This is a genomic window from Paenilisteria portnoyi (assembly GCF_014322795.1).
GTDB lineage: Bacteria > Bacillota > Bacilli > Lactobacillales > Listeriaceae > Listeria_A > Listeria_A portnoyi.
The window spans coordinates 115,343-230,685 of record NZ_JAASTT010000003.1 but is presented as its reverse complement, the minus strand read 5'-3'; the positions used below and the strand labels follow the sequence as shown (position 1 = coordinate 230,685).

The following is a 115,343-nucleotide window of genomic DNA, read 5'->3' as shown; positions in this document are numbered from 1 at the left end:
TACTTTCTTTGCGTTAGCAGGACACAGGCTCCATAAATCATAATCCCGACAACGATGTAAATAATCAGGTTGATGATTGTGTTGAAATGAACGACTTGCATAACTCCCCAAATACCGGCACACATAACTAGCGAATTAAAAATAGTGAGCGCGTGCTGCTTTATCATCTCGACATTTTTCCCGAGTATTCCGATCTTTTTTCGTAAATCTCTATAGCCAAGTATAGTTGACAGTACGGCTGCAAGTAACGGGGAAAGCATGATTGCGTACACTCCAATCCAAAGCGAGCCTACAGACAGGAATATAATTTGGATAATGATTACAATCAATGAATTTTTGACTGGCGTTTTTGTGTCGCCCATCGCGTAAAATGCTTTAAAAATAAACTCCCGAATGACAACGAATGGTAAGGCCAAACTTAGAAAAATAAGAAACTGCCATACTATAATAGTAGAATCATGTGTGAAATTTCCTCGTTCGAACAGCACTTGAATGACTAATCCGCCAAGCATAATCATGCCGCTAATCATTGGTATTACAAGCATATTCGAGCCATTTATAAAGAGAACTAGTTTCTTTTTCGCCTCATCGATACTTCTATTAAAACTGCGCGTTAATGTTGGATAGAGCATCGAGATTAAATTTATAATAATCAGCGTCTGCATGATACTAATAATTTGGTTCGCGTAAACCATCGTCGAGATGTAACCTTCTCCGAAAAAACGAGCCAATATATTAGGTAACAAAACGGTGACTTGGTAAATAACAGAATTGAGCGTTACTGGAACCGTCAATCGCATGAGTTTACGAAATTCCACATCGGCCCATTTGAATTTTGCTTGGTATTTATATTTCTTATTTTTATTACTAAAAATCAAGCCGACACATTCTACAACATAAGATAAGCCAATACATATCGCAGCTTCCATAATACTTAAGTTTGGTGTAATAATAATATAAATATAGCTAAGTATCGCTGAAATCACTGCTATAACTTTGATAATGATAAACTTACCGTCCATTTGTAGAAATGCCGTTTGAATCGATGAGATAAGTCTGGTATACTGAGCGATTCCTAAAATAAAAGTCAGCAGGAACGTCAATTCTTGAAAAGTGAGTCCTTGATTTGAATTTCCTGCAAAGAAATAAATACTACCGATGATAAAATAGGTTAACAAAAGGATATATGTGATAGCCATGATCGCTGTGATATAGGTGTTTAGTATATTTCGGTCTTCTATACGATCTTTCATCTTCGCTAAAAATGGAATGAGGACCGTTGCAACAGAGGGTCCCATGATATTAACCAAGCAGACCATGGCTGTATTCGCAAAATTAAAAGCATCCATGTCATTGCTTATCCCAAAGTTCGTGGCTAGTGCGGTCGTCCTTAACAAGGAGATAACTTGGACAAACATCGTAAGGACGATAATAATAGAAAAAGTTTGATAGAATCTAATTTTCTTCAATAACGTATACTGGAACTTGCTTTTTCATCGCCTGTTCGCCTTCCTTCATTATCTTAATGTGCTACTTCAATCCACCGGTGCCATTAGAAGTTCCAATCACAACATAAGGCGGTGTCACTCTGTTTAAAACGACGTCGTTCTTATTACCAATAATTCCGCCCGCTACAGCTGTTTGATCCAACCATTTTATTTTTCCGCGAATTTTGCTAAAAAAGTAATCTTCTGTTTTCAAATCTAAAATAGCTGTGCCAATCTTTGCTTGAATATCTACACGGTATAAGGCACGCCCTGATAACAATATTTTGTCGATGAACTGCTCTGAAAAATTGTTTAAACCCATATCTAGCGCAAAACTATCCGCCCGCAAATAGTTCAACCATTTCTCATCTAAAATCTTTTGGGCAGAAACAGCGGATATTAATACATCCAACTTCCCAGTCTTATTTTCTTGAAAAACTTGGATGGGACATGGTGTATAAGCTGGTAAAATATCGTTCAGAACTCGTACAATTCGAGTTACTTTCTCAACATTTCTGCCATAAAGTGTGACATGCATACCTAATTCAGCAAGCTTCAAAGCCGTTTTTGTAGCCAAGTTGCCAGTTCCATATACCATGACTGTGCGTTTATCGAAATTGTACTGTAGTTCTTTAATAATAATGCTTATAGCCGCATCAACAGTGATATCATTGGCCTTCAATGGATGCACTGCCGAGTCACGACATGTTTCGCTTGCGATTTCCCACAAATTAATCGCTTGTTTTCGCTCCACATCGATAAAAATATGAGGAATGACACCATCTACCAGTTGTAAAACAGCAATAACAAATTCCTCCGTGCTTACTTGTATATTTAAAATAGATCCTTCTGAGCTTAAACGATCTGGCAACATTTGATTTGTATTGGTTTTGTTAGCTGTAGATGTCAGAATCATATAATCGTAGTCTGCTATTTTTTTTTGCTTTAAGCGAATCAATGCTTCCATATTTTCTTCACATCGTTTCTTGTAACGCGTTATGCGTATTAGCTAATGTTAATAACAGGCTTCGTAAAGATTCTGGCTCAATCACTGTATATGTTTTCATCAGATGCTTGATGCTATCTAACTCTGTGACACTCGTATAATAATTTCCTTCATACATTTTATCGGTCACTTTACTTGAAAGCTCCTCTTGGTTAAATAACTCTTCTTCCATTTTCTCACCTGGACGAACACCCACGTATTTAATACTGATATCACGTTTATTTTTCCCAGAAAGCTCAATTAGCTGATCAACCATACCTGAAAGCCCAAGTTGTTCACCCATATCCAACACGAAAATAGCATTTTTTCGCTTGAGCATACTCGCTGAAATAACTAGTTTACTTGCTTCAGGAATCGTCATGAAATAGCGCTTCATTTCCGGGTTCGTTATCGTAAGCGCTACACCCTGATGAATTTGCGCCCAAAGCTTTGGAAAAACGCTACCTCGACTACCCAATACATTACCGAAGCGAACAACATTACAAACAGTCCTACTTGTCATATCGTTTTCAAGCGTTAATTTCTCTGCTAATCGCTTACTAGCACCCATTATATTCCTAGGGTTAACAGCCTTATCTGTTGATACCATTACAAATTCTTCCGCCGCGTTTTGCTTGCTAGCTTGGATGACATTGTATGTGCCGATAATATTATTTTTGACAGCTTCATAAATGTTGTTCTCCATCAAAGGAACATGTTTATGTGCCGCTGCATGATACACAATATGTGGCTTATGCTGTTTGAAAACCTGTGTCATACGTAATTCATCTCGAATATCTGCAATTACTGGCACAATCTCAACATCATAAGACTTGATCATTTTTTCTTGCTGCAGCTCACTATCGATTTGATAAATACTACCTTCGCCATGACCCAATAAAATGATTTTCTCAGGCTGACAATTAAAAATTTGATGGGCTATTTCAGATCCAATTGATCCGCCTGCGCCCGTGATTAGAACTGTTTTTTGGTTAATTTTCCTTTTTATTTCATGATAATCTAGCTGAAATTCCGGTCTATCTTGAATCAAATCTTTGTAGTCCAATTCCGGAATAGCTATTTTTTGACTTTCTCTCGTCGAAAACACGGACGGAAGAACAAATAGGGTAACATCATAATTTCTTAACTCATCGATAATCTTGCTTTGCGTCATCGTGTCCAATGTTGGGATAGCTAGAATAACATGCTTAATATCTTCATTCTTTATAGTTTTACTTATATCTGCTAAATTCCCCTTCACAGGAATCCCATATAAGTCCAAATCCATTTTATAACTAGCATCATCTAAAATAACAATTGGCTGGTAGCGACTATTTTTAGTTGTCTGCAGTTGCTCGATCACAAATTTCCCTCCAGCTCCTGCACCAATAATTAATGTCCTCATCATTTTCATATTCGCTCCTCCTCGTGTATTTAACGGAATGTAAGTTCTTTATCCCATTTTAAATTGAATGTATATAACTCTTGCAAACCTTGTCGCAATGTATATTTCGCTTTCCAGTTTAATTCTTCTGTCGCAATTTTCGTATCTAATATAGACCTTCTAATGTCTCCTGGCCGCGGTCCAATAATTTCAATCGGTTCTGATTTCCCAAATATATCAAGCACTTGTTCGTAAACGTCTAGAATAGAAATCTCTGTTCCTGAACCAATATTAACAACTTTATTTAGTGGCTTTTGAGTCGCCAATTTATTAGCTTCTACCACATCTGCTACATAAATATAATCGCGCGTACAACCTCTTGGCATGTCTGGATACGCCATCAGTACCGATTTTTTATTTTCGTTTAAGTTCTTCAAAAATATAGGCACTACACCGCTCTCTCCATCTGGAACTTGCTTCGGCCCAAATACATTGGCATAACGTAAAACCGTATAATCAAAATCATATTTTTCGCTGTATATATTGATATATTGTTCCCCCGCATATTTCGTTAGCGCGTAAGGAGAAATAAGTTGTGGTGTGTCTTTTTCTGCTGATCGTTCATCACCTTCTAATTTTTTCGAGAGCGCACCACCTGATGATGCAAATACAAAGGTTTCGATAGGATATTTTTGAACTAGTGCCAGCAATTGTAGCAATCCACCGATATTCGTGTCTAAATCATATATTGGATTTTCGAGTGAGTATGGTACCGATTTTTGCGCCGCGTGATGATTGACTACTTGCGGTCTGAATTTGACAAACAATGCTTCCATTTCTGCCTTATTACTTATATCTACTTTATAAAAGTGAAATGACGGATGATTCATTAGCTCTGCAATATTCGCTTCTTTTCCAGAAATCAGGTTATCGACACAAATTGTTTGATATCCTTCAGCCAAGTACATGTTGCAAATATGTGAGCCTATGAATCCCGCTCCACCTGTTACCAAAACTGTTTTTTTCACGGCGTATCACTCCAATGATTTATTTTTTTGTTCGATCACTCGTCTAAGTAGCTCAGTGTTTTTGGTGCCTTTGTTTTTTTGAACACCTTAAGTATAATGCTTCTTAAATAATATATTTTTCAGCCCTTTGTTACTGTCCAAGCAACTTCCGCGATTGATTATTCCTCCCGATGCACATTAAAATGTCCATTATTTCATATAGGCTGCTTTTTTATAGAATAATGAACATTTAATGAACAAAAAAAATGGTATCTTTTACGAGCATTTATTCATCTATTAGAATGCATTGTTGCTTACTGTTCTTCGCGGACAACATTTGTTTTTGTAGTCGATTTAACCAATTTATTCACAGCGCTTTTCTCACTACTTTTGACTCTTACCTCTGCTGGCGTTCCAATCGCGATGCTATAATCCGGCACATCTTTTAAAACAGTGGCATTTGCAGCAATAATCGTATGCGAGCCAATCTTCTTCCCTTGTGTAATAACAGAGCCTGCTCCTATAAATACCTGATTTTGAATAGCTACATTGCCTGATATAGTGGTGTTGGCGGCAATCAACACGCAATCTGCAACACGCGTCTCGTATTCCAATGTTGCGCCCGCTAAAATAAAAGTATGATTCCCAATCATTCCTTGATGCATCACCGTCGCATTCGCCGATACGTACACACCATATCCAACATGTGTAGAGGGGTCCACATACGCGTAAGGATGAATAATTGTTGCATATCGCTCTTCTTGAAAGCCAAGACTTTCGGCGACTTCAAATTTATTTTCTGGATCTCCAATCGCAATAATAAAGGATATATTTTCATCTTGGTAAAGTGATTCAGCCAGCGAAACTGGTCCGCGCTTCATACCATCTTCAAAAAAAACCGACTCATACTGCTCGTCTAAAAATCCCCAAACACAAAATCCTAAATCATAATTCTCGATGACATTACGAATCATTCTTCCTTGGGACCCGCTACCAATAATAACAAGCTTCTTTCTAACCTCTGTATCTCTCTGCCGAAACAAATCCATCCTGACTAACGCCTTCTTTCTTAATAATCACTTTGATAGTTAGCAAAATAATTTTTATGTCAAAAAGTAAGGAATATTGCGTTACGTAGGTAACATCCATTCGAAATTTCGTTTTCCAATCAATTTCATTTCTGCCATTCACTTGTGCCCAACCTGTTATTCCAGGTTTCATGTCTAATCGTTTCCGCTCTTCTTCCGTGTATAGATTGTTATATTCAAGCAATAGTGGCCTTGGCCCCACCAGACTCATGTCCCCTTTTACAACATTTATTAATTGGGGTAATTCATCAATACTCGTTTTTCGCAAGAGACTACCTACCCTTGTGAGCCTCTGTTCGTCTGGCAACAGATTCCCTTCCTCGTCATATAATTCTTTCATTGATTTAAATTTATAGAACCGGAATGCTTTCCCGTGAAGTCCCGGTCTTTGTGACATATAAATCGGATTTCCTTTGTAATAAATGGCAAGAACTAGTGTCAATATAGCCATCGGAATACATAGAATAACGATGGCTATGGCAGCTACGATGGTATCAGCGACTGTTTTAATTATCAACATAATTTTTTAACCTCACCCTCAAATATATACTGGTTCATTGATTTCTAGCGTGCCAGTCCCAACGGAGTAGTAGCTAATACCTGCTCGCTTCATTTCCAAATTATCAAATACTAACCGCCCGTCCAACACGACTGGATGATTCATTTGTGATGTGAATTCTGCCAACTGGATGTTCTTAATTTCATTCCACTCTGTCACAACCAATGCCGCGTCTGCTTGATACAAAACATCAGAAACGGTATCAGCAACATGAATCGCATTTCCAAATACAGCCTTCATATTGGCAGAAGCAACTGGATCGAAAATAGATACTTTAGCTCCGCCACGTAAAAGTTCTTCAATGATAACCTCAGATGCTGCTTCACGAATATCATCTGTTTCTGGCTTAAATGCAACTCCTAAAAGAGCAATTTTCTTACCCGTTAAATCACTATAATGTGATTTTAGAACCTCGACTAACTTCAATTGTTGCACTTTATTTGCATCAATCACAGACTGTATTAACCCGAAATCATAACCGACATTTTTGGCAATATGGTTCAACGCCAACGTATCTTTTGGAAAACAAGAACCGCCATATCCAATGCCCGCTTGTAAAAAGGCACCTCCAATTCGACTATCCATTCCCATGCCTGCGCTGATTTCGCGAATATCGCCACCCGTTTTTTCACAAATATTAGCAATTTCATTAATAAAACTGATTTTGGTGGCTAAAAAGGCATTGGATGCATACTTAATCATTTCAGCACTTTCCAGAGCCGTCTTAAAAATTGGAATATGAAAGCCTTGATTTATCATTTCTAGTTTTTCAAGTGCTTCCGCATCATCTGCACCAAGCACAATCCGATCACCATGGAATACGTCATGCACTGCAACACCTTCTCTTAAAAATTCAGGATTAGAAACAATCGAGATTTTGTAAGGCGTTTGATTTTGGATAAACTCTTTTAAATAACGGTTTGTCCCTACTGGCACAGTACTCTTTACAACAACTACCGTATCTTGAACTATCGATTGGGCAATGTTCGCTGCTGCCTCTTCGATATAATCGAGATTCGCTGAGCCATCTGATTTTTGAGGTGTACCAACTGCTAGATAAACAACCGAACTATCCGCTACGGCCTGTTTTAAATCTGTACTGAATGAAAGTCTACCAGCTTTGATATTCTTTTCGATTAAAGCTTCAATACCTGGTTCATAAATCGGCGAAATAGCTTGCTTCAGCTTTGCTACTTTCTTCGTATCAATATCAATGCAACAAACGTCATGTCCTATTTCTGACAGCGCTACACCTGTAACTAATCCAACATATCCTGTACCAATAACTACTATATTCACAATAATTTGCTCCTCTCAAGCGATTCAACCAAAATTTGTTCTACATTATTCGCAAGTTTCTCCGCGCTGTAATGTTCTTCTGCAATCTCTCGAATTCTTGGCTGTAACTCTGCTAATGATTCCCGTTGCTGCTCCAATTCGATGAGTAAATCCGCCAAATCTCGTGGTTTTTCAGGGTCTACATAATATCCAATTTCATAATTCTCAACGATATCTTTCGTCCAACCGTTCGAGTTCACAATAATCGGCTTACCGGCTGCCATCGAATCAAAGAACTTATTTGGTGAATTGGTTGCCAAAATTGGTAACGGTTTGAAGCATGTCATTGTAACATTGGCTAAACTCGTAATCATCGGAACATCACTACGCGGAACATGCCCTAAGAAAATAACATTTGTCAATTTATGTTGGATACAATACGCTTCTAGCCTTGGCTTGCTTTTCCCGTCGCCGCCAATCACAATTCTGATATCTTCTTGATTCTTCTCTTTTAGTATCTTCGCCGCTTCTACTAAATAGTCCAATCCATTAGCCTCTCCCATCGCACCCAAATGTAATAGAAGAAACTTGTTATTTAACTGGAATTTCTCGAGCCATACTTGTTGCTCGTTCGCATAATCTTTTTCTAGATCGAATAGGTTTAAATCTGATAAATTGGATACCATCGTAATCTTCTTTGGATCTATACCTGTGTCGATAATTCCCTCCGTCATACCAGGGGATAAACTGATAATATGGTCTGCTTTTCGGTAAACTTTTACTTCTAATTTACTGAGTCTATTTAAAATAAAATTGGATTTGATAGCTTCCATTTGTTTCGGAGCTTCTGGCCATAAATCCCTAACTTCAAATACAAAGGGTATTTTCAATTTCTTTTGTAGTCGCAATGTTGGTATCGCAATAGTTAATGGTGTCGAAGTGGAGAACATGATGTCCATTCCTGTCAACTTCTTACCAATTTTGTATGCTTGTTGCATGTAGGAAAAGAAAGACCATCCTCTTTTTACCAATCCCATATAGTTAGAATAGTCGTTTTTGATTGCAATGACCTCAATGCCATCAATACGATAATACTTCACATTTTTTTCTTCTTTATATGATGTATCTCCAGCTAAAAACGTATCTGTCGTAAGCATACATACTTCGTGACCTTTTTCGATGAGTTTCTTTGCAAATTCATAAGACCTCGTTGCTGTATGTGAATTACGAGTAGCAAAATATTGATGAAGATATAATATTTTCAATAGCTCAACGCTCCTTATTTCTTATCTTGTGGAACAATAATATCCCATGCAGCACGTTCTTCATTGCTCAGCGGTTGATACATCAATTTAAATTCGTTATAATCTTTTGGAATTTCATAATAACCGTCTCCTTCTGATGTTGCACCTGGCTTAATTGCGTCTGCATAGTTGATGCCACTTCCCATGTAGTAGTAATTCTCACCAATATTAATAATGAAATCATTAGCTGCTACCGTGAAATCTTTATCTGATGTATTCTTAATCTTATAGTGGATTTTAACTATCTTATTTCCTTTTTTATTTTCTTCTGGTGATACTTCGTTGCTTACTTTGGTAGGTGTAATTTCCAATTGTTTTGTTGTTTTCATCTTATTAAGGTCTGCTTGGTCTTTTTTTGTTGTCTCCGTCTGTTTTGCAGCTTGTGATGACGAATCATTTGTATTTCCACACCCAGTCAAAAGAAGCGCCGAACAAGTTAAGATTGCTGCTGTATTTGTAATTTTAGTTAATTTTTTCATGATTTATTCCTTTCGTTGCTTCACGCTATTATTGGTGAAAGCATTCCTGTTTTTAGTATTTGTATTTAATAGAATGAACTGTTTTGATTTAATAACACAGAAATTCTCATTCTCCAATATCTTACAAATTTGAGACATAGAATTCGTACTTAAATTGGCATAGTTAGCAATATCTTTTCTTGTAAAACATTCTGGTATCTTTATGCCATCATCATCTGGATATCCATACTTCTCAGCGATATCCACCAGAATATTTTTTAACCTCGTCTTGCCAATTTGGCGCATGAGCATATATTTTTCTGCCACTAGGGTATTATAATTTTGATTATTCAAATATAAAAACAACCACCCCTCTTGCATACTAAAAATGTTATTTAACACATCTTGTTTCGAAAATGTGTATATAGTAGTTTCTGTGATTGTCCTAACGTTATACTTACTTGCTTTCGGTATAAAAATATCGTTCATCCCAAGAATGTCACCTTCGCTTGAGAAAGATATAATCTGATCTTCATATTCATAGGAAACAATCCCCTTCTCTAAAAAATGAATATGCTCATCTAAAATATGCGTTGAGTTCAACTCTGTATTTTTAGGGATTTCCATTTTCTTGTATGCTACTCTATAAACAGGATCTTCTTTAAGAAGTTCAAGTAATCGATTGGCGTTAAACCGACCTTCCACAGTCTCTCGATTATATAGCTCCGCGAAAAGTGTGCTCATGTATACTACTTCCTTCCAAAAACTTTAGAAAACTTTGGTTATAATAATTGGCTTCAGTGATATCACGCCTTGTTTTTTGAACTTACTTAATATTAGATTGACATACTCTCTGCTTGAGTTACTAAGTTTAGCTATTATCTCTTGTGTAATACAATTCGGCAAAGCTCCTGAATTGTTTGATGTAATACACCAGGCAATTACTTCAAAAACTCGTTGCTCAGCCGGTAATAACATCCAGTATGATTTAATTTGCAGTAATTGCTTAAACATTTCTTGCTGGGATCTGATATGATACTTCTCAGACGTTCTTGACATATTTTCAAGTAATCGATTTAAAAAAGCTTTATTAACCAGTATAATTCTGCACTCCGATAAAGCTGTCAAAGACTTTTCTGCGTTTTTATCAATAGAAAGCCATTCTAGATCACATGATTGATTCTTAAATAGAAGAAAAGCATTTAGTATACTCTTTTCTTTTGTAGGGATAGCTATCTTCTCTTCAAAATATACAATTCCGTTCATATTGAACAAATATATATCGGACTTACTGGAGAAATCCCATATGGTATCGCCCTTTTTAACATCCATCATTCGGATATTATTAGAATGCTGATTGTTATCATGATATTGTGTAAGAATCTGTTGTAAATTAATATCTTTTTCTAATGTAGCCATGAAGCTCACCTCTCTTAGTTTTATCCAGTGCCATACCTGTATGTTATCACTGAATACTTTTAAAAAAAATACAATATTTCTTGTTTATGAGCACTAATATTGTACATTGTGTTACATTATTGCCTTAAATGCATTTTTTGACCATTTTTCTTACTAATGTTACCACCATCGTTCAAGTTGTCAGGAATAACGCATGCTTTGAGTTAATTCTTGTACATGAAAGTCATTTGTATGTTATTCTAAAGCTAAGGACTCAACGGTTTTCACTAGTTATGCTGTTTTTCTAACACACTCAGTATAACGCTTCGATTGCAGTACTTCTTGAACCTATCTATTGCTTCAATGACGATTTTCTATCAATTTTATTCCTCTAGATTCACATAAAAATGTCTATTATGTTATATTTACACTTCTTTTTTGATAATCATGAACAATTTAATAACAATGATACTAGTACTCTTTTTATAAAATTAGTGCTCTAGATGAACAGTCGTACAAGAACTATTCTTTTTGTATAACATTCTATTGAAGGGGGAGCCACCATGTACCTAAAAGAAACCATCGATAACTTTGCAACGAGTTCCAACATCTTAAAACTGCTAAAAAAAGATGCGCAATTTAATCATCACTGTATTCAAGAAAGATTTCCAATGGGACAGGAACTAATGTTCGGCAAAAGGAGAGAACACTTCTATTTAATTGAAAGCGGCTATGTCAAATATACGTATGAGGGGCAAACTGGGAAGACATTCAGTTTTTTTGTTCGTTCTGGCAGTTTTCCGTTTCTACCTTTATATGAGGAAGATATACCTACTAAGTCACGACTTGAAGCCTTGACGGATGTTGTTTGGTGGAAAATTGATTTTGCCTTCTTCAAACAAACATTACTGCTTGAAGATCCTAGGAATTATATCTTATTAAGCTATACTGCACGCACTCGCAAGGAATTGTACGGATTAGCTGTAAAAGATCGTCTTAATTCAAAGGAACGGATTTATTTTAGTTTACTGTCCTTGATTGACCTTGGTTTTCACAAAGATACTAATGTAGTTGAATTACCTATTTTCCTTACCTACGAGCGCTTGGCTGAACTTTCTAATACTTCTAAGGGCTACACATCAAAAGTTTTATTAGGTCTGCGGGAAGATAAAGTTTTGATATCTAATAAGAAGCCTTGGATTATTTCTGATGTAATAAAGCTGAAAGAATTATTAGATGCAAACAGCCTACCAGAGCCATTTTAAAGATCCTGATTTACTAGAAAGAAGATAATAAAGAGTTAATGTTTGCTTTATTAAAGAAAGCATGATATATTTAACTAGACTTATTTTTGTTGGTGAAGAAATGATTAGTGAATAACTTTCCACTTCGTACCGCTAAGCAGGAATAGTAATATTATGTGCCAGTGTGCACGAGGAGGAATTTAGATATGGAAACAGGTACAGTAAAATGGTTTAACGGCGAAAAAGGTTTTGGTTTTATCGAACGCGAAAACGGTGACGATGTATTCGTACATTTCAGCGCTATCCAAGGTGAAGGCTTCAAATCTTTAGATGAAGGCCAAAAAGTTACTTTTGACGTAGAAGAAGGTCAACGTGGACCTCAAGCTGCTAACGTTGAAAAAGCGTAATTTTAGCTGATAAAAGAGACTCACTTTTGTGAGTCTCTTTTTTTTGCAAAACGAAATGAGGTATTTCCAATGGAAATACCTCATTTCGTTTATTTATTTTTAAACAACGTCGGTTTGGAATAACCTTTCCCACTTACCAAATCATACTCAATTAGTTTATAGTCCTCTAGATATTCTTTAGCTTTCGGAGATAATTGATCTTCAATGATGGTTTGGTTTTCGCCGTTAATTAAGACATTTTTCTCTAAGCCTTGAACTTCTTTGCTCATTTCTGTTAGCAATGCATAGTATGGCGAAACCTTACTATCTGTTAGCTCCAACATTTTTGGAACGAAGTAAATGGGACTGATTGTGCCGTAATCTTCTTTTGGTAGATCGAAATTGGCATACATGAATAACGGTGTTTCATGCATTGTTCGTTCCGTATTCTGATTGACTATTTCTTCTGGGAACACGCTAGGCAGATGATCTCCCCAGAAAACGACCATTGTTTTTTCTTTCATGTTATCGAGCTCTGTCACGAAGTCTTTCAAGGCATCGTCGGAGTATTTGATTCCTTGGATGTATGACTCCACGGTCTGTTTATTTTTCTCTGGTATGCCCTCGACGCCTATCGTATTGATATATTTATCCCAGTAGGTCATGTGATTTTGCATAGTAACGAGGTGAATGAAGGTCGATGTTTTATTTGCTTTTAGTTGGTCTAATGTTTCTTGAAAAGCGGATGCGTCTGAAATATATTCGCTATCATCTAGCGTTTCAGTATGCTTCATTTCGTCTCGACTGATGAATTTATTGAATTCTAGAGCATTATATACATCTGTGCGCCTGTAAAAAGACGGTTTAAATGGATGAATCGCGATTGTTTCATAGTTATTTTGTTTTAACGAGCTCACCAAGGATGGGAAATTTTCTTTTTGATAAAGGAACATCTGGTATGGTGATGTGATTTGTGGGTTAATATTGTACATAGAAAGTCCTGTTAAAGCTTCGAACTCGATGTTAGCTGTACCACCGCCGTATCCTTGTGATAGACTGTATCCGGACGGGTATTTCTCCATAATTTTGCGAGTTTCTGGAATTGGATCTGATGAAGTTGTTACGCCATGTAGTCGTGTTGGATCACTGAAACTTTCGCTCATAACGTAGACAATATTGACGTCATCCATCGGTTTGTTTTTGCGTGTTGCGTTGATTTGGTCCGCGAGTTTGCTGTATTTTTTCGTTATGTCTTTGATGTGTGATTCAGTGTAATTAACTGGTTTATCCATAATGTTTGCTGTGGCGCTATAAATGAGACCTCCAACAAAGCCATATTGTTGATAGCTTTCTTTCGGATCGACGTCTTTCCATTGAGCATCGATGTTATACGCCTTTCTAAGCCAATTATCAGAGCTTTGAAAGTTCGTGAGCGAGAACAGGAGAACTCCGCTGAAAACGAGCCCTGCTGCGCGAATAATAAGCGTCTTCTGGTCCCAGTACTTGAAATCGCGACCGTAGTATTTAGCTGAAATTTTGCGGGAGTAGCGGTCGAGTATCCAGGCGATGGCGATGATGACTGCGATTCCGAGGAACAGAAGTACGACGAGCCATGTAGAGAGCATCGAGAGCATGAAACGCCATTGTGTGATCATTTCAAATTCCTGTGGGTAAAGCGGTTCGCCACGTTCCAGGAATTTCTGATTGTTCGCGAAGGCTACAACGATGGAGGTACCAACAAAAATGGTGCTACTTGCCCATACGTTTCCAATGAGCGAAATTAGAAATAAGTATACTAGCATGAGAACTAAAATTCCGAGTAAAAATGGAATCGGATATGTCTTGATCATTTCGAAAGTAGCAGATAAGTTGAAGCCACTAAGCGATGCATCTAGTAAAATGTGCAAAATAACGGATAGGACGAGCCCAAGACCTAGTGTTCTGAGTGACCTAACTAGATATGGATGCTTTGGTTGTTTCCTCTTTTCTGGTGCTATCATAATAAAAAATCTCCTCTGTAGCCTAAAAGCTATGTTTTTCCGTTTTCATCTTTCTTACGTATTATACTATAGTGAAAAATAGAGTACAAACGCCACGAGTAAGAGCAGTGAGACATGCCTCACTGCTCTTACTCTATATCAAAAAGCGATATTTCTTATTGATGGCACTTGGGATACCACAATTATTGGGGTAATACCGCCTGATGATCCCCTTTTATTTGCTTGCTGTAATAACCGAATCTTCCATGGCTTTCAGCAAACGCGTTACCCTTTTTTTCCTCAAAAATGCGAAAATGGTACCTACCACCATATTGTTCATTTTCTGCATCCATTTCTCAGCTTCAATTTCTTCCTTATATGTGACTTCACAAACATGATCACTAATTTCTGTGACCGTATACGTTGTCCGGTGAAGGTTTACACGACTCGTTGTTTCGAATTGATACACGTTTGGAAATTGAAACTCGGTAATCTTGGTTTCAACTGCGGCGCCATTGGACATCGTTCTGCGATACTTCAGCCCTTTTAGCTTTTGCATCGGCAGATTTTTTCCGGTCGCTTGCTTGACGTCATAAATAACAGATTTTGCAATCGTATGAAAACATTCTTTTTGCGAGATGTATAATTTTTTGGAAACGTTCATAACGCCATCTCCCTTTTATGAATTCTTGTCTTTCTTCTTTTTCAGGAAAACCATGAGACCCCCGAGAACAACCACTAAAATTCCAGTAAACATCATTGGCAAATTAGTCGAGTTACCGCCCAGCGTTGGACTGAACACGATAATAATTAAACCAAGGCTCATTATAAATAGTCCGTTTGCAGCACTTTTCATCATTACTCCACAGTAACCTGGAAGTAGAGAACGGCGCCAATATCCGTTGCTTTCATAACATCCTTCGCGATTCTAACCGCAGCTTCTTCATCCTCAGCAGTCGTTTCGAAGTATAATTTAATTCCTTTTTCGTCCACCTTTTTAAAAGTGACACCATTTTCATTATAATTCTCCAATGTTTCTACAAAAAAATCTCGTTTCATAGGACTACTAATTACGATCATTTTCATTACCTCCTTCTACGTATTACCTTTATTATACTTTTCGGTGTGTGGAGTGTAAAGAATCAACTAAACACGATTTCACATAATGGTAAAGTTTTCGATTGCCTCCTAATAAATCGGCGACAAGCGCTCAATTAGCGTAAAGTCCAAATTCAGGCTCTTCGTTCAAAAAACGATTCCCTAACTCCGACTTAACTAGAGTCATATCTCAAACCCACTAAAAATTAAAAGTTCCACATCCCGGTCCTGACTCCCCGTCAAAACCGGTCCGTGTCACCAAACCTCAGCGGGACGACAACTGCTTAGTTCCTAGGCAAAAGCGAGCACCAAAGCGGAATGTACGACTGTACACGAGCATCGGAGCGGAGCTTTTAACGACGGAAATGAGCGGTTGTCGTTCCGCTGAAGACTTATTCTTTCATTTCTTCTTCAGGTATACCAACCTTGTTCGCTGTAATAACGAACGGCACCCATATTACAAAGGCTATGGCCATGTTTATGAGCGATATGACAGGTGCCATCCAGTCTCCTCCGGTTGCAAGGAATGAGTTGAGTAGCGGTGGCATTACCCATACCACGGCGATTTTAACTGGTGCAACGAGTCCCCATACAGTTGCAAAGTAAGCGACTGTAACCATAATCATCGGTGCAATGATGAATGGAATTAGATAGATTGAGTTAAGCACAATCGGTAAACCGAACATGATTGGCTCATTGATATTGAATATACCAGGCCCGAGTGATAGTTTTGCGACGGTTCTCGAGTCCGCTCGTTTAGAGAACATGAGTAGGGCGATGATAAGTACAAGTGTACCACCTGAACCACCCATCCATACGTAAGCATCGAAAGAACCACGAACCCATTGGTACGGAAGATCAGATCCTGCAACGCCTTTTGCTGCTTCGTTAATGTTGTTAAGTTGTGCTGTACCCCAAAGTGATTCTAGAACTGGAGCCAGTACGTTTGGTCCATGAATACCGAAGAACCATAGTAATTGAACTAGGAATGTTACTAATAGTACTGCGCCATAACCTTGTGACAAGGCAAGTAGCGGTTCTTGAATTGTTTTAGAAATCCATGTGATAACGTCAAGACCTGTTAATTTAACGAATGACCAGTCGATAATCGCACAGATGTAAAGTGCTACTAATGCAGGAATAATCGCCGCGAATGCTTTACTTACTGCTGGCGGTACGGAATCTGGCATTTTGATAGTGATGTTAGCACGCATTAATTTCGCGTAGATAATAGTAGAAATAAAACCGAATAACATGGCTGTAAACAAACCGGTACCATTTACTTGATTTAAGTCTAGGAAGCCCCAAACTGGTTGAATCATCGAAACGTCTGCTTTTGGATGTGCTGCTAAGATCGCATTTTTGATTGGATCGACAGCAACTGTTTGTGACAAGTTCATAACGAATGCTGCAAGTGAAACAAGTGCACCGGCTAAGCGGTCAACTTCATACACTTTTGATAAGTTATAACCTAATGAGACCGAGAATACTAAGGAAACGATTGCAAGTGTCGCTGCCCAAACATATCCATTCACTCCGATAAGTGGTTGCATGGCTTCGACAAATCCTGTCCAACCCCATGACGTTGGGAAATCCCTGAAAAATGCATTTAAAAGAACTGCGATTGAGCCGGCCATTGTGATTGGCATTGTTGAAATGAATGCATCACGTAACGCGACTAGATGTTTTTGCGAGCCTATTTTAGCTGCTACTGGCACGAAATACTTTTCTAAAAAATTAGTTAGTCCGTTCATAATTATCCTCCCTATTTTAAAACGATTTGTGGTTTATCGGCATTCCTCGAATAAACTCTCTAAAATGGATACCCTTTTTGCTTCGAGTTTATCGGCTTCTTTATAGCGCCTGAATGCGAACAACCTCCATGCGACCTGTGAATGGCTAGGGATGTCCTCCTCTCGTATTCGGATTAAGGTTTTATGGATTCACTTAACTATAATGCAAAAACCGTGCCAAGTTTTTAAAAGGGGTAAAAAACACTGGAAGCGCTTCATATGACAGGGTTCGTTTGTGAAAGTGAAGCGTTTACACACATAATGTACGTCTGTGTAAAGCGGAAAAGCGCTGTACACACGATGAATTTTTACAGGATTTTTATTTTTATTTGTCTGATGGGTAATATCGACGTGTGTAAGCGCTATCTTTTTGATTATTTAACAAAGATGTCACCTTATTCTTTCTTTTATTGTGTTATGCTTTAAAGGTACAAATAAAACATAGAGAGATAGGGGCGATTTGAATGAAATTGACATTAGAAGAAATGAAAGCGGTAACTCACGAGTTCCATACGAACCTCAATAACCGAGATTTTGACAAGCAATTTGCGTTAGTGACCAGTGATATTGAATTTCACAAGAATGGAGAAGTTATAAAAGGGGCTGAAAATTTTGTTGATGCACTCCGTAAAATTACTGCTTCATTCGCAGATGCAGTAGTAACGGACCAAGAAGTTTATGCAGAAGGAAACGTTGCTGTTGTTCGTTATATTTTATCCGGTTCATTAACTGGTAGTATTACATTTCCTGATGGCACCTCTGCATCTGAAACGCATAAAGCATTTAAATACAACAGTGTAGAGTTTTTCGAATTTGATAAGGATGGTAAGGTATGTGAAATTCGCCAAGTGAATGACTCTGGCTTAACGCCTTCCACAATAGAAGCTGCTGTAAAATAGATTTAGGCTATAAAATAAGAAGAGGCAACCGAATTTGGCTGCCTCTTCTTATTTTTTATGCTTCTACTTTTGTGAAGAATTGTGGTAAATGTTCTTTGTGTGCTTCTAGTAATTCGTCTAGCACGGTTTGAGCAATGTCTCCGCTTGGAACTAGTGGGTTTAGCGTGAAGGCTTGGAGTGCTGTGTCGTAACTGCCTGTAACGGCTGCTTCGATTGTTAGTTCTTCCATTGCTTTCATCACTTGGAGTAAACCGCGTTGTGCTGGTGGGAATTTGCCGAAGTTGACTGGCTCTGCTCCGTGTGCGCGGATAACACTCGTGATTTCGATTGCACTATCGTAAGGTACGTCGTCGATTGCTCCGTTATTACGTGTGGATACAACCATTATTGTGCCTTTGTTATTATAGATAGAGTTGATAATTTCGCAGGCTGCATCGCTGTAATGAGCGCCGCCGCGTTTGGATAATTCTTCTGGTTTATGATCTAGATTTGGGTCTTTGTAAAGTTCGAATAGACTTTCTTCTAGGCGTTTTACAACTTGACCGCGACTTCCTTCTGTTTGGAACGCTTCTAGTTCTTCTTTTAGCATGTCATCTGTCATGTAGTAGTAACGGTGGTATGGACATGGCAGCATTTTTAGATTGCGAACTTGTTCATATAGGAAACGCATGTTTTTGATGTTTTCTACGACTTTTTCCGGGTTGGCGTCTGGTGCGTATAGACCATCGATGACTTGTTCTGTTAGCTCTGTGCCATCTTTATCGAAAATGCGGTGCCAGTGTAAATGATTGATTCCTGCAAATTTGAAGAATAGGTCTTCTTCTGGTTTTTTGAGGACATCGGATGCGCTTTTGATCGCGCCGATTGGAACGTTGCATAGACCGATAACTTTTTCCCATTTTCCGTAGCGAAGAACGGCTTCTGTCACCATTCCTGCTGGGTTGGTGAAGTTGATAAGCCACGCGTTTGGACATAGTTCTTTCATATCTTCTACGATGCTTAGGATAACTGGAATCGTACGGAATGCTTTGAACATGCCTCCTGCTCCGTTTGTTTCTTGTCCGATGATACCGTGACTTAATGGAATGCTTTCATCTTTAATACGTGCATCAAGTAGTCCAACACGGAATTGCGTCGTTACGAAATCGGCATCTTTTAGGGCTTCGCGGCGATCAAGTGTTAGGTGTACTTCGCAGTCGATTCCAGCTGCTGCCACCATACGTTTTGCCATTGCGCCAACGATTTCTAATTTTTCACGGCCTGCTTCAATATCGACCAGCCATAATTCTCTGATTGGTAATTCATCAAAACGTTTAATAAATCCTTCTACTAGTTCTGGAGTATAGCTTGATCCTCCACCAATGGTAACGATTTTTACGCCTTTTTTCATTTTTACATACCTCCAAGAATTTTTGTAAAGCGGTTTCTTATTTCTGCTCATCTTCATTGTAGTTTATGTAATGCATTACAGGTCAAGGGTTATTTGAAAACTTTTTGATTAGGCTAAAAATTGATGTATACTAGAGTGGAATGTGAGGAGTTGGATTGGATGGCAAATATTCAGGATATCGCAAAATTGGCTGGGGTTTCTGCGGCGACTGTTTCTCGGGTTGTGAGTGGGCGTGGTTATGTGAGTGATGAAACGCGGGCTCGTGTGCAGAAAATTGTAGATCAGGTCGATTACGCTCCAAATCGCAATGCGGTTTCATTAAAAAGTGGGAAGACAATGATGATTGGGATTGTGGCGATAGCATTTGATAGTTCGATGGGTGTTTTTTTGCGTAGCTTCTCGCTGGCGGCGCAAAGTGAAGGATATAATACGACGATTTTTGTGACAAATGGGGATAAGGCGCGAGAACTTGAGGCTTTGGAGATGTTGCGGCATAAGCAGTTAGATGCCCTGGTTTTTGTGATACGATTGAGCCCTTGGGATTTGATTGAGAGTTATGCGAAGTATGGACCAATTGTAACGTGGGAACGGGTGGAGCTTGCGAAGGTGGACTCTGTTTTTATGAATCAGTATGATGGTTATATGCTTGGTTTGGAGCATTTATATACGAAAGGATATCGCCGAATTGTGAATATTTATGGACGGATGTCTGGGAAAAATACGCGTGGTCGGATGCGGGCTTTTGCTGATTTTTGTGAGAAGTATGGGCTTGATTCGAATACGATGGAACATTTTTATAATAAGGGTCGGATTACGCATGGGGAGGAGATTGCGCATTGGTGGTTGGCGCAGGATGTGAAGGCGGATGCGATTTTGTGTCCGACGGATTATTTGGCGTCGGGATTCATTGCGGAGGCGCGGCGGATTGGGATTCGGGTTCCTGAGGATGTGGCGGTCGTTGGCTTTGACGATACGAATAATGTGGCGCGGTTGTTTGATATGACGACGATTCATTATCCGATTGACCTGCAAGCTGAGAATGCGTTTCGGATTATTTCGAATAAATTGGATGATAAGGATGAGCCTTTGCAGGAATTAGAATTTCGATTGGTAGCGCGAAAAACGACATGAGAGACTGAGGCTCATGTCGTTTTTCGTTATTTATATTGTGATGAGTGCTAAGATTAAAGCAATGATAGCGGGTATTCCTTGCGCAAAAAAGATGCGTTTGGACACGGTTGTCGCGCCATAAAGTGTCGCGATGACGACAACTTAGGAAGAATACCTAGATGCCCGGCTTTAAGGTTGGCAGATTCACTATATTCAGCTGCATATTGGTTTTGTAACTCAGTTCATTTCGAACAACGCAAACAATGAGCCTTCCTCGCTTCGCTCGAAACACTTAATTTTTGAAGGAGTGAATCGGGGCAGGAATCCTTCCACCACGTGCGATGAATTCAGCTGATGATTTTTTATTTACTTTCATAACCGGAGCTGTTCCAAGTAACCCACCGAATTCCACTATATCACCAACTTTTGTTCCTTCTGCAGGAATGATTCGAACGGCTGTCGTTTTATTATTGATGACCCCAATTGCTGCTTCATCGGCAATCATCGCTGCGATAGTTGTCGCTGGCGTGTCGCCTGGGATTGCGATCATATCAAGGCCCACGGAACATATGGCTGTCATCGCTTCTAGTTTTTCTAGGTTTAGTGAGCCGTTATTGACCGCTTCAATCATGCCAATATCTTCTGAAACTGGTATAAACGCACCGCTCAAACCTCCGACGTGTCCGCACGCCATAACGCCACCTTTTTTTACAGCATCATTTAATAGCGCAAGTGCAGCAGTTGTTCCATGTGTTCCGACTGTCTCGAGTCCCATTTCTTCTAGGACATGTGCGACGGAATCTCCAACGGCTGGTGTTGGCGCAAGCGATAAATCAACAATGCCAAATGGAACCCCTAGGCGTTTCGATGCTTCTTGCCCAACGAGTTCGCCCATTCGCGTAATTTTGAAAGCGGTTTGTTTCACCATTTCAGCAACTTTGTCAAAACTTTCGCCCTTTACTTTCTCGATGGCTCGCTTCACAACTCCTGGTCCACTGACACCGACATTGATGACGCAATCAGCCTCGCCAACTCCGTGAAAAGCGCCTGCCATGAATGGGTTATCTTCTACAGCATTCGCGAATACGACTAGTTTTGCACAACCAAGTCCTTGTGTATCGACTGTCAATTCGGCGGTTTTCTTGATGACTTCTCCCATATCTCGAACAGCGTCCATATTAATTCCTGTTCGTGTGGACCCGATATTCACCGAGGAGCAAACACGTTCTGTCTGTGCAAGCGCCTCAGGTATCGACGCAATCAAAATCGCATCGCCTTTTGTGTATCCTTTTTCCACCAAAGCCGAGAATCCACCGATAAAATTGACACCGACTTTTTTCGCCGCATCATCTAGTATTTTGGCAAAAGCAACATAATCTTTGTCCGCAGAAGCGCCAGCAATAATCGCGATTGGCGTCACAGATATCCGTTTATTTATGATCGGTATCCCGAATTCAGACTCAATCTGTTCGCCTGTTTCGACTAGCTTTCCTGCATATGTAGTAATTTTTTTGTATATTTTTGCGCGTGCCTTCTCGCCGTTACTATCGATGCAATCAAGTAATGAAATACCCATTGTGATCGTTCTAATATCCAACTTTTCTTCTTCAATCATGCGAATGGTTTCTAGGATTTGTTTCGTCTCCATATCCGTCCCTCCTTATAATTTATGCATCGAGTTAAAAATTTCTTCCCGTTGAATGCTAACTTTGACTTGCAGATCCGTTCCTTTTTTCGCCAGTTGTTCTTTTACTTCATCAAAAGCTTTCGTTGTCGTGCTAATATCCAGCATCATCATCATCGTGAAGTAACCGTCCATAATTGTTTGTGACACATCCAAAATATTGATTTCTAGTTGACTAAGCTCATTACTGACGCCTGCGATAATACCAACATTGTCTTTTCCAATAACCGTTAAAATTGCTTTCAAATTGATCCAGCTCCTTTTTTTCGTTGATAGGTTCTATTATACTTCTTATCATTCTAAATTTCATTAATTTTTAGAAAATAAAATTTTAACTATGTATTATGTTTTCTTGTATTAAGACTAAAATAGCACAAAGCGCGTGTGGTGGCGGCTCTGTGCTATACGTTTATTTAATTAAACTCAATGCTGGCTGGAATGCTTCAAAGTGAATATCCGATTGGGCATGTCCCTGCGCTAATAAGATCGCTTCAATCTCTCTCATGAATGGAACTGGCCCGCATAGATAAATGGCCGCGCCTTGTTCTACAAGCTCCGACAAGTCGGCTTGGCTTATGTTTTCACCTGCAAAAAGATGATATCGTGCGCCTAGTTTTGTTTGGAATGCTTCGGCGAACACAGCGTATTCTTCAGATCTGACGCAATGTATCAGTTGTGCTTGATTGGCTGTTTCCATGCTGTCAATCATTGCCGCAATCGGTGTGATACCAATACCACCTGCAATAAATACGTGCTGACTTGCTGCTTTGTCTAATTCGAAATCACCTGCTGGAAGCGTCGCAAGAATCGTATCGCCAACTTGATAATTCTCATAAATATGATTGGAAACAACACCTGCTGGATCTTTCTCATTTTCCTGTTTTATCGCGACTTGATAGGTTTTTCCATCAAATGCTTTCGTCAAACTGTATTGGCGATTGTGAAACAGCTCGTTCAGCTTCACACGTAACGATAAATATTGGCCTGGCGTGAAATCTACTAACTCTCCACCATCATTTCGGGCTAGATTTAATGTGAAGATATTCGGTGCAATATGGCGCTTTTCTGTAATTTTGAATTCGATAAAATCTTGATTTCGTGCGTCACCTAGTGCATCGTACATTTCCTGCTCTACCTCGATGAAAATGTCCGCGATAATGCCGTACGCTGCGCCCCAAGCATCCAATATTTCTGGTGTCGCGGCGTCACCTAAGTATTCCGCGATGCCTTTTAATAAGTATTCGCCGACAATCGGGTAATGTTCTGCTTTAATCGTCAAGCTACGGTGTTTATGCGCAATCGTTTTGACTTGTGGCAACAGTACTTCTAACTGCTCAATATTCTCTGCTGCTAAGTAAACTGTATTCGCCAAAGCAAGTGGCTGTGTTCCAATTTCTTGGTTAGTAAGGTTGAAGTAATTAAGTAATTCAGGATGGGCCTCGAACATTTTTTTATAAAAAATCGACGTAATTTCTTTGCCGTGTTCTTTTAAAATTGGTGCTGTGGATTTGACTATTTGCTTTTGTTCTTCTGTTATCATCGTCATTCCTAATTCCCCCTAAAAAATGGTATACAACCTTTATGATATCATAGTTACCTCCAGGAATCTCTCGGGGGTTTCCCTTATTTACCTTCGCGATCAAGTTGTGTTCGGATTTCTCGCGCGATGCATTCCACGGTATAAATGGCTGGGAGCTGGGAGGTAATGTCCGCTTCTTGATACATCTCTTTGTTTATATAGTAGGCAATATTCGCGTCAGATAATTTCGCCATCGTTGACTTCGCGCTATTTGTGATCGTGACAATTTTGCATTTTTGCATTTTGAGTTGGTGGATGTACTTAATAATGTCCTCATTTTCGCCTGAAACGGAAATCGCGATCATACATATTTTATCGGATAGTTTGCTGGATAGGTGGTAAAATGGGTGATTTAGTGGATCTTCAATGTGGAGCGCCAGTGTGAACAACGAGGAGAAATAGAGTGCGCCATATTCCGCGATAATTCCTGATGAGCCAATGCCAACGAACAAGACTAATTCTGCATCACGCAAAATTTTCGCTGACGCTGCAATATTCGCTTTAAATTCAGGTTGTGCCGTCCGTTTCAGGAAGTCGATATACGTTGTTTCGTCGGACATATCCACGTTGATTTTCGTCCGTTCCTGTGCATACATCTGCAACTTCACCCGAAACTCGGAAAAACCGCTACACTCAAACTTACGACAAAAACGCAAAATGGTTGTGGTGCTAACATGCGTGGCGTCTGCCAAATCGCGGATACGCATGTACGTGACGGTATCCAAATTAGTCGCGATGTAATTATAAATATCCATTTCCGTATCATTCAGTTCAATCGTTTTATCTAAAAAAAGCATTTTCATGCCCCCGATCTTCATTATATGACCATTTTAGCACGATGTTCGCTAATGTGACAAGGCGTTACATAAAAGGAACAATTTCCAACTTCAAAAATCCTTAACAAATACCCGCGAAATAATAGCTATTTTTTCCGTTTCAGCCTATACTATTGGGAGAAGAAAGCGTTATACAAAACATAATCAAATCTAAAATATATTGGAGGAAAAAATGATGTCTAAAGGTATTAAAATCGCGACAATCGGCGGTGGATCAAGTTATACTCCCGAATTAATTGAAGGTTTTATCAAACGTCAAAAGGAACTTCCAGTGCGTGAACTATGGCTTGTGGATGTGCCGGCTGGTAAGGAAAAACTCGAAATCGTTGGTAATTTAGCAAAACGGATGGTTGAAAAAGCCGGCGTGGATATGGAAATTCATTTGACAATGGACCGCGAGGAAGCATTGAAAGATGCTGATTTCGTAACGACACAATTACGTGTGGGGCAATTGGATGCGCGTGTGAAAGATGAGCGTATTCCGAACTCTCATGGCGTAGTTGGGCAAGAAACAAATGGTCCTGGCGGGATGTTTAAAGCGTTCCGGACGGTTCCTGTTATTCTTGATATTTGTAAGGATATGGAGCGTCTTTGCCCGAATGCATGGTTGATTAACTTTGCGAATCCTGCGGGAATGGTGACCGAAGCCGTGTTGCGCTACAGTAATATCAATCGCGTTGTTGGTTTATGTAATGGCCCAATCGGCATTGAGAAAAACATTGCGGATATTCTAGGCGTGGACCACACAGAGATTTATGTTGAATTTGTCGGCTTGAATCACATGGTTTTCGCGAAAACGGTTTATAAAGATGGTGAAGATGTAACGGCTGAAGTTGTAACTAAAATGACGGAAGGCGAATCTGGATCGACGCTGAAAAATATCAATGCGACTGGCTGGGATGCTACATTCTTGCGTACTTTAAACATGATTCCTATCGATTATTTGCGCTACTACTGGCAAACGCGTACGCAGCTGGAAGATCAACAAGCCGCGTATGAAAAACATGGGACACGTGCCGAAGTCGTGAAACGTGTGGAAGCAGAACTTTTCGAGTTGTACAAAGATGTGGATTTAGCGGAGAAACCGAAACAATTAGAACAACGCGGTGGTGCTTATTATAGTGAAGCGGCGTGTAACTTGATTAACTCGATTTACAATGATAAACGGGATATTCAAATCGTGAATACGCGCAACAATGGCGCTATTTTGGATATCGATCCTGAGTCTGCGATTGAAACGAACTGCGTGATTACGCGTCAAGGTCCAATTCCTCTTGCAAGCGGTCACCTTCCTGTGGCAATTAACGGGATTATTCAACAAATCAAGACGGTAGAGCGTTTGACTGTCGATGCAGCGGTAACTGGTGATTACGATAAAGCCTTGTTAGCTTTAACTGTGAATCCTCTTGTACCAAGCGATACGGATGCTCGTGTTTTACTTGATGAGTTACTTGAGGCGCACAAAGAACATTTACCATTGTTCTTCATTAATAAATAAGTCGATTCTGGAATCTGAGATAAAAGGATTTCTTAGTCTAATAAATACACATCAAAAATCTTCTTTTAGATTTCCGATGTGTATTTTGTTTACTAACAAATAATCAAATAGAAACTTTGATCCGAAAGAATGAATGATTATATGAAAAATTTTGCTGAAAATAAACGAGATAGCAAAATTAACCCCCATTTTTAGAGCTTAACGAATCCTATCACCCAGTCATTTTGCATGTAAAAAAAGGGTTAATTAATTGTAATAAATATGGTAAACTATTGTTATGGTAATCGAAGGGAGGAGAAATTTGCTAAAAGAACGAATTAATTTTTTAATAGAAGTTCAAGGAATAACCAGAAAAAATCTTGTCAATGGCTTGATAACACTACCTCACTTATCAAATATTCTTGCCGGGCGTTACTTGCTAGCAGAGGATTTAGCCGAGCAGTTTGGAGAGCGTTTGGGAGTTGCAACAGACTATCTAATGCATACGGAAGATGTATCTAAAGAAATTATTCAAGAAACTGAAGCAATCGTTCGTCGTTTTATGTTATTCCAGCAAGTTGACGATGCATACATTGTTTCATTGCCTGAGAAAAATAATGCGCTTGTGATCGAACTTTCAGCTGCATTGATGAAAGCTTGTTATTATCAAACTATGAATATGAAGGTGAGTTATCAAACACTACATACAACATATTTAAATTTTTATGTAGAAAATTTTGATGATTTATCAATTTTGAAACTACCTATACCATTAAGAAAGGCTTTCTATTATTACAAGTTGCAATTTTATCGATCAGTGTCACAATTTGAAATGAGTAGTAAGTATATTGAATTGCTACTTCATATGCTTGATGAAGATACGGAAGCTTGGGTTACTATTAAAAAAATAGAAATGGAAATTTTCGTGTCTCTAAAACTGTATGATAAAGCAAAACATAGCTTCGAAGACTCACTTCACCGTGTTCAAAAAGAACATCTGCTTCACCATCTGTCAAGTCTATATATTGCAGAAAGTGCCTATTGCTTTTATTTGAAACTTTATGAAGAGGCACTTGTGAATTTGGCAAAAGCAGAGGAATATTTAGTTTATATGGATGATTCAGCTGGCACTTACCTATGCATGATTTTTAATAATCGGATTTTAATGTTGATTACCATGAATCAATTGGCAGACGCTACATTCGAGGTTGATCGTTTCAAAAAGTATCTTCAGCAACAAGAAAATATAGATCCAACTTTCTGGACGCTTATTGCATTACATAAAGCTGATATTGCATTGGCTAGTGGTGCATTTACACAATTAGAAAATACACTTGAGAGCTTGCAAAAAACAAATAAAACTCCCGATCAGGTTTATGCGGTAAAATTTTATCAAAGCCAGTTGGCACTTCATAAGGGGAACTTCAAAGAGGCCGAAGCACTTGCGAAAGATTGTTTGTGCTTCCTTGAACAAAATGATTTTCCTAATCGGTTGTTGGTAGTTTATGAGACGCTCGCAACTTGCGCAGAACAATCACGACAATATAAAAAATCTTCAGACATGTATAAAAAAATGACAATACTATTAAAAAAGAATTGAGGAGAATGAAAATGAAAAGAATAGGACGTATTGGTAGCACAATTGGATTTATAATGATTTTTGGGACAATGGCATATATATTCTTAGGTTCAGATAAGATTGATATTATGCAGTCTCCTATTTTCAAGATTGGAATCTACGGCGGTATTACGGTTTTAATTCTTAGTAGCATTGTGCCGGTCTTCTCTACACTATTTGGTGGGCGAATAAAAAACGGTACTCCTGCACTCGGCCTAGTTAAATCAGTTAGACAAACTGGAACATATGTAAATGAACAACCCGAACTGGAATTAAAAATGCAAGTAACCGAAAAAAATGGCGAACAATTTGAAGCTATTGTTACATCGATAGTTCCCTTAACACAATTGGCAATTGTTCAGGAGAATGCAACTATACCCGTTCTTGTTGGAGCAGATAAAAAAGTTGGTTTACCCAGAACAGGTGACCCACAACTTTCAGGAGAAGAAATGCAGTCGCTACTTAATATTATGGCTGTAAAAAATGGGGTGATAAGTGAAGAATCCTTGGAAATCAGTAAAAACGGGGTGGAAAGTTATGCCACAGTAAAAGCGATGCGCCCTAAAAATTCGCTGACAGCAGAACGCGTAGAGCTAGAATTAGACCTTGAACTAACGCAAGTAAATCAAAGTATCATTTCCGTTACTGTGGTTAAGACAGTTCCACGAGCTTCCATAGATCAGTTGCAACCAGGTCGTGTGATTTCCGTCATTTATTTGCCACAGCATCCCGAAAAGTTGGTCATTAAAACAGGGGTGGATAGCAATACTCTTCAAGCTGCCTTTCAAGGAGTATAAACATACAGATTGAATCATGAGCATAGATAATTAAATGCACAGGAGTTACGAATATATACTCAGACTAGTTGGAGGGGCACAATGGATACTACACTATTAGATAGAATAAAATACTCACTACAGTTCAACGAAAGTCTCATGCACAACATATTCTTAGCAATCACTTTAGTCGTAAATGCTATAATATTACTTTCATTTGTAGCACTTATCATCAAAATGACTAAAAGAAGTTCTCGTGTGGAACGTAAGACAGGCAACATCCTTTCTTTTTCCACTTTATTTTTGGTAATTTTCCCACTCGGATTGTTTCTACTCATCGACGTTAGTCTATCAACAGATGGAAGTGCGGCTGCCACAACCGAGGCAATTAGTTATGAACAAGATGGTAAGCAAGTAACTGCAATGATTACAAACCGTTTTACAGCAAATAGTTCTGTCCGGGGAATCGTATCAGGATCATCTACTTCCAGCATAATAGCTTTCGAACCAGAAACAGGAAAAAAAACTGTTTTCACAAAAAATTATACCAAAGAAGTCTTCTGTTATAGACACAGCAAAACTATTATCTGTCAGTGATAATCAAATCTTCGCCTTCTATGGTGGAACAATATTCGTGCTTGATCAAAAAAACGGAAAAATTGAACATAAAATAGATTCTGCAAACTCGGTTCCAATTTCATCATCAAGTGATTTTTGCAAATTTGATTCATCACTTAATGAAGTGGTATTCACCTGCACAGATGGGTTAGTCTATTCTCTTAATTTAGCTTCCTTAAAAACCAAAAAGCAGCCTACAATCCAAGCCAACCAATATTTTGCAGAAAAGGATCTATCGGATATCCATTTTGCTCGTGGGATCACCCTCCAAGTTCTGCGGAATGACAAGTACAACATGTTCCTCTCTGATTCAGAAATTCAGAACATCAAAGCAGGTTCAAAAGAACTACCTAACTCTTCATTACAAGACCGCAGATACTTATATACTGGAAACCTAGACAAACCGAATGAGTTAAAAAAATGGAATCAACAAGTTTTCATTGGGGGTGGCTTCCTTCCTAAGAAAGAATCTACTCTAATCGATCCCTATAGCTCAATTGATCCACGAACAAATCGCAACTACTCGACATATCAGGAGGTCGCTATACACGGAGAAACAAATTCAACTGGTCCTTTTCAATTAGCAAATCCAAATCAGTACTTAGTTGTGCACCGTGCCTCGACTGAATTATCATCCAATATTCTGTTGAGCTGCATTGATATTTCCAGCGAACAAACACTTTGGACAATTGATACTGAGGGGGATGATATAGAGGGCTATACTCAAATCGATAAAAATCACATCCTTCTTTTATGTAGTAAAGTAAATGAAACTTCAGGCGTAGCAAATACCAGTCATACTCTCTACCTCTCCTTAAAAGATGGCAGTGGCAAAGGATACTTCTTTAAATATAATAAGAGTTTTGACATAAAAAAAGAAACTAACTAAATTTTATATTGAGTAATGTTCACTCGGTTATAGAGAGTCCGCACTTTTCGATATAAAGAGAGCCTTTTGTTTCGGGCTCTATATGGCGAAAAATACACAATATCGCCATAATTTTGTTTAATTTCTAACACTCTTCAATGCTCTTATGCTGTATAATAAAGCTATAAGAAACTTAGGAGTGAACACACATGTATAAAAAAATGACCACAACTGCCTTCGTTACATCCGCTCTAATGCTTGTCCTTCCTGCAAGTCTTGCCCACCATTCGGCAAAAGCGAAAACAATTCCGCATAAGAATAAACTTGCGATTTCTGGCAGTGATCGCATTAAAGGTATTTCTTTGCATGCGCATCGGTATTTCATTGAGAAGCATAGCGATTTCGATCCAATGATGCCACCGATTTCTTTAACTGCGTATGATGATGATAATCACACGGACTTAACAAATTCCATTTTTGTGACTGAAAATGATGTAGATTCGAGTAAAGTTGGAACGTATCACGTGACGTATCGCGCCATTGCAGGTGACGGTCGTTGGAAAGAGCGTCGCGTTGAAGTGAATGTCGTTGCTAGACCGATTATCGAAGTGGAAGATGCAACCATTACTCGCGGAACTTTTTTCGATTATTGGACGAATGTTTCGGCGTTTGATGAAATTGCTGGCGATATTCGAATTTTCTTACACGTGAAAAGTAGTGATTTGAATTCGGATGTTCCTGGTAAATATTTCGTAACGTATACGGCTTCGAATTTTTATGGATTAACGACGGAAAAAACAATTTATGTAACGGTGAAATAGCAAAGAGTTTGAGTATATGTCCTAGCTAGGAACGATACTCAAACTCTTTTTTATACTTTTTCAATTGGAGAATTCATCATCTTAAAATCTGGTGTCCCACGTTGTTTCTTTTTTACAAACAATGATTTTAACAGGCTGAATAGTAGGCTAACGATGTAGGATAGGATGAAAATGATGATACTCATAAGCGGAATAGCCCATGATAGATGATGTTCTATTGTTATTATTTCAGCGAAGAAGCGTGTGACATAGCGCAAAACAACGAGATGCACGAAGTAAATAAAGAAGATGTGTGGTGTGATGCTACGTGATATTTTTTGTAGTCCTGTGCTACGAATTTGGATTTTAGTGAATAGCATGAAGAGTGAAATCGCTGCGATGACAACAAATATCGATAGGTAATCGTAGAAGTACAGTGGTTTAAAGCTAATGTCTCCAATATTTCCGAGGGCCCAGTTGGTGAAAAAATAGATGGCGGCTGTGCTCATCGCAAAAATAGCGAACCAGATTACTTTTTTCAATCGAGATAGAATCGTATTTGGTAAGCTGTAACCGAGAATGAAGTAGCCTAGGTAAAGCACGCAACTGAATAGATTGGCTATAACCACATCGGTTCCTCGGAATGCGAAAAAGGCTTCGAATAGTCCGACTGCAAGGAAAAATAGGCCTAGAATCAAGAATGCTACTTCGCCAATGTGTTTCCTGATAAAAATGAGTAGTGGCGCTAGAATTTGTAACCCAATAAACATCGGCATGAACCAGAGATGTCTGCCGAGATTGTTTAGAAATAAGTTGTCAAATGAGCCCCATAATCCGCCGTCTTTTACGAATTGAATGAAGCCGTTCCAACCGCCTGTATCTAGGAATTCGAATACTTCGTAGAGTACCATCCATACGAGCGTTGGGATGATTAGCCCTAATGTTAGTTTCTTGAAGTACGTTGTTAGATTTTTGCTTTTGCGTAGTGTGAAATAACCGCTTAATAGTACGAATAGTGGCACAGCAGTGCGCGATATCGAATCGTAAAAATTGGAGATTGCAAAGTTTGTGTTCATTTCAGCAGCATTCCCAAGTAGATGTGTGGCGGATACGTGAATGATTATGACCATTAAAATCGATAAGCATCTTAGCAGATCTAGATTATATTTCCTTTCCATTTCGATCTTTCTCCCTTTTCACATTTCTGTATTTTGATAATGTTTTATATGTAACGTTTCTTCCGTGCAACTCTTTCTTTAAGAATACTACATATTGGGAAGATACTCAATTTTTACATAAAAAACTTGCGCTGAGTTATAATCAACGCAAGTTTTTTATGTTATGCAAGGGCTAGTTTATCGATAAATATGTGAGCATTGTTGTGTTCTCTGAGAACTGTTACTGGCCATTCATCGGTGACTTTTTCTTCTAGTAAGTGGGTGATTGCGGTTTGTTTTTTCTCACCGTTTGCGACTAGAATCGCTGTTTTTGCTTCGAGAATATGTTTCACTCCGAGCGTGATTCCTTTTGTGCGATCGACTTCTTTTGTGAAGTATTTTTGCCCGACATTTTGTGTGGTGCTGTCGAGATCGATGACGTGGGCGTAATTGTCGAAGCTGACGCCTGGTTCATTGAAGCCGAGATGTCCGTTGACGCCTACGCCTAGCAAGATTAATTCGAGTCCGCCGTGTTTTTTTATGAACTGGTCTGCTGCATGGCATTCGCCTTCGAGATCTGCGGATTTGGCGTGGAAGTAATAGTAATGGGATGGATCGATTTGCGCTGGGCCGAATAGTTCGGTTTCTAGGTAATTCAGGCAGCTGCCTTCGTCGTCTCCGTCTAGTCCTACCCATTCGTCAAGCTCTACAAAATAGGCTTTTTGCAAGTCGATTTCTCCGGCTTTATGGGCGGCAACGAGTCGGCGTAATGCGCCAACTGGTGTGTCTCCTCCGGCAAAACAATAGAGGCCTTCTGGTGTTTGTTTGAAGGTTTCGATGACAAGTCCGGTTGCTTCGTCGCTCATCGTTTCGTAATCTGCTAGTACTTTCAAATTTAATGCGTTCATGTTGGTTCCATCTTCCTCTCTTTATTTATTGAATTGTGGTAAATAGGCTTGATGCGCCTCAAGTAGCTCATCTAAAAGTTGGTGCGCAATTGCGTCGCTTGGCACGAGTGGATTGATGGTCATCGCGAGTAGTGCTGTGTTGTAATCGCCTGTCACTGCGGCTTCTGCGGCCAGTCGCTCGAAAGACTTGATGGACTGGACGAGACCGTTTACCGCAATTGGAAGGGGCCCGGTGGTTAATGGGATTGGGCCTTGACGCGTAATCACGCAGTTTACTTCGACGGCGGAATCTGGATCAATGCCTGCGACCGCGCCATTGTTACGTGTATTGACGGTTTGGATGTCTCGCTTATCATTATAAATGGAATGGATTAAATTGCAAGCGGCTTCACTGTAATAGGCTCCTCCGCGTTGTTCGAGTTGCTTTGGTTTTTCGGCCAAATCAAGATTCTTATATAGCTCGAAAAGTTCGGTCTCGACGCGTTTCACTACTTCTGCTCGCGTTCCTTCTTTAGCAACGGCGGCTTTTTGTTCGGCGAGCATGATGGAAGTTTGGTAATAATAGCGCAGATAGCCGATTGGGACCATGCCGAGCGTGTTTAGGAATAGTGGGTCCCAGCCGACGTCTGCAATATTTTTCAGGGAGATGCCATCTTCATTTTTTGTCATTTTTTCCATGACGGTGGATGTGACATTTTTGCCATCAAGATAGACGTTTTTTGCGAAGACCATGTGGTTAAGGCCTGCAAATTCGACATAGATGCGGGATGTGTCGACGCCGAGTTCTTTGGCAATACCTTTTTTGATGCCGATTGGGCCGTTGCATAACCCGACGACTTTCGTGATATTGCTGTAGCGCAATACGGCTTCGGTGACCATTCCAGCTGGATTGGTGAAATTGACGAGCCAGGCATCTGGACAAAGTCGCTCGATGTCACGGCAAATGTCGAGGATAACTGGAATCGTCCGCAATCCTTTGAAAAGTCCGCCGGGGCCGTTTGTTTCTTGACCGATAACGTCGTATTTTAGTGGAATGCTTTCGTCTAACATCCGGGCTTCGAGACGCCCAACGCGAAACTGCGTCGTGACGAAATCGGCGTCTTTTAACGCGGCTTCGCGGTCCATCGTGAGGTGAATCTGGATTGGAACGCCGGCTTTTTCAACCATGCGTTTTGCCAATGCGCCCACGATTTCTAGTTTTTCACGGCCTTCTTCCACGTCAACGAGCCATAGTTCGCTGATTGGTAATTCGTCGTAGCGGTTGATGAAGCCTTCGATTAGTTCGGGTGTGTAGCTTGAGCCACCACCGATTGTTGCGATTTTCAATGCTTTTTTCATGCTTTAGGACTCCCAACTTCTTCATTTGTTAAAGCTTGTTCTTCTTTATATTTTTGCGCATCCCAGACTTTGAAAAACGGCCAGTAGATGAGCATGGCGACGAGGATATTGATGATTTGCATGATGGAGCCAGAGATTTTGCCGCCGGTTGCTAGGAAACCGCTGATGATTGGCGGTGTGGTCCACGGAAGCGCGATGCCGGCTGGTTTTGCGACAAGGCCGGATTCCATGCCGAAATAGGTCATAATCACGAGTAGTACTGGCGTGAGCACGAATGGAATGATGAAATACGGATTCAAAACGATCGGGACACCGAATACGATTGGTTCGCTAATATTGAATACGCTCGCTGGTCCAGAAATTTTGGCAAGTTGCTTCATTTGCTTACTTTTCGCGCGCCAGAATAGCAGGATTACGAGGCCAAGCAAGGCGCCAGTTCCGCCGGGTACGATCCATAATTCGTAAAATTGTTGCGTGACAACATTCGGTAATTCCTTGCCGGCTTGGAATGCAGCGCGGTTTTCGTCCATGTTGGCGAGCCAAACGGGATTTGTGAAGGCACCGATGATAGCATCGCCGTGCAGCCCAATGCTCCAAAGCAACGCAATGATGATAACGGTTACAATCATGCCAGGTAGCGTACTGCCGATGTAATGCATAGGGATACCGATGACTGTCGAAATAATTTCATTGATACTTGAAAATGGTGTTAATTCAATGAGTAGACGTAAAATCCAGACGGTTGTAATCGTGATAAATCCTGGAATCAGGGCAATAAACGATTTTCCGACGGCTTCAGGAACACCATCTGGCATTTTGATGACCCAATTTTTCTCAAAAATAACGCGAAAAATCTCTGTGGCACCAAGGGCGACGACGATTGCGACGAACAGACCTTGACTTCCGGTAAGAATCGTTGGGATGACACCGCCAACATCGTACGCCGTTTTGCTACCTTCTGGTGTGAAAGACGTGATTTGCGGAATCGTTAGGATAAAACTAACAAGGGCGACCGCTCCGCTCATCAATGGATCGGCGGTTTTATATTTCTCGGCAAGTCGGTAAGCGACGCCAAAACAGGCTAAAATCGCCATAATATTATAGGAGGCTTCGACGGGATAACCGAGTTTCACTTGCCACTGGGAACCAAAAATGTTCGCCATAAAATCTTCGTAACCTGGAATCGGTAAGTATTGAATAATCATAAAAACAGACCCAATAATTAAAAATGGCATGGCTAGCATGATACCGTCACGAACCGATGCTAAATGTCGTTGCGCCGATAATTTTGCTGCGACTGGCGCCAAACGATTTTCCAAAAATGCGTAAAACTTATTCATTGTCTTTTCTCCTCACCTTTTTAAAATTGAAATGACTACAGACTCACTTCGTTCCTCTGCATATTGAGGCCCTAATTCGTTTCCTTCAAAGGACCTCAACAAAGATAGCGCTTTCTTGTCTTTATTATAGATGCTACTAGTTCGAATTGATATAGCGTGAAACTATTTAGAAAAGCGTTTGCAAAGATGAAATTTGTGTCGTAAAAGTAACAGGTTGTAACGCAAGATGTTATATGCTAGACTTTTGATATAGGTTGATTTCTAGAGGAGGTCGAAACGTTGTGCTATTTTTGGATAAGACGCCTGAATTGAGCGATGTGGACATGATGATTTATAAGTATGTCACTGCCAATTTGGATAAAGTTAGTTTGATGCGAATTCGTGATTTAGCGGATGCGACACATGTTAGTACAGCGACGATTTTACGATTTTGCCGTAAGTTTGAATGTAGTGGTTTTTCGGAGTTTCGGGTGCGTTTGCGGATGTATGCGGAACAAGCCAGTGCTACGCAGGTCGACTTGGCGGATGAAACGACATATATTGATTTTTTAAAACGGACATCACAGGCGGAATTTAAGTCGCGGATTGCGCAAGCTGCCGAATTGTTGAAAGATGCTGAGCTAGTTTTATTTGTCGGCGTCGGCTCATCGGGCATTGTCGCGGAATATGGCGCGCTGTATTTTTCCTCGTTATTTACGCTGGCTTTACACATCGAGGACCCGCTGAATCACCCGTTTAATCACCTTTCTAAAGGGCTTTCTGGGAAACTGTGCATCATCGCGGTCTCGGTCTCCGGCGAAACGAGTGAAGTCATTAAATATATTCAACATATAAACGCCCACCAATGCAAAATTCTTTCGATCACAAATAGCGAAAAATCAACGGTGGCGCGACTTTCCGACGTTAATATTCCATACTATATTCATCGCGAAACATATCAAGGGGCTGATATTACATCTCAACTCCCTGCTCTATATACGGTAGAATGTATCGCGCGGGAAATTAGGCGCAAACTGGATAGTGAGGCCAAATAACACGCTAAAGAAAGGATTTACCCACATGAAAAAATGGATACTCGGCATTGGATTTCTTCTTCTCGTTTTGGCGGGATGCGGTCATTCCAAAATCTCGGAAAAAGAAATCGAAAATTTGCCAAATCTCTCTGGGGAAACTGCCCTAGTTCTTGTTCATGGGACTGGTGGTAGCGTCGATACGTTTGATGGCTTCAGCGATACGTTTATCGATGATTATCAGCTTTCCAATGAGCGGATCAAACTCGAGATTGGGACAGATGGCGAGATCAGCTATCATGGCGTGTTTACTAAAAATGCCAAACATCCCATCGTTCAAATTGGATTTGAGGATAGTATCGATGCGACCATTGAGCAGCAGACGGATTGGCTTCGAATCGCCATGCAGGATCTAGAAAAACGTTATCATTTTGCTAGATTTGATGGTGTTGGACATTCGAATGGTGGGCTTGTCTTATCCACTTATTCTCAAAAATATGCCAAGACGATGCCGACACTCGAGCGTTTGGTCGCGATTGGTGCGCCGTATAATGATTTGGATGAGGAGGATAATGACGGGGATTTGGCATTTACCGATGTTCCTGTGACGACGCCTCTTTTGAAAGCCTATAAGGATAATCGCGGTAAAATTGATTCTAATTTGCTCGTTTTATCGATTGCTGGCGATATTGATGATGGCAGTCTTTCCGACGATATTGTCCCGGTTTTGAGTGCTCTGGGATCGCGTCTTATTTTTAAAGATACCGCTAAGGTTTACTTGGAAAGCTATTATAAAGGGGCGGAATATGACCACCGAACGATGTTTGCCAACCCGGATATCCAGGAAAAAGTCGCCTGGTTTTTGTATACGTACAAGGGGGATAAAAAAGAAATCGAACTTGCCCATAACTAGAAAAATGGCGCTGTCTCAGATGCAGCGCCATTTTTCTAGTTATTTAAAAACCTCTCTAAAACCATACCCCCTGCGCCTTGAGCCACAATTTCATATGACTCTTTTGCTGGATGGATTGTTGTTTTTATTTTTGGAAAAGCTTTCAATCGTTCTTCTACAGTTCTTTTGACGTCCTCGAAAAACGTGCCTTTTGGGACCAAGGTTCCGCCACAGACAACGGTGTCGGGTTGCGTCGTTAGGATTAAATTCGATAAAGCAATACCATAATAGTAAGCCGCATTTTTCAGAATTTCATGGCACATCGGATCATCCTGTTCTAACGCCTGGAAAATCGTGAAGTAATCGATTTCATCTGGATTTTCTACTAGATCCGTCAGCATCGACGCCTTCCCTTGTTTTAAATCATGCTGTATTTTAGCCTTAATCGCCGGCAAAGAACTGTACGTATGAAGGCAACCGTAAGAGCCGCAATAACAGCGCGAACCATTCGTGTCGATAATCGTATGTCCAAATGCATTCGTCATTCCGTCACTTCCCGATATCACGACGCCTGCGACAATCTCCGCACTACGAATTTCAATATCGCATGTCGTCAATAAAAAACGGTCGCTCGTCTGCCAATAATGGACGCGATATTCTGCGAGCGCCGCAAAATTAACGCCACTTCCAACCATGATATATGTCGGGATTTTAGCCGCTAAATAATGCTCAATATCACTCGGCGTCACATCCGTGTTCTGATTCACTTGATCGAATAAGTCATCGATAGAAATGCCAATCCCCAGAATTTCCGCGATCTGCTTTTCATGCTCGCTCAGCAAATCCAGCAACTGCTCCACAAACATATCGAGCGTTCTGTAAATCGAAGCCGGCGCACCCATCTTGATTTTCTTATGTCCAATCTCTTTCAAATTGAGGTCAGAAAGTACAATCGTAGAATAAATATTCGTGACTTCGATGCCTATCAAATACGCTTTTTCGGGATTAATGCGGTATAGAATCGGTTTTCTTCCTCCTGTTGAGGCACCTAATTCCCCGCTATTAATCAAGTCATTTTTACTCAGTTCATCAAGCAAGCGCGCACACGTAGCAGGCTTCATTCCTGTCTCGGCAAGTAGCTCTTCCACCGTGATGGACGCGTGCTTTCGTATCAAATTATATAAAATTTTTAACTTTTTAATTTTTGAATTCTGCGTTGTCCGGAACGCCTCCAACATATTGCTTTCCACGGCCACGACCCCCCTCTATATAGTAAAAATGTATCAAATACCTAACAAAAAAGCAATTTCCAACTCTTTTTATCATAATGAAAAAAAGTTATTTACTTTCCGTTTCATTCATGTTAAGATTACACTGAAAGCGCTTTACAATATCATTTTGTAAATGCCAAATGATTTCGAGGAGGAAATAATAATGCATAAAACAGAACAAATTAACGAGGCTCTAAGCTATATTGAACAATTGACAGCGGTTAAACCAACAATCGGTATTATTTTAGGATCTGGACTTGGACCATTTGCCGACACAATTGAAGATGCGATACACATTCCATACAATGATATCCCACATTTTGCGAAATCCGCTGCGGTTGGCCATGCGAACGAACTTGTTATCGGTCAAATAGGCGGCAAAAATATCGTCGCAATGAAAGGTAGATTCCACTATTACGAAGGATTCCCGCTTGATGAAGTGACTTTCCCAGTTCGTGTTATGAAAGCGCTTGGCGTGGAGAAATTGATTATTACGAATGCTTGTGGCGCAGTGAATACCGACTTTAATCCTGGTGATTTGATGTTGATTACGGATCATATTAATTTGACGGCGAACAACCCATTGATGGGACCGAATAATCCGGAGCTTGGCGTGCGTTTCTTAGATGTGTCAGAAGTGTACAGTAAGCGGTTACGCGGGATTGTAAAAGACGTGGCCTCGGATCAAAACGTGACTTTGCGTGAGGGAGTTTATGCTTGGTGGACTGGTCCAACATATGAAACACCGGCAGAAATTCGGATGATTCGTGGTTTTGGCGCGGATGCAGTTGGTATGTCGACGGTTCCAGAAGCTTTGATTGCCCGTCATGCTGGTATTGAAACGGTTGGTATTTCTTGTTTGACGAACATGGCTTGTGGTATTTTGGACCAGCCGCTTAGTCACGATGAAGTTATTGAGACAGCCGAACGTGTGAAAGCTACTTTCTTGAAATTAGTTGCCGAAGTTGTTGCTCGTTTCTAATCACGGTTTCTTTTTATCATATTGAAAATAAGTTTTTGAAGGGAGAACATCATGGGGATTAAAACGCGTCTTCGCTTTATGTCATTTTTGCAGTACTTTATTTGGGGGAGCTGGCTGATTACGCTCGGTTCTTATATGATTAACACGCTTGGATTTTCGGGTGTTGAGGTCGGAATTGTCTATAGTTCTAAAGGGATCGCGGCTGTGATTATGCCTACCTTGATGGGGATTGTTGCGGATAAATGGATTAAGGCGAATTACTTGTACACCGCTTGCCATGTTATCTGTGCGGGGGCGCTGTTTTATGCGGCATCTGTGTCGGATCCAACCGTGATGTTCTGGGTGATGCTGGTGAACGCGATGTTCTTCATGCCTACGCTAGCACTATCTAACACGGTTTCCTACTATTGCTTAGAGAAGGCTGGGCTGGATACGGTGACCAATTTCCCGCCAATTCGTGTTTTTGGAACGGTTGGCTTTATTATCGCGATGTGGACAATCAGTTTTGCGGGGCTTGAGCTTAGTAATATCCAGCTTTATATCGCGGCTGGCGCGTCTCTCCTACTCGCGCTTTATTCTCTGACGATGCCTACGATTCCGACGACGAACAAAAAGAAAAATCAAGGCTGGGTCAGCATGCTTGGTTTGAATGCTTTCGTTCTTTTTAAGAAGCCAAAAATGGCGATATTTTTCCTATTTGCGATGTTGCTTGGTGCAGTTTTACAAATCACGAATACTTTTGGTAACCCGTTCTTGCATGACTTCGGCTTAGATCCGGCGTTTGCAGATAGCTTGGTCGTGAAATACCCATCGATTCTATTGTCCGTCTCACAAATGGCGGAAGTCGTGTTTATCTTGGCGATTCCGTTCTTCTTGAAACGCTACGGCATCAAAACGGTAATGTTGGTCAGCATGCTTGCGTGGACATTGCGCTTTGGCCTGTTCGCTTTTGGTGATCCATCTCCGTTTGGTACAGTATTGTTACTACTTTCGATGATTGTTTACGGCTGTGCATTTGATTTCTTCAACATTTCTGGCGCGATTTTCGTGGAGCAAGAAGTGAGTAAGGATATTCGAGCAAGTGCGCAAGGCTTGTTTATGACGATGGTAAATGGTGTCGGTGCTTATGTTGGTGCGATTTTGAGCGGCATGGTTGTCGATTACTACACGATTGATGGCGTAAAAGATTGGCAAACGATCTGGCTGATTTTCGCAGCCTATACGCTGATTCTGGCGATTGTTTTCAAATTTACCTTCCACTACAAACATGAACCTGAGAAAATGAAAGATTTAGAGATTACGCATTAATAAAAAAGCATGATATCAGTAGCTCAAAATTGGGAGCTAGCTGGTATCATGCTTTTTTTACTTCTCGCGAACGATTAGGACGTCGCATATGGCGTGTTGTAGTACGTATGCGGAGACGCTTCCCAGCACGATTTTTTCAATGCGGTTGAGGCCTGTTGCGCCACATATTAGAACATCGGCGTCAAATTCGGCGGGAATATCGCGGGCGAGTAATGTTTTTGGATTCCCGACTTCTAGGAATGTGTGTACTTGCTTGAGCCCAGCTTCTTCTGCTAGCTTCTTGTATTCGGCGAGTCTGGCAGTCGATTCTTCGTGTGCTGCCTTTTCTAGTCCACCATCATAGGATATATTCGGTGAGAATGACCGGATGTCTACAATGCTAGCAATTCCAAGTTCTGAATCTGTTGCTTTGGCAAGTTCTACGGCTTTTAAAAAGGCGATTTCGGCTTGTGTTGACCCATCTAAGGCTACTAATATACGTTGATATTTATTTCCCATCATCATCCACTCCTTCACTATTTTAGTACCCTTAAATGACTACTTTTATGCATAGCTTTGAGATGTTGTATTATGCCATTTCGTGTATTCCTACTTTGCGTAATCTGTGCTATACTGAATTTATATTTTAGTAAAAAGGGGATACATTATGGATAAAGAGGATCGATTAAATCAACAGATCGCTCTATTTTATTTTGCTTACAAGACTTTTGTTGAAACAGCGGATCGGCTCATTGGGAAGTATGGCATTACACGAACGCATCACCGAATTTTATTTTTTGTGGCGCGTTCGCCGGGTGTTAAAATGAATGAGTTGTTGACGTTGCTCGAGGTTTCGAAACAAGCACTGCATCAGCCGTTGTTAGAATTGAAGGAAAAGAGATACATTACGATGGAGCCATCTGCCAAGGACAAGCGTGTGCGTTGCGTGTTTTTGACGGAGGCTGGGGCTGCGATTGAAGCTGAGCTTGGGGAGGCTCAAAGGCGTCAGATGGCCGCTGCCTTATCGGCGAGTGATGATCCGGATGGGAAGATTTGGACGCATATTTTAGAGCAGTATGCACAGGAACGACCAGGATTAGCATTCTTTAAATAGGAGCGTGACGAGATGGAGAAAATATTGTTTATCCAAACTGGTTTCGGTGTGGATGTGCATGGCCAGGATATTACGAAAGCCGCGATTCGGGCGGTGAGAAATGCCATTTTTACGAATTCGATGCCTGGTATTGAGGATTTATTGCCGGGTAAGGATTTGAATAATATGGTGGTTAACGTGAAACTTGCTTTGCCGACGGATGCGGAGTTGCTTGATGAGGAAGCGATTCGCGCGATTATTCCTTATGGGACGGTCACCGTGGAAACGATGCCAGGTGGAATGTTGACGACGAGTGGGATTTTTCTAGCGGATAAAGCGGATAAGAATGATTTGATGTATATTGTAAATGCATCAGTCGAAACTGGATTTTAGTAGGCACATAACCCAAATAAATCGGCGACAAGCGCTCGCATTGTTGGGGCTGTTCGAAATGAAATGAGTTACAGCCCCAATATGCCTATGAGCATCGCGAATAGGCGTTCCTTCAGGATATTTAGAATAAGGACGCGGTACATCTCTATGGTTCAGCTACGCAATACTTGCTACGCTTAACTTCTTGCATGGTCGAGGAAACTACCCTCTCCCTGCTTTCAGTCATCACATACACCAGTATGCGCAGCTCTCCGGCTTCCACCAAATCCCCTGAATACAAACGCTTTCGCTCGATTTGTGTAAATCTTCATTTTCGTCTTACCCAAAATATGGGTAGGGCGATTTTTATCTTGACTGGCGTTCCGTCTTCCTTTTTTTAGTTTAACAAACCTTCTTTTTCGAGGTAGTTTTTGGCTACTTCTTCTGCTGATTTGCCTTTCACGTTGACTTCGTAGTTCATTTCACTCATTTCTTGGTCGGTGATTTTGCCGGCTAGCTTCTCTAGTGGTGCTTTCAATTCTGGGTATTTTTTCAATGTTGATTTGAGCATGAGTGGTGCGCCTTGATATGGCGGGAATAATTGTTTGTCGTCTTTTAATACTTTGAGCTTGTATTGAGCGATTTCGCTGTCTGTGGAGTAGGCGTCCAATGTATTGATATCGCCTGCTTTTAGAGCGGAATAGCGTAGTTTTGGCTCCATTGTTTTTAGCGAGTCGAATTTCAAGCCGTATAGTTTTTGCAGACCTTTATAGCCGTCGTCGCGATCGGAAAATTCGAGCGTGAATCCTGCTTTGACGGAGTTTTGCACGGCTTTTAAATCGGAAATGGTTTTCAGATTGTAAGCTTTTGCAAATTCTGGTGCAACTGCGACGGCATACGTATTGTTGTATTTCATCGGTTTTAGGAATGCCATATTTTCCTCTTTTGCCAAACCATCGCGTGCTTGTTCATACACGGCTTCTGGATCGTGATTTTTCGCTGGTTCTTTGAGGAATGTTTCTAACACGGTTCCTGTGAACTCTGGATAAATATCGACGTCGCCTGATTTTAAGGCATTGTAAACGAAGCTGGTTTTACCGAGATTCGGCTTGACGGTGACACTGAGGTCGGTGTCATTTTCGATGAGTTGTTTGTACATATTGATTAAGATTTCAGGTTCAGAGCCAAGTTTCCCCGCTATAACAAGCTCTTTTTGTGGCCCAGTGAAGTAAGGCACGATGATGATGCTTGCGGTAATAACGAGTGCGCCGGTGATCGTGATGAGGGTCCGTTTAAACGTCGCTTTTTCCATATAGCGCAAAATGACGTCGAACAGGATAGCAAGTAAGGCTGCTGGAATAGCTCCGAGTAAGATTAAGCTGTTATCGTTGCGGTCGATTCCGAGTAAAATTAGATCCCCTAGTCCGCCGGCTCCGATGAGGGCTGCGAGTGTCGCGGTTCCAATGATTAAGACCATCGCTGTGCGGATTCCGGCCATAATAACTGGCATCGCAAGCGGTAATTGGACTTTATATAATTTTTTCCATTTGTTCATTCCCATTGCTTCGGCGGCTTCCATCAAAACTGGATCAATTTCTTTAATACCAGTATATGTATTCCGCAAAATTGGTAGTAAGGCATAGATAACAAGCGCGATAATCGCTGGTACTGTGCCAATTCCGACTAGTGGAATAAGTAAACCGAGCAAGGCAAGTGATGGAATTGTTTGTAAAATAGCGGTCACTTGGATGATTGGTTCTGCTGCACGCTTGTGGCTCGTTAGATAGATTCCAAGCGGTACAGAGATGAATACGGCGATAAATAGCGATACGAAGGATAATTCAATATGTTGGACTAAAGCGGTCCAGAGAGCGTCCTGTCGCACCTGAAACGTATCGATTAATTGACTCATACGCGCTCAGCCTCCCTTTCTAGTTGTTTCGCCAGGAATTGGATGACGTGTTGCTGTGTGATGGTTCCGACTGGCTTGCCGTCTTTTTCAACGGATACATAGGCCTGGTTCGCCAATTGTTGTAGTAATACTTCCACTGCGATACGTTCCGCGAAGTCAGCTTCTCCAGCTATGGCTTGTGCCTCGAAATAGCCTTGTTCTATCATATCTTGCACGGTAAATTTAGACGACAATACGTGTTTGTTTACGTTGCCTGACTCCAAGAAATTCTGCACAAATTCATTCGCTGGATTTTGCAAAATTTCATTTGGCGTGTCGCATTGCACGACTTCACCGTCTTTCATAATACAAATTCGGTCGCCGAGCATGAGCGCTTCTTGCATGTCATGTGTGACGAACACGATGGTTTTTTTGATTCGGCGCTGTAAAACGATCATGTCTTGTTGCAACTTTTGACGGCTAATCGGGTCAAGTGCGCTGAACGGTTCATCCATTAAAATGATTTCGGGATCAGCGGCTAAAGCGCGGACGACTCCAACCCGTTGCTGTTCCCCACCAGAGAGTTCCGACGGTTTACGGTTCCGATAACTTTCCGCGTCCAAACCAACGCTGTTCAGCAATTCGGTAATCCGATCATGCATTTTTTCCTTCTCCCATTTCTTCAGTTCGGGCACAATCGCGATATTTTCCTCAATTGTCATATGTGGAAAAAGCGCAATTTGTTGCAGTACGTAGCCAATATTCCAGCGCAATTCATGAATATTATAATCACTAATTCGCTTTTCATCGATATAAATGGTGCCTGTTGTCAGTGGAATGAGACGATTTATCATTTTCAATGTCGTTGTTTTACCGCAACCACTCGGTCCAATCAATACGAAAAACTCGCCATCTTTTATATTCAAATCGATATTTCTGACGGCATGTTCACCATTTTGATATTGTTTTGTTACATTTTCGAAGCGTATCATGGGTCACTTCCCTTTCCATTCTTGTCATTAAAACACGTTTATTATTTTACCTACTTCTCAAAATTAGAAACGTTTGTTCTTAATTCTACCACTATCGACTACAAAATTACACAGTTAAGCATTTCGTTGACAAATCAACTAAAATTGCGCATAATAAACTCTATCACAGTGAAGTAACTATCATCGCCTTCTTTATCAAGCAACAAAAACAGACAAGGACAACTTGAAAGGGGAATGACAAAATGGGATTGCATGGGTACTATTATTATATTGACGAGCCAGGAATGCGCGAAATAAAAGCGGGAGATGAGTCCGTTTTTACACTACCGATGCTTCTGTCACTAGATGAATATTGGGAGATTATTCATTATATATTTTGTGGGAAAACCAAAAACGGGAAATCTCCGTGGGGCTATATTGTTCCACTTAAAATCGAAAATGAAATTCGCGATTCCTTAGCCACCGTCTATTTCATCTACCCAGAGCAAGTACGCATGGCCAAAGACGCCTTATTTAGCATCACGGTGGAAGAATTCGTCGCGACGTACAGCTTTAAAGAACTGAAGAAAGCGGGTTTATACGGGATAAATTGGCGGACAAAAAAGGATAAGCTAGAGAAAGAACTACGGATAAACTTCCAAGCCTTGCGGACATTTTTTAATAAAGTTGCACAGAGTGATGATTGTATTATATTTTATGTGGTGTAACGAAGTGCTGAAACAGCCCGTTTAGCCTCGACAGAAATTGTTAGGGGGCGCAGTGAAAACCCTCTTTTGGTTTTTGCGGAGGCCACGAAATTTCCGAGAGGCTGGCTGTTGAAGCCGGATCCGGAGGCGCAGGTCACAACGCCGAACATGGATTACATGCCCACTCTGTTCTCATGCATATTGCGGCTCTAATTCAGCACACGACGCTTCATAAGAGCCGCAACAAAAACCACCGATTCAACTACTACAATCGGTGGTCTTTTTCATGCCTACTATTCCGTAATAATCGTATGAATCAACTTCGGCGCCTCAGCCTTATCACTCACTCGAATATTCTCGTAAATCTTCGTCTCAACAGCTTTCACATCTTCCTTATTCGCGTAAATCGTCACAAGTGGCTCACCTGCTGCCACCTTATCCCCGACTTTCTTACGCAACATAATGCCAACTGCCAAGTCGATTTCATCCTCTTTTGTCGCGCGTCCTGCTCCTAGAAGCATTGCGGCGATACCAATCTCATCTGCCACAATCTCAGACACAACGCCGCTTTCTTTCGCTGGCACATCGATTTTGAATTTCGCTTGCGGTAATTTGCTTGGATCATCAACAATCGAACCGTCGCCACCTTGGTTGTTCAAGAAATCCTTGAACTTCGCCAAAGCTTTTCCGTTCGCCATCACTTCTTTTAACATTTCGCGTGCTTCGTCCAAATCCTTCGCTTTCTTAGCTAAAACAACCATTTGACTTCCTAAAATTAAAACTAATTCCGTCAAATCTTCCGGTCCTTCGCCTTTTAGCGTATCAATGGCTTCTTGTACTTCCAAAGCGTTTCCAATCGCAAAGCCAAGTGGTTGCGACATGTCGGAAATAACAGCCATCGTTTGACGACCAACGTTATTCCCAATTCGAACCATCGCGTGCGCCAAGTTCTCCGCATCTTTGTCTGTTTTCATAAACGCACCGGCGCCCGTTTTAACATCCAATACAATCGCGTCGGCGCCTGCTGCAATTTTTTTACTCATAATCGAACTTGCAATTAGCGGAATCGAGTTTACCGTACCCGTTACATCGCGTAACGCATATAATTTTTTATCAGCAGGAGTTAAGTTCCCTGATTGACCGATAACCGCGACTTTATCACGGTTCACCAAATCGATGAACTGCTCTTTCGTGATTTCAACGTGGAAACCTTTGATCGCCTCTAATTTATCAATCGTGCCTCCCGTGTGGCCCAATCCGCGTCCAGACATTTTTGCAACGGGTACGTCAAGCGCTGCAACAAGTGGCGCCAATACAAGCGTCGTCGTGTCGCCCACACCGCCAGTCGAGTGCTTATCTACCTTGATGCCTTCAATCGCGGACAAATCGATTGTTTCGCCGGAATTGACCATCGCCATCGTTAAATCTGCGCGCTCACGGTCTGTCATATCTTGAAAGAAAATCGCCATAGCCAGAGCACTAACTTGATAATCAGGAATCTTGCCAGCCGTATAACCATCGACCACGAATTGAATCTCTTCCGTCGTCAACTCTTTGCCATCACGCTTTTTCGAAATTACGTCTACCATTCTCATTTTAGTTCACCAATCCTTTTTTATTTTAAGTCGTTTAGGAAGCTTGTACCGTACTCAGGCATTTTTACTTTAAAATTATCTGCGACAGTTGCGCCTAAATCGGAGAATGTTTTGCGCAAATCGAGTTCTTTGCCGCCGTCTTTGAATTGTTTTGAATAAGCTAAAAGTGGCACGTATTCGCGTGTGTGGTCGGTGCCGCGGTATGTTGGGTCGTTTCCGTGATCGGCTGTGATAAGTAGCAAATCGTCTTCTTGCATGTTCGCGAACACTTCTGGAAGTCTCGCATCGAATGCTTCTAGCGCATCCCCATAACCGATTGGGTCGCGACGGTGTCCAAATAACGCATCAAAATCAACCAAGTTTAGGAAACTCATACCATGGAAATCTTCGGTCAAAAGGTCGATAAATTTATCCATGCCGTCCATATTCGACTTCGTGCGAATCGATCTCGTTACGCCTTCATCATCAAAAATATCCGAGATTTTACCGAGTGCGATTGAGTCTAGACCGCCATCTTTCAAATGATCCATCACCGTTTTATCAAATGGTTTTAGCGCGTAATCGTGACGGTTGGACGTACGTTCGAACGTTTTCGCTGTTTTACCAACAAAAGGACGGGCGATAATACGACCCAGCATGTAAGGCTCATCACGCGTAATTTCGCGGCAATATTCACAAATACGATACAATTCTTCGAGTGGAATCAATTCTTCGTTCGCAGCAATTTGCAACACGGAATCCGCGGATGTATAAACGATCAAAGCACCTGTCGCCAGCTGTTCTTCGCCAAGCTCTTCCATGATTTCCGTACCACTTGCCGGCTTATTCCCGATAACTTTACGACCAGAGAAGTCCTCAATTTTTTGGATAAGTTCATCTGGGAATCCATCTGGAAAAACGCGGAATGGTGTGTCGATGTAAAGCCCCATGATTTCCCAATGTCCAGTCATCGTGTCTTTGCCTGCGGACGTTTCTTGCATTTTTGTGAAGTAGGCTTGTGGTTTGTCGGCCACTGGTACGCCTTGGATTTCACGAATATTAGAGAGACCAAGCATCGCCATATTCGGCATTTTTAGCCCTCCTTTTTCGCGTGCAATATGCCTTAACGTATCAACGTCAAAATCGTCAAATTGTGCCGCGTCTGGCGCTTCCCCAATACCCACCGAGTCCATAACTACAACGTGAATTCTTTTAAATGCCATTTTCAAAAACCTCCTTAATAGATTAAGCCAACGATTGTGGCCGTTAAGAAACTAACTAATGTGGCGCCAAATAACAGTTTCAAACCGAAGCGAGCGACAACGATACCTTGCTTGTCGTTCAAGCTTTTGACTGCTCCAGCGATAATACCGATGGATGAAAAGTTCGCGAAAGATACTAGGAATACGGATACAATCGCGGTTGTTCTGCCTGAGAAGTGGAAGTTCCCGTTTGCTAAATCGGTCATGGCGACGAATTCATTGGATACCATTTTCGTTGCCATGATGCTTCCTGCGTGAACCGCTTCATTCCACGGAACACCAACTAGGAACGCAAACGGTGCAAAAACGTAACCGAGTAAATCTTGGAAAGAAAGTCCAAAAATACCACTGAAAATCGCGTTAATCATCGCGATAATCGCAACGAATCCAATCAGCATCGCAGCAACCGTGATCGCTACTTTGAAACCGTCCATAATGTACTCGCCTAATACTTCGAAAAAGCTCTGTTTGGCCTCTTCTTTGACTTCGAGAATATCTTCTTGTTCGGTGACTTCGTATGGATTGACAATCGAAGCGATAATGAAACCGCCGAATAGGTTAAGAACTAGCGCAGTTACGACATACTCTGGCTTCAAGAGTACCATATAAGAGCCGACGATGCTCATAGAAACGGTCGACATCGCGGACGCACAAAGCGTGTATAGACGATGTTTTGGCAGTAAACCAAGTTCTTTTTTCACGGAAATGAAAACTTCGGATTGTCCAAGAATCGCAGAAGCAACCGCGTTATATGATTCTAGTTTCCCCATTCCGTTGATTTTACTCAGCGCAAGGCCGATATATTTGATGATAAACGGCAGGATACGCCAGTGTTGCAAGATCCCGATGAGCGCCGAAATAAAGACAATCGGCAATAACACACTTAGGAAAAAGGACATTTGATCTGTGTTAACAAGCCCTCCGAATACAAAATTCACACCTTCAGCAGCGTACGATAATAGTTTCCCAAAACCGTCTGCAATTCCACCGATAAGCCAGTTCCCCGCGCTTGTGTTCAGCAAGATAAATCCTAAAATGAACTGTAATACAATCATGATGATAATCGGTCTAAATTTCACTTTTCTGCGGTCGTTACTCGCAATCCAAGCGATGCCTAGAACAACAATCAAGCCAATAATACCAATTAGATATTTCATTATGAATCCCCCAATAATTTAAAGTATGAAACAATCATTGCTATGTTCGGTAAAACGGTTTACTAATAATGGTTACACCTTTTCAGCAAGCGTTTACATTTAGCTTCCGAAAAAGTAAAACGGTTTACTTTTAGTAGTATATCATCAATTTCCCCCCAAGTGAAACAATATCCTCTCTCCGTGTGCTCACAAATACTCATCTTCGTCGTTAAAGTCTGCGCGCTGGTGCTCACATACCTTAGTATGCTCCGCTCCAGTGCTCGACTTTGCCTAGAATCTAAGCATTTGTGAGCACACGGAGGCGTGGCGGGATATCTTGTTGGGCGGGTTTTCTGTGACTCTTTTTATTTTGCGTTTTATTCTACCACACTTTTTTTCGTGCTTTGGCGAATTATGAGGTCTAGTGGCATTTTTTTGTTGGGCATTTTTTCGGTTGGGTTTTGTATGGCTTTTAGTAGATATTTGGCTGCGGTTTTGCCAATGTTGTAGATGGGTTGGCGAATGGTAGTCAAAGTTGGTGCCATGTATTCTGCGAGCTCGATGTCGTCGAAACCGATGATCGAGAGGTCGTCTGGAATGCTGATGCCGAGTTCAAGCGCTGCGCGGTAAGTCCCCGCCGCCATCTGATCGTTTGTTACGAATAATGCTGTAATATCCGTCGATGCTAGTAGCTTTTTCGATGCAACATAGCCGCCCGCCATCGTTTGGTCGCCTGCCATAATCCAATCTGGTGAGCCTGTTATTCCGTGTTCCTTCAAGGATGCTTGATAGCCTTGCAAACGTTCTTCTACCGAATAAAAAGAATCGTCTGATGTGATAATTCCAATTTTCGTGTGTCCGAGTGATAGAAGATGTTCGGTCGCCATGTATCCGCCTTCATAATCATCGATAAAAATATTGCCTTCCTCGCGATGATGTCGTTTGCGATCGAGCAAAATGTACGGTTTATGTAGCGCTTCCAGTTGAGTGAACACGTTTGACGCTAAAATATTCGGACTCGCGATTATCAAACCATCCACGGCACGATGTAAAAGCTCTTCGACATACAAGTCCTCACGCGTACTGTCCTGCGAAGAGTTACACAGTAAAATCATGTAATCATGCGCGTTCAAATAGTCCTCTGCGCCCTTGACCATCTGCGAAAAAAATGGGTCCGTTACTTCCGGTACAATCATGCCGATCGTATTTGTCCGATTCGTCACCATATTTTTCGCAAAAAAGTTCGGTTTATAGGCTAAATCTTTTGCGGTTTGAAACACTTTATTACGCGTTGCTTCGCTAAAACGACTTCCTTTACCGTTTAGGATCTGGGAAATAGTCGTAATCGAAACACCCGTTTTTTCTGCAATATCTCGAATCGTCGCACTCAATGTGGCTCGCCTCTTTTCACAGGAAAAATTACTTCTCCTCCATCATGCCACATTTCGGTGATTTTGTTAATAGTTATCTTTTGGATTTGCGTCATTTCCTGAAACAATCGACACGCCAGCGCTTGCTCCGATACGAGTCGCGCCCGCTTCAATCATCTTATCCACGTCTTCTTTTGTGCGGATTCCACCTGATGCTTTCACGCCGATATTTGGTCCAACTGTTTTGCGCATTAACGCGATATCTTCGGCTGTTGCGCCACCAGTTGAAAATCCTGTCGATGTTTTGACGAAATCAGTTCCTGCAGCTACCGCTAAACGGCATGCACGCTCTTTTTCTTCGTCAGTTAATAGGCACGTTTCGATAATGACTTTAACTAAAGCTTTTCCTTTGGCTGCATCGACAACGGCTTTAATGTCAGACTCAACTAGCGCGTCGTTTTTGTCTTTTAGGGCACCCATATTGATGACCATGTCGACTTCTGTCGCGCCTTTTTGGATAGCGTCTGCTGCTTCGAATGCCTTGGTAACGCTTGTATTAGCGCCAAGTGGGAAGCCGATAACCGTACATACGTCCACACCTGTTCCAGCTAATTGTTCATGTGCTAGCTCAATCCAAGTTGGGTTTACACATACAGATGCAAAATTATATTGTTTCGCTTCTGCCGTTAATTTTAGAATCATTTCCTTCGTTGTTTCTGGTTTTAAAGCTGTATGGTCGATCATTTTGGCGATATTCGTCATGATTAATCTCCTCGCTTTTCTATTATTTGTCTTCATCATAATACATCGTTGAACATTTGTAAAGTTATATTTGAAATTATGTTCAGACGAATTAATAATTTTCTTCTACTGTACTAATTCTTTCGCAGTAAACTGGTCGGTGATGAGGATATTAGCATATTCTCCTTGAAGCGCACCATGAATCGCGGCAACTTTCCTAGCTCCACCAGCAATCAGAATCGAGCGCTCTTTTTGCTTGAGTGATTCAAGTTCAATGCCGATTGTACGAGCATCAATTTCGACGCTACAAATCTGACCGTCTTTATCGTAGAAACGGGAGCAAATGTCACCAACGCCGGTTGTTTTTAGCAGTTTTTTCTCGGATTCATTGAAATAACCAAGTCGGAAAAGAAGCGCTTCATCACGGACGGTTCCTACTGTAAAAACGGCGATATTCGCTTGTTTCCCCATCTCTATAATATGGTGAATATGCCGGTCTTGTTCCACCATTTCTTTGACAGTCGCGTTGTCGAAAATAACAGGAAGCGGTAAATGGCGCGGCATCGTTTGGAAATTTTCGGCGAATAAGGAAATCGTTTCGGATGCGTAGGTGTTGACGTTAGAATGGCTAATCCCGCCTTTTAATTGAATAACTTCAACGCCGCGTACATCTTGTGGACGGATTTTTTTCGCGACTTCGTACATTGTTGTTCCCCAACTCACACCAAGAATATCGCCATTTTTGACGGTTTCTTCTAGGTATTCAGCGCCCTTTTTGCTGAGAAAATCGGTAATCGTCGTATATTCAGTAGTTGGGGAAAAGACGACATGTGCCTCTTTCAAGTTATATTTTTCTTTGAGTGCAGCTCCCAGCGCGTCCAAATCAGCGAATGGATCGGTAACTTTAATCTCAACATAACCACTTTCTTTGGCAAATTGCAAAAGTCGGGATACAGTTGGACGCGAAATGCCGAGTTGGCTGGCGATTTCTTGCTGGCTGTAGTCGGATTGATAGTAAAGTCGCGCTACTTCAATGCTTAGCTGCTGTTTTTGTTTATCCATTGGGTTTCCTCATTTCTAACAAATTAGAACTATGCTCGCTTTTATTATAGCAGTTAAACCTCTTTTACGTCATTAACAATAGCGGTCATGTATTTTCTATTATTGTATAACTACAGAAATCAGGTTCTCATTTTTTATTGTGCGCTGACCTGTTTTGCTTTGTATAGAACCAGGATTGCCGCAGCGAGTAGGATAACGCCCATCACGGCTGGCGCTGCGTGTCCGAGTGATACGTAGATGGCGCCTCCGAGTACGGGCCCGATGATTCTGGCTAGCGATTGAATGGACTGGCTGCCACCTTGAATCCGGCCTTGTTCGCTCGCATTGACTGATTTGGATAGCATACCGTTGAATGATGGTCCGAATACCGAATCACCGAAGCCAAATACGAAGAATCCAATGATGAAAAGTGGCACGGATGCGACCAATGTTGATGTGGCGATGAACGCGTAACCCACGAGCTCGGCGCCCATTCCTAACATCGCGATGTGCTTGTCACTGAGCTTTTTCAAGAGTTGGGGCATGATGAAGGCTTGTGAAATGATGTCTTGGAAGCCCATGATGGAAAATACGAGTCCGATGAGCGCTGGTTTCCAGTTGAATGTGTCGATGGTGAATTGGGACATGATGGCTTGTAGTGATCCGCTTGGTACCCACAGTAGGAACGCCGCGATAAGCAGTCGGTTTAAGTTTTTGATGGATAATATGTTGAAAAGTTGCAAAAATGGATTCAGTCGCGCTGGTGTGATTTTTTCGAGTCTATTTTTTGCGTGGAGGCTTTCTGGCATGAAGAAGAATCCGTAAATCATGTTCAGTAGTGCGATAACCGCGCCGAAGTAAAGTGGGGCGGTGTAGCCGAAACTGGTTGCGAGTAGCCCGCCGATGGTTGGACCCATGATAGAACCAGCGCCTGCCATCGCGCTTACCCAGCCGAAGTATTTCGTGCGCTGTTCGGGAGGCGTGATATCGGCAAAATAGGCGAAAATGGTGCTGATGCTACCGCCTGTTATGCCTTCGATAATGCGTCCTGCGAATAGTACCCATAGCGCTCCGCCGATTCCGAAAACGAAGAATCCGATAGCAGCGCCGAGTAAACTGACGATGAGTATAGGGCGGCGTCCGTATCTGTCACTTAGAGCACCGAGCACTGGGGCAGAAAAGAACATGCAGACGGCGTAAACGGACATGAGTAAGGTCACGACCATTGCTTGATCTCCGGGATGAGTTATATAAGGCTGTACTAAGAACGGGATGACTGGTGTGATAATGCTGAATCCGATTCCGATAAGAAATACAGAGATAAGGCCGAATACTAAGGCGTGCTTGTTGACGATTGGTTGCTTGTTGTTTGATTTGATTTCTGACATTGATTTCTCTCCTTAAGAGGCGTTATTTTGTTTCCAGGTAAACAATAACTTATTTTTGTTTCCTTGTCAACAAATTTTTCAGGAAATAAAAAAACAGCCGCGACTCTGAATATAGAGTTAAGCTGTTTCGCTTTTTTAGGATTTGTCATCTGCATTCTGTTTTTGGATTTCCGCATCTAAATGGTTACTGTAGTTTTTTAGAAATTTTAGCGTGGCGTTGAATTGTTCCTCCGTCACTTGCTCGAAAACGGCTTTATCACGGTCTTGGAACTCTTTATGCAACGTTTCGTGGATATCGAAAACTTCTTGTCCTTTTGTGGTCAGGCGGAAATAGATTTCTTTCTTGTTGTCTGCTTTTTGATAGCTTTCGATGAGGTCTTTTTCTATGAGTTTTTTCGTTAATTTACTGATGGCGCCTCGAGTCATGTAAAAGGCTTCCGCGAGTTTTGTCACGTTTGGCTCCGTCATTTTTCCGATATATTCGACGCCGTGGACTTCGGACGATTTGTATCCCTTGAGGCTCACTTCCATCTTGGACTTGTTCAGCGAGGCCATTTTGTTAAATACATCCCTGACGCCTGACATGATTTCTTCTTCCTTGTTCATGGCTTGCCCTCCTGCCTACTTCGTGCGTTCAGGACAATTATAACTTGTTTTTGTTTCTTTTTCAACAATAAAATTCAGAATGCTGCTGGATTGGAAGGTGTCGCAATCCACGCTTCTATTGGTGGCACAACTACTGGTGGAACGGCTACATCACCGGATATCCGTTTCAAGAATTGGCGGGTTCGTTCTTGTTTCGGTGCGCCGAATAATTCTGCCGGGCTTCCTTCTTCTACCACAACGCCGTCTGCCATGAACAATACATGATCGGAGACTTCCTTCGCGAATTGCATCTCGTGCGTGACGACAACCATGGTCATGCCTTCTTCCGCGATGGATTTGATCACGGCTAAAACTTCACCGACGAGCTCTGGATCGAGTGCCGAGGTCGGTTCGTCAAATAGGATAACTTCGGGATTTAGGACGAGCGCTCGCGCAATGCCGACGCGTTGTTGCTGTCCACCTGAAAGCTGGCTTGGGTAAAAATCGAATTTATCGCCGAGTCCGACTTTTACGAGGATGGCTTCGCTACGCTCGCGGGCTTCGGCTTTTTTGACTTTTTGGGCGATAATCAGTCCTTCCATCACGTTTTGAATCACGGTTTTATGCGCGAATAGATTGTAATGTTGGAATACCATCGCGGTTTGTTTGCGCAAAGCTATGATATCTTTTTTCGTCGCTTTTTCGGTAGCTACCGTCACGTCGCCGATTTCGATTAAGCCACCATTTGGCTTTTCTAAGTAATTGAGGCAGCGCAAAAGCGTCGTTTTCCCTGAGCCGCTGGGGCCTAGAATCGTGATCACCTCGCCTTTGTTGATTGTTAAATCGATGCCTTTTAGCACCTCTTGTTCGCCGAATTGCTTTTTAATTCCTTGTAAGCGTATCATCCAATCCCTCCCTGGTTATAGGCCGTGGCTCTGCGGTCTATGCGTGACGCGATTAGTTCGATGACGATTGTGACGCCCCAGTATAGCAGTCCTGCCGCGATGAACGCCTCGAGAAACTTGAGGTTGCTTGAGGCCACGATTTGCGCAGTTCCCGTGATTTCTTTGACAGAAACGAGGAAAGCGATAGACGATGCCTGCAAAAAGCCAACCGTGACATTCGTCAAATTCGGAATCGACTGCGCGAGTGCTTGCGGTAAAATAATGCGCGTCATCACTTGGAATTTGGTCATCCCGACCGAGTAACCCGCCTCGATTTGGCCACTAGGAACAGCAACAATACCAGAACGGATAATCTCGGAAAGATACGCCCCGGCGCTAAGTGATAACGCGATAAGTACGAAAATCGTGATCGGCACGCCGTTGATATTAAATGACCAGTCGTAGCGCTTCGCCAGGCTATCTAGCAGGAGTGGCAAGCCGAAATAAATGAGCATGATATGCATCACGATTGGCGTGCCGCGGACAAAGGACACATAGCCATTCGCCACATGATAGACACCCTTGACGCGATAAATACGTGCTAGCGCGACGCCAAGTCCAATCAAAAAACCAACAATCAGGGGTACAAATGTAAGCATTAAGGTAAGCGGGAGCGCCGTCAAAATTTCTTTAAAAGCCTCCCAAATAAACGGATAATCGAGTTGCATCGTTTGGTTCGCCTCCTTTTTTAGTCTAAAACTACGACCGGTGCTTTATGACGATTCGCGCGTTTTTCAAATACTTTTGCCGCTTGTTCTAGAATCAACACGACCGCGTAATAAATGATCGACATCGCGATGTAGACTTCCAGCGCGTGAGCCGTCGCCGCAATCAGCGCTTCCCCACGTCCCATCATGTCCATCAGCCCAATCGTGAACGCGAGCGACGTATCTTTCAGCGAACTAATCACCGAATTCGCCACATTCGGAAACGCAATACTCGCACTCTGCGGCAACACAATCCGGAAAAAGCTCTGCATCGGACTCATACCAACCGACATCGCGGCTTCCGTTTGTCCATAATCCACGCCCTTGATCGCGCTTCGGAAAATCTCCGAGAAAATCGCCCCATCACGCAGCGCATAAGTCACAATCACGAAATACGCCGGCGCCATCCGCGAAATATCGACACCAAACACGAGTAGTAACGCTGGCAAACCATAAAACACCAAAAATAACTGAATCAACATCGGCGTCCCGCGAATAAAGGAAAGAAATACAACTACCAACTGACTCAAAACTGGCACCCGAAACAACCGAATCACCGCCAAAATCAGCCCCAAAACAAGCCCAATCACCGTCGCATAAAACAAAACCTGCAACGTTATCATCAAATATTCCAGCAATGTCGGAATAAAATCAAAAATCAAATGCCAATCAAACGCCTTCCCCATCCGCGTTCCACTCCTTATTCTTTAAAATGTAAAAGCTACATCCTGCTTTAAACAAATCGAGCGAAAGCGGTTGTATTTCATGATTTTGGTGGAAGCCGGAAGCGGAGCATACTAGTGTATGTGAGAACCGGAAGTCCACTAAAATCGTGAAATGCGAGCGCTTGTCGCCGATTTATCTATCCTAGGATCTATTCTTTAAAAATCGACCGTGTAATCCGCACCCAACCATTTCTTGCTCAATTTACTAACCACGCCTTCTTCCTTCAATTCCTTCAAAGCCCCGTCCAAATCATCCGACAACTGCGACTCATTTTTGCGTAGCAAGAAGAAAACCTTCGAATTTAGCACAGGATCCCCGACAACTTTTTGCTGCGCGTCTGCCTGTTCATTCAGCAATTTCACCGCGAAAGGTGTCGTAATCGTTGCATCCGCACGACCCGTCCGAATTTGATTTGTCGCATCATTATTTCCCGTACCCGAATACACGATATTAATTTTATCCCCGTGCTCCTTATTGTATTTCTCCAAATACACCGCCGAATTACTCGTCGCACTCACAATCGCCGTCTTCCCAGCGAGATCCGCGACCGACTTAATATCCGTATTATCCTTGTTCACCGCCACCTGCAGCGGAAAAACATTATATGGCTCCTTATTAAATAAAAACTTCTCCTTACGCTCATCGTTCACTTCCATTTGATGCGCCACGAAGTCGATTTTATTTGTTTGCAAACTCAATAATAAATTCGAAAAATCCATCGTTTTAAACTCAAACTTGTACTGCGGCAACTTCTTATCCAGCGCCTTTACAAGTTCCACATCGTACCCCGTCAAATTCCCCTTATCATCAATAAAGCAGATATTCGGAAATTGCGTCCCAGTCCCAACCACAATCGTTTTAACATCCTTACCATTATCGGTGAGCGCATCACTCGACGCCCCCGTATCCGTTCCAAGCCCACAACCCGCGAGCAAAACACCACCTGCCACCACTAACAACGCCCCAAAAATCCACTTTTTCATCCAATCTCCCCTTAATTCGAATTAACTAGCACATCCACATCGCCTAATTCAGCAAACAACGATTCATCCAAAACCTTGCGCAAAAACACAATATTATCCCCTTCATACTCATGCTCATAAAACCCAACATAGCCGCGATGTTCATAAATCGAAACAAGCCAAGGATGCCGCGTCGCCGTCGCCAAGTAAACTGCAGGAGCCTTAATCTGCGCCACCAAAACCTGCTCCTCCACATAATCCAAAAGCGCCGTCCCAACACCTTGCCGCTTGAAATCCGGGTCCACCGCAAACCACCAAATAAATGGATACGGCTGAATCGAGCGCTCCCCTAAAGCCCACGGGAAAGCCACCGTCACCGTCGCAATAATCCGCCCATCACGCTCCAACACATAGTTCGCATTACGCCGAATATTCTCCTCCACCGTCGCCAAATCCGCCGTCGCCCCAACAAATTTGATATCCATCTCCTTCAGCGGCTTGTACCCCCGAATCGAGACATCATGCACGACCGCCGCATCTTCCAACTTCGCCAACCGAATAACATCCCCCACAAAAATTCCTCCTTAGTTTTTTTAGATTGATAAAACCTCCAAATAAAGCAAAAACTGTCACTCTATTATTTCGAGTAGGACGAATATTCTGCTTTAAACAAATTGAGCGAGAGCGTTTGTATTCCGCAAGTTTGGTGGAAGCCGGAAGCGGAGTGTACGACTGTACATGAGAACCGGAAGTCCACCAAACTTGCGGAATGCGAACGCTTGCCGCCGATTTATTGAGATTATGCTCCAGCTCATTAGTTTTGCGCCTCAACTTTGCTCGCGTAACGACTTTCCTTAAATGGCAAATCCAAATTCCCACGCAGCGTATCACTCACATATTCCCGATCATAATACCCACGCGCCTCCAAAATCGGAATCACTTTTGCAACAAAATCATCCAAGCCCTCGCCCAAAACTGGCGCTCCAAAAATAAAACCATCCGCCGCCTTGCCATCAAACCAAGCGATTAACTCATCCGCAATCCGCTCCGGCGTGCTCACAAAAGCCGATTTTGGCGTCGTCACCCGTAACGCCACCTCACGCAACGTCAAATTCTCACGCTTTGCATCCTCCTTAATTTTCCGCGTCGTCGCCCGAAAACTATTCTCACCAACCGTCCCAATATCAGGAAACGGCTCGTCCAGCGGGAACTTACCGAAATCAAAATGATCGAAAAACCGTCCAAGATACGCGAGTGCCTCCTCATCCGAAACCAAATTCTTAATTTTCTCATATTTAGCATCCGCGTCCGCCTGCGTCACCCCAACAATCGGCGCAAACCCAGGGAAAATCTTAATCTCATCCGCGTTCCGACCATTCGCCACCGTCCGCGCCTTCACATCCGCATAAAACGCCTGCGCCTCCTCGAGCGAACCACCATTCGTAAACACCGCATCCGCACTCTTAGCCGCCAAATCCTTCCCCGGCTCCGACGCCCCGGCCTGAAAAATCACTGGTTGCCCCTGCTTCGAACGTCCAATATTCAGCGGTCCTTCCACCGAGAAAAACCGTCCCTGATAATTCAAGCGGTGCAACTTCTCTCGATCAAAAAACTGCCCAGTCTCGCGATCCCGCACAAACGCATCGTCCTCCCACGAATCCCAAAGCCCCTTCACGACCTCCAAATGCTCCACCGCAATCTCATAACGCAGCGCATGTTCCGGATGCGTTTTCTTACTATAATTATTCGCCGAACCCTCAAGAGGCGACGTCACCGCGTTCCATCCAGCCCGACCATCACTAATCAAATCCAGCGACCCGAACTGCCTCGCCACCGTATATGGCTCACTATAAGACGTCGAAAGCGTTCCAACCAGCCCAATCCGCGACGTTACCGCAGCCAACCCCGATAGCACCGTCAAAGGCTCGAACCGATTCAAAAAATGCGGCATCGATTTCTCATTGATAAACAACCCATCCGCTACAAAAGCAAGCGTAAACCCAGCCGCCTCCGCCTTCAAAGCCTGTTCCTTATAAAACTCAAAATTCACACTCGCATCCGCCGGCACACTCTCATGTTTCCAAGCATTCATGTGCCCACCAGGACCATGCAACATCACGCCAAATTTAATTTTTCCCATCCATCATTTCCCCCTTCTCATCTCACATCCGCCGTCAAAATTGCCTCACTAATCAACTGCACCGACCGAAACCGCGCGTCCTGCCTCGCAACCGGCGTATGAATCACAAACTCATCCACATCAAAAGTCGCCCGCAATCGCACCAATTCCGCCTTTACCTGCTGCGCCGTTCCAACGATAATATCCGCCGCACGCTCCTCAATCTCGAAATCAACCACACCAGCCTGTCTCGCAAATTCCTCCGCCTGAGCCACCGTCTGCACCGTCACCGAAACACCCGTCGAAAGCGTCACCCGCACCACTTTCTGCTCACCCGCAAGCGCTCGTGCCGCGTCTTCCGTATCCGCCGCCAAAACCGGAACTGCAATAATCAATTCACCATCCGGATTCGCCGCCCGAAACGCCGTCACCGCCTCGCCAAGCGCCACCTCGTCACTATTAATAAATTTCGCAAAACAATAATTCACACCTTGCGCGCCCGCCAATTCCGCACTCGCCACACTCGCACCAAGCAAGAAAATCTCTGGCTTCGTTGGTGGATCAGGATCAACCCCAACACCCGCCAACGCATGATCCACAGGGACCTCATCATCCACGAACTGCTTCAAAAGCGCCAACTGCTCCGCAAAATCCGTTTTTCCCGACCGTCCAAACTGCAAAGCCTTCGTCGATAGCGGCAAACCACCAGGCGCCTTCCCAACACCTAAATCCACTCGATTCGGCGCTAATGTCGCCAATAAATTAAAGTTCTCCGCGACCTTATACGCACTATAATGCTGCAACATCACGCCACCCGAACCAACCCGAATCCGTTCCGTCCGCGCCAACAGATGCGACACCAAAACCTCTGGCGAAACACCAGCCAGCAATTTCGTATCATGATGCTCCGACACCCAAAACCTGTGATATCCCCATTCCTCGGCCTTCTCCGCAAGCGCAATCGTCTGCTGCAACGCCTGATACGCACTTTTTCCATCCGCAATCGGGCTCTGATCTAATAAACTGAGTCTAAATCCCATTTCTCCGCCTCCCTCAAAGCCGTTTCAAGCGCTGGCAAACCGAGCTCCGTCACGCCCCGATATGTATGCCCCCGACCAATTTCGACCACAGGAACATAACGCACCCCGTATTTCGCCTGCAAAATTTCCCGCTGCTCATCATGATCCGTCACATCAACCACCTGAAACTCGCGCCCCTCCTTCGTCAAATAATCCTTCACCTCCGCACAATACGCACAACCCTGTTTTGCCCAAACCACAATCGATAAATTTTCCGCCATCTCACTCGTCCTCCTTTTTAACTAATTTGCCCAACCTCACGTCTGCCAATCGCCACGACCAATTCCGTCAACTGCCCACGCAACCGCTCTTCCAACTCCACATCCCGAATTGGCACAACCGCCGCCTTATCCACCTGCGCATCCACCACATAAACCCCTTGCAAAACCTCGCCCTTCAACACACCGAGTAACGGTTTAAGCGCAAAATCAATCGCCAACACATGCCCGCTGCTCCCGCCAGACATAATCGGCAGAACAACCTTATTTTTCAAAATATTCTCCGGCAACAAATCCAAAACCGCCTTCAAAACCCCCGTATACGAAGCCTTATAAACCGGCGAACCCACAATCACGCCATCCGCCGCCTTCATATCCGCGACCAATTCCCCGATTCGCGCATCCTTAAAATTCGCGTTCACCAGCACCTCCGCATCAAAATCCCGCACCGAGTGAAAATGAACCTCCACCCCATCCCCTTGCAAAATCCCACCAGCATACCGCAAAACTTTCTCCGTCCCCGATTGCGCCGATGGACTACCAGACAAAATCACGATTCGACTCATCTCATCCCCACTTTCTTTTAAAACATATATATCCGATGCATTTACTATGAATTAAGACAAAAAAGAACCTCCCTTCCGAATTTGGAAAAGAGATCCCTCTTCTCCCCATTTGCCAGGCCAAAAACGCTCGCCTGCTGGAATTAGCACCGTTCTATCACTAGAGGTTGCTGTGGGATCAAAGGACCAGGTTCCTCCCCCAACTCTTAATAAGGACTGTATAATTTTTATGATTGGATGTATCTTACCATCTCCAAAATCAGATGTCAACAAATAGTTTGTCTTTTTAGATTAGTTAGCTTTTTCACAAAAAGGATAAGAGAAGGCTATATCTAGCATTCCAAGCCTCAATTTTTTTCTATCTGATACATATTCCGTATAACTGATGTTCGGCAAATCAGGCACCCCAGAACAAACCCACTCACATTTAAAATCACATCCGTCACATCCATAAAATGATTCGGATAAATAAACACAATATCTAAAAATAGCTGTACAGATTCAATCATCACCGAAGTAAGTAAACCGACACAGAAAATCCTCCCAAAAGAAAGTTTCGGCTTGATCACACTCACATAAACACCAAAAGGAAATAGCAACATTACATTCCCCACGATTTGATATAAACCCGCACCTTGCATAAACGGTATAACATTCATATAATCCGTCACCGCATAACTCCCAGCATCCAACAAATCGGCAAATACCGTAAACGGAAAAATCACAAACTTAATCAAAAATACCAAATAAACACCAAACAAAATCGTCGCAAAATAATACCTATCCAACTTCTTCCCTTTCAAAAGAAATCCCAAAGTTATCACCATCACGACAAGAATAGCAATCGCCAAGATAATAATACGAGCAGGATCATATGTTATGTCCATGCTAGCCATTCCCCCTAATGAACTACCCTTCAAAGCCTCGAACACAACCTCTTCTTATCCCACTTATACACAACAAAAATCAACACTGCAAAAACTGCAAACACAACCAAATAACCTAGCATCAAATTCGCATTTTCTCCAGAAATCACATCCATCGTGGAAGCAGAAGTATTGTATATTTTCGGCACAGTAAGCAGCATCAAATTTTTCACATCAAATCCACCTAAATTGGGAACAAGTAGCATGTATACAAATAGCGCGATAATACTAACTAACGTTGACCGCACAGCAACTGTCAGCAAAAAGAAGAAGCTACCGAATAAAATCAAGACCACAGATTGATACACAAATTGCATCGGTAATTCTGACAAATAATTCACACTTATGTTCGGCTGAATCCCCATCACTAGGTTGAATGCATACTGAATTCCTATAGAAATGAGAATCGTAGCTAAAACTGAAACAACAGCCACAACCGCTATCGACAAAAGCTTACTAAAAAATAACGATCTATAACCTTTCAATAGCAGCTGACTCTTCATTGTCCTATGCTTAAAATCAAAAAACGCAACGTGACAACTATATATACCAAACACAATAGGCAAAAACAAAATCGCAATGGACGTAAAAATTTGATTCGGAGCATTCAGTGGATTCAGCGCAACCTTTGCCGCAATCACACGATAATAATCATACTTCAATACGTTACTTATCTCCTCTGAATTCCCGTCCTTTGTAATTTCTAAATCCTCCGATAAGGCTTGCTTCAATGTAATACCATCTTTTTCGTACATTTGCATCGTATCATTAAAACGAACCTCTTTTTGGTGCAGCGAACTATATTGCGCATAGCTCGAAAAACCACATAGCACAACAAGAAACAGCAGCAATGTCATCACATATTTCGCCTTCCATTGATAAAATAATTGCATCCTGACACTATCCCACATACTTTTCATATACGCTCTCCAAATCTGCAAACTCATTTCTAGCAACATGGATTAATTCCGCATCATTGATCACAAAAACCTCATCCAAAATCCGATTATAAAAATCAAACTGGTGCCCGCAAACTAAAATAAGCATTTCCTTTTTGCATGACATTAATAATTTTCTGACCTGTTTCGCAGTCTCATAATCTAACCCATTAGAAACTTCGTCCAAAATAAGCATTTCCGGCTTTGTCAATATAGCAATAAGAATCGACAAAATCTTTTTTTGTCCCAGTGAATAGGATTTTACCTTTCTCTTTAACACGCTGACATCTATGTATTTCAACAACAATCCCTGCTCGTCCCCATCCAAATCCCGTCTAACTAGTAAAGCGATATTATCATACGCGTTTAGATTACTGTATAAACATGATTCATCAAAAACGGCAGTAATATTTCTCGATTTCACAACCTCACCAGAATAATCCTCAAACCCCATGATACAGTTGAAAAAAGTCGTTTTCCCCGCGCCGTTCTTTCCTAAGAAAAAAATAATGCCATTGGAATCTAGCCTCATGTTAACGCCAGATAGTACTATTTTGTTTTTAAATTTTTTATATAGGTTAATAATTTCTAGCATCCTATCACCTCGTTTATCTCAATAACTGACCCATTACAAAAGCAAAGCAGCTGACCTTTGAAATAAACTAAAGCGCAACTGCTTCACTTAAGTCTAAATTCCCTTACTTCAGATAACCCGTACCATTAGACTTCATTCTGTAATAATCTGATCTATCAAATTGTGCAAATGCAACATCGCCCCAAGGACTGGGTGTACCAATCTTATATGTTTTTGTTCCTCTATAATCTTTGTACCCTGTACCATTTGCGTAATTTGTAATTCCTTTTTTCCCAATTATATTCGGAAAGATATACCCTGCTTCTTGCCATTTGTTATTCTCTGCCACAGTAGTACCATTGTATTTATAACTTATATAATCTTTACACCAAGCAGCAAAACCGCCTCTTTTATATGAGTATGTCTTATTTTTATAAGCGGCTGCTTTGAGTAACATTTTAGTGTTTTGTGGCTCTTCCCCTGTTACTTCTTCAATCCCAACATTATCAATTTCAGAAATTGCTTGAGCTGTCGTTAAAGATTCTAAATCACTAAAACTCTCTTCTGCATTGACATTTAATGTTGGTGCGACCATTGTGAACGCAATGGTAAAAGAAAATGATAGCGCTAGTATTTTAACTTTCTGTTTACTTAACATAATTCAATCTCCTCTTTTCTTCTCTATTTTTCTGACCAATCCTTAGCATACATCAATATAAACAAAGTGTCAAATGTTACTTTTCAATGTAAAGAAAGATGCTTTTAATAGCCTCTAATATTAATAGAATACTTTAGATATCTTCCTTACAAAGTCTTTTATACAGGCAAATAATTCTCTTATACACCTTTCTAGCCAGTTTCCTTATTGATATTTTTATATAACTTCTGAATACTTCTTCATCCGAATTAAAGTTATATATGTATAAAATTATACGTATTAATCATTCTTCATATTAATAAACTCCAATTGAATTCATCATGAATAAAAAGCTCTAAATGTGTTTAAAAACCACAAAAAGCCCCTCAAAAGGAGCAAAAACCTCTCAAATCTCTTCCACAATCGATGTCCCAGAATCTCTCTCCAGCCCATTCCACTGCCATTTCTCGTGCATACGAAGTTTTCCATCTGGTAAAAATTCTGGTGTCGAATGGCACGTCCCGCTTCGAATCTTTTTATGGACGCTTACATGATTATAGCGAAAATCGATTGACCCGTCCTTATGAACAACGCCAATCAGTGTGCCACGCTCAATCTCGCCTCCCTCGTATGTCCCCGAAATAACATCGCCATCTTGAAAATAATGAAAAACCGTTTTTTCAGATACCTCGCCATTTCCCGAGTTTTCGACCACTGTGAACTTTTTACCCTGATAATTAACGATCAGAATCCCTCCTAGTTTTCGAACTAATCACACAACTATTATAGCACAAAATGACAAAAATGCCCTAGCCAAGTGATGCATGACTAGAGCCTCATTTTTTACTCGCCTAAATTCTTAACCCACGTATCCATTGCGCGGCGTGGCTTCGCGTCAGGTACCTCGTTGAACCGCGTCATCTGCAGACAACCAACGATCTGCTGACCATCCAGCCCTAGCTCCGTCACAACCTCCGAATCAAAAATAAAGTTATTCGTCCGCCACAGCACGCCAAGACCAGCTTCCCATGCCAAAAGTTGGACGTTCTGAATAAACGCACTCGTCGCAGCAATCGCCTCAAAATCCTTCTTGCCACTCCCGATAATATCTGTCGTCACAATCAGCGTGTAAGGCGGCGCCACAATCTTGCGCTCATTCCCAGCTCGAATCTGCTCACGTCGCTCATGCGTCAACGGCTCGCCCTGCATCCGCTCCATCGAGTTCACAATCGCCTCCACAAAACGGCGCTTCTCCGCTTCCGTCGACAAAACCGCCACATGCCACGGCTCTATTTTACTATGAAACGGTGCAAAAGCCGATTTCTCCAAAATGCCGTCAATAACCGCGCGCTCGATTGGCGCCTCGTCCACCTGCTTGATACTGCGTCGTTCCATTATAATTTCTGATATATCTTTAGCCATCGATAGTCCTCCTAGTGATAATCATTCTCACTAAGTATAGCACGCCAAACCTTCATTGACCATTATCTAACTTCCTGGAATCTCCAACGTTAGGTCATTTTTCGATTTATGCGCCACGATGTAATCAATATACTGCGTCATAAACTCACTGTCCGCCTTCTGCCACAACGCATAACCCGGCGTCTTCTCCACACCATTCAAATAGCGCTTATCCCCTGTGAAATACGCAAAATTGACCTGTTCCATCGTTTTTGCCATTTCTTCCACATCATCTGGATCATATTTTCCAGTTAAAAATAAATCGCTGAGCGCCTTCGTATAGCTAAATTGGCCAAAATAAGCCTTCGAGTATTGCTGAAAACCGAGCAAATTCGGATCCTTCGAGTTTATCTTCCGCGCATATTTTTCCACATCCACACGCTGCGTTTTATAAGACAAACCCTTATTCGGCGCGTAGTTAACGACACCATACTGCTGCGGATACATCGCCATCGAGCTCGTCGCAACATCATAAATCGTGCGGTCATGCGACGTTTCCGACCTAATATCTTGAATATGCACATGCCCACTCAAGTTCAGCGGAATATCATTCTTCGCGAAAAGCGACACCGCCTCCTTATTCTGCACAATCGTGAACCCTTTCGTCAAAAGCTCACTATGATCGAGCAAATTGTGATGCGTCACCGTAACCAACTCCGCACCATGCTTCTTCGCCAAATCAATACATTTCTGAATCCAAGCAAACGTCTCCGTGCTGATATACCCGTTCGTCTCCGGCGCACCATACCGCTTATTATTCTCATAATCCGCCGTATCCACCATCAAAAGCCAAACATCACTAGACGGCGTCGCTAGATAACTAAGCGTTGAATCATCCCGCATCACCGCCTCATCATAGCCCGAATGATGATAAATCGAAGCAAATTCTTTCGGTGTGATATCCTCCGCTTTTATCTGCTTATCCCCTTCAAATTTCCGAGCATAAGGGTTCAAAACATCATGGTTGCCAGGGATAACATAGGTTTGGACACCCGCCTTCTCGATATCCTCCAATTTCTCCGCCATTTCCTCGTGGCTGACCTTTTCACCATTATTCGTAATATCTCCACTGAGCACGAGAACATCCGGTTTCTGCGCCTTCACATCGTCCACAAAAGCATCCGTAATTTCGGTAATATAATTCTGCTGCTTGCCGTCCCCCGTCGCGAGGTAGGTTTTAAACGCTTTTTTACCATCAGTGAGGGTGTTCGAGAGATAGTGGATATCCGTAGCTTGGTAGATAGTGAGCGGTTGGTTTGCTGGGATTTTTGGAGATATAGTAGGTTCAGAAGTTTGTTCGATTGGTTGCGCGCATCCAGTTAACGCGAGACTCAGTAACGCAATATATGCAAGGGCAGTTTTTTTCATTTCGCGGAGCTCCTTTGTTTATATATTCACATGATTTAGTATAACATGGATTTTGGAGTTTTGGGGTGGATAAATTGTGACAAAGATTATACTATTTCGTTTGTAACCACATGTCCTCTATTTATTTTCCCGCTTAAAGTAAATAAAATTCATCAGCATTACGCCCAGTACGATGACAATGGCTAGCACGCTAAATGCCGAATGATCTTGTATAAAAGTGAATACAGATATAACCAATAGCACCAAACAAAGCACCGTTGCAAGAATTAAAAACCATTTAGAACCTTTTATAGTCTTCTTCAAAAACATCACCTCGTGAATTAATTGCATCTTGCATTCAATTATAAAACAAAAACAACAAGAAACACAAATTGAATGATGATAAATAATGAATTTCAACTTATACCTCCATATATCTTTATGGTATAATATCTCTGCAGACAACTAAAATCAGGAAAGGATGAGTAAGAAGTGGCAAAGAAAATACAACTTCCTAGCGGTCGATTATCCGAACACGCGACTGCGATTGGAAAAAACACGGATGCTTTGGCGTTGAAATTGAGGCCGAATGTATCCTATTCTACAGGAACTGCACAAGAATTAGTCTATGATTGCATGGAAATGATACAATTTTTGCAAATGTTTCCTACAGCCTTTTCAAAAGATGTTCAAAATCTACGCAATGTAGAAAAAGCGTTTGTTGCATCCGAAAAAGAAATTGCTAAGTTATTACAAAGCGGCGTAGATTTTTCTTGGAAAAAATGATGAAGGGGAGGCACTCAGGAAGATGGACAAAGAGAAAGCTTTACTTGAGAAACAGTTAGAACAAGCACTACAAAAACGTCGGAATTTAGAAGATGTACAGATTGGATTAATTGAGCTCAATCGCGAGAAGGCGAAAATCTTAATGAATTTTAGCGACGCTTGGCAAGGAAATCAGGCCTACACAGCAATCGGGAAACTACAAGATGAAATGGAAGCAGAGTGGCGGGAAACACGTAAAAATGCGAATGCACTAGAAGATCAATTGGTAGAAGAACAACGACAAATTCGCAACCAACTAGAACGATTAGAGGAGAATAACACCAATGGCGCGTATTGATATTGCAGAAATACATAATTTTGTGACCGTATTCATTGCAGAATCCAAGCGTGTACAAATGGAATTAGACCATAAAAAGACTGCGATTGGGCATTTTTTATCCGATTCAGACATTCAAGGAAACATTGGTGACCAAGCAAAAGCTTATTACCGAGATGTTTATTATCCACTTCTAGACGGAACGAAAACAAGTTTAATAGATGCCGAAGAACGCCTGAAAAAGTATATATCTGATTTCCACGCGCAAGTAGATCCATCTTCAAATGCAAAACTCGATTTAGCCCGCATGTACGAATTACAAGCAGACATGCGAAAATATGAAAACAAGATAGAAAATTTAAAAGCAAATGTCAATTCCACAGCAAATAGTATAGCTTCCATTGGGAAAAATATTGGTTTACAATTAGGAATGGAGACAGCCCTCGGAAATTTCCGAAGACAAGAACAAATAGTAGAGAACTACGAACAATTTGAAGCCACACATCGAAATGTCCTCCGTGACGTTTTAGAAAAACTCCACCAAGTCAAACAAAGCTTAGCACAAATAGAAAGTGGCGTTGCTTTTGACGCTTCTTCCCATACGTTCCATTCTAAAAAAATAAAACTAGGCGCCCTAGAACCTAAAAAAGCGAAGAAATCGTTTAACTTTGATAAATACGACAAGACGTTACAAGGAAGCTATTGGGTACTGACGAAGAACGGAAAAACAGATGCAGATTGTGCAGAAGCGACGATTGCATATAACGAAAGTTTGGCGGATGGCTCTGTCAAACCTGTGAAAGATGAGCAAGAAGATATCGATGCTAAAGTAATGGAAGCAGCAATAGATGGGATTTACTATTATACAGATGAGCCTATTAGCAAAGCACAAAGTTTTTCAATTATAAGCGGTATTATTGCAGGGGCAGTTGTAATGAAGAACAGAGGTATTAAAGTCCCAAAAACTGACTTCAATGAGATACAAAGTAATTTACTTATCAAAAACGGGGCACATAATTCATCAAAAAATGTCCCTTATCAAACTGTAAGGCATGCAAATATCGGGGATTTCAATACTAATAATCGGATAATAAATGGTGGGCATGGACAAGATAACATATCTTATCTAAAGGAAAATAATATAGAATTCAATGTTTTAAAAGAATACCCTAATGGTGTACGCATTGGAAATATTCCAAGCCATAAAAACAAATTTAAAAGAACTGGTGAGGGGCAGGCCTGGTTTCCAGATAATTGGTCTGAAAAGCAGATTTTCGAAGCAGGCGATTATATAGCTAAGTTACCAAGTAACGCTAACCTTCCCGATGGTATATGGACATTTTCAGAATATAAAGGAGTTCGCGTTGGAATTATTAAAACTGATGGCAAGGTCGGCACAATAATCCCTGATAACTCTAGACAACCATAAAATCAAAAAGGACTGATTGAAATGATAGACAACCAGCTAGTTACCGATATAGTAAACCGAAGAAAAAGCCTTCACCCCGATGATCCTAGCGTTCAAGAAGAATGGGAGAAGCTTACGAACATATTTATACAGAACGAAAATGAGACTTTAGATTACTTTCAAAACTGCAGTCCTGAGATACTAGATTGGTTGAGTGAGGTATTTGAAGATATCTCAGCAGTCTTGCAGAGTGAACAGTTTATTACCTGTATTGAGGGCTTGGCATTGAAATACCCTTATTTAGATTTAGAGTTGGATATTTCTTATGCGAAACAATCAATGCATTTATAGCTAGTTCTATTTCTTTGAACCTCTATACTATAAGGAAAAATTATTAAAAACGTATTAAGTTATCTAGCCACAAAATAAGTATCTAAAAAAAGCAGTGTAAGCAATGAATCTAGATTCATTGCTTACACCACAATTGTTTTTTTAGAAAAAATATTAAAGTGCCTTCAGTTATATACCAAACATATCCATATTATATCAGGTGATTGACACGTCTGCAAGGTCAAGCGCTGCATTCCATCCTACTTCTTAACTATATTTTCATGCTACCCCTCAATTAACATTATTTCCTAAATATTTAGCAATAGGTAAAAACATTTCAAATGCTAATTTTACTGGCACTGCGTTTCCAATTTGTTTATATTGCAAATTTAGTCTATGATTCTTAGATACTTTAATATTGTTACCCTCTGAAAACTTAAACCAGTCTGGAAATGTTTGAATTCTTGATACTTCTTTCACAGATAGCCTTCTATTCTCCGCACCCATAAGATTCCAAATATCTTTATCTATCTTCTTCATTGGTTCACCATCTGGATGAAGAGGTGCTTGCCTTCCAGATGCTTGTATAGTAAAACTTAGCTCGTCCCATCTTTTTTTCCTATTTCTCGATAGATACATTGAAGAGAAACCTCCCTCAAAATAATCTCCAGGACTATCTTTTAGATCATAAATTGCATCCTGCAAAGTAACATAAGGACTTTGTCCATTTAAGAGACCATTTGTTGGTTCTGGTAGATTATATTCAAATTTTTGTGATAGTTTACTTCTATGAACACCAACCATAAATACACGCTCTCGTAGCTGAGGAACTCCGTAATCCTTTGAATTCACTAAAAAAGCCTTTATTTCATAGCCGGCAGAGGAAAAATCTTCAATTACCTGTTTAAATACCTCACCTTTTGCCAAAGTCATTAACCCTTTAACATTCTCTGCCACAAAAAATTCTGGTTGACTTTGCAAAAGTGCACGTATGAAATGTATATATAAAAAATTACGTTCATCATCAATTAACCTAGGGCCTGCTGCTGAAAATCCCGGGCAGGGAAACCCCCCAATCATTAATTCACACTTAGGAAAGTTCGGTATTTTCCTAATGTCCATCTCATGCTTGAACACATTTTTTGAGAAATTAGATACATAAGTTTCATTGGCTTCTTTGAACATGTCATTCGAATATACTATATTAAATATACTTGTTTTTCGTTCCTTTTTGTACTCTTTGTAATCATTTAATAATTCCATAGGATTTGTATTCAAATTACGATTATTTGCATATATCCCTGCTAACTCCATTCCCAAATCTAGACCACCTGCACCCGAAAAAAGACTGACTACGTTTATTTTCTTGGTGTCATACTTTAAGTGGCTGTAATCAATATTAGGTACATTTAGGTCCTTAATCTTACAGTTTTCCTCAGCAATTTTAGAGAGTAAGGTTTCCTTTATCTCGACTTTCGTCAATTTCGAAGATGATACAAACTTGTTCTTTTTGGTTTCTTCTTTCAATTATTTCTCTCCTAACCTGCTTTTAATACTTAAATCATAACATATATACTATCTATTGGCCAGTATTATATTTCATGAGATAATGAAAACATTATAGTATAGAAAAGGGATGATATTGAGATGACAGCTACAACAAATGTTTTAGTCGCTTTAAAAAACATACTAGATAGAAATTCTTGTAGATTAACTCCTCTATTTAGAAGTAATGGTTCAGCAAATACAGCAGGAGATTCTTTAGAGTACTTTATAAAGGATATGTTTTGTACTGGTGGTATACTTCACAGCATAGAAGAAGATAAAAATAAAATTTATGATAAATATCTTAGTTGGAAAGGAAATAGTACTAATTTTCCCGACTTCATAGTAAGGGGCGGGGTTGGGGTTGAACCAAAAAAAATGAATGGAAAAGGCAATGCCTCTCTCTCACTTAATAGTTCATTTCCAAAAGCCTATATATATCCTGACACACAAAATATTCCTCCTCAAAATCTGATTGATGAGGAAACATTATGGAATAAAAAAAATATAGTTTACGCTGTAGGTAATCTGGATAAAGAAAGCGATAAATTAATTAGACTTTGGTTTGCATATGGAAATACTTTCATCGCAGATGAACGTATTTACAACGGCTTAAAAAGTAAAATCAAAGAAACAATTGAAAACTTAACAAGTTCAGAATTTGTCCCTTCCAAAGAGTTTGGAAGAATAAAAAGAGTTGATCCATTAGGGAATACCAATTTGAGACTCCGAGGTATGTGGGAATTAGCCCATCCAGAAGCAATTTTCCAACAATTTTTAACACTTACAGATATACCTGATGGAGCAACAAAGGTAAACTTAATAATTCCAGAAGATGATTTCCTTCAGCTCGATGATAAGCCAGATCTATCTCAATATATAAATGATGGGAAACTTATTGTACACAAAGAACTCATTCCCAACCCTAATAATAACTTAGAAAATATATCAGTATACCTATATGAGACTTATACCGATTAAACTTGTGTTACCAGAAACCTAAATTAAACTATGCAAGTACCGAATACTAGGTTCATTACTTACATAGTTTTCTTTTGACACCATATATAATTGATGAAAGTCACTCACCTAAAAAACTATATCCTAAAACCGTTTTCCTTGCAAAAGTACCTTATACCATTTTCCCATTTGAACCAATTTCATAATTCAAAAGCGTTGCAGCCCAATGATTTTCAATGTCCAAAAATGGACTACCTCCCCATAATTCAGATGACATTGCTGCAATATCAATAAGGGATTAGATAAAATGACTAAAATTGGCCATTTACCTCCCCATTGATATGATGCGGTTTCCACTCGTTTTCAAGAGAAATAAGATAAAAATCAGGCTGTTTAAGCTATTCTTCGACTTATGAAATTGATTCATTTATATTAAAAAATTCCATAAAAAATTAAAAGTAACTTCTCATCAATTTCTATCCCATGATGCAAATAAAGATGTTTTCTTTTCATAAAAAACTCCACTAGCATTTCCTTAAATTTCATAATATATTCATATTAGCGGAACTAGCTATAACTTGTAAAATAATCTCAGACACAAAAATAAACCCAACAACCTCGCCGAAACGAAATTGTTGGGTTTATACGGGTTCAAGACCCTTCGAACGCTGCTTTCTTTTTGCATCTAGTGCACGGACTCTGTGGCCCTTTGATATCTCAATACTACACCATTATTTTGGTTATGTCAATTACTTTTATAAACTTTCTTCCAATTTACTTATCCGTTCTGAAAGCATCCTTATCTCCGTTTCTTTTTCTCGAATAATCGCTTCTTTTTCTTCTAGGTTGGCTCTCCATTTATTATAAGTGAATCCACCAATATACTCCATGACAACGGTATCTATTCTTTCAAGTATTTCATTATTTGAAACTCGTCCACCGAATTTTTTCAGTACTCGATTTTTGGAGATACATCTTAGTTGCTCAAGTAAAATAGTAGAATCCTTGCTCTGATTTCCTAAATCGATCATATTCCGATCAAGCTTAATGTGATATTTATTGTTATCTCTGAATTTTCTTGAATTAGAAGTTAGTGGAGCCACAATTAGCAAGCCACCCTGTTCCTTCAACACAATAGCAGGATGATCATATGTCATTTCATTCCCATAATTCCCGAAAAAATCAACATAAACAATACTACCCTTAGAATAATTCCGATACTTTCTTCTTACAGCTGTCTCTTTATCTTTCACATAACGCTCAAATCCTAGCAACCACCTAATGCTACTTTCCAATCGTTTCGTTCTAAAATTGTGAGTTAGCTTCTCCTTCGCATCGTAAAAATCGAGAAATAGCTGCGGTTCATCGATAATGTGCTTATTGTCCGCACCCTTACCTCCTAAATTAGGATCAAATCGGGTCATCGCCAAGTATTTTTCTCTATCTCGCATCTCAACCACTCCTCATTTGCTGTATTGCTATTATACCACATAAGCAGTGCTAAAGGAATCATTAATTTACATATATTACAAAATATACGAATCAGGGGTTACTATGCTATGATAAGGGGTGAAAAAGGAGGAATCCCAATGCAAAAAGATATCCATGTGGTTGGCGCTATCATCCAAAAGAACGGTAAAATTCTCTGCGTCCAACGTGCAGATTCCGCTGTCAACGGCGCCGATTGGGAGTTTCCAGGAGGCAAAATCGAACCTGGTGAAACACCGGGACAAGCACTCATACGCGAAGTTCAAGAAGAAATCGGCTGTGAGATCACGCTAACCGAGGCTTTCGATCACACCGTTTACGCCTACGAATTCGCCAACGTCCATCTCACTTGTTTTCTTTGTGAACTCGTTGCTGGCGAACCGATTTTGAACGTCCATCAAGCAATGAAATGGCTCGATACCAGCGAAATGGTCGGCTTGAAATGGTCACCAGCCAATCTTCCCGCTGTTGAAAAATTGCAGAAAAAAGATGCCTAATCGCGCTGACTAGGCATCTTTTTCTAACTTATCTCCGTGCTTTGCTGACTTTCAATTTCTTCCCTTTTACCGTCACGGTCTGCATCGCCTTCACAACTTGCGCACCCTTGCCGTTCAGAATTTCCACAAACGACACGTTATCCTCAATCGTAATAATCCCGATATCATCCGCGCTAATCCCGTCCAGCCTCGCAATCGTGCCCACGAAATCCACCGCGCGCAGTTTCTTCTTCTTACCACCATTAAAATAAATCTTCATAATATCTTTACTCAGCGCCGCGCTCTTGTCCTTCTTCACGACTGGCGCTTCTTCCATTTTCTCATCAAAAGCTGGTTTTCGCGCCGCCACAATCGCCTCATTTGGCAAATCAACTTGTGGAATTTCAAAGCCGATATACTCCTCGATGTCACCGATGAAACGATTCTCAAACGGCGTCACAAAAGTAATCGCCTTCCCGCTTCGACCAGCGCGACCAGTCCGGCCAGTCCGATGCACATAACTCTCTTTTTCAAGCGGCACATCATAATTCACAACAAGCGAAATGTTCTCAATATCAATCCCGCGCGCTGCCACGTCTGTTGCCACTAAAAAGCGAAACATCCCGCGTTTAAAATCGTTCATCACGCCAAAACGATCTTCTTGCGTCAAACCACCGTGAATCTTTTCAGCAGGATAACCCATGCGCCGCAACTGATCATACGTATCGTCCACGCGCTCTTGCGTCCGACAAAAAATAATCGCACTCTCCGGATTCTGCACAATCAACGTATCACGTAACGCGACCATTTTGCGATCATCTTTCACCGTTACTTTTTCATGCGTAATATCCGCTGTCGTCAGGCCTGTTGCTGCGATTTCCACGTGTTGCGGCGCCTTCATGTATTTGTCGCTCAACATCGCGATATCTGCCGGTAAAGTCGCCGAAAAAAGCATCGTCACGCGATTTGTCGGCAACGCTTGAATAATCGCCTCCACTTGCTCAATAAAGCCCATGTTCAGCATCTCATCCGCCTCATCAATGACCAAATACCGTACCTTTTCCAAGCTCAGCGTACCTTTTTCAATATGATCTAGCGTCCGACCCGGCGTGCCCACGACCACATGGCTCTTCTGCTTCAACTCCAATTTCTGCTTTGCAAACGGAGACTTCCCGAAAATCGCCGTCGCCTTGATGCGTTTAAAACGGCCAATATTCGTAAAATCCGCCTGAACCTGCGCTGCCAATTCCCGCGTCGGCTCCAAGACCAGCGCCTGCGGTTTATTCTCGCCCCAATCCACGAGCTCACAAATCGGAATCGCAAACGAAGCTGTCTTTCCACTCCCAGTCTGCGCCTTCACGACCACATCTTTCTCCTCTAAAACAAGTGGCACAACCTCACGCTGCACCTCCGTCGCCTCCGTATAGCCCAATCCAGCCAGCGCCTTCTCAATATCCGAACCTATATTATCAAATTTCATAATTCAACCTCAATCTTTTTTCTTTTAGTATACCATGAAAAACTGGGACGTTCCGATAGAGCCGAAAAAATTGTTAGGGGCCGCAAGAAAAGTCCTCTTCTGACTTTTTTGGAGGGCTCGAAATTGAGTAGGAATAGACCGTTCATGCCATCTAACATAGTTTGATTGCGCTTTACAACATATCATGATAAAGTGATTTTAAAAAGCTAAAATATGCACCTAAAATTATAATCAAACTTTAGAAAGAAGGTACTCATTTGAAAGAAATATTTCAACTACTAAAAAAGGGAAACAAATCGGCACTCACAGCAGCAATCGTCAATGTGCTTGTCTCCATTATTAAAGGAACTACCTACATCTTCACGGGAAATGTCGCCATGTTCGCCGAAACACTTCATAGTCTTGGTGATGCGGCAAACCAATTTTTCGTGTTCGTTGGCTCGGCGCTCAGCAAAAAACGCCCAACGAAGCGCTTTCCGAATGGCTTTGGCCGTGTCGTGAATCTCGTGCTTCTCGGCGCTGTCCTGATCGTTGGTATCATGGCATTCGAAACAATCAAAGAAGGTCTCGCCCATATTTTCCATCCGACAGAATCGACTGGTTTCCTCATTAACCTGCTCGTTCTGGCCGTTTGTACCATTCTAGAGGGTTTTGTACTCGTGAAAGCCATGCGTGAAATTGCCCATGATGTCGGTCTAGAATCGCGTGGCCTCAAGTTGTTCAAAGATAGCCTCGCCAATTTTGGCAAAGCAAAAGCCGCAACCCGTCTCGTTTTTCTCGAAGATTCGGTCGCAACTGGTGGTGGACTTTTGGCCATGATTGCAATTATTATTTCCTATTATACGCCTTTCCATCAAGCAGAGGGAATCGCTTCTGTCCTCATTGGTATTCTCATGTTCCTCGTTGTCGGCAAAGTATTTCTTGATAATGCAGCCGGCGCGATTGGTGAGTCTGACGAGGTGATGCAAGTCCAAATTGGCCAGCTTATCATGACAGATCCCGACGTGCAGGATATCCAAGTTATCACGGTACTAAAAGAAGGCGACTTTTTCCATGTCGAAGTGGAGGTTGAACTCGATCCAGAAATGACGCTCGCTCAGGTGGATGACGTCAAAGATCGACTAGAAGAAAGCATCCTGACTGTGAAAGGTGTCGTTGATGTCCTCGTGACGTTCGATGAATACGATACTATCACTAATTGGGAATACGGCGATGGTCGCTAATTTTATAGTTAACATACGGTGAACAGTATTTTCGTTTCTGTTCACCGTATTTTTTTTCGTCCTAAAAATGGAGTCACAAAACAAAGACAACGCTATCATTTTTATATCCAAAATTTTTTCAACGTTTTCCATTGACTCTTTTGCCAAATTGCCCTATAATAATCAAATAGTTAATTAAGTGAACTAATTACTTTTAAATCAAAAGGAGATTGAACATGACACAAACTGCACAAATGGAACGGCCTGTTGATATTCAGGGGAAACCTTATAATCGTATGTTACTAATGACAGTAATGCTTGTGGGGGCATTCGTTGCTATCTTAAACCAAACGATTCTATCAACGGCGCTTCCTCACATTATGGAAGATTTAAACATCACAGCATCAACTGGGCAATGGCTAACGACAGCATTCCTACTTACAAACGGGATTATGATTCCGATTACGGCTATGCTAATCGGTAAAATCAACTCGAAAACACTATTTTTAACAGCAATGATTGTCTTTACAGTCGGTACAGTTATTTCGGCTTTCTCAGATAGCTTTGCTTTACTACTAACTGGACGTATCATCCAAGCAGCCGGGGCCGGTATTCTAATGCCTCTAATGCAAACGATTTTCCTACTTATCTTCCCACCAGATCGTCGTGGGGCAGCAATGGGTATGGTCGGACTAGTTATCGCTTTTGCGCCAGCTATCGGACCCACTTTATCAGGTTGGATCGTTGACAGCTATGATTGGCACATGCTTTTCATTATCTTGATTCCGATTGCCGTTATTGATATTATCTTCGCCTTTTTCGCCATGAGAAAAGTGGTAGAGCTAACGAATCCGAAAATCGATATCCTCTCGATTGTACTTTCGACTATTGGTTTCGGTGCCCTGCTTTACGGCTTTAGTAGCGCGGGTACAGACGGTTGGACAGACAGCCTTGTGCTTACCATGTTCGCAGTCGGTGTGGTTGGTTTAATCCTATTCGTATGGCGCCAATTGAAAATGGAAAAACCGATGCTCGAACTTCGCGTTTTCCAATCACCAGTTTTCACGTTATCAACTATTATTAGTGCCATCGTCATGATGTCCATGATCGGCGCTGAAATCGTATTACCACTTTACATCCAAAATGTTCTCGGTGAAACCGCGCTACACTCTGGTTTACTACTACTTCCAGGGGCGATCGTGATGGGTGTTATGAGCCCGATTACCGGTATTATTTTCGATAAAATTGGACCTAAATTACTCGCAATTGTTGGTATGACATTACTTGTCGCGGGTACGATTCCATTCATGTTCTTGACGAAAGACACGTCTACTATGTACATTATCGTCTTCTACGCCGTGCGTTTCTTCGGTATTTCGATGGTTATGATGCCGATGTCGACAGCTGGTATGAACTCGTTGCCACTGAACATGATGAGCCATGGTACAGCGGTGAACAACACGATTCGCCAAGTTGCCGGTTCGATTGGTACAGCGATTCTAATTACAGTCTTGAGTAACGTAACGAAAGACAATATGCCTGGAAAAGCTTTGGCGATGACGGATCCACAAGCCTTCCAAAGCCAAGCATTAACAGCGAACCTTGACGGTATGAAAGCAGCGTTCCTCGTTGCCGTAGCCTTCGCGGTTGTAGGTTTGATTCTGAGCCTATTCGTGAAAGATATCCGTCCTCAAGGTAAAAAAACAGTAAGTAAATAAGCGAAAAATAGAAACGCATGCGCTGAGAAATCATCAGTGATGCGTTTCTTTCTTTACCTAGCTCCTTTCAACATAAAAATATGCTAAGATAGTAAAAGAGTTTCTAACTTAAGAAAAGGGTGTTTTAGATGGAATTTGTTTTGATTTTGTTGCCGATTTTCGGAATTTTCGCGATTGGCTTTATTGGGCAGAAAACGCTCAAGTTTGATATTCCGAATTTGTCGAAGTTGACGCTTTATTTAATGTCGCCGTTTTTGGCGTTTAATACGTTTTACACGAATGCATTGACGATGGATTACGCGTATTTGCTGATTTTCGTCGTTGGGCTTTGTTTGTCAATTATTGCGATTATTTATGTGATCGCGAAGGTGATGAACTACGATATTCAAGATGCCTGCGCGATGATCTTAGCCTCGGCATTTATGAATAATGGAAATTACGGAACGCCTGTCGTTTTACTGATTTTCGGCGCGGCTGGGCTTGATATTGCAGTTATTTTGATGGTGCTACAACAACTCGCGATGAGCACGATTGGGGTATTTTTCGCAGCTCGGGGAAGTTCGCAAAATGCTAGTATGAAAATCGTCTGGCAACGCGTCATTCGGATGCCTGTCGCATACGGTGCATTACTCGGAATTCTCTTGCAGCTCGTTCATTTCCCGGTCCCAGCTAGCGTCATGACATGCGTGAAACTAGTTGGTGATGCTGCGATTCCAACGATTATGATTGTACTCGGCATGCAACTTGCGGTCATCTCGTTTCGCCGCATTGATATCCCAAAAGTATCGATTTCGCTTATTTTGCGACTGCTCATTTCACCCCTGATTGCCGTTTTATTTACGCTGATTTTGCCGGTGGATACGATGACGAAGCAAATCATGATTCTGCTTGCTGCAATGCCAACTGCCGCGAATACAACATTGCTCGCTGTCCAATTTAACACCAAGCCCGATCTTGTTTCCAGCACTACTTTTATCAGCACTGTTCTCAGTATTGTCACAATTCCAGTCGTTTTATGGATACTTTCCCCTTAAACTAGTGACAAATTAAAATTTTCATGATATAGTTAACTCTCTAAAATAATATTTCAAACATCATGCCAATTAATTGTCCCTACAGCCCAATGTGAATCTATGAGCTAGGAGTGGTATCTTTTTGAAAAATTTAATCGTCGCTTCTGAGTATCGCAAACTCCACCTGTTACAAACACTATTCGAAGCCCCGCAAAACTATCAAAAAAAAGAACTGGCAAACATCTTAGATTGCTCTATTAAAACGTTAGAGCGCGATATTTTGTCTCTGCAAGAACTACTTGATTCAGATGTCGCTCATGTTTATGAAGACTCCTCCAAAAACATCCTGCTTGATGTCGGTGAACAAGTCAATTTTTCCTATCTTTATGCCCTTGTAGTCAGTAATTCCCATCTTTATTTACTGGCAAAGGATATTTTTACGGGCCAAAAGATGAGCTTAGCTGAGTGGGCGAATGAGCATTACACTAGCCTCCCTACGATGTATCGCCGCGTCCGTCAAATCGATACGTATCTCGCCGAAAGTAACCTTATTTTAGAAACGCAACCGCTTGCTATTAAAGGTTCCGAGATTAACCTCCGTTTTTTTTACTACCAAATCTACAGTAAATCCTACCCGTACACCGAATGGCCATTTCCAGATATCCCTTATGAAATCGTCAACCAATTTATCCTCCAAGTCGAAGCTTTTTACCACATCCGTTTTTCACTATCTTCACGAATCCAATACGCGATTTCTATTGCAGTTTCCTTAATACGCATGCAGCAAGGCAATACTCACACATTTCAAGAGCACTGGTTACAAACTTGGGACGCATTCGCTGCCTCACAACCCGAGGGCATCTCGATTGATTACAGTATACTTGAACAACTCATTGGCATGCCATTATCAAGAAGTGAACGTTTTTTCACGTTAGCCTCTACTTTCTGGAGTCACTTCACACATACAGACGATTTTTTCCTAACCGCACGCGCCACATTTAGCCCCTCCACCTATGTGCCAAAATATACGCTCGCCTCTGAACTTACTAGTATTTTGGCTGAATATCCTAGCACTGAGAGGGATTTTGCGATTACCGAAACGATCGATTTTCTATCTTGTTTCACCTTCATAGATAACATAAATATTTTACCAGATATACCTCTACCTCAAGTTCCCCTAGAAAAAGCTACTCTCGCCGATCAAATTCATAAAATCTTAACGAAATATGAATCACATCCTGATTTCCGCTTTATTCGTCAAAATAAGTTGGTGATTACAAATCATTTAACCGATATTTATAGTATCCTCACACAGCAAACACAGCACTATGATACGCTCCATATTAAAGTCATTTCGAAAAAAGGCTATTTATGGGAAAATTATCTTCGTGGAGAAATTGAGCGAAAATACTCAAAAAATCAGATTCGCATTTGTAATGACATGACGATGAACGAACAACATTCGAATATCGATTTAATTATCAGTGACTTCCCATTCTATGAACAGACGGAGATTCAAGCGGATGGCTTACTTTGGAATATTCCGCCTTCGTTAACAGATTTCGCTCAGTTAGATAGTATTTTAGAGCGCCAGAGAGCATAAGAAAAGCAGGTAAGTTGGACTATGTATACAAATCCAGCTCACCTGCTATCTTTTTATGGCATCAACAAAATTTTACCTGTACTTTTTCTACTTTCCAGCAAATCATGTGCCGCTTTTCCGTCTGATAAGGCGAATTTCCGTGGCTTGTTCACCGTTATTTTTCCAGTACTAATCATATCAAACAAAGCACGCGAACGCTTAATCCGTTCTTCTTTACTCGTTAAAAAGCTCCACAAATCGCCGCCTGTCAATGTTTTTGAAGTATCCATCAACATCCGTGGATCGACCGCAGCAGGATCGCCGCCAGACATGCCGTAAAAAACAACCGTCCCTTTTTCGCGTACCGTCTGGAAACTATCCATCAGCGTTGAACCTACAGAATCATAGACCACGTCCATTTTTCCAGCGAGTTTCTCTGCCCAATTATCACTATATAGCAAAACCTCTTCCGCACCTAGTTTCCGTGCAACTTCGGCTTTTTCTTCCGTAGAGGTGAGGCCAATCACTTTACCGCCGAGTGACGTAATAATCTGCGTCAACATCTGGCCAACACCGCCTGCAACCGCATGAACAAGCGCCACGTCTCCGTATTTAATCGCGTAACTATCTTTTGCCAAATAGCTCGCCGTCAAGCCTTGCAGCAGAACAGAAGCCGCGACCGCATCCGAAATCGCATCAGGAATCGGAATCGCTTGTGTCACTGGAACGGCAACAAGCTCGGCATTCGCAAGTGGCACATCAACAAACGCAACCCGGTCGCCAATCGCGAAATCCGTCACACCCGCACCAAGCGCCTTCACAACTCCCGCCCCCTCATAACCAAGTATGTACGGCGGTTCCCCAACAAGATGGTAGTTTCCTTTGCGCCGATAAATATCCGCAAAATTCAAACCAATCGCAGTCGTTTCAAGCAAAATTTCACCCGCTCCTGCTACGGCATCTGGAATCTCTACATATTGCAACACGTCCGAATTTCCAAACTCATTAAAAACCAACGCTTTCATAAAATCGTCTCCAATCTCTCATTTATGTAAGAAAAAAATAGGGTTAAATTCCAAATAGAGCAGAAAAACGCCTAACCCATCACTTTGAGTAAGACGAAAATTCTGCTTTGCACAAATCGAGCGAAAGCGTTTGTATTCGATAAATCTGGTGGAAGCCGGAAGCGGAGCATACTGGTGTATGTGAGAACCGGAAGTCCGCCAGATTTATCGAATGCGAGCGTTTGTCGCCGATTTACTTTGGCTATCATCCCTATTCGCTTATTCTGCAGCTGCTGCTTGCTCTGCCTCTGCTTTTTCACGCATCCGTTCCCGAACGCCTTTTTTCTTAATTTGCTTACTACGCAATTGACCACACGCCGCGTCAATATCCGTCCCATGTTCGCGACGAACGACACAGTTAATTCCTTTACGCTTCAATGTCTCATAAAACGCGTCAATAACCTCCGTATCGCTACGTTGATACTGATCGTGCTCGTCGACCGGATTATACGGAATCAAGTTCACCCAAGCCAGATGGCGCTTCTCACCGATTAAAGCCGCCAGTTCAAGCGCTTCCTGCCTGTGATCATTGACATCTTTTAGCATGATGTACTCATACGTAATACGACGATTCGTTTTCTCCAAATAATACTCGACCGCTTCCATCAATTTTTCCAGTGGATATGTCTTGTTAATTCGCATCACACGCGTACGCAAATCGTTGTTCGGTGCATGTAAAGACACGGCCAAATTGACACGAATATCCTCATTGGCAAAATCAATAATACGCGGCGCCAAACCACTCGTCGAAACCGTAATGTGACGTGCACCAATCGCCAAGCCCTTCTGATCATTCACAACACGAAGGAAATCCATCACGTTATCGTAATTATCAAACGGCTCGCCGATACCCATAACCACGATATGACTCACGCGCTCGCCTTGCCCTTTCGAATCTAAGTAAAGCTGCACGTTCATGATTTGTTCGACAATCTCACCAGCATTCAAGTCACGTTGTTTCTTCAACAACCCACTCGCACAAAAAGTACAGCCGATATTACATCCCACTTGCGTCGTCACACAAACACTCAGCCCGTAAGAATGCGTCATCATAACCGTTTCAATCAAGTTACCATCCGATAATTGGAACAAATATTTCGTCGTACCATCTTTAGATTCTTGTTTAATTTGTTCGTTCAACGTGTGCATCGTGAAGTTCTCCTCCAACATATCCACACACGCTTTATTCAAGTTCGACATCTGCGCAAATTCTGTGACCCGTTTAACATAAAGCCAGTCCCACACTTGCGTCGCGCGGAATTTCTTCTCGCCTTTTTCCTCAAACCAGTCGCCAAGCTGCGCCATCGTTAACCCGTAAATCGAGCTTTTTTCCATTCTTTAAAAACCTCTTTTCAAAATTTCATTACGCCTTATCCAAATTATAACGGTTTTGGCGCCTTATCGCAAGGCTTCCTTTGCCGCATATTCCGCGTGAAGTTCAGCTGTTTTAAAGATGGGAAGCGTCACGTCCTGTTCTCGAATCAACAACTCCAATTCCGTACAGCCCAAAACAACGCCCTGCGCCCCTTTTGCAATCGCTTTTTCAATCACCGCCAGCATCTTCACCCGCGAATCCTCACGTATCACACCCAAACATAATTCCTCAAAAATAATTCGATTCACTTCGTCGCGATCCGTCTCATCTGGAATCTGAACCTCGATCCCACTTCCCGCATAGCATCCTTTGTAAAAATCCTCGACCATCGTGTACCGCGTCCCAAGCAGCAAAATCCGCTCCAATTTCCGCGCTCCAATCGCCCGAATCGTTGGCTCCGCAATATGTATAAGCGGGATACGAGTCGCATCTTCCACCTGACGTGCCACTTTATGCATCGTGTTCGTACAAATCACTATAAAATCCGCACCCGCCCGTTCCAATTTCACCGCAATATCCGCCAAAATGCGTCCAGCCTCGTCCCATCTACCCTCATGCTGCAACTGCTCAATCACATAAAAATCCACACTATACAAAATAATCTCCGCAGAATGGAGTTCACCCAACATTTCACGAACCGTCTCATTAATAATTCGATAATATTCCGTCGTCGATTCCCAGCTCATCCCGCCGATTAATCCGATTTTTTTCACAATCACACACTCCCTTCTAATCTTTTCAGTATAACAAAAAACGACCACTAATTGATCGTTTTTCATCCTATATTCAATAAATAAAAGCTGCGACAAACGCGTCCACCGTTGTATTTTCATGCAAATCACTATGTTGCGCGTTCGAGCCCGTCACAACCTGTTCACTATAATCCGCTACTGCATCATCAAAAATCAGGCGTGAAGCTAACGCGCTCTGAACTGGCACAACGCCATCCGATACCGAATCGCTATCCAAATCTCCCGCAATCGAAAGCACCTTCAAACTCGCATCCAAATTCGAACTTGCCGTAATATACTGCTGCAATTCCGCTGTTCTATTTGCCACATCTACAGAATCCGTCGTCGCTGTATTATCATCCGAATCCAAATCATTAAACGGCGTTCCAATCACGACCAATTTTTCCATCGTAGGCGACGAATCATCCGCTAATTCCTCCGCATACGTCGTTAGCGCCAAGCCACCGTTCGAGTGCCCAATCGCATTGTATTGCGTCACGTTATACTTCTTCTGAATATCTTTTATTACCGAGTCGACCCACTCAGCCTCTTGGTCAATCGGTGCATCATTATTCTCAAACACAATTTGGATAAAAGGATTTTTCGACTTATCGCTCAGTGTTCCTTGATATTCCAACGTGCCATCTTTTTTCACCAACACAATCACTTTATCCGTGGATTTGCCATATGTAGCTGTGATTCGCGAAATCATCCCGTTGAAAGAATTCGCGGTTCCATGCGTTCCATGAACAAGCACAATCGGGGTCGTGTCCGATAAATCAACATCCTTGACCTTCGCTGAATATGCCTTTATTGATCCAAATAAAGCAACTGCCACAAAAAAACATCCGCCAAACAACGCCAATTTCCGCCACATACCACATCAAACCCCTTCTGTTTCATTCTCATATACTTACTTTACCCATAAAAGATGAACAAATTATTACCAAAATATTAGGTTTTAAAGAAGTTTTGAAGATTTGGTTTAGAAGTTCGGGATTTGGGGTCGGATTGATTAAACATATTACCTGCTACAGGCGTTTGGTTTTCCGCGTATCTATCTGTTTTGATATTATTCCTCATTTCCCGTTGCAATCGCCCACTGATGGATTACATGCTCGTTTCACTCTCATGCATATTGAGGCTCGGTCGTTTACTGGTCCTTAATTGTTCTGTAGTTTTTCATGTTCTTGCTTGCCAACTTTCTAATTCTCTGATAGAATCTAAGTTTTTATTTTTCTCACATTTCATACGCTTGTCGGTTTCGCCAACTCGCTCACGCTCCTAGCCATATTGGGGGACTAGCTCAGGGTGTGACTCTTCGCAAGTCCCCCAATAATTACTTTGACACATAGAGTAATCCGTGGTATTATTACTCTATCAGATAGAACACTGTGCGCGCAGTTGTATTTTTGAATACTTTGGAGGTTTTAAAAATGATAACTATTAAAAAACATGTCGAACAATTATTCGCAGATATTCCGGTAACGGAGGAAAGTTTATTCATGAAAGAGGAAATCTTGCACGGTCTCGAGGACAAAGTTGATATTCTTATGGCACAAGGAAAATCGGAGGAGGACGCGATCAATAAAGCGATTGTGGAGCTCGGTGATTTGACAGATTTACGTATGGAACTGGCCGAGGCTCGTGTAAAACCGCCTAAAGCCTATCTTGCTTGGACGCATTTCCAATTCTCACTCGTTGGTGCGGCGCTCATCATTGGTTTGCTGCTATTCATCAATATTTCCTACACACCAACCGTTCTTTGGGTCGTTTTCCCAGCTTTTGCAATCGTTTGGTGGCCGCTCGCCATGTACTTTAGATGTCTTCGCGTTCAAGGGGAGGTCATGAATTGAAAGGTTTAGTCAGTTTTTCTATCGTCGGTAGCGCGATTTGTATGTTTTTCCTAGTCATGCTTAATTATTTCCTAACACCAACGCTCGACTGGAGCATCTATCCATGCATCGCCCTACTTCTTTGGCCCTTATCCATGTATTTCGTTTACCGCCAAAATTTGAAGCAGTTCGCATTCTTCACAAGCTCTGTCTTCATTATCTTGCTAACTGTTATCAATCTACGCGAAACGCCAAACGTCCTCTGGGTTCTATATGCCCTTTATCCGCTTGTTTTCTGGCCTGTTTTTACAGCTTTCGGGAAAAAAGCTTACACGATGACTGCCGCAGTGATTGGCGCTACGACAACGATAATCTATTATGCCTTGCTTAACATTGCCTTTTCACCAAGCTATCCATGGGTCATCGCAATTATTTTCGCAGTCGGTTGGTGGCCTTTATCGCTATACCATGCCAAACACAAGTCCTTTTTCGCCTTTTCCATTCAAGCTAGTATTTGGATTAGCGCCTTTGTGATCGGCATGAACTGGGCATTCTCACCAAGCGTAATTTGGGCGATTTATCCAATTTTCGCTGTTGTATGGTGGCCAATCTCAGTGTACTTTTTTAGTGCAAAACGTCACATAACAACTTTATAATTCGGCGCATATATGGTACATTCAAATAGACTCAAAAACTTTATTTGAAGGAGCTATTATAAAAATGGAAAATCAACTAGACGAAAAAGCCGTTTTACGTGCCCAGTTGACAAATCCGCGCTGGATGACATTAACGCTCGCGATTATTTGTACGCTGTTCGCCCTATTCACCTTGCTAGGTGCGTTTTTCCTATTCACGTTATCAACGAAGGGCGTTGGGGCCGACGCGATTCATGCCTTACAAATCGCGCGAATTCTAGCATCCGTATTCTGCGTCCTGTACGCGATTTTTGCCTTACTACTATTCAATAATTACTCCAAGCTCAGAAAAGGCATTGCCGTCCCAAAAATGCTTTATTTCGCGCTAAGTGTGTTTGTTATTTTATCGGCAGCAAACAGCATCTTCAGTGGACAATTGGGCGGCGTCTTCCTACCACTTATCATCTTATTATTCGCAATCAAAATCATCTTAGACCTAGGCAAAATAAAATAATCCAAAACCAACGAAAAACCTACTGGACTCTCAGTAGGTTTTTCTGTGTCTAAATTACGCTTATCAAAAAAAATTTTTGTCGATATATATAAAGTAATTTTTTTCACACGAAATTCTAAAAACATTTCGCCATATACACAAAAAAATGTAACTTTTTATACTTTTATATAACTTGAGCCTTTCTTAAATGTGTCTATTTTGTGTCTTTATATATTTTTTTGTGTTTTCCCTCGCATTTTCTTGGGTAATCAAGTAAGGAAAGTCACTTTATCGTAAATAATGTGTCTAAAATATGAAGACAGAGGTGCAATTACCATGAAAAAATACGTAATGATCTTTTTTCTAGCGATATCCTTATTACTCGTCATTAGTGATAAAACATATGCTCAAACAGCCGCTGAACAAAATATGTCACTCAACAACTGGAAAGTATCATTGACTGGTAAAGCTTTCCCCAACTCTAATGTTGCCTTAAAACTAACTTTAGCTGAAAAGGAACGCGAACTACAGCAAAGCGTACTAAGCAGACTAAACAAAGATCCAAAGAAAAACTATCTCTTTTCGAACATTACAGCTTGGAAAACGACTTCTACACAAATCACCATTATCGCTTCAAACATTCAAAAAATGGCGATTTTATACCAAACACCAAACTCGATTTACTATCACAAACCAGCACTTAAACAAGATATTCTCTACTCACTAAACTGGTTTCACACCAATATCTATAATGAAAAAGTCAACGCATCATCCCCTTATAACTGGTATGATTTGCAAATTGGTACACCTATTGCGCTTGTGAATACATTAGCCTTAATGAAAACAGACCTCCCTGCTGCTACTCTACAAACTTATCTAAAAGCTATTGATCATTTTGAACCAGCAACTGCTGGTGAACGGACGATTGGAACTGGTGCTAACCGCATTAATAAAGGCTTTGTAATAACATTACGGGGTGTTATAGGGAATGACCAATCCAAAATAAATCTCGGTGCTGAAATTGTAAGGCGCGTTTACACACCAGTCACTTCTGGCGACGGTTTTTATGCAGATGGATCATTCATTCAACACACCAATACACCGTACACAACTGGTTACGGCGCTGATGTTTTAGCTAGAAGTGCTGATTTTTATCAATTGCTGGCTGGTACGAAATCCTTTGGCAGTTTCCGCTCCCTCCCAACCATGTTCAGCTACCTCGATAATACGTACCTTCCCGCTCTCTATAAAGATGAGGTGCTGGATATGACCCGAGGCCGTGGCGTTTCGCTAAAAGCTGTTACAAATGAACAAGTCGCGCACACAATAATCTATGATATGTTTACCATCAGTCAAAAAAATACAAATATCGCATATCGCGCGAAATATGCCAATATTATAAAATCTTCAATTATCAGTCAATCCTTAAAAACTGATTTCTATAAAAATCTAACACTGCCACAAGCCCAAGCATTCCAAGCTATCTTGTTGAACAAAAAAATCTCTGCCACCTATCCAACGCGGACCCAAAACAAAATGATTGCCAGTGCAAGTCAAATGGTTGACACAAAACCCTCTTATGTCGCTGGAATCAGTATGTTTTCTAAAAAAGTATCCGCTTTTGAAAGTATCGGTGGCCAAAACAAACTCGGCTACTATACAGGTACCGGCTCCCTTTATCTCTATAATGGCGATGAAGCATACGAGGGCAATTACTACCCAACCGTTGACATGACTAGTCTCGCGGGTACCACCACCGATCATAAAACAAAACCGATTACCGTAGACAATGCCAAATACTTCAACCCCCAACCCTGGTCTGGCGGCGTCTCCGATCAACAAAACGGCTCAGCAACGATGCACTACAACATGAAAAATGTGACTGGAAGCACGCTCGATGCACGCAAATCCTGGTTCTTTTTAAACGGTAGAATCGTCGCTTTAGGAGCCGGCATCACCTCAAAAGAAAATCTAAACACTGAAACTATTGTTGAAAACCGTAAATTGCTCCATACGAATCTCAATACATTCGTCGTTGGCGGTCAAACAATAAATCTCGGTCAAACCAAAAATATCACGACCAAGTGGGCCTATCTAAACGGTGCAAGCCCAAGTCAAAGTATCGGCTACGTTTTCCCGACCGCCACCAACGTCACAGCCTACAAAAAAACAAAGGCAGGCAACTGGAATACACTAAACATTCGAAATCGCAACGAACTAGTGAGCGCAAACTATGCAGGCATCACGATCTCCCACGGCAAAAAACCAACAAATAAATCCTACAGCTACATCCTACTACCAGGAAAATCCAAACAAGCAACCGAAGCTTACAGCAAAAAAATCGATATCGAAATCCGCGCTAACAATCTAAATCAACAAGCCGTGTTCGATAAATCGCAGAATCTTTGGATGGCAAATTTCCGCCAAGCTAGCACGCTAAACGGTATCGTAGCTCAAACCCGCGGCTCCATCATGATCCGCAAATCCGCGACATTACAAAAAGTCACATTATCAGACCCATCGATGGAACAAAGTAAAATTGTATTTTTAGTACCCAAAGTTACAGGTCACAAAATCAAAAGTAAATCCCCAGAAGCAAGTGTCACAACACAAGGAAAGAACTGGCGCATTCAAATCAATACCGCTGCTAAAAATGGCAAATCATTTAGCGTTCTGTTTGGAAAATAAACATCCTAAAAAATAAGCAGGATCACGCATCACAGCGCGAGTCCTGCTTTAATTTTTTATAATACAAGCGATAAAAGCATCATAATCTGGTAGTCCTAAAATCGTCTCGTCGTCATGCTCATTTAACACATAATATAAATAACTGAAAACCTTCAACTCCGTACTCACATTTGGATTCACACAAGCAATCAAAGCATTCTGTACAAGCGTTCCATCCACCTGAACCGGCCTCACTAAATGTACAAAAACAGCAAAAAATGCTTGATTCCGTTCCGTCGTACAGTGCGGTAATGCCAGATGATTAATCACTAAATTATTCCCTTTTTGCTCACGTTCCTGAATTTTAAACGCTTCATCTGGGGTTAAAATCGCTTTTTCTACAAGTTCCTCGCAAATTCCGCGCACAATCATGTCCCAATCTTCTTCCGCTTTGTTATCATAATCCATCGCCAAATCCTTGGGGAAAAAAGTACAAATATTTTTGCGGACATCAATTTTTTCTAAAGTGTCTTGAATTTCCTGCAACTCCAGTTTCGTAATTATTTTCTTAATTTCAATACATGCCACACCTGCATCCATATCCGGATAAACTGCATGATTATTCAATAACAACTTAATATCCTGCTGCTCAAGCGTCTGTTGCAGATCCTTTTGGTGCATCACGACAATGACCTCCACCGTCTGAATCTCCCGCTCAATCATCTGTTTATTAATGCTAGCCACTGCATATTGATCCGAAAATAATACCACTTTTGCCGCGGCTTGCCTTCCTCGCTCCATCGCACACGAGAAATAAAGTCCAATTAAATCGATATCATACAATTCGATACCAAATAACTCATTCACATTAGCCACAAACGTAATACTCAAATCAAAAGCCAATGGATAGACCGCCTTAATATTAGAAATGTTATGCAACTTGCGATCATGCAAAATAATTGGGTACGCAATACTTCGCTTCAAATGCCCCACCAACTGCTCCACCAATTCCATATCAAAGACTAGCGCACCATATTGCTCTCCTTGCCTCTGCAAAATTTCCTGCATCGCGCTCGCCGTAATCGCCTGACTTTTCCGTTGTTGCATCGTAAAAAACTGTGACAACAGATGTTGCGCCGCCACCGGAAGCTCTAACTCTTCCAAAAAAGAAGTTTCCTGTGCATCCTCCTTATCCCCCAAAACAATCGCCGCCAAAATTAAACTCGCTAGATGGGCAGAATGAATATTTGGATAATAGTTTGCCACGTCTAGCTCCCTAATCCTCCGTAATAAAGCATCATATTCACCCTCTGGAATTTCTAAACGCTCACAGAAGAAAATAGGATTCTTATCAATCAAATTCGCCAAGACAATCATTTTTCGGAATAAGGCCTCGTCCAAATAATGCCCATAATTCGGCTTTGATTTAATCTCCAAACGGTTCGCATAATGTCCCCGCAAAAAAACAATTTTCTCCGATATCATCGGTTTTGACAAAAATAAAGTAGCCGCTAAATCATCGAGTGTCCGAAAATCATGGCGCAACAGCTCCAGCAAAATAAGCTCATCGTCGTACATTGACTGATGCAAAAGCTTCCGATAAGCCATTTTATCCTGAATATACAATTGGTATCCACCCGCTTGACTAGAACTGATTTCCCCCACCGATTGAAGTAAGTGGTTCATTTGAGAAATATCCCGCAAGATCGTTCTTTTTGAGGTTCCTGTTAATTTTGCGAGTTCTAAACCGCTTGCTTTGCCATTTTCCAGCCGTTCCATGATTTGTATTTGTCGCTGATTTAGCATCGTTTTACCCCCTTAATGTCAAAATTGCTTTATGCATCCGTTCTAAACCATCGATTAGCTTGCTTCGCGAACACGCCACGTTCATTCGTAAAAATCCTTGCCCACCATACGTTTCACCCGGCATGATTGCCACTTTTCCAACATGAATCAGCGCATCTTGTAAGACTTCTTTCGACACACCAAGCATAGAAATATCCAGCCAAGCCAAGTACGTTCCCTCTGGTATCTCAAAATGAATTTCTGGCATGTGATTCGTGATATAACTTTTCAGAAAATGCATGTTGCTTTCCAAATGTACCACCAGTTCATCCACATAATCCGCGCTTTCATTGTAGGCGGCCATCATCGCATACATGCCTAGAATACTGACCGACGAAAGCGCATCACGTTGTTTCAACTGCTTCAAAAAGGCTTCACGAAGTAACTTGTCCGGCACCAACAAATAAGACCCCATCAATCCCGGCGTATTCATCGTTTTACTAGCCGACGTGCAAATACACATGTTCGTAGGATTTTCCACCAGACTCAGAATCGGCGTATAGCGCGCATTCCCATACACAATATCCATATGAATATCATCAGAAATAATAAAAACGCCCAATCGCTCACAAATTTCAATAATAGCTGCTAATTCCGCTTTTTGAAAGACACGCCCCGTTGGATTATGCGGATTCGTCAACAGTAAAATCTTAGCTCCCTGCAACTGCTCCTCCAAACGCTCAAAATCAATGCGATACGTACCATTATCCCACAAAAGCTCATTTTCAACTAGTTCGCGATTATTTTCCTGAATCAGGCTATAAAAAGCATCATACATCGGGGAAAAAACCACCACACGATCCCGTTCTACACTTTTCAAGCGTATTAAAACCGAAATCGCATAACAAACCGTAGGACTATATAACACCCAATCCATGTCAAAATGCGCATCGAAGCGCTTCTGATACCAATCAATAATACTCCCCTTAAACGCCTCATGATTCCACCTCGAATAGCCAAAAACACCGTGCGCAACCCGTTCCTGAATCGCCTCAAGCACTGGCGTTGCAACCCGAAACTCCGTATCCGAAATCGAAAATGGCAGTAAATCCGCTTCACCAAACCGATCCTCAATATAATCCCACTGCGTACAATATGTATTTTTACGATCCACGACCTCATTAAAATCGTATTTTCCCATGTTCATTCAGCTCTTTCCTATGAAAAGCCCCGCGCGTCCGCCGAGCTTTCCGAATTTTATCCAATATAACGACAAATCGTCGCATGTTTTTCCGCATTATACGTCGCTAAAAACTGATCTAGCAATGTCGCCAAACTATCATAATCTGCCCGCGAAATCATCGACGAATTGGCATGCAAGTAACGCGTCGGCAAGCAAAACGCAACAACCGGACGACCGCCACCCATCACATTATAGCGCCCACCATCTGTTGCCCCCGTTTTCATCGTACAAAACTGCAACGGTTCCTCCATACTCCGCGCCGTATCAATCAAGTCCTGCTTCAATTTTTGATGTGGAATATAACGTTTGTCAAAAAGCGCCAATGCAGCACCTGAACCAAGTTTTAGCGGAAATTTAATCCGATCAAAGCCCGGCGTATCTCCAGCAACCATCGTGTCAATGACAATCGCAATATCCGGTGCAATCGCTTCCGCCGACGCTTGCGCACCACGAAGCCCGACCTCTTCCTGTACCGTAGCCACCGCATACAACGTGATTTCCTCGTTCTCACATCGTTTGAAAAGCTCCGTCACAAGCGCGCACCCAGCCCGATTATCAAGCGCCTTCCCTAAAATTCGATCCGACGTCAATTCCGCAAAATTAGGCTCTGGACAAACAAAATCACCCACCGCGACGCCCATAGACGCCACCATTTCCGCCGAGTCCGCCCCGATATCAATAAACATCGCGTCATGACTCATCGGGCGCGCCTTATCCGCCTCACTCAGCGCATGCGGGGCAATCGAACCGATAATCCCCGCCACTTTTCCTGACCCAGTCCGAATTTCCACCCGATGGTTCAACATACTCTGATTCCACCATGAACCGACCGTATCAAAAGACAGAAACCCATCCTCCGAAACATGCTTCACGATAAAACCAACCTCATCCATATGCCCAATAATCGCCACTTTTGGCCCCTTGGAACCCTTGCGCGCGATAAAACTGCCCAAACCATCGAATGTGATTTCGTCCGCTTCATTTACCAATTCTTTGTACAAAATTTCCCGGATTTCTTGCTCATCACCACTAGTTCCCGATGCCATCACCAGTTGTTTCAGTAAATTCGTCTCCATCTTTTCGTTTCGCCTCTTTCCGTTTTAACCACCAAGTTTTCAGTACAATAATGAGGAAAATATTCAAAGCTAAACCAAACGCTAAAACAAGATAGAACCAGTACCACGGTGACATCAAGCCAATTAGCGGGTCAAACATTCCAATCCCAGGTGCTAGCCTTTGAATCCCAAACATAATCGTCAACATCCCAGCAATCCCACCACTAAGCGTGTTTGCCGTAATCATCGGAAACGGAGCCGCGAGCGCGTACGGAATCGCAGGCTCTGTCGCAACCGTCGAACCAACAATAATCGAACTAATCGCCGCACCTTTTTCCTGTTTTGTGAATAATTTTGGTGCGATAAAAGTCGAGATACCAGCAGCCATTGGAGGCATCAACGCTACAACACCAACGATCGCATACCAATCATAAATTCCTTTGTCAAGCAGCGAGAAGCAGAAGAACCAAGCCGTTTTATTCACCGGACCACCCATGTCAAATGCAAGCATCGCGCCAACCAAGAACGCTGCAGCCAGTTTCATTTCAGTCGGAATCGTGTTCAAGAAATGAAGCATTCCGTCCATCATGCCACCCATCACAGGCCCTAATACGTAAAATGTCAAAATACCAAAGATAAACAACGTCACAAATGGAATCAACATCGAACCAAGTAGCGGTTGCAACGCTTTGCCCAGTTTGACTTTTCGGAAGTATTTCACAAAATAACCAATCGCAAGTCCGAGAACTACCGCGCCTAAAAAGCCAGCGCCCGACTCCGTTCCAAGCATCGTGTTATCATTCGCCAAATACGTGACCAGAAACGCCGGTGCAAAGGCGGGTTTATCCCCAATCGAGCTCGCAATATACGCACCCATAATTGGAATCATAAATTTGAATCCTAAATAACCAATCGTCTCAACGACCCAAGTAAACGACGGATCGCCATTCGCCATATCGACATACGGCATACCAAATTGCACGAGCATATTCGCAATCGCTACGAGTAATCCACCACCGATAACGAACGGCAATGCAGCAGAAACCCCTGCCATCAAATGACTCATCACGCTTCCAGTCGGCGCCTCTTGATTCCCAATTTTAATATTGCTATCCGTCGTAAATAACGTTGCTTTACTTTCCAAATCATCATAAATCGTCTCAATCTGCTTCAAAGCCTCCGAAACCTTCAGCTCCACCACTTTCTTATTCGCAAAACGGAATCGATCTTCCTCACTAATCGTCCGTCCAAGCGCCAGAATCACATAATCTGCCGCCTTAATTTCCGCCGGTGTCAAATGATTCTCCACACCACTCGCGCCTTGCGTCTCCACTTTTATCGTATACCCTAGTGAAACTGCCTTACGTTCCAGCGCCTCGGCCACCATGTAAGTATGTGCAATGCCCGCCGGACAGTTCGTAATCGCTACAATGTTTAAACTTGTCATCGTCCTTCGCTCCCTTTTATGAAATAACGCCTTGAATCAGCGTCAAAATCTCGCTTTTTGTACCTGTTTTTAAATTCCCAACAAATTCAGGATCCATCAGTTTCCGGCTCAACTGCGACAACAGCCGTAAATGTTCCTGCCCGCCAGTTTCCGGAACAAGCAAGCAAATCCAGCAATGCACCGGCTGATCATCCATCGCTTCCCAAGCCACTTGATGCTCCCCACGACCAACTAAAACGCCAACCTCCGCTACAAAAGCCGATTTCGCATGTGGAATCGCAATACCGCCGCCGAATCCAGTAGTCGACTCCTCTTCCCGCAAACAAAGATCCTTATAAAAACCCGCCGCATCCGTCACCTTGCCATTCACAACAGCCAAGTCCGCAAACTCTTGCAAAATTTCCGGTTTTGTCTTTCCTTGCATCTCTAAGTTTATTCCACTAATTGTCATGATTTCCATTTTCACTCAACTCCAAATTCTATTTACTTGCCACATTGACACTGTTTCCTTGTCCTATTTCAGTATAGTTGATAACGCTTACTAATAAAACAATAGAAATGTCACACCGATGATGACATAATGTATAGGAACCTACATTAAAGTTATAATTAAAACTTTTATAGATATACCCTTATACGTATCCTACTCAAAGCAAGCCCCATTTCCTATATGTGAAATCTTTATGAACGTTTACGGCAAAATTGTTTCTTATGTTTATTCAATTAGCCATTCTATTGCAGAAACTCAAACTTTTTTCCTCATTTAGATTAAAATGCATTTTTCTTTTAAATAACTAAATAATACTTTTATGCTTATTTTTATGAAAAACAGTAACTCCATTGATTTTATTAGGAATAAATATAACATTTTAAAAACGGCGTCAAAATGACCTATTTCCCTCCCGTTCTATATTTTCCATCCCATTGCCTTTTACTAGTTCACCCGCTAAACTAAAATGAGAACCGAAAAGGGAGGAATTATTAATGAAACAGTTTTTCAATAAACGCTTTGCTGCTTTAGTCATTATTTTTGCGGTCTTTTTTGCATCTTTTGCACCAGCAGCGAACGCTAGTATCTTGAACCCGGCTATTTACACAGTCTCTGGAACAGTATACGCAGACACAAATGGCAATGGCGTGATGGAATTACACAACTTAGACTTACCACTCGCGAACATGTCCGTAACACTTCACAAAACACTAGCTGACGCACAAGCAGGAACAAATGCCGTTGCTAGCGCTAAAACAAATGCAGTCGGTGTTTACAACTTCACGAAACTTGCAAAAGGGAGCTACTTCATCAAATACGGCACAGAAACAACAACAAAACCAGTCGTACAAGGCAATTCGGCAACAGACGCAACTGGCAAACAAATTCCAGGCATCGCGGCAATCACAATCAACACGCTGAACGTAGTCACTTGGGCAGACTTAGCAACAAAGAAAACAACAAACCTCACAATGACACCTTTTCAAGACTTAAATGGTAACGGCATGAAAGACAGCAACGAATCCATTTCAGATGGAAAAACACTTATCTTCATTAACTTAGAAAAAACAGCAGACCTTATTTCAAGCGGTCGTTTATCAGAACTTGATTTAAACTCTAAAATTATGGGCGCGCTCGGCGGTAGCTTAGACATCGAAGACGCGATCCTTTTCAGAACAAGCGCTAAAGGTGCCGCAATCACAATGCCAAACGTTGATCCAGGCATGTACGTGATGGTTCGTTCACCATTTAATCTAACAGTTGGCGATCTACTTGGTAACATCAATAAAGTAACGGCTATTATCGACATCATTTCAGGTGGCGACATCCAAGGAATTTTGGATAACCCAACATTGCTCGACACAGGCGACATCTCAACAACACCGAACAACGACTACATCAAGGCTCTTGCAAACTTCCTACCAAAAGCCATTAAAGCCGTAGAAAAAGTAGATGTAGAAAAAGTTCTAGGTACTGACGCTGCAACAAGTGTCAATGCAACGCTTGCCGATGTCCAATCTGTTGCAACACTACTAAACCACATCCCAGCCATGCGTTTTGCAAAAGTCGACATCTGGGGCAACTCTTATGACCTAACAGCTCTAAAATTCACGAAAACAACAGACTTCCAATTCGGAATTCGTAAACTCCCAGTCATCACTGGTGATCTTTTCGTGGATAAAAACAAGAACGGCAAAAAAGACCTACTAGAGTTTGGTAAAGCAACAAAAGTAACAGCTTACGATGCAAACGGAAACGTCATCCAATCCGTAACAACATCCTCGCTTATTACCAAATTCACACTAGATAAGTTAGCATTTGATAAAACAATCTACATTGGTATCGATGGCACAAACGGCTATAACCCAGTATACACAGGAACAGTTCCTCCTGCATTACAAGGCCTACGTTTAGTTGGTGCGTATACGTTTGATTCGAAGAGCTCTATCCAAGAAATCAAGCAAAACATACCGTTATTACCTTAATTTTCAAAAGCCATTATTCGACGCCAAATCCGTCGAATAATGGTTTTTTTTGTTGGGGTTGTTCGAAATGAAATGAGTTACAACCCCAATATGCATGAGAGTGAAACGAGCATGTAATCCCTCCCGGTTGTTCGAAATGAAATGAGTTACAACCCCAATATGCATGAGAGTGAAACGAGCATATAATCCTTCCCGGTTGTTCGAAATGAAGCGAGTTACAACCCCAATATGCATGAGAGTGAAACGAGCATATAATCCTTCCCGGTTGTTCGAAGTAAATCGAGTTACAACCCCAATATTCCTATGAACAGCCAGAATAGACTATCATTAAAGATTAGTAGAACAAGGATTCGGTACATCTTTGCGATTTTAAAGCTGATTTACCGTTTTTGTAGACTATTAGACTTTTTTTGTTAAATAAATACCTTTCCTGTGCTGTATCTGCTATACTATCCATAGAGAAGTGTAAGACGGAAGGCTAGTCCAATTGGAAGGGTGATGCCTTATCTATCTTAATTTGTCGTTGCCCCAGGAAGTGCAACTAGTGTCTGTGTATGAAGCTCTGAGCATTGCAATATCCTTTGCTATGCTTGTTCTCTACATCGATCGTGACCAAGACAAAAAGAGATAACCGTCCCTACTTTGACCAAAAAGTAACGGTTATCTCTTCGTTATAATACGGCCACCGTTTCAGACGGCTCTGACTTGAGGGTTGTGTTGACGCACGACCCTCTTTTCGTCTTCATTATAGCAAATCATCTGCATTATAGCAACTCATTCTTTCCCACCATAAGCGCCTTAACTTAGTCTCATACTTTTGTGAATTTACGTTTCAAAAGCATGTAAACTGCTGTTAAAATAGCGCTAAGTCCTGCTGTCATCGGGATAATCGGGATTGTATCGCCAGTTTTCGGCAAGTCTTTTGTGCTCCCTGAGTTATTTGTTTGCGCATCTGCAACACCCGGAGCATTTTTGCTATCTACTGATTCTGGAAGTGTCGGTTTAGTATTGTTCTCTTTTTCAGGTGCAACAATGATTTCTTTGTCTGGCTCCACTACTTCTGGTAGCGTTTTAGCCTCGCCAAGTGTTACATTTGTTGCTACTGCCCAATTGTTAAGCGGTGTGATGGTATAGACAGTATCTTTATCAATTTCGCCACTCAGAAGGTCAAAAATCCCTGTCGTGCCTTGGCGTGAAGAATAACGATATTGCGCTACTAGTGTCGTACCATCTGCGCCTTTAAGTTCTACTTGACGCCCTGCAAGTAAGTCCATTCCTGGATCTTTATCCAGTGTTAATTCAAACGATTTAGTATCGATAGCTTCTGCCTTCGCAATAACTAGTGGCGCGATTTCTTTTGCAGTAAAGGAAGCATTGGCAACATCTGCCCAATCAGAAGTAATTGTATACGTCACGCCTGGTGTCAGTTTTTCACCGACTGGCAAACGGAATTTCGGTGCTTGACGACGGTCGGATGCTTGCGTAAATGGTACATAATTCGCCGTGTACACATCACCATTCGTTCCAGTCAATGTCACGCTACGATCACGTAAAGAGGAAATAACTTGGAATTGTTTGCCGTTCGAATCACGATTATCATCATCAATTGCAAAAGCTTGGTTTCCACGCCCTCCTGCATACGCTGCAATAATATTCGCATAATCAACCACGCCATCCGCTTGGAATGACTCCATTTCAAACGTATCATTCGTTACTTGCGCTGAATCTCGCATATTGATTTTAGCCGAACTACCAACAAATGTCTCAACTGGTGTTCCTTTATAGCTTAACGTGTAGTTTTTTCCAGGTTCCTGCACTGTCACTGGAATGATGTAAGTGCTCTTAGATCCTGATTTCAAACGCGGCACATTCACGATACTCAAGCCTTCACTGAATACAAAATTTTTCTTAATAGCGTCTAAATTACTGTCTGCTACTTCATCTGCTGATAGCGCCTCTGGAAAAATAATTTGTAGCGTCATCGCGTTTAGCGACTCCACTTTATACGCCGCTTTTTGGCCTAGTGTAACATCTGTACTTGCTGCCCAGTTATTTTGTGGTACAATTTCATAAGCGATTGCTTCATCCAACGTTCCACCACCAGTCACATCAAAAGTACCTGTCGCACCTTGGCGTGAAGAGAAACGATAGCTTGCTGTTAGTTCACTGCCATCCGTGCCTTTTAGAATAACACTGCGTCCAGCTAGCAAGTCCATTCCCGGATCTGAGGCTAATGTCAGTTTGAAAGAAGTTGCGTCTACAAATTCTGCAGCATCAATCGTTAGTGGTGCCATAGCGCGAGCTGTAAATGAAGGATTAGCAATTGTTGCCCAGTTAGAAGTCACTGTATACGTCACGCCTGGCGTCAATGTTTCCCCCGCAGGTAATCGGAATTTCGGTGCTTGACGGCGATCCGATGCTTGCGTAAATGGTACATAGTTCACCGTATACACATCACCATTCGTTCCAGTAAGCGTCACGCTACGATCACGTAAGGACGAAATCACTTGGAGCGTTTGACCAGCCGCATTTTTATTATCGTCATCGACTACAAATGCTTGGTCACCGCGTCCGCCTGCATATGCCGCAATAATATTCGCGTAATCAACGGTACCATCCGCTTGGAACGATTCCAACTCAAACGTATCGCTCGTCACTTGGTTCGTATCGCGAATCCCAACCTTCACATTGCTCCCTGTGAAAGTCTGCGTCGCACCACCTTTATAACTAAGCGTATAAGTCGCGCCCGGATTTTGAATCGTCACCGGCACAATATACGTATCAGTGGAACCTGATTTCAAACGCGGTACATTGACAATACTAAGTCCACCGCTAAACTTAAAATGTTCCTTAATCGCGGCCAAATTACTATCTGCAACATCCGCTGCTGGCAATGTGCCGTCAAACTTGATTTGAAGCGTCATCGCGTTAAGTGAACGCAACTCAGTGATTGTCGCTACACTCGCCGTAGTTGCGCTTGTTCCTGCAGCCGAAGCTCCAATTGGTGCGATTTGTGGCGCTACACCTGCGATAATCGTCGTGGCTACTAATATAGAAGTGAATACTTTTTTTGATTGTGTCATTTTTACATTCTCCTTTTATTTCGAAAATTGATACTCTCTACATCATAGCGCCCAATTCTAAACTAAAAATAAGCTACAGATTAAATAATTATTAATCGACATTAAATTCCAATATCATTTTTTTCTCACTTCTAAAAGTTTATGATATAATTCTTAATTTCTTACTTTTATAGCGTATACTTAATATGTAAACAACTTCACACCCTCCAGACATAACCCCCTTTTTCCCCCGCAAAACTCTCTAGTACGTGCCCCTCTCCGCTAGAGAGTTCTTATTATCGCTATTCTATTCTAGGAGGAACGCTGCATGAAAAAACTAATGACCCTATTTTTAATCGTACCGTTATTGGCCTCATCGCTCTTATTTCCAGTACACAGCGATGCATCTGAAATGAACTTCTCCGTAAGCGCAAACATCCCTGAAAATCAAATCGACAAAACGAAGAGCTACTTCCATCTGAATTTAGCACCAGGGAAAGAGCAGACCGTGAATGTAACGCTTACGAACGAAACCAATCAAGAATTGACCGTCCTGACCTCTGTGAATACTGCTGTTACGAACGATAACGGTATTGTTGACTACAGCCAAGATGATCCGAAGCTTGACGCAACGTTGAAATACCCGATATCCCAGCTCACAGAATCAGCTGGTGAAGTCGTTCTTCCAGCCAACTCAAGCAAAAAATATCCCATCAAAATAAGCATGCCAAACGAAGCTTTCGATGGCACTATCCTTGGTGGCATTTATTTTAAAGAAAAGACAGCAGAGAAGAAAGAATCACAATCTAAGGATATTCAAATTGAAAATCAATACGCGTACGTCATCGGTATGATGCTTTCCCAAAATAATACAAAAGTCAAAGCAGACCTGACACTAAACGAGATTACACCGACTCAAATCAACTATCGGAATGTCGTAACAGCGAACTTGCAAAATACAGAAGCCACAATCCTCAAAGACTTAGACGTCGAAGCGCAGATTTATAAAAAAGATGGCACCAAAGTATTGCATGAAAATTTTAAGCAAAACATGCGAATGGCTCCAAACTCCAATTTCAATTTCCCAATTAGTTGGGGGTCGCAGGAATTTGAGCCTGGAAAGTACCGCCTAGATATGATTGCATCAAGTGGTGAACAAGTCTGGAAATGGTCTGAATATTTCACAATAGACGGTGAAACTGCAAATGATTTAAACGAAACAGCACTCGACATTGAGAAAAACTACACATGGTTATATATTATCGCTGGGTCGATACTTGCCCTGCTAGTACTTCTGCTTGTATTCTTGCTGGGTAGGAGATCTAGAAAGGACACAGATGAAGAATAAAGAAAAAACTGCCACGCCTAAAACAGGTTGGCAGTTTTTTAATTCCAATGGAAATACATAGAGTTATTTCACATTTTCTTATTTACCCTAATCATTTGTGTCTTTTTCATTTTGGTTGCATATGCCTATTTGGAAAGCCTCTCTAAATAAATCGAAGCCATCACGCCACAATAACAAGAATTACTATCGTTATAATCTATATCTGCAAATTACAGAGCAAACCAATAAAAAAGTTATCAAATTGGTCCTATAAACAGCCCAACTTGACAACTTTTATCATCATTTAATTGCTAGGAATCAGAGAAGTGTAAATAATCTCATCCTCCACCGTCTCATCTTCTAGTAACTTCAACAATTTCTCCGCAGCTACTGCGCCCCATTTATACTTCGAGTACTCAATCGTCGCTAAACGCGGGTGCAAATATTGCCCAACTTCCGTATTATCAAATCCGATAATCTTCACATCGCGACCAATCACAAGCTGCGTTTTTGCAAAATAACTATACATACCAATCGCCATTTCATCATTGAGTGCAAAAACAGCTACCGGCTCGCCAGTCCATTCCCGTTCCATCTGCTGTGCTGCTTTTTCACCCGTTGCTTTTGAGAAATCGCCAGGAATCACGATAACTTCCTCGTCACGAAAACGCTCCAACTCCGAAAGCGCCGCGCGCAACCGCTCCTCGCTATCATACGTATTTGTAGGTCCAGTCACAATGTAGAACTTACCAGTGAAGCCTGTTTTTAAATAATCAATAGCTAGCGTTGCGCCAGCCTTATTATCGAGCAGTACCTGCCTCACATTAGGGTGTTCCACTTCGCGATCTAGGACAATAATTTTATGACCGCGATCTGCGTACTCCAACAACTCTTCCGTCGAAAATCCCCTATCCAAAATAATCGCGCCATCAATCATTCGCTCTGGCAAAAAACGATGCGCCTTCATACCGCTGCAAACAATCAACTCATAACCCTTGGCCAGCAACGTATCCGTAAGTCCGTGTAGCAACTCACCATAAAACACACCACTATAATTCGCCAAGTAAATACCAACGATTTTCGTTTTCTGTGTTTTTAGCGTTCGTGCTGCCATATTCGGAATGTAGTTCAACTCATCCGCGATTGCCACAATTCGTTGTCTCGTTGCGTCCGTGACCTTTGGGCTGCCATTTAACGCATAAGAAACAGTGGAAATCGAGACACCCGCTTTTTTCGCTATATCTTTAATCCCAACCACTGCGATCCGCTCCTTGTTTTCTTTTCTTTATTATGCACTATTTTACAGCCGAATGTCTATTTCCTACCTCATTTAAGCCAAACAAAATGTAGCTTGCAAATGCGTTCCAATGAATACGTTAAAATCACCTGGATCGCTTGTAAAATCTAGATTTGGCTTGTAATAACGTAAATCCTCTTCCGTCAAACTAAAAGTAACTACCTCAGCCTCGCCTGGCGCCAAATCAATTTTAGTAAAGCGTTTCAATTCCTTGCATGGCCTGCTAACTTTTCCGACAACATCCTGCACGTAAAGCGCTACAATTTCTTTTCCAGCAGTAGACCCCGTATTTCTCACCGTCACCGAGATATTCAATGTATCCATTTTTGTCATCGTATCACTTGAAAGTTCGAGATTACTGTACGTAAAAGTCGTGTAACTCAGTCCAAAGCCAAAATCGAACAGCGGCTGATTCGGGATATCGATGTATTGCGACACGTAATGCTCTTGCGCATCCGCAGCATCTGCCGGCCTTCCTGTACGCAAATGATTATAATAAACCGGAATTTGTCCCGTTGTGTATGGGAACGACATCGGCAATTTACCATTCGGGTTCACGCGTCCACTTAAAATATCCGCCACCGCATTTCCGGCCTCTGTCCCAGGAAACCACGCTTCGACCAACGCATCACTAGCCTCAATCAAACCGTGTAAATCAAGCGGCCGACCATTAAAAAGGACTGTCACGACCGGCTTTTCAAGCGCACGAATCGCGTCAATCATCGGGTACTGCGTCTCTGGCAACCGAATCGTTGCAATACTGTTCGCTTCCCCGCTCCGATTAGCCGACTCGCCAAGCGCCAACACAATCACATCCGCGTCCTGCGCCACACGAACCATCTCTGCAATCTCAGCCTCCGTCACGTTCTCTGTATTCCCCGCACCAGCCACATCCACCTGACCAAACTGCGCCTTCATGCCGTCCGCAACGGACACCGCATCCTTCATATCTCCAAGCCAAGACCAAGCGCCCAACACGTCCTGCGTCGTCGCAAGTGGTCCAACAAGCGCAATTTTTCTACCCGTCGTCGCAAGCGGCAACAAGTCCCCGTCATTTTTCAACAATACCATCGCGTCCGCCGCAATCTCGCGCGCCGCCTCACGATGCTCTTTTGATAAAATATCCCGTTGTCGATTCACGTCTCCCTTCAAGCCACGATACGGATCCTCAAACAACCCAACATCTCGCTTCAATTCCAAAATCCGCATCACAGCTTCATCCAACAAGCTCACCGGCAAAACACCATCCGCCATCAAACGCTCCAAATTCTCCAAGTAGCATGTCGTCATCATTTCGATATCCACACCCGCGCGCAATGCTGCATCAGCCGCCTCCGCCGAATTCGCCGCCGTGCCATGATTGATAATCTCCTTAACCGCGCCCCAATCCGATATTAGCACACCGTCAAAACCAAGCTCATCCCGCAACACATCCCGCATCAACCACTCGTTCCCCGTCGCCGGCACACCGTCCACCACATTAAACGCCGTCATCACAAGCTTCGAACCCGCTTCAAGCGCCGCCGTGTAAGCCGGCAAATAATTCTGATACAACTCCCGCATCGACATATCCACCGTATTATACTCACGCCCAGCCTCCGCCGCACCATACGCCGCAAAATGCTTCACACAAGCCGCCATTTTTTCATGATTTTCCGCCAACTCATCCGGATTTCCCTGATAACCACGCACAAAACTCGCCGCCATCGCACTATTCAGATGCGGGTCCTCGCCCGTCGACTCCATCACACGCCCCCACCGCGGATCGCGAACCAAGTCCACCATCGGCGAAAATGTAACCTGAAGTCCAGCCGCCGTCGCCTCTTTTGCCGAAATCGCCGCCATTTTCTCAGCCAGCTCCACGTCCCAAGTCGCCCCAATCGCAAGTGGAATCGGAAAAATCGTCTTATATCCATGCACCACATCCGCCATAAAAATAAGCGGAATTCCCAGCCGATTCGTTTTCAGATACTCCTCTTGAATCGCGATCATCTCACCTGCCGTCGCCGACCCTAAAACCGATCCCGCATTCTTCGAGACTTCCGGTGTAATACCCATCTCCGCCATCGGTCCCGTCATTTCCCCCTTCGTAATCGTCCCCTTATAAAACATCGGCGCCAACTGCAAAAGCTGTCCTACTTTCTCCGATACTGTCATCTGTTCTAATAATTCTCCAAGCTCTACTTTTTTCATAATGCACGTCCTCTATTCTAATATTTCGAAACGTTTCTATTAAATCATATCAACAGTATAAGCGTTTTCTTTTTTACAGTCAAACAAATTTCTCAATAAAATCACATTTATCCTTTCAGATTATCATTTCAAACTTAAAAATAAATATTTTTTCAAATTTTATCTTCCTATAAATGCCTCTAAAAACAACCCCGAAATCCAGATAACTATCACATTTAACCCTTGTAACCGATTTCATTTTGTTTTATAATGAGTTCATCGAAACGTTTCTATAAACAAAGTATTTTTTGCAACGCCAGTTTTCAATAAAAATAAAAAGGTGGAGGAAAAAAGATGAAGAAAAAAGGAACTATGTTATTGTTAACGATTATTTTAGTAGTAGGAGCGGCACTTGCCAGTTGCGGAAATTCCAACGACGCTGCTGATACAAAGGTTCTAAACGTTTGGGCAATGGGAGATGAAGCCAAGCAATTACCACAACTCGCGAAAGATTTCGAAAAGGAAACAGGTATAAAAGTGAAGGTTCAAGCCATCCCGTGGGCTAACGCACATGATAAATTGCTAACTGCTGTAGCCTCAAAATCCGGACCAGATGTCGTTCAAATGGGAACAACCTGGATGCCCGAATTCGTTGCAGCAGGCGCGCTGGAAGACCTAGCAACATACACAGATAAATATCCCGAACTAGACGCCAAAAACTTTTTCGACGGTTCAGCAAAAACAACCCAATTTGACGATAAAACTTACGCGGTTCCGTGGTACGCCGATACACGCGTGCTCTTCTACCGTACCGATATACTGAAAAAAGCCGGCTACGATCATGCCCCAAAAACCTGGGATGAACTATCCGAAGTCGCTGAAAAACTCTCCAAACGCGGAGATAATATGTATGGTCTTAACATCGATGGCAAAGAACAAAGCCTCGGTTTCATGTTCGGTCGTCAAAACGGTTCACCACTTTTCGATGATGCCGGTAACCCCGTTTTCAACAAAAAGCCATTTGTCGATGCCGTATCCTATCTAAACAGCTTTTTTGAAAATGGCTCAGCACCGAAAGATGATCTCGGCCTAGACGTCGCACAAACATTTAGCGGTGACGCGATTGTCCCTATGTTCATCAGCGGTCCGTGGATGGTAAAAGCCGTTAAAGACACCGTGCCAGATATCGACGGGAAATGGGCAACAGCCCTACTTCCAGCCAAAGAAAACAACATGTCAAGCCTTGGCGGAGCAAATTTAGCCGTGTTCAAATATGGGAAAAACAAAGATGACGCGGGGAAATTCCTCCAATATATGAGCAAACCAGAAACCCAACTCAAATGGATGGAACTAACCAACTCCCTTCCTACCGTTCAAAAATCATGGGAAAATAAAACGCTAAAAGACGACCAATTCTATAAAATATTTGGCGAACAAATGGCGAATGCAGAACCAATGCCTCTAATCCCCGAATTTGAAGAAATCGCGCAAGCCTACATGAAGAGCTTCGAGCAGATCTATCGTGGTGGCGCGGACGTCCAAGACCAGATGGACACATTCAACGACGAAGTCAATACCATTCTAAAAAAATAATAAACCGTTCGGGGCAAAAGTAGTGAACCACGCTGCTCTTGCCCTGAATACATATTACTTAAGGAGGTTTCAAATTTGCGTCGTTTTATAGATCAAAAAACACCATACCTATTCATTTCACCAGCACTTTTACTATTAATCATGTTCTCCCTTTTTCCAATCGTCATCGCTTTTGTTATCAGCTTTACCGATATCAATCTAGTCGGACTCGCCGATTGGTCAAAAATCAATTTCATCGGCCTAGAAAACTACAAAAATGTCCTATCCGACCCGATATTCCTAAAATCGATTGGCAACACGCTATTTTATGTTATCATCGGCGTACCTTTAGTCATCGTCTGTTCACTCGGAATCGCGCTTATGATTAATTTCAGCCAAGCGAAGATTTTCCAGTTCTTCCGGCTGATTTTTTATACACCATCCATCACGAATGTTGTTGCGGTAGCTGTTGTTTGGAGTTATTTATACAACCCGCAATTCGGTTTATTCAACTATTTGCTATCCCTGCTCGACTTGCCCGCGGTACCTTGGTTGCAAGACCCGACTATCGCCAAAATTTCCTTAATTATACTCGCTTTGTGGCGGGCAATCGGCGTTAATATGATCATCTTTTTAGCCGCACTACAAGGCATTCCACGCGAATATTATGAGGCCGCTCAACTAGACGGCGCCAATCGCTGGAAGCAACTCACAAATGTAACGGTTCCACTATTACGTTTTGCGATTTTCTTCGTGACCGTTACAACAATGATCGGCTGGTTGCAATTTTTCGAAGAACCGTTTGTTATGACGCAGGGCGGACCCCTTGATAGCACAACATCCGTGGCGCTGTTCATCTATCGAAACGGTTTCCAACTGAGTAAATTCGGATACGCCGCAGCAGGCTCATTCATCCTATTCATCGCGATTATCATCATTACCATCATGCAATTCAAAATTCAAAACCGTCATGACGACACCCAAATGTAGGAGGAGTGAAAAAAATGAATCAATATGCAAACAAATCACGCGGCGCCAAATGGCTCGTAGGTCTTATTTTAGCAGTTGGTGGATTCTTCATGATTCTTCCTTTCATCTGGATGGTCCTCTCCTCTGTCAAAACGGACGCAGAAATCCTGCAAATCCCGCCGACCATCTGGCCAGAAACATTCACATGGGACAACTTCAGAAGCCTCTTCACAGAACTGAATTTCGGCGTTTACTTACGCAATACACTTGTCATCGTTCTGTTTTCCTTCATTGGTCTATTCCTGAACGCCATGGCAGGTTACGGCTTCGCCAAGTTCAAATTCCGCGGTAAAAACAAGATGTTCTACATGGTTCTCGCAACGATGATGATTCCCGGACAAGTCACCATGATACCAGTGTATCTGATTCTAAACATGTTCCACCTGACCAACACGATGACCGGTATCGTTTTACCCGGCCTTGTCGGCGCCTTCGGAATTTTCCTGTTCCGTCAGTTCATGTCAACGATTCCAGACGAGCTCATGGAAGCCGCAAGACTCGACGGTGCCAGCGAATTCTTCATCTTTTGGAAAATCATCCTACCGATTTCGCGACCCGTCCTCGCCGTTCAAGGCATCCTGACTTTCATCGCCGGCTGGAACTCCTTCCTATGGCCACTCATCATTGCAAACGACGAAAAATACTACACACTCTCGGTCGGGCTATCCTTGCTAAAAGGCCAATACGCCAGCAACTACGCACTACAAATGGCCGGCTCTACCTTCATGGTTATCCCGATTATTTTGATTTTCATGATGTTCCAAAAATATATTTTAAAAGGATTCAATGTTTCAGGATTAAAATAACAAACAAAGATGCCGTCACATCACGTAGCGGCATTTTTCCATTCTAATATATCATAAAACATCTCCATCGCACGCTGATTATACCCCACGTAATCAAATTCTTTAGTAGGCACCTCGTCATTCAGCGCTCGCAACATCCCCTCCACCAAACGCTCTTTTGAATTTGGAATTAACAAACCATAACCATCCTCCAAAATACTCCGCGATCCAGGGATATCCGTTGCCACAATCACCTTCCGCAAAATCAACGTTTCTAGCAAGACCATTGGCTGTCCCTCATGATTCGATGGCAAAATAAATACGTCGCATCGCTTCAATAATGGAAATGGATTAACCACCTGTCCAAGCAACGTGACATGTTCCTCCAGATCCAGTTTCCGAATCAATTCCGCAAGTTCGTCCCTCAGTTCCCCATTACCAATCAACACTAATTTGGCCTCATTCCGCTTTGCAACAACATCTTTAAAAGCCTCCATCAACATTCGCTGATTCTTTTCAGGAGAAAGCCTCCCCATCGTCATAAAATAAAAGCTATCCTCATCTAGCTCAACATCCGAAGCTTCATCCGCAGCCCCAAGCACAGCCTCATAATCCAGTGAATTATGCACATAAACCATTTTTTCAGAACTATTTTCCACTAAATGTCGCAATTTGGCCTCGTTCAAATCTCGCGTATGCCCCGCCACCGAAACGATTTTATCAAAATAATTATACAGTAAGAAAATCACATTTAAATCCACCCGATGCTTGTAGTCCACACCTAATTTTTTGCGATATTCTTGCATCATCTCGTTATGCTGATAAATCAATTTCTGGTTAGCCCCACTCGTCGCAAGCAACAAGGTCCAATACTTAAAATAACCATCAAAATCAATCGCAATATCAATCTTCGTTTCCCCTAAAATACGCCGCAATTCACGCTGATATAACCGTTTCACTTCCTCTTCTAAAAAACCTTCTGGGCCAAACTCCACATATAGTTCGTGACTCGCCGTGAAAAGCCGCTCTTCCGCTTTGCTCTCCTCTTCGGTCCGTAGCATACCGCCAACAACTGTCACCCGCAACACACGCGGATCCAATTTTTTGAAATTCCTTTTACAATCATCGTGAAGTGCCTCCGTATCCATCACAATAACCCGATAACGCTCGTAGTCTAAATTATGCAATAAATTAATAGCAGACGTCGTAATCCCATTATTTTTAAAGCCACCACAATACATCAAAATCGTCTTTTTGACATCGCCCGCTGGTTTATCCAACAATACACCCGCAGCCCATTGTTTCGAGGTAATAACCATCCCAGTCATAACTTCTTGCAAATAAAGAGGTAACACTTCATCCGTTACAATATAATCCGCATGTAACAAACTGCGCATTAACAAAGGCTCCAATGCCTCTCCACGATAAAAATGAATATATGTTTGACCGTCTTTTTTTATAAAATAACTTGGCATCGCATCATCCGAAACAACATACGCCGAGCTTGCTAAAGCCTTATCGCTCATCGATTCTAGGGACACTCCTAGAAAAATCGGATGCTGCTTTATACCTTCTATAAACGCCTCATGATTAGACACAATAACAACGCTATTTTTTCGAATAGCTTCCTGGGAATAATAGTTCAAATACCGCTCTCCCATCCAAGTTCGCCTCCTCATGTTTCTTCCAATATTCCCGTTCTGCTTTTTTCCAAACGAGAAAGGAGGATACAACGAATTGCCTTCATTATGTATAATTCTTTTCTTCTTCGCAACCAAATAAAAAGCCAATAACAACTCTTCATCAAGAAGAAAATTGCATTGACTTACCCAAACCTATTTATCCTCAGCCTTACGCCGATACCAAAAATAAAACATCGCGAGCGGCCACCAAAGCACTGCAAAAATGGGGAAAATACACCACAAAACATCTGGTGAATACATCACATTCACAACGATAAATAAGATAATCAGCAATGCCGCGCCCCAAATTGAAAACCCTAAATTCACCTTCGCAAGCGCCCGTCGTTTCTTCGTATTCGGCTTAGCCACTTCCAATTCCGCGACAATCTCATCGATGTCACCGAACTCAATAATCGCCTTATTCACCGCGTCCTCTTCTGATTTCCCTTCCTCCATCAAGTCCGCCACTTTTTCCGCTAAGTTATACATAATTTCTTCCTTAATTTGCGCCGCCTGATCGCTCTCCGGCACATTCTCAAATAGCTTCTCCACAAATTCCGATATCCTATTCACTAATCAATCTCCTCCAAAAAAAGGTTCATAATACCCTTAATCTCTCGCCATTCCCGCGCCATCTCGCTCAAATACGCCCGACCGAGACTCGTAATCATATAATATTTTCGCTTTCCACCATGCGAGCGTTCCCCGAAATACGACTCAATCAACAACTTCTTCTCCAACCGCTGAAAAACCGCATATAGCGTTGCCTCTTTAATTTGAAAGCGGTCACCCGTCCGTTCACTAATTTGCTTCGAGATTTCATAACCATAAGAATCCCCATCCGCCAAAATCCGCAAAATAATCGAGTCCACATGCCCTCTTAAAATATCACTACGAATCAAAATCACCCCTCAAATTACTCTACCAGATAGAATTATAATCTTCCTTAACTTTACCACCTGACAAAAGATTTTGCAACCCACCAAAATTCATGCTACGCTTATAAAAAAAGGAGCTGTTTCCCAATGAAATTAAAACTAGACAAAACCAACTACACCATCGCAAAATTCCGACCAGATTTCCCAGTACCCACATGGTTCCAAACCGATCACAGCCAATTCAAAAGCATCACGTACACCGCTGAAGAATGCTCCATCATCATGCCCACCGAATCCCTCGACACGGCCGAATCCGACTGGTTCCTCCTAAAAATCGAAGGAATCCTCGACTTCTCCCTAACCGGCATTCTACACAAAATAGCCACTCCCCTCGCCGAAAAAGAAATCAGCATCTTCGCCGTCTCCACCTACAACACCGACTACATCCTCATGAAACAAGCCAATCTAGACCTCGCAATCACGACTCTAACAACCGCCGGCCACCAAATCACCGAATAACAAAAAAAAAACACGATCCCCTGACATTAGAGAATCGTGTTTTCCTATTAAATCTCGCATTCCCCGCCAAACCAGCAAGGACCGAGAAATGCTTAGCTGCTAGGCAAAGGCGAGTACCGGAGCGGAATGTACGACCTGTACATGAGCACCGGAACAGAGCCTTTAACGACGCAGATGAGCGTTTCTCGGTTCTTGCGTTACTGGTTGGTTGAGCTGGCTGCAGTAAGTGTCACCGTCGTTGTTTCCTTCTTACCATCACGATAATACTTCACTTCCATCTTATCGCCAACTTTGACATCATTCGAATATAGAATTTGGCGCAGTGTCATCGAGTTTGTTACTTTCTTACCGTTCATTTCAACGATAACATCATATTCTTTCAAACCAGCTTTATCAGCAGCTGAGCCGGAAACGACTTGTTGTACCATCGCACCATAATCAACGCCATCTGGCAATTTTAATACTTGTTGTTGTTGCACTTCTGGAATCGTATCCACGTCACGCAATGTCACACCTAGCGACGGACGCTCTACTTCTCCATTTTTCTCCAACTGTTCGATAATCGGCTCAACCGTATTGATTGGAATCGCAAAACCGATACCTTCTACGTTTTCCGTCGAGATTTTCATCGAGTTAATACCGATAACCTGACCTTCAATATTGACTAGCGCACCCCCACTGTTACCAGGGTTAATCGCTGCATCCGTTTGAATAACTTCCGCTTCCCAATCAGACGTACCATCGCCATTTGTATCAACAGGCACCGTACGATTCAGACCAGAAATAATACCTTCCGTTACCGTTCCAGCAAATTCTGTTCCAAGTGGACTACCAATCGCAATCGCTGTTTCGCCTACTTTAAGCGCGTCAGAATTACCAAATTCAGCAATCTTCGTCACATTCTTATCACTAATCTCAAGAACCGCTAAATCGTTCCATTTATCCGTTCCAACAAGCTTAGCTTCGGTTTTCTTACCGTTTGAAAATTTGACTTCTAATTTGTTGGCGCCTTCTACCACGTGATTATTCGTCACAATATAGGCTTTACCATTCGATTTCTTATACACAACACCAGATCCAGAAGAAGCTTCCTCTTCCGCTGTTGCATCTGTACTAATCGACGTCCCAGCTTGGTAATTCAAAACACTCACAACCGCATCCTGTACTTTTTCAAGCGCTTTTGTCGTGCTTGTCGTGCTGTCAACCGTCACTTTTTTCGTTTCGCCGCTACCAGTGGATGTCGTGTTCGAAGTCGTGTTGGTGTTATCATCATGAAGCGCACCCCATGAGA

At 42.0% G+C, this 115,343-nt stretch carries 110 protein-coding genes and 1 riboswitch (2 of these 111 running past the window's edge); of the genes, 37 read left to right on the top strand and 73 right to left on the bottom strand.

Annotation, left to right across the window (positions count from 1 at the left end; translation table 11 throughout):
* From murJ to HCJ66_RS03840, 11 genes are all read right to left on the bottom strand, one after another.
* Positions 1–1,418, bottom strand: partial view of a murein biosynthesis integral membrane protein MurJ gene (gene murJ, locus HCJ66_RS03890; protein ID WP_281384384.1) — the 5' portion only. It extends 28 nt beyond the left edge of the window; only the first 1,418 of its 1,446 coding nucleotides appear in the window; it begins with the start codon at positions 1,416–1,418; its stop codon lies beyond the left edge, outside the window.
* Positions 1,419–1,530: 112 nt separating this feature from the next.
* Positions 1,531–2,454: a Rossmann-fold NAD(P)-binding domain-containing protein gene (locus tag HCJ66_RS03885; protein ID WP_187131974.1), complete on the bottom strand. Its 924-nt coding sequence runs from the start codon at positions 2,452–2,454 to the stop codon at positions 1,531–1,533.
* A 7-nt stretch (positions 2,455–2,461) separates the two neighbouring features.
* A complete protein-coding gene (locus HCJ66_RS03880; RefSeq protein WP_187131973.1) occupies positions 2,462–3,886 on the bottom strand; it encodes a polysaccharide biosynthesis protein in 1,425 nt (474 codons plus the stop codon).
* Positions 3,887–3,906: 20 nt separating this feature from the next.
* The gene (locus HCJ66_RS03875; RefSeq protein WP_187131972.1) at positions 3,907–4,884 is read right to left on the bottom strand and encodes an SDR family NAD(P)-dependent oxidoreductase; all 978 of its coding nucleotides are present in this window, start codon (positions 4,882–4,884) and stop codon (positions 3,907–3,909) included.
* 293 nt (positions 4,885–5,177) lie between these two features.
* Complete coding sequence (locus HCJ66_RS03870) at positions 5,178–5,912, bottom strand: acetyltransferase (RefSeq protein WP_187131971.1); 735 nt, start codon at positions 5,910–5,912, stop codon at positions 5,178–5,180.
* On the bottom strand, positions 5,878–6,468 hold the full coding sequence (locus tag HCJ66_RS03865) for a sugar transferase (RefSeq protein WP_425489608.1): 591 nt from the start codon (positions 6,466–6,468) through the stop codon (positions 5,878–5,880). The genes HCJ66_RS03870 and HCJ66_RS03865 overlap by 35 nt, the downstream gene beginning before the upstream one ends.
* A gap of 21 nt (positions 6,469–6,489) precedes the next feature.
* Complete coding sequence (locus tag HCJ66_RS03860) at positions 6,490–7,809, bottom strand: nucleotide sugar dehydrogenase (RefSeq protein WP_187131969.1); 1,320 nt, start codon at positions 7,807–7,809, stop codon at positions 6,490–6,492.
* On the bottom strand, positions 7,806–9,053 hold the full coding sequence (locus tag HCJ66_RS03855; RefSeq protein ID WP_187131968.1) for a glycosyltransferase family 4 protein: 1,248 nt from the start codon (positions 9,051–9,053) through the stop codon (positions 7,806–7,808). Before HCJ66_RS03855 ends, HCJ66_RS03860 begins: the two co-directional genes overlap by 4 nt.
* Before the next feature lie 14 nt (positions 9,054–9,067).
* Positions 9,068–9,571: a DUF4352 domain-containing protein gene (locus tag HCJ66_RS03850; RefSeq protein WP_187131967.1), complete on the bottom strand. Its 504-nt coding sequence runs from the start codon at positions 9,569–9,571 to the stop codon at positions 9,068–9,070.
* A gap of 3 nt (positions 9,572–9,574) precedes the next feature.
* Entirely contained in the window at positions 9,575–10,294 is a 720-nt protein-coding gene (locus HCJ66_RS03845) for a Crp/Fnr family transcriptional regulator (protein WP_187131966.1), read from the bottom strand.
* 24 nt (positions 10,295–10,318) lie between these two features.
* The gene (locus tag HCJ66_RS03840; protein ID WP_187131965.1) at positions 10,319–10,969 is read right to left on the bottom strand and encodes a Crp/Fnr family transcriptional regulator; all 651 of its coding nucleotides are present in this window, start codon (positions 10,967–10,969) and stop codon (positions 10,319–10,321) included.
* A gap of 542 nt (positions 10,970–11,511) precedes the next feature.
* Here HCJ66_RS03840 and HCJ66_RS03835 point away from each other — a divergent pair.
* Together HCJ66_RS03835 and HCJ66_RS03830 are read left to right on the top strand one after the other, a co-directional pair.
* On the top strand, positions 11,512–12,213 hold the full coding sequence (locus HCJ66_RS03835) for a Crp/Fnr family transcriptional regulator (RefSeq protein ID WP_187131964.1): 702 nt from the start codon (positions 11,512–11,514) through the stop codon (positions 12,211–12,213).
* A 185-nt stretch (positions 12,214–12,398) separates the two neighbouring features.
* Positions 12,399–12,599: a cold-shock protein gene (locus tag HCJ66_RS03830; RefSeq protein WP_036061193.1), complete on the top strand. Its 201-nt coding sequence runs from the start codon at positions 12,399–12,401 to the stop codon at positions 12,597–12,599.
* Positions 12,600–12,688: 89 nt separating this feature from the next.
* Here the strand turns inward: HCJ66_RS03830 and HCJ66_RS03825 are convergent, their stop codons facing one another.
* From HCJ66_RS03825 to HCJ66_RS03805, 5 genes are all read right to left on the bottom strand, one after another.
* Positions 12,689–14,578: an LTA synthase family protein gene (locus tag HCJ66_RS03825; protein WP_187131963.1), complete on the bottom strand. Its 1,890-nt coding sequence runs from the start codon at positions 14,576–14,578 to the stop codon at positions 12,689–12,691.
* 214 nt (positions 14,579–14,792) lie between these two features.
* Positions 14,793–15,221, bottom strand: a complete 429-nt coding sequence (locus HCJ66_RS03820) for a DUF3284 domain-containing protein (protein WP_181677670.1) — start codon at positions 15,219–15,221, stop codon at positions 14,793–14,795.
* Positions 15,222–15,236: 15 nt separating this feature from the next.
* A complete protein-coding gene (locus HCJ66_RS03815; RefSeq protein ID WP_246369439.1) occupies positions 15,237–15,383 on the bottom strand; it encodes an LPXTG cell wall anchor domain-containing protein in 147 nt (48 codons plus the stop codon).
* 32 nt (positions 15,384–15,415) lie between these two features.
* On the bottom strand, positions 15,416–15,637 hold the full coding sequence (locus tag HCJ66_RS03810; protein ID WP_036061190.1) for a hypothetical protein: 222 nt from the start codon (positions 15,635–15,637) through the stop codon (positions 15,416–15,418).
* A 410-nt stretch (positions 15,638–16,047) separates the two neighbouring features.
* On the bottom strand, positions 16,048–17,409 hold the full coding sequence (locus tag HCJ66_RS03805; RefSeq protein WP_187131962.1) for a PTS sugar transporter subunit IIC: 1,362 nt from the start codon (positions 17,407–17,409) through the stop codon (positions 16,048–16,050).
* A gap of 503 nt (positions 17,410–17,912) precedes the next feature.
* On the opposite strand from HCJ66_RS03805, the gene HCJ66_RS03800 reads away from it, so the two are divergent.
* Entirely contained in the window at positions 17,913–18,347 is a 435-nt protein-coding gene (locus HCJ66_RS03800; protein WP_187131961.1) for a nuclear transport factor 2 family protein, read from the top strand.
* A 55-nt stretch (positions 18,348–18,402) separates the two neighbouring features.
* On the opposite strand, the gene HCJ66_RS03795 is transcribed toward HCJ66_RS03800, so the two are convergent.
* A complete protein-coding gene (locus tag HCJ66_RS03795; protein ID WP_187131960.1) occupies positions 18,403–19,737 on the bottom strand; it encodes a 6-phospho-beta-glucosidase in 1,335 nt (444 codons plus the stop codon).
* Between the two features lie 159 nt (positions 19,738–19,896).
* On the opposite strand from HCJ66_RS03795, the gene HCJ66_RS03790 reads away from it, so the two are divergent.
* Positions 19,897–20,868, top strand: a complete 972-nt coding sequence (locus HCJ66_RS03790; protein ID WP_187131959.1) for a LacI family DNA-binding transcriptional regulator — start codon at positions 19,897–19,899, stop codon at positions 20,866–20,868.
* 30 nt (positions 20,869–20,898) lie between these two features.
* On the opposite strand, the gene HCJ66_RS16455 is transcribed toward HCJ66_RS03790, so the two are convergent.
* The 5 genes from HCJ66_RS16455 to HCJ66_RS03765 all read right to left on the bottom strand — a co-directional run bounded on the left by HCJ66_RS16455 (position 20,899) and on the right by HCJ66_RS03765 (position 24,907).
* Positions 20,899–21,000, bottom strand: coding sequence for a DUF1304 family protein (locus HCJ66_RS16455; RefSeq protein WP_425489607.1), 102 nt, complete (start codon positions 20,998–21,000; stop codon positions 20,899–20,901).
* Positions 21,001–21,139: 139 nt separating this feature from the next.
* Positions 21,140–22,495, bottom strand: coding sequence for a PFL family protein (locus HCJ66_RS03780; protein ID WP_187131958.1), 1,356 nt, complete (start codon positions 22,493–22,495; stop codon positions 21,140–21,142).
* 12 nt (positions 22,496–22,507) lie between these two features.
* A complete protein-coding gene (locus tag HCJ66_RS03775) occupies positions 22,508–22,777 on the bottom strand; it encodes an ACT domain-containing protein (RefSeq protein ID WP_187131957.1) in 270 nt (89 codons plus the stop codon).
* A gap of 163 nt (positions 22,778–22,940) precedes the next feature.
* Positions 22,941–24,077: a globin domain-containing protein gene (locus HCJ66_RS03770; protein WP_187131956.1), complete on the bottom strand. Its 1,137-nt coding sequence runs from the start codon at positions 24,075–24,077 to the stop codon at positions 22,941–22,943.
* A 77-nt stretch (positions 24,078–24,154) separates the two neighbouring features.
* Positions 24,155–24,907 (bottom strand): MurR/RpiR family transcriptional regulator, encoded by a 753-nt coding sequence (locus tag HCJ66_RS03765; protein ID WP_187131955.1) that lies wholly within the window; start codon positions 24,905–24,907, stop codon positions 24,155–24,157.
* A 214-nt stretch (positions 24,908–25,121) separates the two neighbouring features.
* Here HCJ66_RS03765 and HCJ66_RS03760 point away from each other — a divergent pair, with 214 nt between their 5' ends.
* The 6 genes from HCJ66_RS03760 to HCJ66_RS03735 all read left to right on the top strand — a co-directional run bounded on the left by HCJ66_RS03760 (position 25,122) and on the right by HCJ66_RS03735 (position 31,124).
* Entirely contained in the window at positions 25,122–26,444 is a 1,323-nt protein-coding gene (locus HCJ66_RS03760) for a 6-phospho-beta-glucosidase (protein ID WP_187131954.1), read from the top strand.
* A gap of 301 nt (positions 26,445–26,745) precedes the next feature.
* Positions 26,746–28,023: a hypothetical protein gene (locus HCJ66_RS03755; protein WP_187131953.1), complete on the top strand. Its 1,278-nt coding sequence runs from the start codon at positions 26,746–26,748 to the stop codon at positions 28,021–28,023.
* 11 nt (positions 28,024–28,034) lie between these two features.
* Entirely contained in the window at positions 28,035–28,838 is an 804-nt protein-coding gene (locus HCJ66_RS03750) for a hypothetical protein (RefSeq protein ID WP_187131952.1), read from the top strand.
* Between the two features lie 81 nt (positions 28,839–28,919).
* Positions 28,920–29,414: a hypothetical protein gene (locus tag HCJ66_RS03745; RefSeq protein ID WP_187131951.1), complete on the top strand. Its 495-nt coding sequence runs from the start codon at positions 28,920–28,922 to the stop codon at positions 29,412–29,414.
* Positions 29,344–30,324 carry a PA2928 family protein gene (locus HCJ66_RS03740; RefSeq protein ID WP_281384383.1) on the top strand — a complete coding sequence of 327 codons (981 nt, stop codon included), beginning with the start codon at positions 29,344–29,346 and terminating at the stop codon, positions 30,322–30,324. The genes HCJ66_RS03745 and HCJ66_RS03740 overlap by 71 nt, the downstream gene beginning before the upstream one ends.
* A gap of 188 nt (positions 30,325–30,512) precedes the next feature.
* Positions 30,513–31,124 (top strand): immunoglobulin-like domain-containing protein, encoded by a 612-nt coding sequence (locus HCJ66_RS03735; RefSeq protein WP_187131949.1) that lies wholly within the window; start codon positions 30,513–30,515, stop codon positions 31,122–31,124.
* Positions 31,125–31,174: 50 nt separating this feature from the next.
* On the opposite strand, the gene HCJ66_RS03730 is transcribed toward HCJ66_RS03735, so the two are convergent.
* From HCJ66_RS03730 to celB, 4 genes are all read right to left on the bottom strand, one after another.
* The gene (locus tag HCJ66_RS03730; RefSeq protein ID WP_187131948.1) at positions 31,175–32,281 is read right to left on the bottom strand and encodes an acyltransferase; all 1,107 of its coding nucleotides are present in this window, start codon (positions 32,279–32,281) and stop codon (positions 31,175–31,177) included.
* A gap of 161 nt (positions 32,282–32,442) precedes the next feature.
* Positions 32,443–33,168, bottom strand: coding sequence for a glucosamine-6-phosphate deaminase (locus HCJ66_RS03725; protein ID WP_187131947.1), 726 nt, complete (start codon positions 33,166–33,168; stop codon positions 32,443–32,445).
* A 21-nt stretch (positions 33,169–33,189) separates the two neighbouring features.
* Positions 33,190–34,506, bottom strand: a complete 1,317-nt coding sequence (locus HCJ66_RS03720) for a 6-phospho-beta-glucosidase (RefSeq protein WP_187131946.1) — start codon at positions 34,504–34,506, stop codon at positions 33,190–33,192.
* The gene (gene celB, locus HCJ66_RS03715; protein WP_187131945.1) at positions 34,503–35,846 is read right to left on the bottom strand and encodes a PTS cellobiose transporter subunit IIC; all 1,344 of its coding nucleotides are present in this window, start codon (positions 35,844–35,846) and stop codon (positions 34,503–34,505) included. The genes HCJ66_RS03720 and celB overlap by 4 nt, the downstream gene beginning before the upstream one ends.
* A gap of 281 nt (positions 35,847–36,127) precedes the next feature.
* Here celB and HCJ66_RS03710 point away from each other — a divergent pair, with 281 nt between their 5' ends.
* Complete coding sequence (locus tag HCJ66_RS03710; RefSeq protein ID WP_181677655.1) at positions 36,128–36,880, top strand: SIS domain-containing protein; 753 nt, start codon at positions 36,128–36,130, stop codon at positions 36,878–36,880.
* Between the two features lie 25 nt (positions 36,881–36,905).
* Positions 36,906–37,769: an alpha/beta hydrolase gene (locus HCJ66_RS03705; protein ID WP_187131944.1), complete on the top strand. Its 864-nt coding sequence runs from the start codon at positions 36,906–36,908 to the stop codon at positions 37,767–37,769.
* Positions 37,770–37,804: 35 nt separating this feature from the next.
* Here HCJ66_RS03705 and HCJ66_RS03700 read toward each other — a convergent pair whose 3' ends face one another.
* On the bottom strand, positions 37,805–38,998 hold the full coding sequence (locus tag HCJ66_RS03700; protein ID WP_187131943.1) for an ROK family protein: 1,194 nt from the start codon (positions 38,996–38,998) through the stop codon (positions 37,805–37,807).
* 184 nt (positions 38,999–39,182) lie between these two features.
* On the opposite strand from HCJ66_RS03700, the gene HCJ66_RS03695 reads away from it, so the two are divergent.
* Complete coding sequence (locus HCJ66_RS03695) at positions 39,183–40,001, top strand: purine-nucleoside phosphorylase (protein ID WP_187131942.1); 819 nt, start codon at positions 39,183–39,185, stop codon at positions 39,999–40,001.
* Between the two features lie 51 nt (positions 40,002–40,052).
* On the top strand, positions 40,053–41,309 hold the full coding sequence (locus HCJ66_RS03690) for a nucleoside permease (protein ID WP_187131941.1): 1,257 nt from the start codon (positions 40,053–40,055) through the stop codon (positions 41,307–41,309).
* 57 nt (positions 41,310–41,366) lie between these two features.
* Here HCJ66_RS03690 and HCJ66_RS03685 read toward each other — a convergent pair whose 3' ends face one another.
* Complete coding sequence (locus HCJ66_RS03685) at positions 41,367–41,807, bottom strand: universal stress protein (RefSeq protein ID WP_187131940.1); 441 nt, start codon at positions 41,805–41,807, stop codon at positions 41,367–41,369.
* A gap of 148 nt (positions 41,808–41,955) precedes the next feature.
* Between HCJ66_RS03685 and HCJ66_RS03680 the strand changes: the two genes are divergently transcribed.
* Together HCJ66_RS03680 and HCJ66_RS03675 are read left to right on the top strand one after the other, a co-directional pair.
* The gene (locus tag HCJ66_RS03680) at positions 41,956–42,402 is read left to right on the top strand and encodes a MarR family winged helix-turn-helix transcriptional regulator (protein WP_187131939.1); all 447 of its coding nucleotides are present in this window, start codon (positions 41,956–41,958) and stop codon (positions 42,400–42,402) included.
* 12 nt (positions 42,403–42,414) lie between these two features.
* Complete coding sequence (locus tag HCJ66_RS03675; RefSeq protein ID WP_187131938.1) at positions 42,415–42,774, top strand: Lin0512 family protein; 360 nt, start codon at positions 42,415–42,417, stop codon at positions 42,772–42,774.
* Between the two features lie 376 nt (positions 42,775–43,150).
* On the opposite strand, the gene HCJ66_RS03670 is transcribed toward HCJ66_RS03675, so the two are convergent.
* Both HCJ66_RS03670 and HCJ66_RS03665 read right to left on the bottom strand, forming a co-directional pair.
* Positions 43,151–44,665, bottom strand: coding sequence for an ABC transporter permease/substrate-binding protein (locus HCJ66_RS03670; RefSeq protein WP_187131937.1), 1,515 nt, complete (start codon positions 44,663–44,665; stop codon positions 43,151–43,153).
* Positions 44,662–45,636: an ABC transporter ATP-binding protein gene (locus tag HCJ66_RS03665; protein ID WP_187131936.1), complete on the bottom strand. Its 975-nt coding sequence runs from the start codon at positions 45,634–45,636 to the stop codon at positions 44,662–44,664. The genes HCJ66_RS03670 and HCJ66_RS03665 overlap by 4 nt, the downstream gene beginning before the upstream one ends.
* Positions 45,637–45,878: 242 nt before the next feature.
* On the opposite strand from HCJ66_RS03665, the gene HCJ66_RS03660 reads away from it, so the two are divergent.
* Positions 45,879–46,343 (top strand): DUF1877 family protein, encoded by a 465-nt coding sequence (locus HCJ66_RS03660; RefSeq protein WP_187131935.1) that lies wholly within the window; start codon positions 45,879–45,881, stop codon positions 46,341–46,343.
* Between the two features lie 272 nt (positions 46,344–46,615).
* Here the strand turns inward: HCJ66_RS03660 and HCJ66_RS03655 are convergent, their stop codons facing one another.
* From HCJ66_RS03655 to HCJ66_RS03540, 24 genes are all read right to left on the bottom strand, one after another.
* Positions 46,616–47,917 (bottom strand): pyrimidine-nucleoside phosphorylase, encoded by a 1,302-nt coding sequence (locus HCJ66_RS03655; RefSeq protein WP_187131934.1) that lies wholly within the window; start codon positions 47,915–47,917, stop codon positions 46,616–46,618.
* A 20-nt stretch (positions 47,918–47,937) separates the two neighbouring features.
* The gene (gene deoB / locus HCJ66_RS03650; protein WP_425489605.1) at positions 47,938–49,119 is read right to left on the bottom strand and encodes a phosphopentomutase; all 1,182 of its coding nucleotides are present in this window, start codon (positions 49,117–49,119) and stop codon (positions 47,938–47,940) included.
* A 14-nt stretch (positions 49,120–49,133) separates the two neighbouring features.
* Positions 49,134–50,315, bottom strand: coding sequence for a NupC/NupG family nucleoside CNT transporter (locus HCJ66_RS03645; RefSeq protein ID WP_187131932.1), 1,182 nt, complete (start codon positions 50,313–50,315; stop codon positions 49,134–49,136).
* A 356-nt stretch (positions 50,316–50,671) separates the two neighbouring features.
* Positions 50,672–51,685 (bottom strand): LacI family DNA-binding transcriptional regulator, encoded by a 1,014-nt coding sequence (locus tag HCJ66_RS03640; protein WP_187131931.1) that lies wholly within the window; start codon positions 51,683–51,685, stop codon positions 50,672–50,674.
* Between the two features lie 66 nt (positions 51,686–51,751).
* Complete coding sequence (gene deoC / locus HCJ66_RS03635) at positions 51,752–52,426, bottom strand: deoxyribose-phosphate aldolase (protein ID WP_187131930.1); 675 nt, start codon at positions 52,424–52,426, stop codon at positions 51,752–51,754.
* A gap of 105 nt (positions 52,427–52,531) precedes the next feature.
* Positions 52,532–53,467 carry a DNA-binding transcriptional repressor DeoR gene (gene deoR, locus HCJ66_RS03630; RefSeq protein WP_187131929.1) on the bottom strand — a complete coding sequence of 312 codons (936 nt, stop codon included), beginning with the start codon at positions 53,465–53,467 and terminating at the stop codon, positions 52,532–52,534.
* Positions 53,468–53,601: 134 nt separating this feature from the next.
* A complete protein-coding gene (locus tag HCJ66_RS03625) occupies positions 53,602–54,834 on the bottom strand; it encodes an MFS transporter (protein ID WP_187131928.1) in 1,233 nt (410 codons plus the stop codon).
* Positions 54,835–54,969: 135 nt separating this feature from the next.
* Entirely contained in the window at positions 54,970–55,440 is a 471-nt protein-coding gene (locus tag HCJ66_RS03620) for a MarR family transcriptional regulator (protein ID WP_187131927.1), read from the bottom strand.
* A gap of 74 nt (positions 55,441–55,514) precedes the next feature.
* Positions 55,515–56,324: an amino acid ABC transporter ATP-binding protein gene (locus HCJ66_RS03615; protein ID WP_187131926.1), complete on the bottom strand. Its 810-nt coding sequence runs from the start codon at positions 56,322–56,324 to the stop codon at positions 55,515–55,517.
* Entirely contained in the window at positions 56,321–57,031 is a 711-nt protein-coding gene (locus HCJ66_RS03610) for an amino acid ABC transporter permease (protein WP_036061509.1), read from the bottom strand. Before HCJ66_RS03610 ends, HCJ66_RS03615 begins: the two co-directional genes overlap by 4 nt.
* 20 nt (positions 57,032–57,051) lie before the next feature.
* A complete protein-coding gene (locus tag HCJ66_RS03605; protein ID WP_187131925.1) occupies positions 57,052–57,756 on the bottom strand; it encodes an amino acid ABC transporter permease in 705 nt (234 codons plus the stop codon).
* 195 nt (positions 57,757–57,951) lie between these two features.
* The gene (locus HCJ66_RS03600; protein ID WP_187131924.1) at positions 57,952–58,779 is read right to left on the bottom strand and encodes an amino acid ABC transporter substrate-binding protein; all 828 of its coding nucleotides are present in this window, start codon (positions 58,777–58,779) and stop codon (positions 57,952–57,954) included.
* Positions 58,780–58,790: 11 nt separating this feature from the next.
* A complete protein-coding gene (locus HCJ66_RS03595; protein WP_187131923.1) occupies positions 58,791–59,330 on the bottom strand; it encodes a GNAT family N-acetyltransferase in 540 nt (179 codons plus the stop codon).
* Positions 59,331–59,572: 242 nt separating this feature from the next.
* On the bottom strand, positions 59,573–60,898 hold the full coding sequence (locus HCJ66_RS03590; protein ID WP_187131922.1) for an LLM class flavin-dependent oxidoreductase: 1,326 nt from the start codon (positions 60,896–60,898) through the stop codon (positions 59,573–59,575).
* A 17-nt stretch (positions 60,899–60,915) separates the two neighbouring features.
* Positions 60,916–61,917 (bottom strand): LLM class flavin-dependent oxidoreductase, encoded by a 1,002-nt coding sequence (locus tag HCJ66_RS03585; RefSeq protein WP_187131921.1) that lies wholly within the window; start codon positions 61,915–61,917, stop codon positions 60,916–60,918.
* Positions 61,893–62,177, bottom strand: coding sequence for a glutaredoxin family protein (locus HCJ66_RS03580; RefSeq protein WP_187131920.1), 285 nt, complete (start codon positions 62,175–62,177; stop codon positions 61,893–61,895). The genes HCJ66_RS03585 and HCJ66_RS03580 overlap by 25 nt, the downstream gene beginning before the upstream one ends.
* A 17-nt stretch (positions 62,178–62,194) precedes the next feature.
* On the bottom strand, positions 62,195–62,740 hold the full coding sequence (ssuE, locus tag HCJ66_RS03575) for an NADPH-dependent FMN reductase (protein ID WP_187131919.1): 546 nt from the start codon (positions 62,738–62,740) through the stop codon (positions 62,195–62,197).
* Between the two features lie 102 nt (positions 62,741–62,842).
* A riboswitch (SAM riboswitch) is annotated at positions 62,843–62,953 on the bottom strand.
* Between the two features lie 131 nt (positions 62,954–63,084).
* On the bottom strand, positions 63,085–63,624 hold the full coding sequence (locus tag HCJ66_RS03570) for a VanZ family protein (RefSeq protein WP_187131918.1): 540 nt from the start codon (positions 63,622–63,624) through the stop codon (positions 63,085–63,087).
* A 29-nt stretch (positions 63,625–63,653) separates the two neighbouring features.
* Positions 63,654–64,583 carry an ABC transporter permease subunit gene (locus HCJ66_RS03565; protein ID WP_187131917.1) on the bottom strand — a complete coding sequence of 310 codons (930 nt, stop codon included), beginning with the start codon at positions 64,581–64,583 and terminating at the stop codon, positions 63,654–63,656.
* Positions 64,564–65,196, bottom strand: coding sequence for an ATP-binding cassette domain-containing protein (locus HCJ66_RS03560; RefSeq protein ID WP_187131916.1), 633 nt, complete (start codon positions 65,194–65,196; stop codon positions 64,564–64,566). The genes HCJ66_RS03565 and HCJ66_RS03560 overlap by 20 nt, the downstream gene beginning before the upstream one ends.
* Positions 65,197–65,299: 103 nt before the next feature.
* Entirely contained in the window at positions 65,300–65,833 is a 534-nt protein-coding gene (locus tag HCJ66_RS03555; protein ID WP_187131915.1) for a lacticin RM, read from the bottom strand.
* A 385-nt stretch (positions 65,834–66,218) separates the two neighbouring features.
* On the bottom strand, positions 66,219–66,557 hold the full coding sequence (locus tag HCJ66_RS03550; RefSeq protein ID WP_036094577.1) for an avidin-fold protein: 339 nt from the start codon (positions 66,555–66,557) through the stop codon (positions 66,219–66,221).
* A 98-nt stretch (positions 66,558–66,655) separates the two neighbouring features.
* Positions 66,656–67,234, bottom strand: coding sequence for a nitroreductase family protein (locus tag HCJ66_RS03545; protein ID WP_187131914.1), 579 nt, complete (start codon positions 67,232–67,234; stop codon positions 66,656–66,658).
* A gap of 66 nt (positions 67,235–67,300) precedes the next feature.
* Positions 67,301–68,641 carry a metallophosphoesterase gene (locus tag HCJ66_RS03540; protein WP_187131913.1) on the bottom strand — a complete coding sequence of 447 codons (1,341 nt, stop codon included), beginning with the start codon at positions 68,639–68,641 and terminating at the stop codon, positions 67,301–67,303.
* Positions 68,642–69,112: 471 nt separating this feature from the next.
* Here HCJ66_RS03540 and HCJ66_RS03535 point away from each other — a divergent pair, with 471 nt between their 5' ends.
* The 4 genes from HCJ66_RS03535 to HCJ66_RS03520 are packed head-to-tail and all read left to right on the top strand — an operon-like array spanning position 69,113 to position 71,481.
* Positions 69,113–69,406 (top strand): DUF3130 family protein, encoded by a 294-nt coding sequence (locus HCJ66_RS03535; protein WP_187131912.1) that lies wholly within the window; start codon positions 69,113–69,115, stop codon positions 69,404–69,406.
* A gap of 22 nt (positions 69,407–69,428) precedes the next feature.
* Positions 69,429–69,743 carry a hypothetical protein gene (locus tag HCJ66_RS03530; RefSeq protein WP_187131911.1) on the top strand — a complete coding sequence of 105 codons (315 nt, stop codon included), beginning with the start codon at positions 69,429–69,431 and terminating at the stop codon, positions 69,741–69,743.
* Positions 69,730–71,151: a T7SS effector LXG polymorphic toxin gene (locus tag HCJ66_RS03525; protein ID WP_187131910.1), complete on the top strand. Its 1,422-nt coding sequence runs from the start codon at positions 69,730–69,732 to the stop codon at positions 71,149–71,151. Before HCJ66_RS03530 ends, HCJ66_RS03525 begins: the two co-directional genes overlap by 14 nt.
* A gap of 21 nt (positions 71,152–71,172) precedes the next feature.
* Complete coding sequence (locus HCJ66_RS03520) at positions 71,173–71,481, top strand: hypothetical protein (RefSeq protein ID WP_187131909.1); 309 nt, start codon at positions 71,173–71,175, stop codon at positions 71,479–71,481.
* Between the two features lie 270 nt (positions 71,482–71,751).
* Here the strand turns inward: HCJ66_RS03520 and HCJ66_RS03515 are convergent, their stop codons facing one another.
* On the bottom strand, positions 71,752–72,987 hold the full coding sequence (locus HCJ66_RS03515) for a DNA cytosine methyltransferase (protein ID WP_187131908.1): 1,236 nt from the start codon (positions 72,985–72,987) through the stop codon (positions 71,752–71,754).
* Between the two features lie 120 nt (positions 72,988–73,107).
* Between HCJ66_RS03515 and HCJ66_RS03510 the strand changes: the two genes are divergently transcribed.
* Positions 73,108–73,986 (top strand): NgoPII family restriction endonuclease, encoded by an 879-nt coding sequence (locus HCJ66_RS03510; RefSeq protein WP_187131907.1) that lies wholly within the window; start codon positions 73,108–73,110, stop codon positions 73,984–73,986.
* A gap of 734 nt (positions 73,987–74,720) precedes the next feature.
* On the opposite strand, the gene HCJ66_RS03505 is transcribed toward HCJ66_RS03510, so the two are convergent.
* Positions 74,721–75,416: a type II toxin-antitoxin system PemK/MazF family toxin gene (locus HCJ66_RS03505; protein WP_187131906.1), complete on the bottom strand. Its 696-nt coding sequence runs from the start codon at positions 75,414–75,416 to the stop codon at positions 74,721–74,723.
* A 138-nt stretch (positions 75,417–75,554) separates the two neighbouring features.
* Between HCJ66_RS03505 and HCJ66_RS03500 the strand changes: the two genes are divergently transcribed.
* The gene (locus HCJ66_RS03500; protein WP_187131989.1) at positions 75,555–75,950 is read left to right on the top strand and encodes a (deoxy)nucleoside triphosphate pyrophosphohydrolase; all 396 of its coding nucleotides are present in this window, start codon (positions 75,555–75,557) and stop codon (positions 75,948–75,950) included.
* A gap of 28 nt (positions 75,951–75,978) precedes the next feature.
* On the opposite strand, the gene HCJ66_RS03495 is transcribed toward HCJ66_RS03500, so the two are convergent.
* Positions 75,979–77,409: a DEAD/DEAH box helicase gene (locus tag HCJ66_RS03495; protein WP_187131905.1), complete on the bottom strand. Its 1,431-nt coding sequence runs from the start codon at positions 77,407–77,409 to the stop codon at positions 75,979–75,981.
* A 257-nt stretch (positions 77,410–77,666) separates the two neighbouring features.
* Between HCJ66_RS03495 and HCJ66_RS03490 the strand changes: the two genes are divergently transcribed.
* The 4 genes from HCJ66_RS03490 (at position 77,667) to HCJ66_RS03475 (ending at position 82,945) form a co-directional block, all read left to right on the top strand.
* Positions 77,667–78,632, top strand: a complete 966-nt coding sequence (locus tag HCJ66_RS03490) for a cation diffusion facilitator family transporter (protein ID WP_187131904.1) — start codon at positions 77,667–77,669, stop codon at positions 78,630–78,632.
* 215 nt (positions 78,633–78,847) lie between these two features.
* Entirely contained in the window at positions 78,848–80,329 is a 1,482-nt protein-coding gene (locus tag HCJ66_RS03485) for a DHA2 family efflux MFS transporter permease subunit (RefSeq protein ID WP_187131903.1), read from the top strand.
* Positions 80,330–80,457: 128 nt separating this feature from the next.
* Positions 80,458–81,363 carry an AEC family transporter gene (locus HCJ66_RS03480; protein WP_187131902.1) on the top strand — a complete coding sequence of 302 codons (906 nt, stop codon included), beginning with the start codon at positions 80,458–80,460 and terminating at the stop codon, positions 81,361–81,363.
* A 121-nt stretch (positions 81,364–81,484) separates the two neighbouring features.
* Entirely contained in the window at positions 81,485–82,945 is a 1,461-nt protein-coding gene (locus HCJ66_RS03475) for an AcpB/EbpR/MafR family transcriptional regulator (protein ID WP_187131901.1), read from the top strand.
* 53 nt (positions 82,946–82,998) lie between these two features.
* Here HCJ66_RS03475 and HCJ66_RS03470 read toward each other — a convergent pair whose 3' ends face one another.
* From HCJ66_RS03470 to HCJ66_RS03455, 4 genes are all read right to left on the bottom strand, one after another.
* A complete protein-coding gene (locus HCJ66_RS03470; protein WP_187131900.1) occupies positions 82,999–83,949 on the bottom strand; it encodes a quinone oxidoreductase family protein in 951 nt (316 codons plus the stop codon).
* Between the two features lie 258 nt (positions 83,950–84,207).
* Positions 84,208–85,323, bottom strand: a complete 1,116-nt coding sequence (rlmN, locus tag HCJ66_RS03465; protein WP_187131899.1) for a dual-specificity RNA methyltransferase RlmN — start codon at positions 85,321–85,323, stop codon at positions 84,208–84,210.
* 63 nt (positions 85,324–85,386) lie between these two features.
* Complete coding sequence (locus HCJ66_RS03460; RefSeq protein ID WP_187131898.1) at positions 85,387–86,076, bottom strand: amino acid racemase; 690 nt, start codon at positions 86,074–86,076, stop codon at positions 85,387–85,389.
* Positions 86,077–86,149: 73 nt separating this feature from the next.
* Positions 86,150–86,971, bottom strand: coding sequence for an alpha/beta hydrolase (locus HCJ66_RS03455; RefSeq protein ID WP_187131897.1), 822 nt, complete (start codon positions 86,969–86,971; stop codon positions 86,150–86,152).
* Between the two features lie 559 nt (positions 86,972–87,530).
* Here HCJ66_RS03455 and HCJ66_RS03450 point away from each other — a divergent pair.
* From HCJ66_RS03450 to HCJ66_RS03435, 4 genes are all read left to right on the top strand, one after another.
* Positions 87,531–87,950 (top strand): permease prefix domain 1-containing protein, encoded by a 420-nt coding sequence (locus HCJ66_RS03450; protein ID WP_181677145.1) that lies wholly within the window; start codon positions 87,531–87,533, stop codon positions 87,948–87,950.
* Positions 87,947–88,585 carry a hypothetical protein gene (locus tag HCJ66_RS03445; protein ID WP_187131896.1) on the top strand — a complete coding sequence of 213 codons (639 nt, stop codon included), beginning with the start codon at positions 87,947–87,949 and terminating at the stop codon, positions 88,583–88,585. The genes HCJ66_RS03450 and HCJ66_RS03445 overlap by 4 nt, the downstream gene beginning before the upstream one ends.
* Before the next feature lie 64 nt (positions 88,586–88,649).
* Positions 88,650–89,078, top strand: coding sequence for a hypothetical protein (locus tag HCJ66_RS03440; protein WP_187131895.1), 429 nt, complete (start codon positions 88,650–88,652; stop codon positions 89,076–89,078).
* 315 nt (positions 89,079–89,393) lie between these two features.
* Positions 89,394–91,745: a polysaccharide lyase 8 family protein gene (locus tag HCJ66_RS03435; RefSeq protein WP_187131894.1), complete on the top strand. Its 2,352-nt coding sequence runs from the start codon at positions 89,394–89,396 to the stop codon at positions 91,743–91,745.
* Positions 91,746–91,793: 48 nt separating this feature from the next.
* Here the strand turns inward: HCJ66_RS03435 and HCJ66_RS03430 are convergent, their stop codons facing one another.
* Genes HCJ66_RS03430 through HCJ66_RS03410 form a run of 5 tightly spaced genes read right to left on the bottom strand, consistent with a single transcriptional unit; the run spans position 91,794 to position 97,714 of the window.
* Positions 91,794–93,530 (bottom strand): PTS sugar transporter subunit IIA, encoded by a 1,737-nt coding sequence (locus tag HCJ66_RS03430; RefSeq protein WP_187131893.1) that lies wholly within the window; start codon positions 93,528–93,530, stop codon positions 91,794–91,796.
* A 4-nt stretch (positions 93,531–93,534) separates the two neighbouring features.
* Positions 93,535–94,710, bottom strand: a complete 1,176-nt coding sequence (locus HCJ66_RS03425; RefSeq protein ID WP_187131892.1) for a MalY/PatB family protein — start codon at positions 94,708–94,710, stop codon at positions 93,535–93,537.
* Positions 94,711–94,766: 56 nt separating this feature from the next.
* The gene (locus HCJ66_RS03420; RefSeq protein ID WP_187131891.1) at positions 94,767–95,828 is read right to left on the bottom strand and encodes a zinc-binding metallopeptidase family protein; all 1,062 of its coding nucleotides are present in this window, start codon (positions 95,826–95,828) and stop codon (positions 94,767–94,769) included.
* Positions 95,782–97,254: a PTS fructose-like transporter subunit IIBC gene (locus HCJ66_RS03415; protein WP_187131890.1), complete on the bottom strand. Its 1,473-nt coding sequence runs from the start codon at positions 97,252–97,254 to the stop codon at positions 95,782–95,784. The genes HCJ66_RS03420 and HCJ66_RS03415 overlap by 47 nt, the downstream gene beginning before the upstream one ends.
* A gap of 16 nt (positions 97,255–97,270) precedes the next feature.
* Positions 97,271–97,714, bottom strand: coding sequence for a PTS fructose transporter subunit IIA (locus tag HCJ66_RS03410; protein ID WP_187131889.1), 444 nt, complete (start codon positions 97,712–97,714; stop codon positions 97,271–97,273).
* A 524-nt stretch (positions 97,715–98,238) separates the two neighbouring features.
* Here HCJ66_RS03410 and HCJ66_RS03405 point away from each other — a divergent pair.
* Complete coding sequence (locus HCJ66_RS03405) at positions 98,239–99,729, top strand: SdrD B-like domain-containing protein (protein WP_187131888.1); 1,491 nt, start codon at positions 98,239–98,241, stop codon at positions 99,727–99,729.
* An 809-nt stretch (positions 99,730–100,538) separates the two neighbouring features.
* Here the strand turns inward: HCJ66_RS03405 and HCJ66_RS03400 are convergent.
* The gene (locus HCJ66_RS03400; protein ID WP_187131887.1) at positions 100,539–102,812 is read right to left on the bottom strand and encodes an LPXTG cell wall anchor domain-containing protein; all 2,274 of its coding nucleotides are present in this window, start codon (positions 102,810–102,812) and stop codon (positions 100,539–100,541) included.
* Between the two features lie 307 nt (positions 102,813–103,119).
* Here HCJ66_RS03400 and HCJ66_RS03395 point away from each other — a divergent pair, with 307 nt between their 5' ends.
* Positions 103,120–104,139, top strand: a complete 1,020-nt coding sequence (locus tag HCJ66_RS03395; protein ID WP_187131886.1) for a WxLIP family cell surface protein — start codon at positions 103,120–103,122, stop codon at positions 104,137–104,139.
* 283 nt (positions 104,140–104,422) lie between these two features.
* On the opposite strand, the gene HCJ66_RS03390 is transcribed toward HCJ66_RS03395, so the two are convergent.
* Both HCJ66_RS03390 and HCJ66_RS03385 read right to left on the bottom strand, forming a co-directional pair.
* Entirely contained in the window at positions 104,423–105,376 is a 954-nt protein-coding gene (locus HCJ66_RS03390; RefSeq protein ID WP_187131885.1) for a LacI family DNA-binding transcriptional regulator, read from the bottom strand.
* Positions 105,377–105,448: 72 nt separating this feature from the next.
* Positions 105,449–107,608, bottom strand: coding sequence for a glycoside hydrolase family 3 N-terminal domain-containing protein (locus tag HCJ66_RS03385; protein WP_187131884.1), 2,160 nt, complete (start codon positions 107,606–107,608; stop codon positions 105,449–105,451).
* Positions 107,609–107,941: 333 nt separating this feature from the next.
* On the opposite strand from HCJ66_RS03385, the gene HCJ66_RS03380 reads away from it, so the two are divergent.
* From HCJ66_RS03380 to HCJ66_RS03370, 3 genes are all read left to right on the top strand, one after another.
* The gene (locus HCJ66_RS03380; protein WP_187131883.1) at positions 107,942–109,180 is read left to right on the top strand and encodes a sugar ABC transporter substrate-binding protein; all 1,239 of its coding nucleotides are present in this window, start codon (positions 107,942–107,944) and stop codon (positions 109,178–109,180) included.
* Positions 109,181–109,321: 141 nt separating this feature from the next.
* Positions 109,322–110,149 carry a carbohydrate ABC transporter permease gene (locus tag HCJ66_RS03375; protein ID WP_425489606.1) on the top strand — a complete coding sequence of 276 codons (828 nt, stop codon included), beginning with the start codon at positions 109,322–109,324 and terminating at the stop codon, positions 110,147–110,149.
* Positions 110,150–110,163: 14 nt separating this feature from the next.
* The gene (locus HCJ66_RS03370; RefSeq protein ID WP_181677128.1) at positions 110,164–110,994 is read left to right on the top strand and encodes a carbohydrate ABC transporter permease; all 831 of its coding nucleotides are present in this window, start codon (positions 110,164–110,166) and stop codon (positions 110,992–110,994) included.
* Between the two features lie 20 nt (positions 110,995–111,014).
* On the opposite strand, the gene HCJ66_RS03365 is transcribed toward HCJ66_RS03370, so the two are convergent.
* From HCJ66_RS03365 to HCJ66_RS03355, 3 genes are all read right to left on the bottom strand, one after another.
* Positions 111,015–112,634: a glycosyltransferase gene (locus tag HCJ66_RS03365; protein ID WP_187131881.1), complete on the bottom strand. Its 1,620-nt coding sequence runs from the start codon at positions 112,632–112,634 to the stop codon at positions 111,015–111,017.
* Between the two features lie 174 nt (positions 112,635–112,808).
* Positions 112,809–113,228, bottom strand: coding sequence for a permease prefix domain 1-containing protein (locus HCJ66_RS03360; RefSeq protein ID WP_187131880.1), 420 nt, complete (start codon positions 113,226–113,228; stop codon positions 112,809–112,811).
* The gene (locus HCJ66_RS03355; protein WP_036094675.1) at positions 113,228–113,557 is read right to left on the bottom strand and encodes a PadR family transcriptional regulator; all 330 of its coding nucleotides are present in this window, start codon (positions 113,555–113,557) and stop codon (positions 113,228–113,230) included. The genes HCJ66_RS03360 and HCJ66_RS03355 overlap by 1 nt, the downstream gene beginning before the upstream one ends.
* A gap of 123 nt (positions 113,558–113,680) precedes the next feature.
* Here HCJ66_RS03355 and HCJ66_RS03350 point away from each other — a divergent pair, with 123 nt between their 5' ends.
* Entirely contained in the window at positions 113,681–114,052 is a 372-nt protein-coding gene (locus tag HCJ66_RS03350; protein ID WP_187131879.1) for an ACT domain-containing protein, read from the top strand.
* Between the two features lie 197 nt (positions 114,053–114,249).
* Here the strand turns inward: HCJ66_RS03350 and HCJ66_RS03345 are convergent, their stop codons facing one another.
* Positions 114,250–115,343: the 3' portion of a S1C family serine protease gene (locus HCJ66_RS03345; protein WP_187131878.1), read on the bottom strand. 475 nt of this gene lie beyond the right edge of the window; the window shows 1,094 of its 1,569 coding nt (coding positions 476–1,569); its start codon lies off the right edge, out of view; it ends in the stop codon at positions 114,250–114,252.

Bases quoted from the DNA above. Each gene is read 5' to 3' on its own strand.
- HCJ66_RS03885 (WP_187131974.1), bottom strand. From the start codon at position 2,454: ATGGAAGCATTGATTCGCTTAAAGCAAAAAAAAATAGCAGACTACGAT.
- HCJ66_RS03880 (WP_187131973.1), bottom strand. From the start codon at position 3,886: ATGAAAATGATGAGGACATTAATTATTGGTGCAGGAGCTGGAGGGAAA.
- HCJ66_RS03870 (WP_187131971.1), bottom strand. From the start codon at position 5,912: ATGGATTTGTTTCGGCAGAGAGATACAGAGGTTAGAAAGAAGCTTGTT.
- HCJ66_RS03850 (WP_187131967.1), bottom strand. From the start codon at position 9,571: ATGAAAAAATTAACTAAAATTACAAATACAGCAGCAATCTTAACTTGT.
- HCJ66_RS03845 (WP_187131966.1), bottom strand. From the start codon at position 10,294: ATGAGCACACTTTTCGCGGAGCTATATAATCGAGAGACTGTGGAAGGT.
- HCJ66_RS03840 (WP_187131965.1), bottom strand. From the start codon at position 10,969: ATGGCTACATTAGAAAAAGATATTAATTTACAACAGATTCTTACACAA.
- HCJ66_RS03835 (WP_187131964.1), top strand. From the start codon at position 11,512: ATGTACCTAAAAGAAACCATCGATAACTTTGCAACGAGTTCCAACATC.
- HCJ66_RS03830 (WP_036061193.1), top strand. From the start codon at position 12,399: ATGGAAACAGGTACAGTAAAATGGTTTAACGGCGAAAAAGGTTTTGGT.
- HCJ66_RS03825 (WP_187131963.1), bottom strand. From the start codon at position 14,578: ATGATAGCACCAGAAAAGAGGAAACAACCAAAGCATCCATATCTAGTT.
- HCJ66_RS03820 (WP_181677670.1), bottom strand. From the start codon at position 15,221: ATGAACGTTTCCAAAAAATTATACATCTCGCAAAAAGAATGTTTTCAT.
- HCJ66_RS03815 (WP_246369439.1), bottom strand. From the start codon at position 15,383: ATGAGCCTTGGTTTAATTATTATCGTGTTCAGTCCAACGCTGGGCGGT.
- HCJ66_RS03810 (WP_036061190.1), bottom strand. From the start codon at position 15,637: ATGATCGTAATTAGTAGTCCTATGAAACGAGATTTTTTTGTAGAAACA.
- HCJ66_RS03805 (WP_187131962.1), bottom strand. From the start codon at position 17,409: ATGAACGGACTAACTAATTTTTTAGAAAAGTATTTCGTGCCAGTAGCA.
- HCJ66_RS03800 (WP_187131961.1), top strand. From the start codon at position 17,913: ATGAAATTGACATTAGAAGAAATGAAAGCGGTAACTCACGAGTTCCAT.
- HCJ66_RS03795 (WP_187131960.1), bottom strand. From the start codon at position 19,737: ATGAAAAAAGGCGTAAAAATCGTTACCATTGGTGGAGGATCAAGCTAT.
- HCJ66_RS03790 (WP_187131959.1), top strand. From the start codon at position 19,897: ATGGCAAATATTCAGGATATCGCAAAATTGGCTGGGGTTTCTGCGGCG.
- HCJ66_RS03780 (WP_187131958.1), bottom strand. From the start codon at position 22,495: ATGGAGACGAAACAAATCCTAGAAACCATTCGCATGATTGAAGAAGAA.
- HCJ66_RS03770 (WP_187131956.1), bottom strand. From the start codon at position 24,077: ATGACGATGATAACAGAAGAACAAAAGCAAATAGTCAAATCCACAGCA.
- HCJ66_RS03765 (WP_187131955.1), bottom strand. From the start codon at position 24,907: ATGCTTTTTTTAGATAAAACGATTGAACTGAATGATACGGAAATGGAT.
- HCJ66_RS03760 (WP_187131954.1), top strand. From the start codon at position 25,122: ATGTCTAAAGGTATTAAAATCGCGACAATCGGCGGTGGATCAAGTTAT.
- HCJ66_RS03750 (WP_187131952.1), top strand. From the start codon at position 28,035: ATGAAAAGAATAGGACGTATTGGTAGCACAATTGGATTTATAATGATT.
- HCJ66_RS03745 (WP_187131951.1), top strand. From the start codon at position 28,920: ATGGATACTACACTATTAGATAGAATAAAATACTCACTACAGTTCAAC.
- HCJ66_RS03735 (WP_187131949.1), top strand. From the start codon at position 30,513: ATGTATAAAAAAATGACCACAACTGCCTTCGTTACATCCGCTCTAATG.
- HCJ66_RS03730 (WP_187131948.1), bottom strand. From the start codon at position 32,281: ATGGAAAGGAAATATAATCTAGATCTGCTAAGATGCTTATCGATTTTA.
- HCJ66_RS03725 (WP_187131947.1), bottom strand. From the start codon at position 33,168: ATGAACGCATTAAATTTGAAAGTACTAGCAGATTACGAAACGATGAGC.
- HCJ66_RS03720 (WP_187131946.1), bottom strand. From the start codon at position 34,506: ATGAAAAAAGCATTGAAAATCGCAACAATCGGTGGTGGCTCAAGCTAC.
- celB (WP_187131945.1), bottom strand. From the start codon at position 35,846: ATGAATAAGTTTTACGCATTTTTGGAAAATCGTTTGGCGCCAGTCGCA.
- HCJ66_RS03705 (WP_187131944.1), top strand. From the start codon at position 36,906: ATGAAAAAATGGATACTCGGCATTGGATTTCTTCTTCTCGTTTTGGCG.
- HCJ66_RS03695 (WP_187131942.1), top strand. From the start codon at position 39,183: ATGCATAAAACAGAACAAATTAACGAGGCTCTAAGCTATATTGAACAA.
- HCJ66_RS03690 (WP_187131941.1), top strand. From the start codon at position 40,053: ATGGGGATTAAAACGCGTCTTCGCTTTATGTCATTTTTGCAGTACTTT.
- HCJ66_RS03685 (WP_187131940.1), bottom strand. From the start codon at position 41,807: ATGGGAAATAAATATCAACGTATATTAGTAGCCTTAGATGGGTCAACA.
- HCJ66_RS03680 (WP_187131939.1), top strand. From the start codon at position 41,956: ATGGATAAAGAGGATCGATTAAATCAACAGATCGCTCTATTTTATTTT.
- HCJ66_RS03675 (WP_187131938.1), top strand. From the start codon at position 42,415: ATGGAGAAAATATTGTTTATCCAAACTGGTTTCGGTGTGGATGTGCAT.
- HCJ66_RS03670 (WP_187131937.1), bottom strand. From the start codon at position 44,665: ATGAGTCAATTAATCGATACGTTTCAGGTGCGACAGGACGCTCTCTGG.
- HCJ66_RS03665 (WP_187131936.1), bottom strand. From the start codon at position 45,636: ATGATACGCTTCGAAAATGTAACAAAACAATATCAAAATGGTGAACAT.
- HCJ66_RS03660 (WP_187131935.1), top strand. From the start codon at position 45,879: ATGGGATTGCATGGGTACTATTATTATATTGACGAGCCAGGAATGCGC.
- HCJ66_RS03655 (WP_187131934.1), bottom strand. From the start codon at position 47,917: ATGAGAATGGTAGACGTAATTTCGAAAAAGCGTGATGGCAAAGAGTTG.
- deoB (WP_425489605.1), bottom strand. From the start codon at position 49,119: ATGGCATTTAAAAGAATTCACGTTGTAGTTATGGACTCGGTGGGTATT.
- HCJ66_RS03645 (WP_187131932.1), bottom strand. From the start codon at position 50,315: ATGAAATATCTAATTGGTATTATTGGCTTGATTGTTGTTCTAGGCATC.
- deoC (WP_187131930.1), bottom strand. From the start codon at position 52,426: ATGACGAATATCGCCAAAATGATCGACCATACAGCTTTAAAACCAGAA.
- deoR (WP_187131929.1), bottom strand. From the start codon at position 53,467: ATGGATAAACAAAAACAGCAGCTAAGCATTGAAGTAGCGCGACTTTAC.
- HCJ66_RS03625 (WP_187131928.1), bottom strand. From the start codon at position 54,834: ATGTCAGAAATCAAATCAAACAACAAGCAACCAATCGTCAACAAGCAC.
- HCJ66_RS03620 (WP_187131927.1), bottom strand. From the start codon at position 55,440: ATGAACAAGGAAGAAGAAATCATGTCAGGCGTCAGGGATGTATTTAAC.
- HCJ66_RS03615 (WP_187131926.1), bottom strand. From the start codon at position 56,324: ATGATACGCTTACAAGGAATTAAAAAGCAATTCGGCGAACAAGAGGTG.
- HCJ66_RS03610 (WP_036061509.1), bottom strand. From the start codon at position 57,031: ATGCAACTCGATTATCCGTTTATTTGGGAGGCTTTTAAAGAAATTTTG.
- HCJ66_RS03605 (WP_187131925.1), bottom strand. From the start codon at position 57,756: ATGGGGAAGGCGTTTGATTGGCATTTGATTTTTGATTTTATTCCGACA.
- HCJ66_RS03600 (WP_187131924.1), bottom strand. From the start codon at position 58,779: ATGAAAAAGTGGATTTTTGGGGCGTTGTTAGTGGTGGCAGGTGGTGTT.
- HCJ66_RS03590 (WP_187131922.1), bottom strand. From the start codon at position 60,898: ATGGGAAAAATTAAATTTGGCGTGATGTTGCATGGTCCTGGTGGGCAC.
- HCJ66_RS03585 (WP_187131921.1), bottom strand. From the start codon at position 61,917: ATGGGATTTAGACTCAGTTTATTAGATCAGAGCCCGATTGCGGATGGA.
- HCJ66_RS03580 (WP_187131920.1), bottom strand. From the start codon at position 62,177: ATGGCGGAAAATTTATCGATTGTGGTTTGGGCAAAACAGGGTTGTGCG.
- ssuE (WP_187131919.1), bottom strand. From the start codon at position 62,740: ATGAGTCGAATCGTGATTTTGTCTGGTAGTCCATCGGCGCAATCGGGG.
- HCJ66_RS03570 (WP_187131918.1), bottom strand. From the start codon at position 63,624: ATGGACATAACATATGATCCTGCTCGTATTATTATCTTGGCGATTGCT.
- HCJ66_RS03565 (WP_187131917.1), bottom strand. From the start codon at position 64,583: ATGAAAAGTATGTGGGATAGTGTCAGGATGCAATTATTTTATCAATGG.
- HCJ66_RS03560 (WP_187131916.1), bottom strand. From the start codon at position 65,196: ATGCTAGAAATTATTAACCTATATAAAAAATTTAAAAACAAAATAGTA.
- HCJ66_RS03555 (WP_187131915.1), bottom strand. From the start codon at position 65,833: ATGTTAAGTAAACAGAAAGTTAAAATACTAGCGCTATCATTTTCTTTT.
- HCJ66_RS03545 (WP_187131914.1), bottom strand. From the start codon at position 67,234: ATGGCTAAAGATATATCAGAAATTATAATGGAACGACGCAGTATCAAG.
- HCJ66_RS03540 (WP_187131913.1), bottom strand. From the start codon at position 68,641: ATGAAAAAAACTGCCCTTGCATATATTGCGTTACTGAGTCTCGCGTTA.
- HCJ66_RS03530 (WP_187131911.1), top strand. From the start codon at position 69,429: ATGGACAAAGAGAAAGCTTTACTTGAGAAACAGTTAGAACAAGCACTA.
- HCJ66_RS03525 (WP_187131910.1), top strand. From the start codon at position 69,730: ATGGCGCGTATTGATATTGCAGAAATACATAATTTTGTGACCGTATTC.
- HCJ66_RS03520 (WP_187131909.1), top strand. From the start codon at position 71,173: ATGATAGACAACCAGCTAGTTACCGATATAGTAAACCGAAGAAAAAGC.
- HCJ66_RS03510 (WP_187131907.1), top strand. From the start codon at position 73,108: ATGACAGCTACAACAAATGTTTTAGTCGCTTTAAAAAACATACTAGAT.
- HCJ66_RS03505 (WP_187131906.1), bottom strand. From the start codon at position 75,416: ATGCGAGATAGAGAAAAATACTTGGCGATGACCCGATTTGATCCTAAT.
- HCJ66_RS03500 (WP_187131989.1), top strand. From the start codon at position 75,555: ATGCAAAAAGATATCCATGTGGTTGGCGCTATCATCCAAAAGAACGGT.
- HCJ66_RS03495 (WP_187131905.1), bottom strand. From the start codon at position 77,409: ATGAAATTTGATAATATAGGTTCGGATATTGAGAAGGCGCTGGCTGGA.
- HCJ66_RS03485 (WP_187131903.1), top strand. From the start codon at position 78,848: ATGACACAAACTGCACAAATGGAACGGCCTGTTGATATTCAGGGGAAA.
- HCJ66_RS03480 (WP_187131902.1), top strand. From the start codon at position 80,458: ATGGAATTTGTTTTGATTTTGTTGCCGATTTTCGGAATTTTCGCGATT.
- HCJ66_RS03470 (WP_187131900.1), bottom strand. From the start codon at position 83,949: ATGAAAGCGTTGGTTTTTAATGAGTTTGGAAATTCGGACGTGTTGCAA.
- rlmN (WP_187131899.1), bottom strand. From the start codon at position 85,323: ATGGAAAAAAGCTCGATTTACGGGTTAACGATGGCGCAGCTTGGCGAC.
- HCJ66_RS03455 (WP_187131897.1), bottom strand. From the start codon at position 86,971: ATGTGGCGGAAATTGGCGTTGTTTGGCGGATGTTTTTTTGTGGCAGTT.
- HCJ66_RS03450 (WP_181677145.1), top strand. From the start codon at position 87,531: ATGATAACTATTAAAAAACATGTCGAACAATTATTCGCAGATATTCCG.
- HCJ66_RS03440 (WP_187131895.1), top strand. From the start codon at position 88,650: ATGGAAAATCAACTAGACGAAAAAGCCGTTTTACGTGCCCAGTTGACA.
- HCJ66_RS03435 (WP_187131894.1), top strand. From the start codon at position 89,394: ATGAAAAAATACGTAATGATCTTTTTTCTAGCGATATCCTTATTACTC.
- HCJ66_RS03430 (WP_187131893.1), bottom strand. From the start codon at position 93,530: ATGCTAAATCAGCGACAAATACAAATCATGGAACGGCTGGAAAATGGC.
- HCJ66_RS03425 (WP_187131892.1), bottom strand. From the start codon at position 94,710: ATGGGAAAATACGATTTTAATGAGGTCGTGGATCGTAAAAATACATAT.
- HCJ66_RS03420 (WP_187131891.1), bottom strand. From the start codon at position 95,828: ATGGAGACGAATTTACTGAAACAACTGGTGATGGCATCGGGAACTAGT.
- HCJ66_RS03415 (WP_187131890.1), bottom strand. From the start codon at position 97,254: ATGACAAGTTTAAACATTGTAGCGATTACGAACTGTCCGGCGGGCATT.
- HCJ66_RS03410 (WP_187131889.1), bottom strand. From the start codon at position 97,714: ATGGAAATCATGACAATTAGTGGAATAAACTTAGAGATGCAAGGAAAG.
- HCJ66_RS03405 (WP_187131888.1), top strand. From the start codon at position 98,239: ATGAAACAGTTTTTCAATAAACGCTTTGCTGCTTTAGTCATTATTTTT.
- HCJ66_RS03400 (WP_187131887.1), bottom strand. From the start codon at position 102,812: ATGACACAATCAAAAAAAGTATTCACTTCTATATTAGTAGCCACGACG.
- HCJ66_RS03395 (WP_187131886.1), top strand. From the start codon at position 103,120: ATGAAAAAACTAATGACCCTATTTTTAATCGTACCGTTATTGGCCTCA.
- HCJ66_RS03385 (WP_187131884.1), bottom strand. From the start codon at position 107,608: ATGAAAAAAGTAGAGCTTGGAGAATTATTAGAACAGATGACAGTATCG.
- HCJ66_RS03380 (WP_187131883.1), top strand. From the start codon at position 107,942: ATGAAGAAAAAAGGAACTATGTTATTGTTAACGATTATTTTAGTAGTA.
- HCJ66_RS03375 (WP_425489606.1), top strand. From the start codon at position 109,322: ATGTTCTCCCTTTTTCCAATCGTCATCGCTTTTGTTATCAGCTTTACC.
- HCJ66_RS03370 (WP_181677128.1), top strand. From the start codon at position 110,164: ATGAATCAATATGCAAACAAATCACGCGGCGCCAAATGGCTCGTAGGT.
- HCJ66_RS03365 (WP_187131881.1), bottom strand. From the start codon at position 112,634: ATGGGAGAGCGGTATTTGAACTATTATTCCCAGGAAGCTATTCGAAAA.
- HCJ66_RS03350 (WP_187131879.1), top strand. From the start codon at position 113,681: ATGAAATTAAAACTAGACAAAACCAACTACACCATCGCAAAATTCCGA.